General features: G+C 72.8%; 95 protein-coding genes, 3 pseudogenes and 1 riboswitch (1 of these 99 running past the window's edge). Of the genes and pseudogenes, 37 read left to right on the top strand and 61 right to left on the bottom strand.

Annotated features, from left to right (window positions below; all coding sequences use genetic code 11):
* Positions 1-776 precede the first annotated feature (776 nt).
* From ACGFZN_RS04980 to ACGFZN_RS04960, 5 genes are all read right to left on the bottom strand, one after another.
* The gene (locus ACGFZN_RS04980; protein WP_393857061.1) at positions 777-1796 is read right to left on the bottom strand and encodes a hemolysin family protein; all 1020 of its coding nucleotides are present in this window, start codon (positions 1794-1796) and stop codon (positions 777-779) included.
* Positions 1793-3136 (bottom strand): hemolysin family protein, encoded by a 1344-nt coding sequence (locus ACGFZN_RS04975; protein WP_393857060.1) that lies wholly within the window; start codon positions 3134-3136, stop codon positions 1793-1795. Before ACGFZN_RS04975 ends, ACGFZN_RS04980 begins: the two co-directional genes overlap by 4 nt.
* 152 nt (positions 3137-3288) lie before the next feature.
* Positions 3289-3714 carry a GNAT family N-acetyltransferase gene (locus tag ACGFZN_RS04970; RefSeq protein WP_393857059.1) on the bottom strand — a complete coding sequence of 142 codons (426 nt, stop codon included), beginning with the start codon at positions 3712-3714 and terminating at the stop codon, positions 3289-3291.
* A gap of 175 nt (positions 3715-3889) precedes the next feature.
* A complete protein-coding gene (locus ACGFZN_RS04965; RefSeq protein WP_393857058.1) occupies positions 3890-6460 on the bottom strand; it encodes an ABC transporter permease in 2571 nt (856 codons plus the stop codon).
* 4 nt (positions 6461-6464) lie between these two features.
* Positions 6465-7271: an ABC transporter ATP-binding protein gene (locus ACGFZN_RS04960; protein ID WP_393857057.1), complete on the bottom strand. Its 807-nt coding sequence runs from the start codon at positions 7269-7271 to the stop codon at positions 6465-6467.
* Positions 7272-7390: 119 nt separating this feature from the next.
* Between ACGFZN_RS04960 and ACGFZN_RS04955 the strand changes: the two genes are divergently transcribed.
* Positions 7391-7624, top strand: coding sequence for a toxin-antitoxin system HicB family antitoxin (locus tag ACGFZN_RS04955; RefSeq protein ID WP_393857056.1), 234 nt, complete (start codon positions 7391-7393; stop codon positions 7622-7624).
* Positions 7625-7628: 4 nt separating this feature from the next.
* Positions 7629-8003 (top strand): fic family toxin-antitoxin system, toxin component, encoded by a 375-nt coding sequence (locus ACGFZN_RS04950; RefSeq protein WP_393857055.1) that lies wholly within the window; start codon positions 7629-7631, stop codon positions 8001-8003.
* Between the two features lie 24 nt (positions 8004-8027).
* Here the strand turns inward: ACGFZN_RS04950 and ACGFZN_RS04945 are convergent, their stop codons facing one another.
* From ACGFZN_RS04945 to bioB, 4 genes are all read right to left on the bottom strand, one after another.
* Complete coding sequence (locus ACGFZN_RS04945) at positions 8028-8717, bottom strand: class I SAM-dependent methyltransferase (RefSeq protein WP_393857054.1); 690 nt, start codon at positions 8715-8717, stop codon at positions 8028-8030.
* A 708-nt stretch (positions 8718-9425) separates the two neighbouring features.
* Entirely contained in the window at positions 9426-10142 is a 717-nt protein-coding gene (gene bioD, locus ACGFZN_RS04940) for a dethiobiotin synthase (RefSeq protein ID WP_393857053.1), read from the bottom strand.
* A 1-nt stretch (position 10143) separates the two neighbouring features.
* Positions 10144-11442, bottom strand: coding sequence for an adenosylmethionine--8-amino-7-oxononanoate transaminase (locus ACGFZN_RS04935; protein ID WP_393857052.1), 1299 nt, complete (start codon positions 11440-11442; stop codon positions 10144-10146).
* Positions 11435-12646 (bottom strand): biotin synthase BioB, encoded by a 1212-nt coding sequence (gene bioB / locus ACGFZN_RS04930; protein ID WP_393857051.1) that lies wholly within the window; start codon positions 12644-12646, stop codon positions 11435-11437. Before bioB ends, ACGFZN_RS04935 begins: the two co-directional genes overlap by 8 nt.
* 147 nt (positions 12647-12793) lie before the next feature.
* Here bioB and ACGFZN_RS04925 point away from each other — a divergent pair, with 147 nt between their 5' ends.
* On the top strand, positions 12794-13921 hold the full coding sequence (locus ACGFZN_RS04925; RefSeq protein ID WP_393857050.1) for an 8-amino-7-oxononanoate synthase: 1128 nt from the start codon (positions 12794-12796) through the stop codon (positions 13919-13921).
* Between the two features lie 66 nt (positions 13922-13987).
* Here the strand turns inward: ACGFZN_RS04925 and ACGFZN_RS04920 are convergent, their stop codons facing one another.
* Positions 13988-14209 (bottom strand): DUF397 domain-containing protein, encoded by a 222-nt coding sequence (locus tag ACGFZN_RS04920; RefSeq protein ID WP_393857049.1) that lies wholly within the window; start codon positions 14207-14209, stop codon positions 13988-13990.
* Between the two features lie 9 nt (positions 14210-14218).
* Positions 14219-15079: a helix-turn-helix domain-containing protein gene (locus ACGFZN_RS04915; protein WP_393857048.1), complete on the bottom strand. Its 861-nt coding sequence runs from the start codon at positions 15077-15079 to the stop codon at positions 14219-14221.
* Positions 15080-15292: 213 nt separating this feature from the next.
* Between ACGFZN_RS04915 and ACGFZN_RS04910 the strand changes: the two genes are divergently transcribed.
* The gene (locus tag ACGFZN_RS04910) at positions 15293-15730 is read left to right on the top strand and encodes an ATP-binding protein (protein ID WP_393857047.1); all 438 of its coding nucleotides are present in this window, start codon (positions 15293-15295) and stop codon (positions 15728-15730) included.
* A 491-nt stretch (positions 15731-16221) separates the two neighbouring features.
* On the opposite strand, the gene ACGFZN_RS04905 is transcribed toward ACGFZN_RS04910, so the two are convergent.
* The 3 genes and pseudogenes from ACGFZN_RS04905 to ACGFZN_RS04895 form a co-directional block, all read right to left on the bottom strand.
* Complete coding sequence (locus ACGFZN_RS04905) at positions 16222-16695, bottom strand: C40 family peptidase (RefSeq protein WP_393857046.1); 474 nt, start codon at positions 16693-16695, stop codon at positions 16222-16224.
* Between the two features lie 3 nt (positions 16696-16698).
* Positions 16699-16828, bottom strand: a riboswitch (cyclic di-AMP (ydaO/yuaA leader).
* Positions 16829-17290: 462 nt separating this feature from the next.
* Positions 17291-17596: a hypothetical protein gene (locus ACGFZN_RS04900; RefSeq protein ID WP_393857045.1), complete on the bottom strand. Its 306-nt coding sequence runs from the start codon at positions 17594-17596 to the stop codon at positions 17291-17293.
* A gap of 7 nt (positions 17597-17603) precedes the next feature.
* Positions 17604-18238, bottom strand: a pseudogene (locus ACGFZN_RS04895) (ATP-dependent Clp protease proteolytic subunit).
* Positions 18239-18323: 85 nt separating this feature from the next.
* On the opposite strand from ACGFZN_RS04895, the gene ACGFZN_RS04890 reads away from it, so the two are divergent.
* From ACGFZN_RS04890 to ACGFZN_RS04855, 8 genes are all read left to right on the top strand, one after another.
* Positions 18324-18602 (top strand): type II toxin-antitoxin system Phd/YefM family antitoxin, encoded by a 279-nt coding sequence (locus tag ACGFZN_RS04890; RefSeq protein ID WP_393857044.1) that lies wholly within the window; start codon positions 18324-18326, stop codon positions 18600-18602.
* A 226-nt stretch (positions 18603-18828) separates the two neighbouring features.
* Positions 18829-19131, top strand: a complete 303-nt coding sequence (locus ACGFZN_RS04885; protein ID WP_330341389.1) for an urease subunit gamma — start codon at positions 18829-18831, stop codon at positions 19129-19131.
* 10 nt (positions 19132-19141) lie between these two features.
* Complete coding sequence (locus tag ACGFZN_RS04880) at positions 19142-19453, top strand: urease subunit beta (RefSeq protein WP_330341390.1); 312 nt, start codon at positions 19142-19144, stop codon at positions 19451-19453.
* Positions 19446-21167, top strand: coding sequence for an urease subunit alpha (locus ACGFZN_RS04875; RefSeq protein WP_393857043.1), 1722 nt, complete (start codon positions 19446-19448; stop codon positions 21165-21167). The genes ACGFZN_RS04880 and ACGFZN_RS04875 overlap by 8 nt, the downstream gene beginning before the upstream one ends.
* Before the next feature lie 11 nt (positions 21168-21178).
* Positions 21179-21853: an urease accessory protein UreF gene (locus tag ACGFZN_RS04870; protein ID WP_393857042.1), complete on the top strand. Its 675-nt coding sequence runs from the start codon at positions 21179-21181 to the stop codon at positions 21851-21853.
* A gap of 169 nt (positions 21854-22022) precedes the next feature.
* The gene (gene ureG / locus ACGFZN_RS04865) at positions 22023-22700 is read left to right on the top strand and encodes an urease accessory protein UreG (RefSeq protein ID WP_393857041.1); all 678 of its coding nucleotides are present in this window, start codon (positions 22023-22025) and stop codon (positions 22698-22700) included.
* Complete coding sequence (locus ACGFZN_RS04860) at positions 22697-23464, top strand: urease accessory protein UreD (RefSeq protein ID WP_393857191.1); 768 nt, start codon at positions 22697-22699, stop codon at positions 23462-23464. The genes ureG and ACGFZN_RS04860 overlap by 4 nt, the downstream gene beginning before the upstream one ends.
* A 149-nt stretch (positions 23465-23613) precedes the next feature.
* Complete coding sequence (locus ACGFZN_RS04855) at positions 23614-25182, top strand: alpha/beta hydrolase (protein WP_393857190.1); 1569 nt, start codon at positions 23614-23616, stop codon at positions 25180-25182.
* 63 nt (positions 25183-25245) lie between these two features.
* Here the strand turns inward: ACGFZN_RS04855 and ACGFZN_RS04850 are convergent, their stop codons facing one another.
* From ACGFZN_RS04850 to ACGFZN_RS04815, 8 genes are all read right to left on the bottom strand, one after another.
* Positions 25246-25971: a lysophospholipid acyltransferase family protein gene (locus ACGFZN_RS04850; protein ID WP_393857040.1), complete on the bottom strand. Its 726-nt coding sequence runs from the start codon at positions 25969-25971 to the stop codon at positions 25246-25248.
* A gap of 176 nt (positions 25972-26147) precedes the next feature.
* Entirely contained in the window at positions 26148-26900 is a 753-nt protein-coding gene (locus ACGFZN_RS04845; RefSeq protein ID WP_393857039.1) for an SDR family NAD(P)-dependent oxidoreductase, read from the bottom strand.
* Entirely contained in the window at positions 26897-27868 is a 972-nt protein-coding gene (locus ACGFZN_RS04840; RefSeq protein ID WP_393857038.1) for a fumarylacetoacetate hydrolase family protein, read from the bottom strand. The genes ACGFZN_RS04845 and ACGFZN_RS04840 overlap by 4 nt, the downstream gene beginning before the upstream one ends.
* A gap of 12 nt (positions 27869-27880) precedes the next feature.
* A complete protein-coding gene (locus tag ACGFZN_RS04835; protein WP_393857037.1) occupies positions 27881-28819 on the bottom strand; it encodes a VOC family protein in 939 nt (312 codons plus the stop codon).
* Between the two features lie 4 nt (positions 28820-28823).
* Complete coding sequence (locus tag ACGFZN_RS04830; protein WP_393857036.1) at positions 28824-29822, bottom strand: amidohydrolase family protein; 999 nt, start codon at positions 29820-29822, stop codon at positions 28824-28826.
* A complete protein-coding gene (locus ACGFZN_RS04825; protein WP_393857035.1) occupies positions 29819-30949 on the bottom strand; it encodes an FAD-dependent oxidoreductase in 1131 nt (376 codons plus the stop codon). Before ACGFZN_RS04825 ends, ACGFZN_RS04830 begins: the two co-directional genes overlap by 4 nt.
* Before the next feature lie 23 nt (positions 30950-30972).
* Entirely contained in the window at positions 30973-31935 is a 963-nt protein-coding gene (locus tag ACGFZN_RS04820; RefSeq protein WP_393857034.1) for a cyclase family protein, read from the bottom strand.
* A complete protein-coding gene (locus ACGFZN_RS04815) occupies positions 31932-32930 on the bottom strand; it encodes a fumarylacetoacetate hydrolase family protein (RefSeq protein ID WP_393857033.1) in 999 nt (332 codons plus the stop codon). Before ACGFZN_RS04815 ends, ACGFZN_RS04820 begins: the two co-directional genes overlap by 4 nt.
* A gap of 126 nt (positions 32931-33056) precedes the next feature.
* On the opposite strand from ACGFZN_RS04815, the gene ACGFZN_RS04810 reads away from it, so the two are divergent.
* Both ACGFZN_RS04810 and ACGFZN_RS04805 read left to right on the top strand, forming a co-directional pair.
* Complete coding sequence (locus tag ACGFZN_RS04810) at positions 33057-33968, top strand: LysR family transcriptional regulator (RefSeq protein ID WP_393857189.1); 912 nt, start codon at positions 33057-33059, stop codon at positions 33966-33968.
* A gap of 210 nt (positions 33969-34178) precedes the next feature.
* Positions 34179-35390 (top strand): MFS transporter, encoded by a 1212-nt coding sequence (locus ACGFZN_RS04805; RefSeq protein ID WP_393857032.1) that lies wholly within the window; start codon positions 34179-34181, stop codon positions 35388-35390.
* On the opposite strand, the gene ACGFZN_RS04800 is transcribed toward ACGFZN_RS04805, so the two are convergent.
* The 9 genes from ACGFZN_RS04800 to ACGFZN_RS04760 form a co-directional block, all read right to left on the bottom strand.
* Positions 35371-37824 carry a SpoIIE family protein phosphatase gene (locus ACGFZN_RS04800; protein ID WP_393857031.1) on the bottom strand — a complete coding sequence of 818 codons (2454 nt, stop codon included), beginning with the start codon at positions 37822-37824 and terminating at the stop codon, positions 35371-35373. The two genes, ACGFZN_RS04805 and ACGFZN_RS04800, sit on opposite strands and share 20 nt — an antisense overlap.
* Positions 37825-38005: 181 nt before the next feature.
* Positions 38006-39226 (bottom strand): ornithine--oxo-acid transaminase, encoded by a 1221-nt coding sequence (rocD, locus tag ACGFZN_RS04795; protein ID WP_393857030.1) that lies wholly within the window; start codon positions 39224-39226, stop codon positions 38006-38008.
* Positions 39223-40035, bottom strand: coding sequence for a dimethylargininase (gene ddaH / locus ACGFZN_RS04790; protein ID WP_393857029.1), 813 nt, complete (start codon positions 40033-40035; stop codon positions 39223-39225). The genes rocD and ddaH overlap by 4 nt, the downstream gene beginning before the upstream one ends.
* A 151-nt stretch (positions 40036-40186) precedes the next feature.
* Positions 40187-40672: an Lrp/AsnC family transcriptional regulator gene (locus ACGFZN_RS04785; protein ID WP_330341399.1), complete on the bottom strand. Its 486-nt coding sequence runs from the start codon at positions 40670-40672 to the stop codon at positions 40187-40189.
* A 33-nt stretch (positions 40673-40705) separates the two neighbouring features.
* On the bottom strand, positions 40706-40873 hold the full coding sequence (locus ACGFZN_RS04780) for a hypothetical protein (protein ID WP_107093214.1): 168 nt from the start codon (positions 40871-40873) through the stop codon (positions 40706-40708).
* 188 nt (positions 40874-41061) lie between these two features.
* Positions 41062-42012, bottom strand: coding sequence for a cytochrome c oxidase assembly protein (locus tag ACGFZN_RS04775; protein WP_393857028.1), 951 nt, complete (start codon positions 42010-42012; stop codon positions 41062-41064).
* Between the two features lie 102 nt (positions 42013-42114).
* Positions 42115-43140 (bottom strand): 6-phosphofructokinase, encoded by a 1026-nt coding sequence (locus tag ACGFZN_RS04770; RefSeq protein WP_393857027.1) that lies wholly within the window; start codon positions 43138-43140, stop codon positions 42115-42117.
* 213 nt (positions 43141-43353) lie between these two features.
* The gene (locus ACGFZN_RS04765) at positions 43354-44082 is read right to left on the bottom strand and encodes a type 1 glutamine amidotransferase (protein ID WP_103815672.1); all 729 of its coding nucleotides are present in this window, start codon (positions 44080-44082) and stop codon (positions 43354-43356) included.
* A 29-nt stretch (positions 44083-44111) separates the two neighbouring features.
* Complete coding sequence (locus ACGFZN_RS04760; protein ID WP_393857026.1) at positions 44112-45350, bottom strand: MurT ligase domain-containing protein; 1239 nt, start codon at positions 45348-45350, stop codon at positions 44112-44114.
* A 151-nt stretch (positions 45351-45501) separates the two neighbouring features.
* On the opposite strand from ACGFZN_RS04760, the gene def reads away from it, so the two are divergent.
* Positions 45502-46041, top strand: coding sequence for a peptide deformylase (def, locus tag ACGFZN_RS04755; RefSeq protein ID WP_393857025.1), 540 nt, complete (start codon positions 45502-45504; stop codon positions 46039-46041).
* A 2-nt stretch (positions 46042-46043) separates the two neighbouring features.
* Here def and ACGFZN_RS04750 read toward each other — a convergent pair whose 3' ends face one another.
* Positions 46044-46688, bottom strand: coding sequence for a TetR family transcriptional regulator (locus tag ACGFZN_RS04750; protein WP_393857024.1), 645 nt, complete (start codon positions 46686-46688; stop codon positions 46044-46046).
* 166 nt (positions 46689-46854) lie between these two features.
* Here ACGFZN_RS04750 and ACGFZN_RS04745 point away from each other — a divergent pair, with 166 nt between their 5' ends.
* Complete coding sequence (locus ACGFZN_RS04745; protein ID WP_393857023.1) at positions 46855-48081, top strand: acyl-CoA dehydrogenase family protein; 1227 nt, start codon at positions 46855-46857, stop codon at positions 48079-48081.
* Here ACGFZN_RS04745 and ACGFZN_RS04740 read toward each other — a convergent pair.
* From ACGFZN_RS04740 to ACGFZN_RS04705, 8 genes are all read right to left on the bottom strand, one after another.
* Complete coding sequence (locus tag ACGFZN_RS04740; protein WP_393857022.1) at positions 48078-48599, bottom strand: cupin domain-containing protein; 522 nt, start codon at positions 48597-48599, stop codon at positions 48078-48080. The two genes, ACGFZN_RS04745 and ACGFZN_RS04740, sit on opposite strands and share 4 nt — an antisense overlap.
* Positions 48600-48606: 7 nt before the next feature.
* Positions 48607-49821: a cytochrome P450 gene (locus ACGFZN_RS04735; protein ID WP_393857021.1), complete on the bottom strand. Its 1215-nt coding sequence runs from the start codon at positions 49819-49821 to the stop codon at positions 48607-48609.
* 7 nt (positions 49822-49828) lie between these two features.
* Entirely contained in the window at positions 49829-50890 is a 1062-nt protein-coding gene (locus ACGFZN_RS04730; RefSeq protein ID WP_360146673.1) for a type III polyketide synthase, read from the bottom strand.
* A gap of 609 nt (positions 50891-51499) precedes the next feature.
* The gene (locus ACGFZN_RS04725; protein WP_079048970.1) at positions 51500-51733 is read right to left on the bottom strand and encodes a DUF6213 family protein; all 234 of its coding nucleotides are present in this window, start codon (positions 51731-51733) and stop codon (positions 51500-51502) included.
* Positions 51734-51759: 26 nt separating this feature from the next.
* Positions 51760-53145: an NADP-dependent succinic semialdehyde dehydrogenase gene (locus ACGFZN_RS04720; protein WP_393857020.1), complete on the bottom strand. Its 1386-nt coding sequence runs from the start codon at positions 53143-53145 to the stop codon at positions 51760-51762.
* A 73-nt stretch (positions 53146-53218) separates the two neighbouring features.
* A complete protein-coding gene (locus tag ACGFZN_RS04715; protein WP_393857019.1) occupies positions 53219-53692 on the bottom strand; it encodes an NUDIX domain-containing protein in 474 nt (157 codons plus the stop codon).
* On the bottom strand, positions 53689-55227 hold the full coding sequence (locus ACGFZN_RS04710; protein ID WP_393857018.1) for an ATP-dependent DNA ligase: 1539 nt from the start codon (positions 55225-55227) through the stop codon (positions 53689-53691). Before ACGFZN_RS04710 ends, ACGFZN_RS04715 begins: the two co-directional genes overlap by 4 nt.
* A 29-nt stretch (positions 55228-55256) precedes the next feature.
* On the bottom strand, positions 55257-56213 hold the full coding sequence (locus ACGFZN_RS04705) for an NAD(P)/FAD-dependent oxidoreductase (RefSeq protein ID WP_393857017.1): 957 nt from the start codon (positions 56211-56213) through the stop codon (positions 55257-55259).
* A gap of 65 nt (positions 56214-56278) precedes the next feature.
* Between ACGFZN_RS04705 and ACGFZN_RS04700 the strand changes: the two genes are divergently transcribed.
* From ACGFZN_RS04700 to ACGFZN_RS04675, 6 genes are all read left to right on the top strand, one after another.
* Entirely contained in the window at positions 56279-56854 is a 576-nt protein-coding gene (locus tag ACGFZN_RS04700; protein WP_393857016.1) for a helix-turn-helix domain-containing protein, read from the top strand.
* A gap of 100 nt (positions 56855-56954) precedes the next feature.
* Positions 56955-57920: an NADPH:quinone oxidoreductase family protein gene (locus ACGFZN_RS04695; protein WP_393857015.1), complete on the top strand. Its 966-nt coding sequence runs from the start codon at positions 56955-56957 to the stop codon at positions 57918-57920.
* Positions 57917-59098: an acyl-CoA dehydrogenase family protein gene (locus tag ACGFZN_RS04690; RefSeq protein ID WP_393857014.1), complete on the top strand. Its 1182-nt coding sequence runs from the start codon at positions 57917-57919 to the stop codon at positions 59096-59098. Before ACGFZN_RS04695 ends, ACGFZN_RS04690 begins: the two co-directional genes overlap by 4 nt.
* A complete protein-coding gene (locus ACGFZN_RS04685) occupies positions 59095-60168 on the top strand; it encodes an acyl-CoA dehydrogenase family protein (RefSeq protein WP_393857013.1) in 1074 nt (357 codons plus the stop codon). Before ACGFZN_RS04690 ends, ACGFZN_RS04685 begins: the two co-directional genes overlap by 4 nt.
* A gap of 163 nt (positions 60169-60331) precedes the next feature.
* Positions 60332-61195: a phosphatidylinositol-specific phospholipase C/glycerophosphodiester phosphodiesterase family protein gene (locus ACGFZN_RS04680; RefSeq protein ID WP_393857012.1), complete on the top strand. Its 864-nt coding sequence runs from the start codon at positions 60332-60334 to the stop codon at positions 61193-61195.
* A 103-nt stretch (positions 61196-61298) separates the two neighbouring features.
* Complete coding sequence (locus ACGFZN_RS04675) at positions 61299-61493, top strand: hypothetical protein (protein WP_393857011.1); 195 nt, start codon at positions 61299-61301, stop codon at positions 61491-61493.
* Positions 61494-61496: 3 nt separating this feature from the next.
* Here ACGFZN_RS04675 and ACGFZN_RS04670 read toward each other — a convergent pair whose 3' ends face one another.
* From ACGFZN_RS04670 to ACGFZN_RS04660, 3 genes are all read right to left on the bottom strand, one after another.
* On the bottom strand, positions 61497-62669 hold the full coding sequence (locus ACGFZN_RS04670) for a phosphodiester glycosidase family protein (protein WP_393857188.1): 1173 nt from the start codon (positions 62667-62669) through the stop codon (positions 61497-61499).
* A gap of 162 nt (positions 62670-62831) precedes the next feature.
* The gene (locus ACGFZN_RS04665) at positions 62832-63191 is read right to left on the bottom strand and encodes a DUF779 domain-containing protein (protein WP_393857010.1); all 360 of its coding nucleotides are present in this window, start codon (positions 63189-63191) and stop codon (positions 62832-62834) included.
* Between the two features lie 660 nt (positions 63192-63851).
* Complete coding sequence (locus tag ACGFZN_RS04660; protein WP_393857009.1) at positions 63852-64490, bottom strand: DedA family protein; 639 nt, start codon at positions 64488-64490, stop codon at positions 63852-63854.
* 500 nt (positions 64491-64990) lie between these two features.
* On the opposite strand from ACGFZN_RS04660, the gene ACGFZN_RS04655 reads away from it, so the two are divergent.
* Genes ACGFZN_RS04655 through xdhC form a run of 3 tightly spaced genes read left to right on the top strand, consistent with a single transcriptional unit; the run spans position 64991 to position 69724 of the window.
* Entirely contained in the window at positions 64991-66460 is a 1470-nt protein-coding gene (locus ACGFZN_RS04655; protein ID WP_393857008.1) for a xanthine dehydrogenase small subunit, read from the top strand.
* Positions 66457-68913: a xanthine dehydrogenase molybdopterin binding subunit gene (gene xdhB, locus ACGFZN_RS04650; protein ID WP_393857007.1), complete on the top strand. Its 2457-nt coding sequence runs from the start codon at positions 66457-66459 to the stop codon at positions 68911-68913. Before ACGFZN_RS04655 ends, xdhB begins: the two co-directional genes overlap by 4 nt.
* Position 68914: 1 nt before the next feature.
* Positions 68915-69724: a xanthine dehydrogenase accessory protein XdhC gene (gene xdhC, locus ACGFZN_RS04645; RefSeq protein ID WP_393857006.1), complete on the top strand. Its 810-nt coding sequence runs from the start codon at positions 68915-68917 to the stop codon at positions 69722-69724.
* A 259-nt stretch (positions 69725-69983) separates the two neighbouring features.
* On the opposite strand, the gene adh is transcribed toward xdhC, so the two are convergent.
* The 7 genes from adh to xylB form a co-directional block, all read right to left on the bottom strand.
* On the bottom strand, positions 69984-71507 hold the full coding sequence (gene adh / locus ACGFZN_RS04640) for an aldehyde dehydrogenase (RefSeq protein WP_393857005.1): 1524 nt from the start codon (positions 71505-71507) through the stop codon (positions 69984-69986).
* 57 nt (positions 71508-71564) lie between these two features.
* Positions 71565-72872, bottom strand: coding sequence for a GAF domain-containing protein (locus ACGFZN_RS04635; protein WP_393857004.1), 1308 nt, complete (start codon positions 72870-72872; stop codon positions 71565-71567).
* 57 nt (positions 72873-72929) lie between these two features.
* Positions 72930-73598, bottom strand: a complete 669-nt coding sequence (locus ACGFZN_RS04630; protein WP_393857003.1) for an N-acetylmuramoyl-L-alanine amidase — start codon at positions 73596-73598, stop codon at positions 72930-72932.
* Positions 73599-73764: 166 nt separating this feature from the next.
* Entirely contained in the window at positions 73765-74778 is a 1014-nt protein-coding gene (locus tag ACGFZN_RS04625; RefSeq protein ID WP_393857002.1) for an acetamidase/formamidase family protein, read from the bottom strand.
* Positions 74779-74845: 67 nt separating this feature from the next.
* The gene (locus ACGFZN_RS04620; protein WP_393857001.1) at positions 74846-76330 is read right to left on the bottom strand and encodes an APC family permease; all 1485 of its coding nucleotides are present in this window, start codon (positions 76328-76330) and stop codon (positions 74846-74848) included.
* Positions 76331-76627: 297 nt separating this feature from the next.
* Positions 76628-77836, bottom strand: a complete 1209-nt coding sequence (locus ACGFZN_RS04615; protein ID WP_393857000.1) for an ROK family protein — start codon at positions 77834-77836, stop codon at positions 76628-76630.
* Positions 77837-77871: 35 nt separating this feature from the next.
* Complete coding sequence (xylB, locus tag ACGFZN_RS04610) at positions 77872-79326, bottom strand: xylulokinase (protein WP_393856999.1); 1455 nt, start codon at positions 79324-79326, stop codon at positions 77872-77874.
* A gap of 175 nt (positions 79327-79501) precedes the next feature.
* Between xylB and xylA the strand changes: the two genes are divergently transcribed.
* On the top strand, positions 79502-80668 hold the full coding sequence (xylA, locus tag ACGFZN_RS04605; RefSeq protein WP_393856998.1) for a xylose isomerase: 1167 nt from the start codon (positions 79502-79504) through the stop codon (positions 80666-80668).
* Between the two features lie 70 nt (positions 80669-80738).
* Here the strand turns inward: xylA and ACGFZN_RS04600 are convergent.
* Positions 80739-82005 (bottom strand): annotated as a pseudogene (locus ACGFZN_RS04600) (esterase-like activity of phytase family protein); the annotation flags it as partial.
* Positions 82006-82350: 345 nt separating this feature from the next.
* Between ACGFZN_RS04600 and ACGFZN_RS04595 the strand changes: the two are divergent.
* Entirely contained in the window at positions 82351-82533 is a 183-nt protein-coding gene (locus tag ACGFZN_RS04595) for a hypothetical protein (RefSeq protein WP_330341434.1), read from the top strand.
* 300 nt (positions 82534-82833) lie between these two features.
* On the opposite strand, the gene ACGFZN_RS04590 is transcribed toward ACGFZN_RS04595, so the two are convergent.
* Together ACGFZN_RS04590 and ACGFZN_RS04585 are read right to left on the bottom strand one after the other, a co-directional pair.
* Positions 82834-83709 (bottom strand): hypothetical protein, encoded by an 876-nt coding sequence (locus ACGFZN_RS04590; RefSeq protein WP_393856997.1) that lies wholly within the window; start codon positions 83707-83709, stop codon positions 82834-82836.
* A 143-nt stretch (positions 83710-83852) separates the two neighbouring features.
* Positions 83853-84149 (bottom strand): hypothetical protein, encoded by a 297-nt coding sequence (locus ACGFZN_RS04585; RefSeq protein ID WP_393856996.1) that lies wholly within the window; start codon positions 84147-84149, stop codon positions 83853-83855.
* A gap of 98 nt (positions 84150-84247) precedes the next feature.
* On the opposite strand from ACGFZN_RS04585, the gene ACGFZN_RS04580 reads away from it, so the two are divergent.
* Positions 84248-85153 (top strand): oxygenase MpaB family protein, encoded by a 906-nt coding sequence (locus tag ACGFZN_RS04580; protein ID WP_393856995.1) that lies wholly within the window; start codon positions 84248-84250, stop codon positions 85151-85153.
* Here the strand turns inward: ACGFZN_RS04580 and ACGFZN_RS04575 are convergent.
* On the bottom strand, positions 85130-85663 hold the full coding sequence (locus ACGFZN_RS04575; RefSeq protein ID WP_393856994.1) for a PadR family transcriptional regulator: 534 nt from the start codon (positions 85661-85663) through the stop codon (positions 85130-85132). The genes ACGFZN_RS04580 and ACGFZN_RS04575 overlap by 24 nt on opposite strands.
* A 110-nt stretch (positions 85664-85773) precedes the next feature.
* Here ACGFZN_RS04575 and ACGFZN_RS04570 point away from each other — a divergent pair, with 110 nt between their 5' ends.
* Positions 85774-86529, top strand: coding sequence for an alpha/beta fold hydrolase (locus ACGFZN_RS04570; protein WP_393856993.1), 756 nt, complete (start codon positions 85774-85776; stop codon positions 86527-86529).
* 18 nt (positions 86530-86547) lie between these two features.
* Here the strand turns inward: ACGFZN_RS04570 and ACGFZN_RS04565 are convergent, their stop codons facing one another.
* A complete protein-coding gene (locus ACGFZN_RS04565; RefSeq protein ID WP_393856992.1) occupies positions 86548-87156 on the bottom strand; it encodes a class I SAM-dependent methyltransferase in 609 nt (202 codons plus the stop codon).
* 151 nt (positions 87157-87307) lie between these two features.
* Between ACGFZN_RS04565 and ACGFZN_RS04560 the strand changes: the two genes are divergently transcribed.
* The 5 genes from ACGFZN_RS04560 (at position 87308) to ACGFZN_RS04540 (ending at position 92309) form a co-directional block, all read left to right on the top strand.
* The gene (locus ACGFZN_RS04560; protein ID WP_393856991.1) at positions 87308-88081 is read left to right on the top strand and encodes an MHYT domain-containing protein; all 774 of its coding nucleotides are present in this window, start codon (positions 87308-87310) and stop codon (positions 88079-88081) included.
* Positions 88082-88129: 48 nt separating this feature from the next.
* Positions 88130-90646, top strand: a complete 2517-nt coding sequence (locus ACGFZN_RS04555; RefSeq protein ID WP_393856990.1) for a nitrate- and nitrite sensing domain-containing protein — start codon at positions 88130-88132, stop codon at positions 90644-90646.
* On the top strand, positions 90643-91080 hold the full coding sequence (locus ACGFZN_RS04550; protein ID WP_393856989.1) for a roadblock/LC7 domain-containing protein: 438 nt from the start codon (positions 90643-90645) through the stop codon (positions 91078-91080). The genes ACGFZN_RS04555 and ACGFZN_RS04550 overlap by 4 nt, the downstream gene beginning before the upstream one ends.
* Positions 91081-91098: 18 nt before the next feature.
* Positions 91099-91509, top strand: a complete 411-nt coding sequence (locus tag ACGFZN_RS04545) for a DUF742 domain-containing protein (RefSeq protein WP_393856988.1) — start codon at positions 91099-91101, stop codon at positions 91507-91509.
* 197 nt (positions 91510-91706) lie between these two features.
* Positions 91707-92309 (top strand): ATP/GTP-binding protein, encoded by a 603-nt coding sequence (locus tag ACGFZN_RS04540; RefSeq protein WP_393856987.1) that lies wholly within the window; start codon positions 91707-91709, stop codon positions 92307-92309.
* Positions 92310-92319: 10 nt separating this feature from the next.
* Here the strand turns inward: ACGFZN_RS04540 and ACGFZN_RS04535 are convergent, their stop codons facing one another.
* Positions 92320-92748, bottom strand: a complete 429-nt coding sequence (locus ACGFZN_RS04535) for a PPOX class F420-dependent oxidoreductase (protein WP_393856986.1) — start codon at positions 92746-92748, stop codon at positions 92320-92322.
* A gap of 91 nt (positions 92749-92839) precedes the next feature.
* Here ACGFZN_RS04535 and ACGFZN_RS04530 point away from each other — a divergent pair, with 91 nt between their 5' ends.
* Both ACGFZN_RS04530 and ACGFZN_RS04525 read left to right on the top strand, forming a co-directional pair.
* Entirely contained in the window at positions 92840-93253 is a 414-nt protein-coding gene (locus tag ACGFZN_RS04530; RefSeq protein ID WP_393856985.1) for a roadblock/LC7 domain-containing protein, read from the top strand.
* Positions 93254-93378: 125 nt separating this feature from the next.
* Positions 93379-94239 (top strand): annotated as a pseudogene (locus ACGFZN_RS04525) (DUF6397 family protein); the annotation flags it as partial.
* A gap of 363 nt (positions 94240-94602) precedes the next feature.
* Here the strand turns inward: ACGFZN_RS04525 and ACGFZN_RS04520 are convergent.
* Positions 94603-95469 carry an acyl-CoA thioesterase gene (locus ACGFZN_RS04520; RefSeq protein WP_393856984.1) on the bottom strand — a complete coding sequence of 289 codons (867 nt, stop codon included), beginning with the start codon at positions 95467-95469 and terminating at the stop codon, positions 94603-94605.
* 55 nt (positions 95470-95524) lie between these two features.
* On the bottom strand, positions 95525-98038 hold the full coding sequence (locus tag ACGFZN_RS04515; RefSeq protein ID WP_393856983.1) for a DEAD/DEAH box helicase: 2514 nt from the start codon (positions 98036-98038) through the stop codon (positions 95525-95527).
* 145 nt (positions 98039-98183) lie between these two features.
* Here ACGFZN_RS04515 and ACGFZN_RS04510 point away from each other — a divergent pair, with 145 nt between their 5' ends.
* On the top strand, positions 98184-98978 hold the full coding sequence (locus ACGFZN_RS04510; protein WP_393856982.1) for a metal-dependent hydrolase: 795 nt from the start codon (positions 98184-98186) through the stop codon (positions 98976-98978).
* A gap of 35 nt (positions 98979-99013) precedes the next feature.
* On the opposite strand, the gene ACGFZN_RS04505 is transcribed toward ACGFZN_RS04510, so the two are convergent.
* The 3 genes from ACGFZN_RS04505 to ACGFZN_RS04495 form a co-directional block, all read right to left on the bottom strand.
* Positions 99014-99277: a type B 50S ribosomal protein L31 gene (locus ACGFZN_RS04505; protein ID WP_393856981.1), complete on the bottom strand. Its 264-nt coding sequence runs from the start codon at positions 99275-99277 to the stop codon at positions 99014-99016.
* A 42-nt stretch (positions 99278-99319) separates the two neighbouring features.
* A complete protein-coding gene (locus tag ACGFZN_RS04500; protein WP_393856980.1) occupies positions 99320-99793 on the bottom strand; it encodes a DUF5709 domain-containing protein in 474 nt (157 codons plus the stop codon).
* Positions 99794-100345: 552 nt separating this feature from the next.
* Positions 100346-100489, bottom strand: partial view of an ABC transporter ATP-binding protein gene (locus ACGFZN_RS04495; protein ID WP_393856979.1) — the 3' portion only. Its footprint extends 1638 nt past the window's final position; the window shows 144 of its 1782 coding nt (coding positions 1639-1782); the start codon falls outside the window, past its right edge; it ends in the stop codon at positions 100346-100348.

The following is a 100489-nucleotide window of genomic DNA, read 5'->3' as shown; positions in this document are numbered from 1 at the left end:
CGCTCGCCCGGCGGTATGGCTGGCCGGCGTCTTGCCTGCCCAGTGGTATGCCTGGTCGGCGGCTCGGTCCCAGCCGTGTGCCCGGTCGACATCTCGCGCGGCCGACGCCGTGCCTGGTCGGCGGTCCCGAGCCCAGCCGTGTGCTCGGCCGACATCTCGCGCGGCTGGTGCCGTGCCCGGCGGGCGGCCCTGGCCCAGTGGTATGCCTGGCCGGCGTCTCGCTCGCCCGGCGGTATGGCTGGCCGGCGTCTTGCCTGCCCAGTGGTATGCCTGGTCGGCGGCTCGGTCCCAGCCGTGTGCCCGGTCGACATCTCGGGCGGCCGGTGCCATGCCTGGCAGGCGGCCCTGGCCCAGTGGTATGCCTGGCCGGCGTCTCGCCCGCCCAGTGGCATGCCCGGTCGGAGGCTCCCGGCCCAGCCAAGCCGTGTGCCCGGCCGGCGTCTCGCCCGCCCGGCGGTATGGCTGGCCGGCGTCTTGCCTGCCCAGTGGTATGCCCGGTCGGAGGCTCCCGGCCCAGCCAAGCCGTGTGCCCGGCCGACGCCGTGCCCGGCAGGCGGCCCTGGCCCAGTGGTATGCCTGGCCGGCGTCTCGCTCGCCCAGCCGTATGCCTGCCGGCGTCTCGCCCGGCCGACGCCGTGCCCGGCAGGCGGCCCCAGCCCAGCCACATGTCCGGCCACGACGTCCCGCCCGCCCAGCGGCGCGCCTGGCCGCGGCCTCCCGCCCCCGGCGACCGCTCGCCTGCCGGGCCACCCCGCGCCCGCCCGGGCGTCCCGGTGTCAGCTGGGCGCCGGCTGCCCGAACAGTTGGCGTAGCACGTCCTCCATGGTCACCAGGCCGGCCAGTCGGCCGTCGTCGCCGAGTACCGCCGCCAGATGCGTACGGCTGCCGCGCATCGCGGTGAGCACGTCGTCCAGCGGGGTCCGCTCCCGGACGCGCGCGATGGGCCGCATGTCCCGCAGCCGGAACGGTACGTCCCGGGGCGAGGCGTCCAGCGCGTCCTTGACGTGCAGGTAGCCCACGATGCGCCGGCCCACGTCGACCACCGGGAACCGGGAGAAGCCCGACTCGGCCGACAGCCGCTCCAGCTGCTCCGGGGTGACGCCCATGCGCGCGTACACCACACGCCTCAGCGGCACCACGACGTCCCGCACCGGCCGGCTGCCCAGCTCCAGGGCGTCGTGCAGCCGTTCCTGCGCCCGGTCGTCGATCAGACCCGCCTGGCTGGCGTCCTTGACGATCTCGGCGAGTTCGGTGTCCGTGAAGGTCGCCGAGACCTCGTTCCTCGCCTCCACCCTGAGCAGCTTCAGCAGCGCGTTCGCGAAGGCGTTGACGGTGAAGATCACCGGGCGCAGTGTCCGGGACAGCGCGACCAGCGGCGGGCCCAGCAGCAGCGCGCTGCGCACAGGTTCGGCGAGCGCGATGTTCTTCGGGACCATCTCGCCCATCAGCATGTGCAGATAGGTCGCCAGGGTCAGCGCGATCACGAAGGACACCGCGTGCCCCGCGCTCATGGGCACCCCGACCGCACGGAACACCGGCTCCAGCAGATGCGCGATCGCCGGCTCGGCGACCACGCCCAGGACCAGCGTGCACAACGTGATGCCGAGCTGGGCGGCGGCGAGCAGTGCGGAGACGTGCTCCAGGCCCCACAGCACGGCCTTCGCGCGCCGGTCGCCCTCCAGGGCGAGCGGCTCGACCTGGGAGCGGCGAACGGAGATCAGCGCGAACTCGGCGCCCACGAAGAAGGCGTTGACGACGAGCGTCGCCAGGCCGATCAGCAGCTGTACGGCGGTCATCGCGCCCCCTCCGCGGTCTCGTGGGGCCGCTCGTCGTCCAGCGGTGCGTGCAGCAGCACCCGCGCCGCCCGGCGGCCGGTGGCGTCCACCACGTCCAGCCGCCAGCCCGCGACCTCGACCGTGTCACCGGTGACCGGTATCCGGCCCAACTGGGTCGCCACCAGGCCGGCCAGGGTCTCGTACGGCCCCTCGGGCGCCCGCAGCCCCACGCGCGCGAGCTGGTCGGTGCGGGCGGCGCCGTCGGCCGAGTACAGGGCCCGGCCCCGCTCGTCCGCCCCGGCGGGGGCGAGGTCGGGCGTCTCGTGCGGGTCGTGCTCGTCGCGCACCTCGCCGACCACCTCCTCGACGATGTCCTCCAGGGTCGCCACCCCGGCCGTGCCGCCGTACTCGTCGATGACGACGGCCATGGTGCGCCGGCCGCCGAGGCGGTCCAGCAGGCGGTCGACGGTGAGGGACTCGGGGACCAGCAGCGGCTCGCGCATGATCTGGGCGACCGTGCGGTGGCGCCGCTGGTCGGCGGGGACGGCGAGGACGTCCTTGATGTGGGCGGTGCCGACCACCGAGTCGAGGGTGCCCCGGTAGACCGGGAACCGGCTCAGCCCGGTCGCCCGGGTCGCGTTGGCCACGTCCTCGCAGGTCGCCTGCGTCTCGAGGGCCACGACCTGGACGCGCGGGGTCATCACGTTCTCCGCCGTCAGATCGGCCAGGTTCAGTGTGCGCACGAACAGCTCGGCGGTGTCCGGCTCCAGCGCGCCCTCCTTGGCGGAGTGCCGGGCGAGCGCCGCCAGCTCCTGGGGGCTGCGCGCGGAGGCCAGCTCCTCGGCGGGCTCGATGCCGAGCCGGCGTACGACATGGTTGGCCGTGTTGTTCAGGTGCGTGATGAAGGGCCGGAACGCCGCGCTGAACAGGCGCTGCGGGTTGCCGACCCGCCGGGCCATGGCCAGCGGCGACGAGATCGCCCAGTTCTTCGGCACCAGCTCCCCTACGACCATCAGGAACACCGTCGACAGGGCCGTACCGAGCACCAGCGCGACCGAACTCGCCGTGGACCCCGACAGGCCCATCGCCCGGAAGGGTCCGGCCAGCAGCTTGGCGACGGACGGCTCGGCGAGCATGCCGACCACCAGGTTGGTCACGGTGATGCCGAGCTGGGCGCCGGAGAGCTGGAAGGTCAGGTTCCGTACGGCCTTCAGGGCGCCCGCGGCGCCCCGTTCGCCGCGCTCGGCTGCCCGCTCCAGCGCGCCGCGCTCCACCGTGGTCAGCGAGAACTCCGCGGCCACGAAGGCGCCGCAGGCGACCGACAGCAGGACCGCCACCAGAAGCAGGAGCACTTCGGTCATCGGTTCACCCCCGTCCCATGATCGGACAAGGCGGGACGGGACGCGCGGTGGCGCCGACGGGGAGGCTCGCCCATGGGCGGACGCTCACAACCTTTCATAGAGAGCCGAGTGCTCCCTCAAGAGTAAAGGATGGGCAAAGACGTCTCGGCGTCTCAGCCGGCGAGCGGCTTCACCCAGCGCCGCCACTGCTCCTCCGGCGCGTACCCGGCGGCGCCCCAGGCGTGGTGCGCGGTCTCGTTGCGCACCAGCACCATCGCGTCCGCGCGCCGGCCGCCGAGCCGTGCGAACCGCTCCTCGGCGGCGGCCAGCAGCGCCGAGGCGATGCCCTGCCGGCGCCGTCGCGGATGCACCGCGAGCCGGTACAGATGGCAGCGCCAGCCGTCGAACCCCGCGATCACCGTGCCCACCAGCTCGCCGTCCAGCTCGGCGAGAATGAGCGCCTCGGGATCGCGGGCGGCCAGCCGCTCCACCCCGTCCCGGTCGTCGCTGATGCTGGTGCCCTCGGCGGCCGTCTTCCAGAAGGCGAGCACGGCGTCGAGATCATCGGTGTGAGCGTGGCGTATCCGCAGATCGGTCATGTGATCATCGGATCACGAGGGAGTCGCCGCCGGGCGGGAATTCCGTCATGCGGACTCCGCGCGCGGCCGTGCTCGGCGGTCAGCCGCAGCATCCGGTCGCCGTTCGCGCCGATCAGCAGCGGCACCCGGGCCCGGGCGGGCCGGGGAATGAGCGCGCCATGGGGGCCGGGCGTCGTCACTCGTGGGCGATCGCCGTCAGCACGTTCATCCGGGACGCCCGCAGCGCCGGCAGCAGTGCCGCCACCACGCCCACCACCGCGGAGGCGATCACGACCCCGACGATCGTGCTCCACGGGACGGCCAGCGCGGTCAGCCCGCGCAGCGCCAGCACCTGCTGCATGCACACGCCCCACACGAGCCCCAGCGCCAGCCCGAGCACCGCGCCGAACACCGCGATCACCACCGACTCCAGCCGGATCATCCGGCGCAACTGCCGCCGCCCCAGCCCGATCGCGCGCAGCAGCCCGATCTCCCGGGTGCGCTCCACCACCGACAGGGCGAGGGTGTTGACCACACCGAGCACCGCGATGAGGATCGCCAGCCCGAGCAGCGCGTACACCAGGTACAGCAGGACGGCGATCTGGTCGTGGACCAGTTGCTTGTAGTCGGTCTGGTTGCGCACCCGGACCTGCGGGTACGGGGTCAGGGCGCGTTCCAGCCGGGGCCGCAGGTCCTGCGGCCGGGTGCCGGCGGCCGCGTTCACGAACAGGGCGGAGTCCTGGGCGCCCGGCGCGTACCGCGCGAGGGTGCCCAGACCGAAGAACATGCCGCCCTCGGTGCCGAAGCCCTGCGCCGTGTCCTGGTTGGTCAGCGCCGCCACGGTCAGCTCGGCGTGCCGGCCGCCCGGGAACTCGGCCGCGAGGACGCTGCCGACGTGCACGCCGTGGTCCCGGGCGAAGTCGCCGTCCATGGCGAGGTGGCCGTCCGCCAGCGCCGCCGCCGAACCGCCCCGCGTGTAGGTGATGTGCACGACGTCGTCGAGCCCGGGGCCGTACCCGGCGGCGGCGGTCCGCACCCGCGTGCCGTTCGGCAGCCGTACGGCGACCTGGGTGAGCCGCTGCGCCACGACGAGCCCCACCCCGGGCGTGCGGGCCACGGTGCCGCGCACCTGCCCGGTGAACGGCTGGAAGTTGGTGTTCTGGACGATGAAGTCGGCGCCGAGCGTCTTGTCGATCTGCCGGTCGAACGACGCCGACATCGAGGTGCTCGCCACCGACATCCCGCCGACCAGGGCCAGCCCCACCATCAGCGCCGCGGCGGTGGCACCCGTACGGCGCGGATTGCGCAGGGCGTTGCGCTGGCTCATCAGGCCCACCGCGCCGAACAGGGCGGGGAAGGCGCCGCCCAGCACCCGGATCACCGGCCGCACCAGCAGCGGACCGGCGACGACGGCCGCGATCAGCGTCAGCGCCACGCCGGCCCCGAGCAGCCCGGCCGCCTGCGCGGTCCGCGTGGCCGCCGCGCACCCGGCCAGCGCACCCGCGCCGACCGCTCCGATCACCGCGCCGACGGCCGCCCGCACCTTCAGCGGCTTGCCCACACCGGCGACCTCGGCGTCCGCGAGCGCCGCCATCGGCGAGACGGCCGCCGCGCGCCGGGCGGGCAGATAGGCGGCCACGAAGGTGACGCCGAGGCCCACGACGTAGGCCGCGACGGGCGTGCCCCAGCCGATGACCATCTCGGTCGTCTTCAGGTTCATCCCGAACGCGCTGATCAGCCGGATCAGGCCCGCCGCCAGACCGATCCCGGCGCCCAGCCCGAGCGTGGACCCCACCAGGCCGAGCAGCAGCGCCTCCGTGAGCACCGAGCGCCGCACCTGCCGCCGGTCCGCGCCGAGCGCCCGCAGCAGGCCCAGTTCCCGGGTGCGCTGGGCGATCAGCATGGAGAAGGTGTTGACGATGAGGAACACGCCGACGAGCAGCGCGACACCGGCGAAGCCGAGCATCACGTACTTGATCACGTCCAGGAAGGTGCCGAGGCTGGCCGCCGCCGACTTGGCCTGTTCGCTCGCGGTCTTCAGGTCGTAGGAGCCGGTGCCGACCGCCTGGGCGACGCGCCGCTTGAGTTCCGCGTCCGGCACGCCCGGGGCCGCGTCCACCGCGATGGTGGTCGCCTTGGCGGCCGACCCGAGCAGTTCGCGGCCCGCCACCGCCGGGTCCAGGAAGACCAGGGCGGCCCCGGGGTTGGTGGCGGTGAACGTGGCGATGCCGACGACCCGCACCCGGAAGGTGCCGGGCTGCGCCTGCACGGTGAGCGCGTCGCCGATGCCGACGTGCCTCTTGCGGGCCGTGTCGGCGTCGAGCAGCGCCTCGCCCGCGCCGTGCGGCGCACGGCCCGAGGTGAGCCGCACCGGGCTGCGGTGCGTGGCGTACCAGGCCATCGCGATGGTCGGGGCGCCGGTGGTCGGCCCCACCGACCTGTTGTGGCGGTCGACCACGACCGCGTTCTGCACCGACACCTCGGCGCGGGCCGCCGCGACCCCGTCGACCTTCGCCACCCGGTCCCGCAGCGCCGCCGGCAGGGTCTGCACCGAACCGCTCAGCCGCGCCGACGTCAGGTCCTGCTGCTTCGGCAGGACCGTCACATCGGCGGCGGTGGACGCGAAGAGCCGGTCGAAGGTGCGGGTGACGGTGTCGGAGAAGATCAGACTGCCCGCGACGAAGGCCACGGACAGGATCACGGCCAGCGCGGACAGCGCCAGCCGCCCCTTGTGCGCGAGGAAGCTCCTCAGGGTCGCCTTGAGCACCCGGTCAGTCCTCTCGGACGGTGCGGTCGGCGACGTCGTCGAAGCGGCCCCGCACGGTGTCGAAGCGCTTCATGCGTTCCAGTACGGCGTCCGCCGTCGGCCGTTCCATCTCGTCCACGATCCGCCCGTCCGCCAGGAAGAGCACCAGATCGGAATGGGCGGCGGCGCCCGGGTCGTGGGTGACCATGACGACCGTCTGCCCGAGGGCGTCCACCGCGTCCCGCAGGAAGCCCAGCACCTCCAGGCCGGCCCGCGAGTCGAGGTTCCCGGTCGGCTCGTCGGCGAAGATCAGCTCCGGCCGCGAGGCCAGCGCCCGCGCGCACGCCACCCGCTGCTGCTGGCCGCCGGACAGCTGGGCGGGCCGGTGCGAGAGGCGGTCGCGCAGGCCGAGCCGGTCGATCACCCGGTCCAGCCACCGCGGGTCGGGCCTGCGGCCCGCGATGTCCATCGGCAGCGTGATGTTCTCGGCGGCCGTCAGCGTCGGGATCAGATTGAACGACTGGAACATGAACCCGATCCGGTCGCGCCGGAGCCGGGTCAGCTCCCGTTCCCTCAGCCCCGTGATCTCCGTGTCGCCCAGCCACACCTGGCCAGCCGACACCGTGTCCAGGCCCGCCAGACAGTGCATCAGCGTGGACTTCCCGGAGCCCGAGGGCCCCATCACGGCGGTGAAACGGCCGCGGGCGATGTCCACGTCCACCGAGTCGAGGGCGATGACGGCCGTCTCGCCGGAGCCGTACGCCTTCGTCAGCCCGCGGGCGCGGGCCGCGACGGCGCCGTCCGGCGCGTGCCGCGCAGCAGGTGTGGACAAGACCGCCTCCCGGTCGCCGGAACCGCCCGTCCCCGGCGAGCGTAAGGGACAAGCCGGCCCGGCGCAGCGGTCCACACGCCGCCCTTGCCTTGCTAGCACCTGAGCGCTAGCTTCGAAGCATGGCGAAGACCCAGCTGAACGTGCGCGTGGACGAGGGCACCGCCCGCGCGGCCCGCGAACGCGCCCTGGCCCGCGGCATCAGCGTCAACCGGTACATCGAAGAGCTGGTCAGACAGGACACCGGGGAGGCCGGCCGCACGTTCGTCGAGGCCGCCGCCGACTTCATGAAGCAGTACGAGTCCGTCTTCGCCGAGGAGTTCGCCGAAACGCGCGGCACCGGGGACGGCCGCTGATCCCTTGAACGAGCTCAGCATCGACCTTCCCTGGCTCCTCATGCTCGCCGAGCAGAAGACCCCCGGCGACCCGCAGGTCACCGACTGGGGCGCACTCGTCGCCGCCGTCGCCCGGCACCGCGCCGAGATATTCGGCGTACCCGTCTACGACACCCCGCACGCCCGCGCCGCCGCCCTGCTCCAACTGCTGATCCACCTGCCGGCCCTGGAGCGCTCCAACGCGTTGTTCGCCTCCGCGGTCGCCTACGCCTACCTGGTCGCCAGCGGCGAGAAGGTGGCCACCAGCCCCGAGCAGGTGCGCGACCTCGCCCGCCTGGTGAAGGACGGCGCGGCCGGCGTGGACGACATCGCGCGCGAGCTGCGGCGCTGGAGCGTGTGACGGATGCGGTCCGGCGTGGTCCGGTCAGCGGGCGTCCGGCTCCTCCGGGCGCCAGGCGACACCGAGCACGCAGTACGAGGACGGCAGCGCCGGACCGTGCTCCGGCATCATCACCTGCCGCTGGGGCCCGAGCGTGAACCCCGCCTCGCGCAGCGCGGCCACCGGACGCCGGGACAGATGGCAGCCGCCCGCCAGCACGGGCCACAGCGTCCGGTCCAGGGTGCGCTGGGCCAGCCGCATCGCCGTACCGCCGCCCTGCCCGTGCTCGAAGAACCGCACCTGACCGCCCGGTTTGAGCACGCGCCGCACCTCGGCCAGCGCCCGGGGCACGTCCCGCACGCTGCACAGCACCAGGGACAGCACGGCCGCGTCGAACGCCTCGCTCTTGACCGGCAGCGCCTCCGCCGCGCCCGGCACCACGTCGACCGGGACCTCGGTGCGCAGCGCCGACTCCAGCGCCAACTTCCTCAGGCGCGGCTCCGGTTCGATCGCGACGACCTCGGCGACCGCGGCCGGATAGTGGGCGAAGTTCAGCCCGTTGCCCGCGCCGATCTCGATCACCCGCCCGGACAACCCGGCGAGCAGCCGCTCCCGCACACCGGCCATGCCCATCCGGGTCTCGGCGCTCACACTCACCCGGGCGTAGCAGCGGGCGAACAGCGGATGGCGGACGGGGCTCGGAGCCACCTTGGCGGAACCGGACAGCAGCCGCATGGCGAACCTCCCGGGGAACGGCCTGGGAGAAGTCTCCCCCGTCCGGGACCGCCGCACCCCCTGCCGGCACGGCCGGATCGCCCCTTCCCCGACCGGCGCGGCCCGGGGTGGCCCAGTCCCCGACCGGCGCGGCCCGGGGTGGCCCAGTCCCCGACCGGCGCGGCCGGGTCACCCCGCTCTGTGTGGCGCGGCTGGGTTGTTTCGCCGGCTGGTGCGGGCGGGTTTCTCAGTCCCCGACCGGCGCGGCCGGGTCACGCCTCTCCCTCTGGTGCGGCTGGGTTGTGCTTTCTCCGGGTGGTGTGGCCGGGTTTCTCAGTCCCTGACCGGCGCGGTCGGGTCACGCCTCGCGGTCTGATGCGGCCGGTTGCGCCCTCTGTGTCTGGTGAGGCTGGGTGCCCTTTCTCCGGCTGGTGCGGCCGGTTTCCCAGTCCCTGACCGGCGCGGTCGGGTCAGGCCTCCCCGCCTGCTGCGGCTGGGCTGCCCCTTCTGCGTCTGGTGCGGCCGGTGCCGCCTTTGCGTCTGGTGCGGGCGCTTGCCCAGTCCTCGACCTGCGCGGCCGGTCACCTCCTCCGGCCGGCGTGGCTGAGGCGCCCCCCTTCGGCCGCGTGGCCGAGACCCCCTCCGGCCGGCGTGGCCGGAACGCCGTCTCTCCGGTCGGTGTGGCCGGCCGGAGAAGGTGCGGGAGCGGGGTCAGGGCCCGGCTCGTTGCTACGGCGCCGTCCGGGTCCGGAACGTCTCCGCGTTCCAGGTGCCGTCCAGCCGGGGGGCCAGCCATGTCGGTGCGGCCCGGCGGAAGTCGGCCGGCGGCAGTGTGCCCGCCTCGGCGGGGATCGCGCCGAGCAGGGGAGCCGCGGCGACCTCCGGCAGGTCCGTCACGTTGCAGCGCATGGCGAGGTCGGGCGAGTCGGGCCAGCTGCCGATGACCACGCCCGCCGGCTCCAGGCCCCGCCGCCGCAGCTCGCGGGCGGTCAGCTCGGTGGTGTTGAGCGTGCCCAGACCGGCCTGGGCCACCACCAGGACCGGTGCGCCGAGCAGCCCCGCTACGTCGGCCAGGGTGCCGCCCGCCGCGTCGAAGCGGACCAGCAGCCCGCCCGCACCCTCCACCAGCACCAGATCGTGCTCGGCGGCCAGCTTGGCGGCCCGGTCGGCCACCTCACCCGGGTGCACGGGCGCCATCCCGGCCCGCCGTGCGGCCGTACCCGGCGCCAACGGCTCCGGGTAGCGCGCCAGTTCACCGGCCGTGACCGGTCCCGCCAGCCGCGCGACCTCCTCGGCGTCCCCGGGCTCGTCCGGCCGTACGCCCGTCTGCGCGGCCTTCAGCACGGCCACCGAACGCCCGGCCGCGAGCGCGGCGGCGGCGACGGCGGCCGTGGTGACGGTCTTGCCGACCTCCGTGCCCGTCCCCGTGATCACCAGTACCGGCATGTCATCCCTCCCGCGCCGCGGCGCACACCGCGCGCGCGATCCTCGCCACGTCCTCGTCGGACGTGATGTACGGCGGCATCGTGTAGACCAGGTCGCGGAAGGGGCGCAGCCACACGCCCTCCCGCACGGCCGCCGCGGTGGCCGCCGCCATGTCCACCTCGTGGTCGAGCTGGACCACGCCGATCGCGCCGAGCACGCGGACGTCCCGTACGCCGGGCAGCTCCCGGGCCGGCGCCAGGCCCTCCGCGAGGCCCGCCTCGATCCGCTTGACCTCGGCCCGCCAGTCCTGGCCCAGCAGCAGTTCCACGGAGGCGCAGGCCACGGCCGCCGCGAGCGGGTTGCCCATGAACGTCGGGCCGTGCGCGAGCACCGGCACCTCGCCCCGCGAGATGCCGTCGGCGACCCGCGCGGTGCACAGCGTGGCGGCCAGCGTCAGATAACCGCCGGTCAGCGCCTTGCCCACACACATCACATCCGGGGTGACGCCCGCGTGCTCCGCCGCGAACAGCGCACCGGTGCGGCCGAACCCGGTGGCGATCTCGTCGAACACCAGCAGCACGTCGTGCGCGTCGCACGCCTCGCGCAGCACCCGCAGGTACGCGGGGGAGTGGAACCGCATGCCGCCCGCGCCCTGCACGACCGGCTCCACGATCACCGCGGCCACCTCGTGGGCGTGACGGGCGATCAGCTCGCGCAGCCGGTCGGCGTACGACTCCTCGTACGCGGCCGGCGGCGCGTCGGCGAAGATCTGACGCGGCAGCACGCCCGACCACAGCGCGTGCATCCCGCCCTCGGGGTCGCACACGGACATCGGGTTCCAGGTGTCGCCGTGGTAGCCGCCCCGCCAGGTCAGCAGCCGCTGCTTGCCGGGCCGGCCGAGCGAGCGCCAGTACTGCAGGCACATCTTCACCGCGACCTCGACCGACACCGAACCGGAGTCGGCCAGGAACACGTGCTCCAGCCCTTGAGGCGACATGTCGACAAGGTGCTTGGCGAGGCGGACGGCGGGCTCGTGCGTGAGTCCGCCGAACATCACGTGGCTCATCCGCCCGAGCTGGTCGCGCGCGGCCTCGTTGAGGACCGGGTGGTTGTAGCCGTGGATCGCCGACCACCACGACGACATGCCGTCCACCAGGTCGCCGGAGCCGTCGGCGAGCCGCAGCCGGACCCCGCTCGCCGACTCCACGACGAGCGGTTCGGCACGCCCCGGCATCGGGCCGTACGGATGCCACACGTGCCGCCGGTCCAGCTCCAGCAGGTCGGACAGGCTCAGACGGGACGGGCCGGACCGGTCAGGCATTGGGCGCGAGGTCCGTTCCGGCGCCCCGGCGGCGGACGGCCACGAGGTCGGTGCGCGGCTCCTGCGCGGCCGGCACGGCCGCCGTACCGCACACGCCCGCCGTACCGCAGGCGTCCGCGGCCTCGTGCGAGCCGCAGCCCTCCTGCGTCCCGCACCCCTCGTGCGAGCCGCAGGCCGAGCCGTGGCGGGCGGCCGCGTCGGCCCGGTGCTCGGGCAGCGTGACCTCGCCGGCCCCCTCCACCTCGAAGCCGGCGTCCGCGATCATCTCCAGGTCGGCCTTGCCCGCCTGTCCCTCGCTGGTCAGGTAGTCGCCGAGGAAGATGGAGTTGGCGAGGTGCAGCGCGAGGGGCTGCATGGTGCGCAGATGCACCTCGCGGCCGCCCGCGATCCGGACCTCCACGTCCGGGCAGACGAACCGGACCATCGCGAGGATCCGCAGGCAGCGCTGCGGGGTGAGGTTCCACTCCTTGGCCAGCGGGGTGCCCTCGAACGGGATGAGGAAGTTCACCGGCACCGAGTCCGGGTCGAGTTCACGCAGGCTGAAGACCACGTCGACCAGGTCCTCGTCGCTCTCGCCCATGCCCGCGATCAGACCGGAGCAGGCGGACAGCCCGGCCGCGTGCGCCTTGTTCACCGTGTCCACCCGGTCGGCGTAGGTGTGGGTGGTGGTGATGTCCCCGTACGTGGACTCCGAGGTGTTCAGGTTGTGGTTGTAGGCGTCCGCGCCCGCCTCGCGCAGCCGCTCGGCCTGGCCGTCGGAGAGCAGCCCGAGGCAGGCGCACACCTCGACGTGCTCGTTCTGCTCCTTGATGGTCCGGATGGTCTCCGAGACCCGGTCCACGTCCCGGTCGGTCGGGCCGCGCCCGCTCGCCACCAGGCACACCCGCTTGGCGCCGCCCGCGAGCCCCGCGGCGGCCGCCTTGGAGGCCTCGTCGGGCTTGAGCCAGGTGTACTTCAGGATGTCGGCCTTCGAACCGAGCCGCTGGGAACAGTAGGAGCAGTCCTCGGGGCACAGGCCCGACTTGAGGTTCACCAGATAGTTGAGTTTCACCCGGCGCCCGAACCAGTGCCGGCGCACCTTGCCGGCCGCGGCCACCACATCGAGCAGGTCGTCGTCGGAGGTGGCCAGAACGGCGAGCGCTTCCTCGCGGGTCGGCAGCTCGCGCCGAAGCCCCTTGTCCACCAGCGTGTTCAGCAGGTCCATGAGGCCCGATCCTGTCTTACCGGACCGTCCCGGGCCAAGGAGAGTTTGCACAACGGAGACGGTTCACCGTGTGGGTATTGCCACACCTCGGGTGACCGGTCGTGCCGCTAGTGTCTGTTCGCTACCTACAAAAGCCCCGGAGGACCCATGGCGTTCGGCTGGATCGACGAGCAGGCCGAGGCGCGCCGCCGCGCCGGACTCGTACGGACCCTGCGCCCGCGCCCCGCCGACTCGCCGCTGCTGGACCTGGCGAGCAACGACTACCTGGGCCTGGCCCACCACCCCGAGGTCACCGAGGGAGCCGCCCGGGCCGCCCGGACCTGGGGCGGCGGCTCGACCGGCTCCCGGCTGGTCACCGGCACCACCGAGCTGCACACCGAGCTGGAGCGCGAACTGGCCGCCTTCTGCGGCTTCGAGGCGGCGCTGGTCTTCTCCTCCGGTTACGCCGCCAACCTGGCCGCGGTCACCGCGCTCGGCCCGCACGGCTCGCTCATCGTCTCCGACGCCGGCAACCACGCCTCGCTCATCGACGGCTGCCGGCTGGCGCGGGCCGAGCGGCAGGTCGTCGGGCACGCCGACCCGGAGGCGGTGCGCAAGGCGCTGGCCACCCATCAGGGGCCGGCGATCGTCGTCTCGGACACCGTGTTCTCGGTCGACGGGGACAGGGCGCCGCTGGCCGACCTGGCCGCGGCGTGCCGGGAGCACGGCGCCGGGCTCGTCGTGGACGACGCGCACGGGCTCGGGGTGCTGGGCGACGGCGGCCGGGGCACGCCGTATGCGGCCGGGCTGGCCGGCGCCGCGGACGTGGTGGCCACGGCCACCCTGTCCAAGTCGCTGGGCAGCCAGGGCGGGGTGGTGCTCGGGCCGCGGCGGGTGATCGACCACCTGGTCAACGCCGCCCGGACGTTCATCTTCGACACGGGGCTGGCGCCGGCGGCGGCCGGGGCCGCGCTCGCGGCGCTGCGGCTGCTCGTCCGGGAACCGGAGCGCGCGACGCGCGCCCGGGCGGTGGCCGCGGAACTGCACGCACGGCTGACCGCCGCGGGTCTGGAGGCGGTGCGTCCGGACGCCGCGGTGGTCTCCGTGCGAGCTCCGTCCCCGGAACAGGCGGTGCGCTGGGCGGCCGACTGCCGTACCGCCGGGCTGGCCGTGGGCTGCTTCCGTCCTCCTTCCGTGCCCGACGGCGTCTCACGGCTGCGGCTGACCGCCCGCGCGGACCTGTCCGGGGCCGAGATCGAACGCGCTGTACGTGTGATCGTCGAAACGCGACCATGAGTCGGCGTGACACGGCCGTGCTTCAACCATGAACGGTTATGGATGATCGGCTGTGATCGTTTGTGATCAGAGAGCGCTGAGGAAACCGGCCCAGCTCTCGGTGGAGAAGAGCAGTGCGGGTCCGGCCGGGCGCTTGGAGTCGCGCACGGCGAGCAGTCCGGCTCCGGGGCCGGAGCGCGGCCGGGCCGTCTCCACGCAGTTGTTGGCCCCCGTGCTGTAGCTGCTGCGCAGCCAGCGCACGTCGTGCAGGTCGGTACTGGCAGGGACGTTCCGAGGCAGAGCTGACATGGTGCCTCCTTACGCGCCGTCACCTATCCCGGCGATGTAGTCCAACGTGTCCTCGGGTGAAAGGGCGTGCATCTGCAGGGTGTTGAAGGCCTCCGAGTAGGCCATGAGGTCTTCTTTCCGCTCCAGGTAGAGGCTACTCGTCAACTGGTCGAGAACAACCACGTCCAGATCAGAAGTGCTCGGAAATGAGAAGATAACGAAAGGGCCGGTGAGGCCGACATGCGCTCCGGCGCTGAACGGCAGTACCTGGAGCCGGACCTGGGGCAGCCGGGCCGCCTCCATCAGCCGCTCCAGCTGCCGGGCCATCACCTCGGGGCCGCCGACCTCGCGCCGCAGCACCGCCTCGTCCAGCACCGCGCTCAGCACCAGCGGCGGGTCGGCGCGCAGCACGTCCTGGCGGGCCAGCCGCACCTCCACCAGCGCGTCCAGGTCCCTGTCGTCCAGGTCCTTCACGGCGGCCCGGGTCACCGCGCGGGCGTACTGGGGGGTCTGCAGCAGACCGGGTACGACCGTCGTCTCCAGGGTGCGCATCGCGCTCGCCTGCGACTCCAGGCTGATGAAGTCCCGGTAGGTGGGCGGCAGCACCCCGCGGTAGGCGTGCCACCAGCGGTGCCGGTCGCCGGTGTCGCCGGAGCCGGCCAGCATGAGCAGCAGCTCGCGCAGTTGCCGGTCGTGCACCTCGTAGGCGTCGAGGAGTAACCGCACGTCCGCCGGTTTCACGCCGCTGGCGCCGGTCTCGATACGGCTGACCTTCGACTGGTGCCAGCCGACCAGCCGGGCCGCCTCACCGCTCGTGAGCCCCGCACCGGTGCGCAGCGTGCGCAGTTCGGCGCCCAGTTTGCGGCGGCGCACGGCCGGCCCGTTCTGCATGGGCTCCTCCTTACTCCTTCCGGGCCGCCCGAATACGGTCTCGCGTCGCAGAGTTCACCGCTTCGGGCGACAGATATATGCATATCTTGGTGGATCGCTCCCCGTGACCGGCCCGGTGGTGGCAGGCTGACGAACAAGCACCAGTCCGGGACCGTACTCGAACCATCCGCGCCGTGTCGGACTGCGGTCCCGTGGGAAAGGGACGACCGCGCCATGGCAGACCATCTGGAAGCATCCGTCACTCTGCCGAGCGATCCCGCCTCGGTCTCCGCGGCCCGCACGTACGTCGTGGGCACGCTCGCGGAGTGGGGCCTGCCGTCGGACACCGAGACGGCCGACACGGTGCGGCTCATCGTCTCCGAACTCGCCACGAACGCCGTACAGCACACCTTCGGTCAGTCACCCACCTTCACGGTCGACATCGCCCTGGACCGCGACGAACAGCTTCGCATCGGCGTGACGGACAGTCACCCGCGCTTTCCGAAGAGACTGCCCGCCGCCGTCCAGCAGGACAATGGACGCGGCATGGTCATCATCCGCTGGCTCACCGCGGAGTGCGGCGGCAAACTCCGCGTCCGCCCCACTCGTGAGGGCGGCAAGACGGTGCTCATCGAACTCCCCTGGATCCTCCCGGCGGAACAGACCCGCTAGCCGGGGCGGCAGGGGCACGGCGGCCCTCCGGGCGGCGCGGGGCGGTGGGGAGGCGTGGTCCCGGGGTGCGGTGAGGGGGGTGGGGTTACGGCGTTCGTGCGGCTCGCGCGGCCGAACGGGCGCGTGTGCGGGCCCGGCAAGACGTTCGCGACCGGTGCGGAGTCGCGGCGCACTCCGGGGCGCGGAGGCAGTCGGGGCGCACCGGACGGCGGATCAGTCGCGGTGCGACGGCCGGTGGGCCGGGCCGGTAGGTACGCCGACCGGTGGGCCGGCCGCTTCGAGGGGCGCCGGCGGCCGGCAGGTGGGCGCGTCGGGCCCCGGGCCGCCCGTGGGCTCCAGGCGGGCACCGGGGTGGCGCCGACGGTGCGGGGAAGCGGCCCTCCTGCTGGAGCCGCTCCTCCCTTCACGGCGGGCCGGCCGGCCTGGGCCGGGCCGGGGCAGCCGGCGTCGCCCTGCCGGACCGTCGGGCCGGCCCGCCGTGACGGACCAGGTCAGCCGACCCGGCCGTACCAGACGCTCCTGGTCCAGATCTTCTGGAGCCGCACCACGTCCCCGGTCCTCGGCGCGTGCCAGATCTGCCCGTGCCCGGCGTAGATGCCGACGTGGTAGACGTAGGAGCCCGAGTGGAAGAACACCAGGTCACCGGCCCTGCGGTTGCGGGCGGAGATGTGGTGCGTCTTGTTGTACTGCGCGGCGGCGGTACGCGGCAGCGTCTTGCCCGCCTTCTTGAACGAGTAGAGCGTCAGCCCCGAGCAGTCGAACCTGCGCGGCCCGGTGGCCCCGTACTGGTACGGCGCCCCCTTCTTGGAGGCCGCGATGTGCAGTGCTTTCGTCGCCAGGGTCGCGGCCGAGGCGTCGGTGGCGAGCCCGGGGACCGCGATGGAGCCGCCCACGGCGGCGAGGGTGAGGGCCGAGGCCGTACCGGCCCGGGCCATGAGCGACGGGACACGATTGAGCGCAGTCATGCGCAACCCTTCGTCAGCCGCCTGTGAAGGATGACCTGTCGGATTCGGGCTGGCGAAGTTGCCCGGCCGCGTTGCCGCGGCTTCACCCCAAGGGCTGCTCGGAACCTCCGCCCGGCCGCGGCGCACAGAGGGCTCTGTGACGCGCGGACGGACATCCGTCCCGGCGACCCGTCTTGCTCGGGTCCTCCACTCCTGCCGATCCACTCCTGTCGACCGGTCATCCGGGCGGCGGCAGGACTCGGCGTCCGCCCGGACCGCCCCGCCGCGGTCGGCGGGGGCTTGTCGTCGGACGGGATCTTCACCCACGCCGGTCCGAAAATCCCAACGCATCCGGGAATTTGTGGCGTTACTCACCACTCACCCGTTCGGGTGGACCACGTGACGTTCGAGACATCGTCAGATCCCCGGCCCAGCCCCGGACCTGGGACGAAGCACCCGCCCGCGCACCCCGGACCGGCGCGGAGCGCAAGTCGGGAGGCCCGGAAAGCGATCCGGATATACACCGGTCGGCGGTACGTCGTTCGGGCCGTTTCAACTCCCCTTCCTCCGGCCCCGGTCGACAGACGGGTCCCGTGCGGCCGCTCGGGCGTCCGGATCAGCCGACGCCGTCCGGCGGGAGCGCGACGCGCGCGGTCCGGCGTTCACCGTCCAGCACCCGCAGGGCCCGTGCCAGCGTGTCCCCGTGCAGCTCTGTTTCGCCCCGCTGGTGCATCAGTGCGAGGGCGTCACGCAGCTCTGCGGCCTTGCGCACCAGGGCCTGGGCCGCGCGCAGCCCGCGATAGGTGTCACCGCCGCGCGCGGGATTGACGCGGCCCAGCAGGTCGGCGGTCTCCAGATAACGGTCGATCAGGTCGCCCTCGGCGCGCGTGAGCGCGGGCAGCGGCGGCAGGTCCGGCAGCATCGGCGGCTCACCGCCCGTCCGGTGCGCCGGGCGTGCTCCGCCGGGCGGGCACGATGGCGTCCACCAGGCCGTACTCCACCGCCTCGGGGGCGTCCAGCACCAGGTCCCGCTCCAGGTCGCGGTGGACCTGCTCGGCCGTGCGCCCGGTGTGCCGGACAGCATCTCCTCCGCCAGCGCGCGGATGCGGGCCAGCTCCTCGGCCTGGATGAGCAGGTCGCTCGGCTGGCCCTGCACCGGCTCGGAGAGCCGGGGCTGCGAGAGGACCATGCGCGCGCCCGGCAGGGCGAACCGCTTGCCCGGCGTGCCGGCCGCGAGCAGCAGCGCGGCCTGGGCCGCGGCCTGGCCCAGGCAGTAGGTGGCCACATCGCAACTGACGTAGCGCAGCGTGTCGTAGACCGCCGTCAACGCGCTGAACGTACCGCCGGGGGAGTTGACGTACAGCGTGATGTCCCGCTCCGGAGCCGCGTGTTCGAGGTACATCAGCTGGGCCATCACGTCGTTCGCGGCCGCGTCGTCCAGCGGGGTGCCGAGGAAGACGATCCGGTCCTCGAACAGCTTGCCGTAGGGGTCCAGGGCGCGGGCGCCGCTGCCGGTGCGCTCGGTGAACTCGGGCAGGACGTGACGAGCGGACGCTCGGGACATGGGACACCCCTTCTCTCGTCCGGGTCCCCCGCGGACCCGGCTTCTGTAAAAAATGTACAGGACGTACCTGACGTACGATGGGGGTATGGCCTACGAGATTCCGGTGACGCAAGCCAGGGCTGAGCTCGCCGACCTGATCAACCGCGTGGTGTACGGCGGTGAGCGCGTCGTCGTCACCCGGCACGGCAAGCCGCTGGTCGCGCTGGTGTCGGCGGCCGATCTGGAGCGGCTGGACGCCCTCGAGGAGCAGGCCGGGGAGCAGGTCGTCAGCTCGGTCTCGGGCATCCGCGAGGCCGGTTCCGTCGCGCGCGAACGGCAGCGCTTCGGCATCGCCGCCGAGCACCGGGGTCCCGGCGTCTCCTGACCCGCGCGGGTATCGTCGAGCCCATCGCCGGGTCATCGGTGGATCAAGGTCTGGTTAACGTCGCCGAAACTCCGGCGCTCTACCCTGCCGATCCACGCCATCAGGGGTTCTTCTGCCCGGATCGAGGGCGATCCGGGGATTTGTCTGTGTGTTACACCTGTCCCCGTCGCGATGGCTGCGGCAACCGGGCCCCGCACGGTCCGGAGCAAGGACTGTGAGGTGGGACGTGCAACTGACCCCGCATGAGCAAGAGCGGCTGCTGATCCACGTGGCGGCCGACGTGGCCGAGAAGCGCAGGGCCCGCGGGCTCAGGCTCAACCACCCGGAAGCGGTCGCCCTCATCACGTCGCACATCCTCGAAGGCGCGCGTGACGGCCGTACGGTCGCCGAACTCATGTCCTCCGGCCGCAAGCTCCTCACCCGGGACGACGTCATGGACGGCGTCCCCGAGATGATCCACGACGTCCAGGTGGAGGCCACCTTCCCGGACGGCACCAAGCTCGTCACCGTCCACGAGCCGATCGTCTGAGGGGGCCGCGATGATTCCCGGAGAGATCCTGTTCGCGGACGACCCCGTCGTCTGCAACGAGGGCCGCGAGGTCACCCGCCTGACCGTCCTCAACGCCGCCGACCGGCCGGTCCAGGTCGGCTCCCACTACCACTTCGCCGAGGCCAATCCCGGCCTGGAGTTCGACCGCGCGGCCGCCCGCGGCAAGCGGCTGAACGTCGCCGCCGGCACCGCCGTGCGCTTCGAGCCCGGCATCCCCGTCGACGTCGAACTCGTCCCGCTCGCCGGCGCCCGGATCGTGCCCGGGCTGCGCGGGCAGACGGGGGGCGCGCTCGATGCCTGAGATCTCCCGCGGCGCCTACGCCGACCTCTTCGGCCCCACCACTGGTGACCGCATCCGGCTCGCCGACACCGACCTGCTGATCGAGATCGAGGAGGACCGCTCCGGCGGACCCGGCGCCTCCGGGGACGAGGCGGTCTTCGGCGGCGGCAAGGTCATCCGCGAGTCCATGGGCCAGTCCCGCGCCACCCGCGCCGAAGGCACCCCCGACACCGTGATCACCGGCGCCGTCGTCGTGGACCACTGGGGCGTCGTCAAGGCCGACATCGGCATCCGCGACGGCCGGATCACCGCGATCGGCAAGGCCGGCAACCCGGACACCATGGACGGCGTCCACCCCGACCTCGTCATCGGCCCCGAGACCGAGATCATCGCCGGCAACGGACGCATCCTCACCGCCGGCGCCATCGACGCGCACGTGCACTTCATCTGCCCCCAGGTCGCCGACGAGGCCCTCGCCTCCGGCATCACCACCCTGGTCGGCGGCGGCACCGGCCCCGCGGAGGGCTCCAAGGCCACCACGGTCACGCCCGGCCCCTGGCACCTGGCCCGGATGTTCGAGGCGATGGAGGCCTACCCGGTCAACGTCGGCTTCCTCGGCAAGGGCAACACCGTCAGCCACGAGGCGATGCTCTCCCAGATCCGGGGCGGCGCGACCGGCCTGAAGCTGCACGAGGACTGGGGCTCCACCCCGGCCGTCATCGACGCCGCGCTCACGGTCGCCGACCGCACCGGCATCCAGGTCGCCATCCACACCGACACCCTCAACGAGGCCGGGTTCGTCGGCGACACCCTCGCCGCGATCGCGGGCCGGGGCATCCACTCGTACCACACCGAGGGCGCCGGCGGCGGGCACGCTCCGGACATCATGACCGTGGTCTCGCAGCCCAACGTGCTGCCCAGCTCCACCAACCCGACCCGGCCCTTCACCGTCAACACCGCCGAGGAACACCTCGACATGCTGATGGTGTGCCACCACCTCAACCCGGCGGTCCCCGAGGACCTGGCCTTCGCCGAGTCCCGGATCCGGCCGTCCACCATCGGCGCGGAGGACGTCCTGCACGACCTCGGGGCGATCTCGATCATCTCCTCCGACTCCCAGGCGATGGGCCGGGTCGGCGAGGTGATCCTGCGCACCTGGCAGACCGCCCATGTGATGAAGCGCAGGCGCGGCGCGCTGCCCGGCGACGGACGCGCCGACAACCGCCGGGTACGTCGCTATGTCGCCAAATACACGATCAACCCGGCGCTCGCCCAGGGACTCGCCGCCGAGGTCGGTTCCGTCGAGACCGGCAAGCTGGCCGATCTCGTGCTGTGGGAGCCGGCGTTCTTCGGCGTCAAGCCGCTCCTCGTCCTCAAGGGCGGGCAGATCGCCTACGCGCAGATGGGCGACGCCAACGCCTCCATCCCCACCCCGCAGCCGATCCTGCCCCGCCCGATGTACGGCGCCATCGGCCGTGCCCCGGCCGCCAACTCGGTCAACTTCGTCAGCCCGACGGCCATCGAGGACGGGCTGCCGGAACGGCTCGGGCTCGGCAAGCGGTTCCAGGCGATCACCTCCACGCGCGCGGTGACCAAGGCCGACATGCGGGAGAACGACGCCCGGCCCGACGTCCGGATCGACCCCGACAGCTTCGCCGTGCACATCGACGGCGAACTCGTCGAGGCCACCCCGGCCGCCGAACTGCCCATGGCCCAGCGTTACTTCCTCTTCTGACGGGGGTCGTGATGTCACGGACCGCACTGCTCGTCCTGGCCGACGGGCGCTTCCCCGCGGGAGGGCATGCGCACTCCGGCGGGGCGGAGGCCGCCGTCAAGGCGGGCCGGATCACCTGCGCCGCGAGCCTGGAGGACTTCTGCCGGGGGCGGCTGCACACCGCGGGAGCCGTCGCGGGCGCGCTGGCCGCCGCGGCCGTACTCGGCGTCGGGCCGGGGGAGTTGGACGCGGCGGCGGACGCCCGTACGCCGTCACCCGCCCTGCGGGCCGCGGCGCGGCGCCTCGGCCGGCAGCTGCTGCGGGCGGCGCGGTCGAGCTGGCCGTGCGACGAACTCGACGCGCTGGCACGGAGGTTCCCCAAGGGGGCGCACCAGCCGGTGGTGCTCGGATGCGTGGCGCGGGCCGCCGGTCTCGGACCCGAGGACGCGGCGTACTGCGCGGCGTACGAGAGCGTGAGCGGCCCGGCGACGGCCACGGTACGGCTGCTGAGCCTCGACCCGTTCGACGCGACCGGGGTCCTGGCCCGGCTGGCGCCCGAGGTGGACCGCGTCGCGGACACGGCGGTGGAGGCGGCGCGGAGGGCGCTCGACGAGGGCACCGATGCGCTGCCGGCCGCCTCCGGGCCCTTGCTGGAGGTGGGCGCGGAGTGGCATGCGGCCTGGCCGGTGCGGCTGTTCGCATCCTGAGGGGTCTCGCCCCCGCCGCCAGTGTCCGTCCCATCCCCAGGGGCTCCGCCCCTTCGACCCCGCCAGGGGGCTCCGCCCCCTGCACCCCCGATCGGCCTGAACGGCCTCGTCCTCGAACGCCGGACGGGCTGACCGATGCCGAACCTGGCTGACAAATGGAGCCATTGCCATGCACCTCGACCACACCCACCCCGGACCCGCCGCTCTCAGCGCGGACGCGCGCCGGCCCGACGGATCGCGCCGCGCGCTGCGCATCGGGCTCGGCGGCCCCGTCGGGTCCGGGAAGACCGCCACCGTCGCCGCGCTCTGCCGTGCCCTGCGCGACGAGTTGTCGCTCGCGGTCGTCACCAACGACATCTACACCCGTGAGGACGCCGAGTTCCTGCTGCGGGAGGCCGTGCTGCCGCCCGAGCGGATCACGGCCGTGGAGACGGGCGCCTGCCCGCACACCGCGATCCGCGACGACATCTCCGCCAACCTCGAAGCCGTGGAGGACCTGGAGGACGCGGTCGGCCCGCTGGACCTGATCCTCGTCGAGTCCGGCGGCGACAACCTCACCGCGACGTTCTCCAAGGGGCTCGTGGACGCGCAGATCTTCGTGATCGACGTGGCCGGCGGCGACGACATCCCGCGCAAGGGCGGCCCCGGGGTCACCACCGCCGACCTGCTCGTCGTCAACAAGACCGACCTCGCCCCGTACGTCGGCTCCGACCTCGCCCGGATGGCCGCCGACGCCAAGGCCCAGCGGGCCGAACTCCCCGTCGTCCTCCAGTCGTTGCGCGGCGAGCGGGGCGTCGCCGACGTGGCCGCCTGGGTGCGCGGACGGCTCGCCGCGTGGACGGCGTGACCGCCACCGGCGTACGGGCGGACGCCCGGATCGTCGCCCGCGCCGACGGCCGGGGCGGCACCGCGCTGCCCGTCCTGGAGAGCGACGGCCCGCTGGCCCTGCGCCGCGTCCGGTCCGGCGGCGCCGAGGCGCGGGTCATGGTCGTCGGCGCGATGAGCGGCCCGCTCGGCGGCGACCGCTTCGCGCTCACGGCGCGCGCGGAGCAGGGCGCCCGGCTGCACGTCGGCTCGGCCGCCGCCACCCTCGCCCTGCCGGGCCAGACCAAGGGCGAGGCCCGCTACGACGTACGGCTCGACGTCGCCGACGGAGCCGAACTGCACTGGCTTCCGGAGCAGTTGATCTCCGCCCGGGGCAGCGACCTGCGCGTCGCCACCCGGGCCGAACTCGCCGCCGGCGCCCGGCTCGTGCTGCGGGAGGAGCAGGTGCTCGGGCGGGCGGGGGAGGAGCCCGGGCGGCTCGGCAGCCGGCTGACCGTGCGGATCGCGGGCCGGACGGTGCTGGACCAGGAGCTGGCCTGCGGGCCCGGGGCGCCGGGCGGCTGGGACGGTCCCGCCACGCTGGCCGGGCATCGAGCGGTGGGGCAACTCGTCGTCATACGACCGGAGTTCGAACGGAATCCGGCCGGGCCCGCGGTGCTGGACGAGTGTGCCGCCCTGATGCCGCTGGCCGGTCCGGCGGTGCTGGTCAGCGCCCTGGCGCCGGACGCCCTGCGGTTGCGGCGAGTGCTGGACGCCTCCCTGGCAAGGCTCATGGGTCGAACATGACCATCCGTTTATCGGATTGGTAAAGATGGCAGGCGACCCCTGTTCTCAGGCGGCCCACAGCCGAGAGGATCCCCCACCTGACCACTCGCAGCGATCCTGATGCAGGGGGAGGGGCCCACTTGAGGGAGAACAGACCGAAGAGCCGCCTGATGGCGCTCGGTTCGGCCGGAGCACTCGTCACCGCCACCCTGGTCGCCGGCGCCGTCTCGGCGCCCGCGGCCACCGCCGCCGGCCGTCCGGCGGCGGACCGGGAGGCCAAGGGCGCGGAAATAGCCGCCGCCCGCGCCGCCAAGGCCGGGATCGACTGGCAGGACTGCCCGGCCGACTGGGGGCTGGCCAAGCCCATCCAGTGCGGCTGGGTCAGCGTGCCCGTCGACTACGCCCACCCGTACGGCAAGCAGATCAAGCTCGCCGTCGACCGTATCGGCAACACGGGGACCAAGGAGGAGCGCCAGGGCGCGCTCGTCTACAACCCCGGCGGCCCCGGCGGTTCCGGGCTGCGCTTCCCGACGCGCGTCACCAACAAGAACCCCGTCTGGGCGAACGCCGCCAAGGCCTACGACTTCGTGGGCTTCGACCCGCGCGGCGTCGGCCACTCCGCGCCCATCTCCTGCGAGGACCCGCAGGAGTTCGTGAAGGCGCCGAAGATGGACCCGGTGCCGGACAGCGAGGCGGACAAGCTCGCACAGCGCAAGCTGGCCCACGAGTACGCCGACGGCTGCCTGGAGCGCACCGGCCGCGCCATGCTCCAGCAGATGACCACGCCGAACACGGCCCGGGACCTGGATGTCATCCGTGCCGCCCTGGGCGAGAAGAAGCTCAACTACCTGGGCGTCTCCTACGGCACCTACCTCGGCGCCGTCTACGGCACCCTCTTCCCCGGCCACCTGCGCCGCATGGTCGTGGACAGCGTGGTCAACCCGGCCCGCGACAACATCTGGTACCAGGCCAACCTGAACCAGGACATCGCCTTCGAGGGCCGCTGGAAGGACTGGGAGGACTGGGTCGCCAAGAACGACGCCGCCTTCCACCTCGGCACCACCCGCGACGCCGTCCAGGCCAAGTGGCTCCAGCTGCGCGCCACCGCCAAGAAAAACCCCATCGGCGGAGTCGTCGGCCCGGCCGAGCTGATCTCCTTCTTCCAGAGCGCGCCGTACTACGACTCCTCGTGGGTGCCGGTCGCCACGGTGTTCAGCAAGTACGTCGCCGGTGACACCCAGGCGCTGGTCGACGCCGCCGCCCCCGACATGTCCGACACGGCGGGCAACATCTCCGCCGAGAACGGCAACGCCGTCTACACGGCCGTCGAGTGCACCGACGCCAAGTGGCCCACCAGCTGGCAGACCTGGAACCGGGACAACACCCGGCTCAACACGGACTACCCGTTCATGACCTGGGCGAACGCCTGGATGAACCTGCCGTGCGCCACCTGGCCGGTCAAGCAGCAGAACCCGGTCGAGGTCAGGACCGGCAAGGGCCTGCCGCAGGTGCTGATCGTGCAGTCCACCCGGGACGCCGCCACCCCGTACGAGGGTGCCGTCGAACTGCACAAGCGGTTCCAGGGCTCGCGTCTGATCACGGAGAAGGACGCGGGCTCCCACGGAGTGACCGGCCTGGTCAACCCCTGCATCAACCAGCGCGTCGACGCCTACCTGATCGACGGCAAGCTGGACGGCGCGGACGTCACCTGCACCCCGCACGCCACGCCCAAGCCGTAACCACCGTGTTCCCGCGGTGACGAGGGGCGGCCGGACACTCCGGCCGCCCCTCGTGCCGTGTGTTCAGCTGAGCGGCGCCCTGGGGAACCTGCGCTCCTTGGCGCCTTTCTCCGCCGCCTGCCGCTCCTTGACGACGGCCGCGTACTCGTCGACGTACTCCTGCTCGGACAGGGCCAGGATGGCGTACATGATCTCGTCGGTGACGGCCCGCAGGATCGCCTTCTCGCCCTCCATCCCGGCATAGCGCGAGAAGTCGAGCGGCTTGCCGAAGCGGATGGTGACCGGGTGGATGTTCGGCACCACCTTCCCGGGCGGCTGGGCCTCGAAGGTGCCGATCATCGCGCACGGCACGACCGGCACCCCGGCCCGCAGCGCCATCACGGCCACACCGACCTTGCCCTTGTACAGCCTGCCGTCGTGCGACCGGGTGCCCTCCGGATAGATACCGAGCAGCTCGCCGCGGGCCAGCACCTTCAGGCCCTCCCGGATCGCCGCCTGACCGGCCTCCTTGCCCGAGCGGTCCACCGGGATCTGCCCTGCGCTGCGGAAGAAGAACGCGGTGAGCCGGCCCTTGAGCCCCGGACCGGTGAAGTACTCCGCCTTGGCGAGGAAGGTGATCCGGCGCCCCAGCACCGCCGGCATCAGGAAGTGGTCGGAGAAGGAGAGGTGGTTCCCGGCGACGATCGCGGGGCCGGTGGCCGGCACGTGCTCCAGGCCCTGGATCCGGGGCCGGAAGACCAGTCTCAGCACGGGGCCCAGCAGCACGTACTTGAGCAGGTAGTAGAACACGGCTCGCTCCTCACTTCACCGGCTCCCCTCGGACCCGGCGGCTTGGCAGGTCGGCTCGCCGGCGGCGGGCGGTCGGCCGATGTGCACCTGTCGTCATCTGTAGCCATGTTCGCCCACCGTCATGCTGATGCCGCCGGCCGTGCGCGTCCCGCGGCGGGGCAGGCCTCCGAGACGTCTCAGGAGGCCGGCGACCGCAGGGCGTCCGAGATGGACTTGACGCCGCCGTGCGCGGTCAGCCCGCCGTCGACGGGGATCTCCGCGCCGCTGATGAAGGACGACTCGTCCGACAGGAGGAAGACCACCAGCGGGGCCACCTCCTCCACGGTTCCGGTGCGGCCGAGGGGGGTCTCGCGGATGTTCGCCTCGCGGAACGCGGCCGCGGCGGAGGCGGTCATCGCGGTCTCGATGTAGCCCGGGTGGACGGTGTTCACGCGGATGCCGCGCGGCCCGAGTTCGAGCGCGGCCGCCTTCGACAGGCCGCGCAGCGCCCACTTGCTGCTGGTGTAGGCCACCGGGTAGTGGGCGGTCAGGGCCGCGGAGGAGCCGACGTTGACGACGGACGCGCCGGGCGGCATGAGCGGGGCGAGGTGCTGGATGCCGAGGAGCGGGCCGGTCACGTTGACCGCGTGGACCCGCGCCAGGTCCGCGGGCCGCACCTCGGCGAGGCGGGCGCGCCAGGTGACGCCCGCGTTGTTCACCAGACCGTGCACCCGGCCGTACGACTCCCGCAGCTCGTCGGCGAGTCGGGCCCACTCCCACTCGCTGCTCACGTCGAGCCGGCGGCACCCGGGCGCCTCGGTCACGTCGGTGGCGACGACACGGGCACCCTCCCGGGCGAGGGCCTCGGCCTCCGCCGCGCCCTGGCCGCGCGCCGCGCCGGTGACGACCACCACCTTGCCCCGCAGTCTCCCGGAGCGCGCGCCCGTCACGGCCGCTCCCGGGCACGCCGCCGTCCGGCCGGCAGCGGCACCGGATCGGGGCCGGGGACGACCGTGTTGGTGAGCGTGCCGATGCCCTCCACGGTCAGCGACACCGTGTCACCGGGCCCGAGCGGCGGCGGGGTCCGCTCACCGCGCCGGCCCCACAGCTCGGCCAGGCAGCCGCCGTTGCCGCAGGTGCCCGAGCCGAGCACGTCACCGGGGACGACCCGGGTGCCGCGCGAGGCGTAGGCGGTCATCTCCTCGAAGGTCCAGCTCATGTTGGACAGCAGGTCCCGGCCGACGACCTCGCCGTTGACCTCCGCGGTGAGCCCGAGCCGCAGGAAGCCGTCGGCGTCCCGGTACGGCTCCAGCTCGTCGGCGGTGACGAGGTACGGGCCCAGCGTGGTGGCGGTGTCCTTGCCCTTGCACGGGCCGAGGCCGACCTTCATCTCTGCGGACTGGAGATCCCTGGCCGACCAGTCGTTGAAGACCGTGTACCCGATGATGTGGTCGCGGGCCTGCCCGGGGGCGAGGTCGCGGCCCTCGCGGCCGACGACGGCGCCGACCTCCAGCTCGAAGTCGAGCACGGCCGAGCCGGGGGGCACCGGGATGTCGTCGTGCGGGCCGTGGATCGCGTGCGGGTTGGTGAAGTAGAACACCGGCGCCCGGTACCACTGCTCGGGTACGCCCGCGGCGCCGTCGACGGACCGCCGCACGCCCTCGACGTGTTCCTCGAAGGTGACGAAGTCCCGTACCGACGCGGGCTGGAGGGGCGGCAGCAGACGCACCTCGGAGACGTGCGGGCCGGGCGGCCCGGCGAGGGCGGCGGCGCCGGTGCCGAGGAGAGCGGGGAGCCCGTCCCCCGCGGCGACCGCCTCGGTGAGCGAGCGGACGCCCGGCACCGGGTACAGCACCCCCTCGTCGTCGACGACCGCGAGGCGGGGCTGGTCGTGGTGGGTATAGGCGGCGAAGCGCATGAGCGGCTCCTCTCAGACCGGCGGGGCGACGAAGCAGCCGCGGTCGGGGTCGTTGAACGACTCCTTGGCGACCAGTTCGTTCATCGGGTTGGCGGTGCCCCACTGGTCGGTGACCTCGGGCCGGGAGAAGTCGTAGACGTGCGGGTGCCAGGTGTCCTCGTCCAGGCACTCCAGTTCCGTCGTGTACTCGACGGTGTTGCCGTGCGGGTCGAGGAAGTAGGTGAAGGTGTTGTCGCCCGCCATGTGCCGGCCGGGTCCCCAGATCTTCCGGTGGCCGGCGCGGATGACGCGGCCGGAGCCGCGCATGTACTCGTCGAGGCCGCGCATCTCGAAGGAGATGTGGTGCAGGGCCGTGTGCGGGCCCTGGGCGATGGCCATGGAATGGTGCTGGTTGCTGATCCGCATGAAGTGCATGACCTCGCCCATGTGCGGCGAGCTGAGCGTGTCGGAGAGCCGGAAGCCGAGGTGCCGCTCGTACCACTCCCGCGTGCGGTTGAGGTCGGGGGAGTTGAGGACGACGTGGCTCAGCTTGACCGGAATCGACTCCTTCTCCTCGATCTTGCGGTGCTGCCGGACCTCGACGTCGGCGGAGACCTCGATGGTGCGGCCGTCGATGTCGAAGAAGCGGAAGCCGTAGCCGCCGCCGGGGGTGTCCACCGCGCCCGGCTGCGTGATCAACTGCACGCCCCCGGCGAGGAGTTGCCCGGCGAGCGTGTCCACGTCGGCCGGGGTGGCGGCGCCGTAGGAGACCAGGTCGAGGCGCTTCTCCCCGGCCTGGCGCAGCCGGACGACGTACTGCTCGGGGGAGCCCTCGGCGGCGAGGAAGGAGATGCCGGAGTCCTCGGCGACCTTGGTCAGGCCCCAGACGCCGGCGTAGAAGTCGAGTTGCTTGTCGTAGTCGGGCACGGCCAGGTCGACGTGCCGCAGATGGGTGAGCAGGCGTGCGCTCATGGTGTCACTCCAGGGAGAGCAGGGTGGTGGCGTTGCCGCCGCGTACGGCGTCGAAGTCGGCGTCGGGCAGGCCGGCCGCGCGCAGTGCGGCGACGGGGTCGTCGGCGCCCATGTCGAAGGGGAAGTCGGAGCCGAGCAGCACCCGCCCGGCGCCGGCCGCCCGGACCAACTCCCGCAGCACGTGCGGATCGTGGACGAGCGAGTCGAAGTACAGCCGCTTCAGATAGCTGCTGGGCGGGTGCGCGCAGCCCGCGCCCGCGTCGGAGCGGGCCGACCAGGCGTGGTCGGAGCGGCCGATGTGGGTGGGCAGGTAGCCACCGCCGTGGGCGGCGATCACCTTCAGCCCCGGGTGGCGGTCGAGCACCCCGGAGAAGATGAGGTGCGACAGCGCGACGGCGTTCTCCGTGGGCTGGCCCACGGTGTTGGACAGGTACCACCGGTCCAGCCGCTCGTCCAGCGTGCAGCCGAAGGGGTGCAGGAAGACGACGGCGCCCGTCTCCTCGGAGCGCGCCCAGAAGGGTTCGTACGCAGGGTCGGACAGTTCCCGGCCGGGGGCGTGGCTGGAGATCTCCACCCCGGCCAGGTCCTGCCGCAGTGCGTGGTCGAGGGCGCCCACCATGCGGTCCGGGTGCTGCAGCGGCACCAGCCCGAGGCCGCGCAGCCGGTCGGGGGCGGCCGAACAGTGCGCGGCCGTCGCCTCGTTGGCGAGCCGGCACAGCTTCTCGGCCGTCTCCTCGTCCGTCCAGTAGTGGTAGTGCGAGGGGGAGGGGCTGACCAGCTGCACGTCCACGCCCTGGGTGTCCATCGCGGCCAGCCGCGCGGTCACGTCGGTCAGCAGCGGGATCCGCGCGCGCACCATGGGGCCGCTGACCGCGAGGGCGGCGGGGCCGTTGCGCCGGGCGTCCAGCGCCTTCGCCTCCGCCAGCCTGGGCAGGCCCTCCACCAGGGCGTCGACCTCGGGGAGCAGCACATGGGCGTGCACGTCCACGGTGGGGGTGCTCACGGCAGCTCCCTCAGCATCGTCATGACGCGGCCCATCAGGCCGGGCAGGTCCGCATCGCGCACGCCGTCCAGTTGCCACTGCCCGATCTGCACGGACGCCTCGACGACCGGACGGACGCGCGTGATCCGCCGCGCGTAGTACGCCTGGAACAGTGCGTCGTCCCAGACGTCGGTACCGGTCAGCAGCTGCGCGAGCACCCACGCGTCCTCCAGCGACAGCGCCGCGCCCTGGGCGAGGGTGGGCGGGCAGCAGTGCGCGGCGTCGCCGACGAGGACGACCCGGCCGCGGTGCCAGGAACCCTCCACCAGCAGCCGGTCGAACCAGGTGTAGTTGACCTGCTCCGGGTAGGTGATGTGCGCGGTGATCTCGGGCCAGAAGCCGCCGTAGGCGGAGGCGAGGCGCCGCATCTCCTCGGCGTACGTCTCCGGGGGGATGGCCGCCCGGTCGCGGGCGGCCTCGACGACGTAGGCGTAGATCGTCGTGTCGCTGGTCGGGCAGTAACCGGCGATGTAGGCGGGGCCGCCGTAGGCGAGGTCGGTGCGGGTCACGCCGGCCGGGCGCGGCACGGCGGCACGCCAGATGGCCATGCCGGTGGGTTCCGGCTTCTCGGTGACACCGATGGCGGCGCGCGTGGTGGAGCCGAGCCCGTCGGCGGCGATCACCAGGTCGTAGCGTTTCTCGCTGCCGTCGGTGAAGCGCGCGGTCACACCGGTGACGTCCTGCTCCAGGGACTCGGCACGGGTGCCGAGCCGCACCGAGGCGCCGCTCGCGCGGACGGCGTCGATCAGGATGCCCTGCAACCGGGGGCGCCGCATGCCGACGGTGGCGGGCAGGTCGTCGCCGCCGGTGCGGATGTCCCGCGCGACGTGCAGCACGGTGCCGTCGGGCGCGGTGATGCCGACGGATCCGAACGCGAACCCGGACGCCTTGACCCGCTCCCACACGCCCAGTTCGCGCAGCACGCGCAGCGCGTTGCCCTGGAGGGTGATGCCGGAGCCGGCGGTGGCGTTCCAGTCGTCCTTGGCCTCGATCAGGTCCACCGCGATCCCGGCCCGGCGCAGCAGGACCGTGACGGCGTTGCCGGCCGCGCCGCCGCCGACGACGAGGACCGAGCGGGGGCTGCTCATGGGGAACTCCTTCGGTGCGCTGGTCACTTGACGGCGACCGGGTTGACGGGCGAGCCGACGGCGCCGGTGATGGGCAGGGGAGCGGCGGTGAGCCAGAACTCGTACACGCCGTCGGCCGCGCAGTCCTCCGCGAGGGCCTCCAGGTCCCACATCTCGCCGATGAGCAGACCGATGTGGGGGATCGCCACCTGGTGCAGCGGCTGGAAGGCGTGCTCGAACTCGTTGGGCCGGACCTCGAAGCCCCAGGTGTCGGTGGCGATCGCGGCGATCTCGGTACGGTGCAGCCATCCGGCCGTCGTGAACGACAGCCCCGGCGCCGGGCCGCCCGCGTAGTCGCCCCAGCCCTCGCGGCGCACCCGCGCGAGCTGACCGGTGCGCACCAGCACGATGTCCCCGCGTCCCACGGCGACCCCGTGCGCCTCGGCGGCCCGGGCCAGATGCTCCTCGGTGATCGCGAAACCGTCGGGCAGCTCACCGCCCTCGCCGATGACCCGGCCGACGTCCAGCAGCACCCCGCGCCCGGCGACGTGCGGGGCCATGTGCTCGATCCCGGTGACCAGGTCGCCGTCGGAGGTGACGACCTGCTCCGCCGGACGCCCGTTCCACGCCTTGCCGTGGTCGAAGATGTGCCCGAGGCCGTCCCACTGGGTGGAGCACTGCAGCGGCATGGCGATCACGTCGTCGGCGCCGCCGAGGCCGTGCGGGAAGCCCTGGTGGCCGAGGGCGGCGTCGGTGCCGGTGTCCAGCATGGTGTGCACCGGGTTGGTGCGCCGCCGCCAGCCCTTCTGCGGGCCGTTCATGTCGAACGCCTGGGACAGCGAGAAGCTGACGCCGCGCCGGACGAGGCCGGCGCCCTGGCGGCGCTTGCCCTCGTGGAGGAAGTTGAGGGTGCCGAGCCGGTCGTCCTCGCCCCAGCGCCCCCAGTTGGAGCACGCCTCGGCGGCCTCGGCGATGGCGCCCTCGGGATCGTGGCGGTCCAGGGTCATGCCGTCTCCTCCACGCAGCGAGTGCGCTGGACGCCGAGTCCGGTGACCGAGCCCTCCATGACGTCGCCGTCGCGCAGCAGCCGGCCCCGGTGCATGCCGTTTCCGGCCGGGCTGCCGGTGAGGAGGAGATCGCCCGGGAGCAGGCGCGCGGTCTGCGAGGCGTACGACACCATCCGCGCGACGCTGAAGATCATGTCCTTGGTCGACTCGTCCTGCATGGTCTCGCCGTTGAGCTTCAGCGTCACCCGTAGGTCGTCCGGGTCGGCGATCGAGTCGGCGGGCACGATCCACGGTCCGAGCGGGGTGAAACCGGGCGCGTTCTTGCTGCGCAGCCAGTCGGTGCCGATCTGCGGCATGTCCCGGCGGAAGACGGTCGCCCGGTCGGTCAGGTCATTGGCGATCGTGTAGCCCGCGATGTACGCCGGAGCCTCCGCCACGGACACCCGGTGGGCGGGCCGGCCGATCACGGCCGCCAACTCCAGCTCCCAGTCGGGTTTTTCGGCCCACGCGGGCAGCACCACGTCGTCGTACGGGCCGGTGATGGCGCTGGGCAGGCCGATGAAGACGTACGGCAGATCCTCGGCGGCCCGGCGGTCCATGATCCGCTCGGCCTCCGCGCGGCGCTCCGCCTCGGGCCGGTCGTCGCCGGGAGCCCGGTGGGCGACGTGCAGGTCGATCACGTGCCGGCGGTAGTTCGCGCCCGACTGGAACACCTGGCGGGGTTCGACCGGCGCGTGCACGCGGAGGTCCGCCAGCGGTGTCCGGCCGGCGCCGGGGCCGGCGGCCAACTCCCGCAGCTCCGGCAGCGCGGCCTCCCAGCGGTCCAGCACGCTCAGCACGGTGGCACGCGCGTCGCCGAAGGCGGCCCGCAGATCGAGGGCCTGGCCGTCGGGGGTGACGAGGGCGGGGAAGCGAGGCCCGTCCGGGGCCGAGAGGGTCGCCAGGGCGAAGGGGCCGGCGAAGAGGGGGGACTCGGGGTCGGGTTTCACGGACATGTCCTCCTGATTGCGGTGCGACTAATCTGGACCCGCCAGCCGTGATCAGGGAAATTGATTCTGTGGATGGCAAGCATCTATGTCGCCGATGTTTCCTGGTCGGCGCCGGACCGTGGAGGGAGACCGGTGAACCTGGCCCGCCTCGACCTCAACCTGGTCGTCGCCCTGCGCGCGCTGCTCGAGGAGCGCAACGTCACCCGCGCCGGGCAGCGCGTCGGCCTCAGCCAGCCGGCCATGAGCGCCGCCCTGGCCCGGCTGCGCCGGCACTTCGACGACGACCTGCTCGCCCGCGTCGGCGGCCACTACGAGCTGACCGCGCTCGGCCAGGTGCTGCTGGACCGCACGTCCACCGCCTACGACGTGCTGGAACGCCTCTTCGCCAGCCAGGCGGACTTCGACCCGGCCAGCGAGCGGCGGGAGTTCAAGCTGCTCGCGTCCGACTACGCCGTGGCCGTCTTCGGCACCGAGCTGGCCCGCGTGGTCCACGAGGAGGCCCCCGGCATCCGGCTGCGCTTCTCCCAGACCCCGACGACCGTGGTGGACGACACCGCCACGCTGCTGAGCGTCGCCGACGGGCTGCTCATGCCGCACGGCGTCATCAGCGACTTCCCCGCCACCGACCTCTACGACGACCGCTGGGTGTTCCTCGTCGCCGACGACCACCCGAGCGTCGACGACCGGCTCACCCGGCGCGACCTGGAGCGGCTGCCGTGGGTGACGTACCAGCGCACCTACGACGCCCCGGCCGTGCGCCAGCTCGGCATGCTCGGCGTCGAGCCGCAGGTCGAGGTCTCCGTCGACAGCTTCCAGCTGCTGCCCCTCATGGTCGCCGGCACCCGGCGCATCGCCCTGGTGCAGGCCCGGCTGGCCCGGCTGCTCGCCCCCATCGCCGCCGTGCGGGCGGTGGAGCCGCCGTACGAGGCCGTACCCCTGCGGGAGGCCCTGTGGTGGCATCCCGTGCACACGCACGACGCCGCCCACATCTGGCTGCGCGAGACGGCCGCGCGGGTCGGGGCGCGGCTGCGCCCCGAGGGCTGAGCGCCGCCCGCCGACGAGGGCGGGGGCATCCACGCGCCGGATCGACGGCATCGGCAACTTCGATGCCGCGGGGACTGGGCAGCCGCGGACCCGGACCGCATAGTCGTGGGACGCACCGCGCCCGCCGGCCGCCGCCAGGAGCCGTCCCGCCCGCCCGGCCCGTCCGCCGCGCGGCGCCCTTCCCCGCCTCACGTCCCCCGGAGTGCCGCCATGTCCGCTTCCGCCGCCCTGACCGCCCGAGAAGGGACAGGGGATCCGGCCGTCACGGGACGGCTGCCCGCCGTGCTGCTGATGGCCGGCAGCTGCCTGCCGATCCTCGGCGCCGTGCTGATCGCCCCCGTGCTGCCGCGCATGCAGGACCACTTCCGGCACGTGCCCGGCAGCACCGCCCTCGTCCCGCTCGTCCTCACCGTCCCCGCCCTCTCCCTGGCGATCCTCGCCCCGTTCGCCGGCGTTCTCGTCGACCGCCTCGGCCGCAAGCGCCTGCTGGTCGCCGCCACCGCGCTGTACGCCCTGTGCGGCACCGCACCGCTGTGGCTGCCCTCGCTGTACGGCATCCTGCTCAGCCGCGTGCTGGTGGGCGTCGCCGAAGCGGCCGTCATGACCTGCTGCACCACGCTGATCGGCGACTACTACGACGGACGGGTCCGGGACCGGTATCTGGCACTGCAGACCATGTGCGCCTCGGCGTCCGCCACGGTCTTCCTCGCGCTCGGCGGAGTGCTGGGCTCGGCCGGCTGGCGGGCGCCGTTCTGGCTGTACGCGGTCGGACTCCCGCTCGCACCGGTCATGGCCCGCGTGCTGCCCGCACCCGGCCCGAGCCCGGCCACCGGACCCACGGCGCCCGGCCTGCCGCCCTTCCCGCTGCGCCGCATGGCGGGGATCTGCCTGCTCACCGTCTTCGGCGCGGCCGTCTTCTACACCGTGCCCGTGGAGATGTCGTACCTCATGGACGACGCGGGCGTGCACTCCACCGCCGTGGTGGGCGCGGTCACCGCGCTGGCCAGCGCGGCCACCGTGCTCGGGTCGGTGCTGTTCACCCGGCTCGCCGACCGGCCGCGCCGCCGTCTTCCCGCCCTGTTCCTCGTGTGCGCCCTGGGCTTCGTCCTGATGGGCGCGACCGGCCGGCCCGCCCTTCTCGTCGCCGGCGCCGTCGTCAACTGCGTCGGCACCGGGCTGCTGTTGCCCTCCCTGCTGACGGTGGCGCTCTCCCGGCTCGGCTTCGCCGACCGCGGGCGCGGCACCGGAATGTGGACGGCCGCGTTCTTCCTCGGCGAGTTCGCCTGCCCGCTGGCCCTGCTGGCCGCCGAGAGCGCCCTGGGCACCCTCGCCTCGGCCGTCGTACTGCTCGGCGTGGTCACCCTGCTGGTCTCGGCCGCGCTGCTGCCTCTGACCCGCCGGGTCAGGCCGGAGGCTCCGTGAGGGACTGCTCGGCCCAGATGACCTTGCCGCCGGGGACGAAGCGGGTGCCCCAGCGCTCGGAGAACTGCGAGACCAGCAGCAGCCCGCGGCCGCCCTCGTCGGTGGCGCGCGGATGGCGCAGATGGGGCGCGGTGGCGCTGCCGTCCGAGACCTCGCAGGTCAGCGCCCGGTCCCGGATCAGCCGGAGCCGGAGCGGGCACTCCGCATGCCGGATGGCGTTGGTGACCAGCTCGCTCACGACCAGCTCGGTGGTGAACGCCAGTTCCTCCAGCCCCCATTCGGTCAGCTGCCGGGCGGCCAGCTTGCGGGCGTCGGCGACCACGGACGGGTCGGAGGGCAGGTCCCAGTCCGCGACCTGATCGGCGCCGAGCAGCCGGGTGCGGGCCATCAGCAGGGCCGCGTCGTCGTGCGGCCGGTGCGGGACCAGCGCGTCGACCACGGCCCGGCAGCTCAGCTCGAGCGTGGCGGCGGGCTGCTCCAGCGCGGCGCGCAGCCGTTCGCGGTCGGTGGCGTCGGCGCCGTCCCCGTGGACCAGCAGCCCGTCGGTGTACAGCGCCAGCTCGCTGCCCTCGGCCAGCACCAGTTCGACCGCCTCGTAGGGCGGCCCGCCCGCGCCCAGCGGCGGACCCTGCGGCAGGTCGACGAGGCTGACGGAGCCGCCGGGCAGGACGACGGCGGGCGCCGGATGGCCCGCCGTCGCCATGGTGCACCGCCCGTCGACCGGGTCGTAGACGACGTACACGCATCCGGATCCCACCGCCTGGATGCCGGCCGCCGAAGAGCCCTCGGGACCGGCGCCCTCCTCCCGGGCCATCCGCCCCACCAGGTCGTCGAGGTGGGCCAGCACCTCCTCGGGCGACAGATCCAGCGCCGCGAGAGTGTGCACGGCGGTGCGCAGCCGCCCCATGGCCGCCACGGCGTCGATACCGTGCCCCGGCACCTCGCCCACCACCAGCGCCACCCGGGCGCCGGACAGCGGGATCAGGTCGTACCAGTCGCCGCCGAGTCCGGTCAGTTCGTCGGCCGGCCGGTAGCAGGCGGCCACCTGCACCGCGTCCTGCTCGGGCAACCGGCGCGGCAGCAGACTGCGCTGCAGGACGAGGGCGGCGTCCCGCTCCCGGGTGTAGCGCCGGGCGTTGTCCACGCAGACCGCGGCCCGGGACACCAGGTCCTCGGCGAGACTCAGGTCGTCGGCGTCGAAGGGCTCCTGGCGGCCGCGCCGGTAGAAGCTGGTGACGCCCATGGTGACGCCCCGGGCGCGGACGGGCACGATCATCGCGCTGTGCAGACCCAGGTCCCCGAAGGTCGCCCCCTTGCCGCCGGGGATGTCCGTCGCCCAGGCCTTGGCCAGCGGGTCGAGCCGGTCGGCACGCCAGGACCGGCCCGTGGTCAGACTGCGGATCGGAGGCGACCCGGCGCGATAGGTGCACATACCGCCGATCTCCACCACGGCCTCCGGGGCCCCGGGGTTCACCGACTGGTGCCCGGCCCGCCGCAGCGGCACCACCTGGTCCGACACGTCCAGCGACTCGGGCTCCGCGCCCCGCAGCACGGAGTCCAGCAGGTCCACGCTGACGAAGTCGGCGAAGTCCTGCACGGCGACGTCGGCCAGTTCCTGCGCGGTCCGCACGATGTCCAGGCTGCGGCCGATCTGCTCGCCGGCCCGGTCCAGCAGGGCCAGCCGCTGCCGGGCCCGGTGCCGGTCGGTGATGTCGACCACCGTGTAGTACACGCCCATCGGCCGGCCCCGGTCGTCGTCGAGGCGGGTGAACGACATCATGTGCGCCGTCTCCCGGTGCGGTGCGGACCGCACCTGCCCCACGTGCTCGTACCCCACCACCGGCTCGCCGGTGCGCAGGACGCGCCGCATCTGCGCCTCGATGCCCGCGGTGTCGATGCCCGGCTGGATCTCGGCCATCCTGCGCCCCAGCCGCTGGCGCGGGGAGCCCCCGCCGTACCGCTCCAGGGCCGCGTTCGACCACACGCAGCGCAGATCGGTGTCCACGATCGCGATGCCGATGGGGGAGCCGGCCACCATCTGCTCCAGCACCGCACGGCTCATGTCCCAGCCGCGCGCCCCTTCCGCCTCGGAGACGAGAACCAGCCACTGCGCGGCGCCGCCGGGTTCCCTCGCCGGGGTGATCCGCACCATCACCGGGACCGGCTGTCCGTCCCTGCGCCGTGCGGTCAGCAGCCCCGCCCAGCCCCCGTCCCTGCGGCACCGCTCGGCCAGCTCGGGCGCCCGCGCGGCGTCGTCGGCGGACAGCAGCCCGGTCGCCTTGGTGCCCACCACTTCGGCGGCCGGGTAGCCCAGCAGGTGCTGGGCGCCCCGCGTCCAGCTCGTCACCATGCCCTGGGCGTCGAGCAGAAGAGGGGCGGCGTCGGCGACGTCGAACCGCCGCCGGGCGGCGTCCTGGTCCTCGTCAGTGCTCACAACCGGCCTCTCTGTAGCTGAGAGTGGTCTACCCCCTCGTGGCTCAATCTTCACCCTTCGGGCATCGGGCCGGAGACGCAAACGGGCCGGGGGGCGGCCTGCGGCCACCCCCCTGGGTCACGAACCCGTTCCTTCGGGCGTCACACCCTCGCGCCACGCTCGCCGCGTCACGCTCCCCGGGTCACGGGACGAGGACCTTCTCCAGCGCGGCCAGCGCGGAGCGCAGCTCCTCGGCCGTGATGGTCAGCGGGGGCGCCAGCCGGATCGTGGACCCGTGGGTGTCCTTCACCAGGATCCCCTCCCGCATCAGCCGCTCGCTGATCTCGCGGCCGGTGCCGATCGCCGGGTCGACGTCGACGCCCGCCCACAGGCCGCGGGAGCGGAAGCCGACCACGCCCTTGCCGACCAGCTCGGTCAGCCCGTCCCGCAGGATCACACCGAGCTCGGCGGCCTGCCGCTGGAACTCGCCGGTCTCCAGCAGCTCGACCACGGCCGTGCCGACCGCGGCGGCGAGCGGGTTGCCGCCGAAGGTCGAGCCGTGCTCGCCGGGGTGCAGCACCCCCAGCACCTCGCGCCGGGCCACCACCGCCGACACCGGCACGATCCCGCCGCCGAGCGCCTTGCCCAGCAGCAGCACGTCCGGGACGACGTCCTCGTGCTCGACGGCGAAGGTGCGGCCCGTGCGGCCGAGGCCCGACTGGATCTCGTCCGCCATGAAGAGGCAGCCCTTGCGGCGGGTCAGCTCCCGCACCCCGGCGAGATAGCCCTCGCTCGGGATGATCACGCCCGCCTCGCCCTGGATGGGCTCGATCAGCACGGCCGCCGTGGTGTCGTCGACGGCCTCCTCCAGTGCGGCCAGGTCGTCGTACGGCACGATCCTGAACCCGGGCGTGAAGGGACCGAAGCCCGTGCGGGCCGTCTCGTCGGTGGAGAAGCTGACGATGGTCGTCGTACGGCCGTGGAAGTTCTCCGCGGCGACCACGATCGTCGCCCGGTCGGCGGGGACGCCCTTGACGTCGTACGCCCACTTGCGGGCCACCTTGATGCCGCTCTCCACCGCCTCCGCGCCGGTGTTCATCGGCAGCACCATGTCGAGGCCGGTCAGGCCCGCGAGCCGCTCGGCGAACAGGGCCAGCCGGTCGTTGTGGAAGGCCCGGGAGGTCAGCGTCAGCTGGTCGAGCTGGCGGTGGGCGGCCTCGATCAGCGCGGGGTGCCGGTGGCCGAAGTTCAGCGCCGAGTACCCGGCGAGCATGTCGAGGTAGCGGCGGCCCTCGACGTCCTCCACCCAGGTGCCCTCCGCGCGCGCGACCACCACCGGCAGCGGGTGGTAGTTGTGCGCGAGGACCGGCTCCTCGGCACGGATCAGGTCGTCGGAGGTGCGGGTGCGCGCGGGTGCGGTCATGTACGGATCTCCTGGGTGCAGCACTTGATGCCGCCGCCGGCCTTGTGGAACTCGGACAGGTCGACGGGGACGGGAGTGTAACCGTGGTCGGCGAGGCGTTCGGCGAGCGCCTCGGCCTGGGGGGCGATGAAGACGTTGCGGCCGTCGGAGACGGAGTTCAGGCCGAACGCCATCGCGTCCTCGCGGGTGGCGAGCACCGCCTGCGGGTACAGGCGGCGCAGCACCTCGCGGCTGCCGGGCGAGAACGCCTCCGGGTAGTAGCAGATGTTGTCGTCGTCGAGGACGAACAGCGCCGTGTCCAGGTGGTAGAAGTACGGGTCCACCAGGGTCAGGCCGATCACCGGGTGGCCGAGGAACTCCTGCGCCTCCCGGTGCGCCGCGCGGCTGGTGCGGAACCCGGTGCCGGCGAGCACGTACCGGCCCGTCCACACCAGGTCGCCCTCGCCCTCGCTCACCGACTCCGGGCGGTAGACGTCGTAGCCCGCCGTCTTGAACCAGGTGTCGTAGTGCAGGGACTCCGGGCGCCGCTCCGCCGCGTGGAACAGCGAGCCGAAGACCCGGCCGCCGACCATGAACGCCGCGTTGGCCGAGAAGACCATGTCGGGCAGGCCGGGCACCGGCTCGACCGATTCGACCGCGTGCCCATGGGCGCGGTAGGCGCTGATCAGCGTGCGCCACTGCTCCTGGGCGAGATCCACGTCGACGGGCCGGTCGGGGTTCATCCAGGGATTGATCGCGTAACTCACGGCGAAGTGTCTGGGTTCGCAGACGAGGAAGCGCCGAGGACGCTGAACACGGCTTTCGGACACAGAGGGTTTCCTCCGCTTGCGGTGTGTCACTGGGGTGCTCACCACGGTAGGAACACCGGGGCAGGCCCGACAAGCGAGAAGAGCTGCGTAGATGCGCAGCATCGCTGCGTTCTTCAGGGGCAACACGCACGGTTGCTGCGCATGTTCGGGGTCACTCCGGTGCGGCGTGGGTGGCGCCCGCCTCCGGGCTCTCCGGGAGCAGATGGGACAGCACCATCACGCTGATCGTCTTCCGGATGAACGGCTCCACCCGGATCCGCTCCAGCACCTCCTCGAAGTGCTCCACGTCCCGTGCCCGCACGTGCAGCAGCGCGTCCGCGCCGCCGGTCACGGTCATGGCCGCCGTGATCTCCGGATGGTTGCGCACGACCTCCGCGAGCCGGCGGGGCGGGGCCGCGCCCTCGCAGTACACCTCGACGTACGCCTCCGTGCGCCAGCCGAGCGCCGAGGGCTTCACCGTCGCCGTGAACCCGGTGATCACCCCGGTCTCCCGCAGCCGGTCCACGCGCCGCTTGACCGCGGTCGCGGACAGCCCGATCCCCGCGCCGATCTCGGCGAAACTGGTCCGGGCGTTCGCCATCAGCGCCGTGATGATCCTGCGGTCGAGCTCGTCGAACGAGGGCGTCCTGCTGTTCATGCGGGCACTGTAGTCAGCCCGCCGCAGCGCTGCTCAGGACTGGGTGACGACCATCGCGAGCGTCAGCAGCCCCAGGACGACCCATCCGAACCACAGCCAGCCGTTGCTGCCGAGCGCGACCGTGTAGGCGGTCACGACGACGAGCCCGCCGACCGTGAGGGCCCCCATCGCCTTGGTGGAACCGTTCGTGGAACCGGGCATCGCGGCACCCTCCTCATGGTCTGTCCATGACCATGGTGCCCCCGTTTCCCCCGGAGGGGACAGCTCCGCCGCAACCCCTCGCCTTCCGCCCCGGCCCGTCGGCTTGCGTCGTGGCCTCTCGGCCTGCGCCGCCGTCCGTTGGCCTTCGCCGCGGTCCTTCAGCCCCCCACGCCTCCTAGGTCCCGGTTTCAGCCCTTGCGGGCGTTCAGGGAGGCCAGGTACGCGTTGTAGGCCTCCAGCTCCTTGTCGCCGTCCCGGTCCGCGGCACGGTCCTTGCGCCTGGCCTGCCGCTGCTCGGAGCCGTACCACTGGAACAGCAGCGCGATCAGCACCAGCACGGACGGGATCTCGCTGAACGCCCACGCGATGCCGCCGGCCGCGTTCTGGTCGGACAGCGCGTCGATGCCGAGCGAGGCGGGCGGGTGGGTGAAGGTGTCCACCATCGGCGCGCTCGCCATCATCAGCGCGATGCCGAAGAATGCGTGGAACGGCATGCCCGCGAACAGCTCCAGCATCCGCATCACGTAGCCCGGCCGGTGCGGGCCGGGGTCGACGCCCATGATCGGCCAGAAGAACACCATGCCCACGGCGAAGAAGTGCACCATCATCGCGATGTGCCCGGTCTTGGAGCCCATCAGGAAGTCGAACAGCGGGGTGAAGTACAGCACGTACAGGCTCGCGATGAACATCGGAATCGTGAACGCCGGGTGCGTGATGATCCGCATGTACCGGCTGTGCAGCAGCGCCAGCAGCAGCTCCCGGGGGCCCGTGCGGCCGCGGCCGGCGGTGGGCAGCGCGCGCAGCGCCAGCGTGACCGGGGCGCCGAGCAGGACCAGGATCGGCGACAGCATACTGATGATCATGTGCTGGATCATGTGCACGCTGAACATCACCATGCCGTAGTCGTTCAGCCGGGTGCACATCACCAGCCCCACGGTCAGCACGCCCACGGCGAACGCCACCGTGCGCCAGGCGGACCACGCGTCCCCGCGCCGCCGCAGCCGCACCACACCCCAGCCGTACAGGGCGAGCCCGGCCAGGCACGCCACGAGGAAGAAGGGATCCGCCGACCACGCGAGCCCCCGCGCCAGCGTGAACGGCGGCAGATCCGTCATCATGCCGTGCCCGCTGTGGTCCATCCGGCGGCTCCTGATTCGTGGGGGTTGTACGAGTTGTCCGCCCCAAGAGTAGAACCGTCCCCGGTCACGGCCGTGACCGGGGGCGGGTGGTTCCGCAGTGGACTACAGGACGCACTCGGCCTCGTCGTACCGCTGCACGGGCACGGTCTTCAGGGTCTCCACGGCCTCGGCCAGCGACACCATCACGATGTCGGTGCCGCGCAGGGCGGTCATCCGGCCGAACTCGCCGCGGTGCACGGCCTCCACCGCGTGCCAGCCGAACCGGGTGGCGAGCACCCGGTCGTACGCGGTGGGCGTGCCGCCCCGCTGCACATGCCCGAGGATCACCGGCCGGGCCTCCTTGCCGAGCCGCTGCTCCAGCTCGACCGACAGCTGCCGGGCGATCCCGGCGAAGCGCTCGTGGCCGTAGATGTCCTTGCCGCCCTCGTCGAAGTCCATCGTGCCGGGCCTCGGCTTGGCGCCCTCGGCCGCGACGACGATCGCGAACCGCTTGCCCGCCTCGAACCGCTCGCCGACCTTCCGCGTCAACTCGTCGATGTCGAAGGGCCGTTCCGGGACGACGACGGCGTGGGCGCCGGCCGCCATGCCGGAGTGCAGCGCGATCCAGCCGGTGTGCCGGCCCATGACCTCCACGATCAGCACCCGCTGGTGCGACTCGGCGGTGGTCTTCAGCCGGTCCAGGGCCTCCGTCGCCACGGTCACCGCGGTGTCGAAGCCGAAGGTGACGTCCGTGACGGCGATGTCGTTGTCGATGGTCTTGGGCACGCCCACGATCGGCAGCCCGTTGTCCGACAGCAGCCGGGCCGCCTTCAGCGTGCCCTCGCCGCCGATCGGGATGATCGCGTCGAGGCCGAGCTCCGCGACATGGCCCTTGGCCCGCTCCACGCCGTCCCGCAGATGCTCCGGGCGCACCCGGGAGGAGCCGAGGATGGTGCCGCCGCGGGCCAGGATGCCGCCCACGGCGTCGAGGTCGAGCTTGAGATAGTCGCACTCCAGGAGGCCCTTCCAGCCGTCCCGGAAACCGATGACCTCGTCGCCGTGGTCGGCGACGGCACGGTGCACGACGGACCGGATGACGGCGTTCAGGCCGGGGCAGTCGCCGCCGGAGGTGAGGACACCAATGCGCATAGCCCGAATTACCTTCTCAACGTGGGCCGGGGGGACCGGACCACGCTGTCCGGCGGATTCCCGGCCACCCTACCGGCGTGAGGGGGTGGCTCCGTAGCGGGCGTCCGCCTGCTGGACGCGCCCGCACATGTGAGCGGACGGCCTGTCAGGCGGGCCCGCCACGACCCTGCCGAAGTGCGCTGAGACGGCGCTGAAGCGACGCTGAGGCGGCGCTTACGCGGGCTGCTGAGCTGCGGCGATCCGCTCGTTGCGGAGCGCCTCGTACCAGCGGTCGTCGATCGGCGGCAGCGCGTTGACGTCGAGCGCCAGCTTCAGCAGCAGATCGGCGATCTGCGGGTTGCGGGCGAGGACCGGGCCGTGCATGTACGTGCCGAACACGGTTCCGTTGTACGCGCCCTCCGTGCCGTCCCCGGTGCCGTTGCCCTTGCCGATCTGCACCCGGGCGAAGGGGCGGGCGGTCGGGCCGAGGTGGGTGACGCCCTGGTGGTTCTCGAAGCCGGTCAGCTGGGGCAGCCCGAGCTGCGGGTCGATGTCGGCCAGCACGTCGCCGACGCACCGCTCGCCCTCGCCGCGCACCGACACCACGTCGAGCAGGCCGAGGCCCGGCTCGCGCTGGCCGAGGTCGTTGATGAACTCGTGGCCGAGGATCTGGTAGCCGGCGCAGACGGAGAAGACGATCGCGCCGTTCTCCACCGCCCGGTGCAGGTGCCCGTCCCGGCGCAGCCGCTCGGCGGCGAGCCGCTGCGGCCGGTCCTCGCCGCCGCCGATCAGGTAGATGTCGCCGGAGGTCGGGATCGGCTGGTCGCTGCGCACGTCGAGCCGGGCCACGTCCAGGCCGCGCTGCCGGGCCCTGCGCTCCACGACGAGCGCGTTGCCCTGGTCGCCGTAGGTGCTCAGCAGGTCCGGGTAGATCCACACCAGCCGCAGTTGGTTGTCGCTCATGAGGTGATCGCCCTTCGAGGATCAGAAGATCAGTTGCCGACGCGGCGGCGCAGGTCCTGGAACGCGGTGTAGTTCGCGATGACCTCGATCCGGCCCGGCGGGCACATCTGCACGGCCTGGTCGAGGTCGTCGCAGACCTGGAAGTGCTGGTTCGCGACCTCCAGACGCACGGCGAGGTCCAGCTTGCGGTCGCCGATCACGAAGATCGGGTGGCCGGTCAGCCGGGTGTAGTCGACGTCCCACAGCCAGGAGGTGTCGGTGCCGTCGGCTCCGCGCGCGTTCACGGACAGGATCACCGGGGCGGGCGGCGGGTCGATCAGGGAGAAGGTCTCCAGCCAGCCGGCCGGGTTCTTCGCCAGCAGCAGCCGCAGATCACGGTTCTGGAACTGCACGACGTCGTACCGTCCGGCGACCGCCTGCACCTGGTACATCCGCTCCAGGGCGACCTGCGGCGGCACCCCGAAGACGGCGGCCACGGCGGCCGAGCTGGTCGCGTTGGCCTTGTTGGCGCGGCCCGGCAGCTGCAGATGGATGGGCCAGGCCGAGCCGTGCGGGTCGAGGACGTGGTCCCCGGACAGCGCCCAGGTCGGTGTCGGCCGCCGGAACCCGCACTCGCCGCAGAACCAGTCGTCGCCGGGGCGCTGCATCACACCGCCGCAGGACGGGCAGGACCAGGCGTCGTCCTTCCACATCTGCCCGGCCGCGACCCAGACCACGTTCGGCGACGAGGAGGCGGCCCACACCACCAGCGGGTCGTCGCAGTTGGCGACGATGACGGCCTTCGACCCGGCGAGACCCTCGCGCCAGTTCTCGGCGAGCATCCGGGTCTCGGCGGCGCGGTCGAGCTGGTCGCGGGAGAGGTTGAGCAGGGCGATGCACTTCGGGTCGGTGTCCCGGGCCACTCCGGCCAGGTACTTCTCGTCGACCTCGATGACACCGAACTTCGCGTCCGAGCCGCCCGCGAGCGCGGAGGTGATGCCGGCCGGCATGTTGGCGCCCAGCGCGTTCGACACCACCGGGCCCGCGGCGCGCAGCGCCTCGGCGATCAGCCGGGTGGTGGTGGTCTTGCCGTTGGTGGCGGACACCAGGACGACGTCCAGGTTCTGGGCGAGCCGTCCGAGGAGGTCGGGGTCGAGTTTCAGCGCGACCCGGCCACCGATCACCGACCCGCTGCCGCGCCCCGCGGCGCGCGATGCCGCAGCGACCGCCTTGCCCGCGGTCACGGCCAGCTTGGCCCGCGGCGTGAGCGGGTCCGAGTTGCCTGCCATCAGTTCTCGATCCTCCTTGCGTACGCGCCGCGCCTGGGGCCATCCGGCAGCGTGGTGTGGCCTCAGCCTATCGAGATCCGAATCCACACCCGAATCCCGGCCCACGCCTTGAGCGGCGGACATGGGCGATACGAACCGTACCCTTGCCGCCATGCGACACCGTTCCATTCCGGGCGCCCACGGGCGCGTCCGGCCCCTCACCCTGCTCGGCGACGCGGCTTTGCGCGAACAATGCCGGGAAGTCACCGGATTCGGGCCCGAGCTGGCGGCCCTCGTGGAGGACCTGTTCGCCACCATGTACGCGGCGCAGGGGGTGGGCCTGGCGGCGAATCAGGTGGGGGTGCCGCTGCGGGTGTTCGTGTACGACTGCCCGGACGACGAGGACGTCCGGCATCTCGGACACGTGGTGAACCCCCGGCTCGTGGAGGCCGGGGGCGTGGTCGTCCGGGGGCCCGAGGGCTGCCTGTCCCTGCCGGGCCTGGAGGCGGGGACCGAGCGCTACGACCGTGCGGTGGTCGAGGGTTTCACGGTGACGGGGGAGCCGGTCGTGATCGAGGGCACGGGGTTCTTCGCGCGGTGCCTGCAGCACGAGTGGGACCACGTGGAGGGCCGGGTGTACGCGGACCACCTGACGGGGTGGCGCAGGCGCAGACTGGCCCGGCAGGCCGAGCGGGCTTCATGGCGCCGGTGACGTCAGAACCCCGGGCCGCCCATCCGGTCCCCGGCGGCCGCGAGCCGCCCCCACAGCAGATCGGCGAGGGAGCGCACCAACTCGGCCCGCGAGCACGGCCGTTCGCCGAGCCACCAGTCACCCGCGGCGTGCATCATCCCGACGATCCCGTGCCCCCACACCCGGGCCAGCTGCTGGCTCTCCGGGCCGAGGTCCACCCGCTCCTCGATGACCTGGGCCAGCTCCTCGCCCATCCGCCGCAGCAGCGGCGCCGAGTGCTTGCCGACGTCGAAGCCATGGTCGCCGCTCCCGCTTCCCTCCGCCGGATGCATCAGGAACCGGTACACCTGAGGACGTGCCTCGATCGCGGCGAGATAGGTGTCCAGCGTGGACTCCACCCGCTCCCGCCGGTCCGCCGGGGCGTCCAGCGCCGCCCGCAGCGAGTCGAGGAGCGCGTCGGTGTGCCGCTTGGCCAGCGCGGCGTACAGGCCGCCCTTGTCACCGAAGTGGCGGTAGAGGATCGGCTTGGTGATGCCGGCCTCCGCGGCGATGGCGTTCATCGAGGCCTGCGGACCGTCGCGGAGCACCACCCGGTCGGCGGCCTCCAGCAGCTCGCGCCGTCGGCGGTCGGCGGACCGCTGCTGGTCGGTCCGCTGTGTGGTGTCCATGTGCTCTCCCCACCCATGCTGTTTCGGTGACGCCTGCGCAAACTAACACTGACCGCGCCCCTGACATCGAACGGGATGCCGAGGCCGTCCCCGGTTGACTTTTCCTACCGGTCAGTAACAGACTCGCGTTACCGCTAGTAACATCGGATCCGCCGCTGGAGGGGACATGGCCGAGTTCACCATGGAGCTGAACGACGAGCAGAAGGAAGTCCGGGACTGGCTCCATGGCTTCGCCGCCGACGTGATCCGCCCCGCGGCCGCCGAGTGGGACGAGCGCGAGGAGACGCCCTGGCCGGTCATCCAGGAGGCCGCCAAGGTCGGCATCTACTCCCTCGACTTCTACGCGCAGCAGTACTTCGACCCCACCGGCCTCGGCATCCCGATGGCCATGGAGGAGCTGTTCTGGGGTGACGCGGGCATCGCCCTGTCCATCGTGGGCACGGGGCTCGCCGCCGTCGGCGTGCTCGCCAACGGCACCGAGGAGCAGATCGGCACCTGGATCCCGCAGATGTACGGCGACACCAACGACGTCAAGGTCGCCGCCTTCTGCTCCTCCGAGCCCGACGCCGGCTCCGACGTCGCCTCCATGCGCACGCGTGCCGTGTACGACGAGGCCAAGGACGAGTGGGTGATCAACGGCACGAAGACCTGGGCCACCAACGGCGGCATCGCCAACGTCCACGTCGTCGTCGCCAGCGTCGACCCGGAGCTCGGCTCCAAGGGCCACGCCTCCTTCATCGTCCCGCCGGGCACCCCGGGCCTCGCGCAGGGCCAGAAGTTCAAGAAGCACGGCATCCGCGCCTCGCACACCGCCGAGGTCATCCTCGACAACGTGCGCGTCCCCGGCTCCTGCCTGCTCGGCGGCAAGGAGAAGCTGGACGAGCGGCTCGCCCGGGCCCGCGAGAAGGCCGCGAAGGGCGGCGAGCGCGTCAAGAACGCGGCGATGGCCACGTTCGAGGCGTCCCGCCCGGCCGTCGGCGCGATGGCGGTCGGCACCGCCCGGGCCGCGTACGAGGTCGCCCTCGACTACGCGAAGACCCGCGAGCAGTTCGGGCGCCCGATCATCGACAACCAGGGCGTCGCCTTCCAGCTCGCCGACATGCGGACCCAGATCGACGCCGCCCGGCTGCTGGTGTGGCGGGCGTCCTGGATGGCGGTCAACGGCAAGCCGTTCACCGCGGCCGAGGGCTCCATGTCGAAGCTGTTCGCCAGTGAGACGGCCAAGAAGGTCACGGCCCAGGCGATCCAGATCCTCGGCGGCAACGGCTACACCCGGGAGTACCCCGTGGAGCGCATGCACCGGGACAGCGCGATCTACACGATCTTCGAGGGCACGAGCGAGATCCAGCGCCTGGTCATCGCCCGCACCCTCTCGGGGATGCCGATCCGCTAGCGGTGCCTGAGCGGCGTCAGCTGCTCGATGTCGTACTTGGCCCGCAGCGCCTCGATCGCCTCCTGGTCGGGCGGGCCGCCGTTGCCGAGGATCTCCAGCAGCTCCTCGAAGTAGCGTTCGTGATCCGGCGGCGGACTCGCCTGGAAGAACATCTTCGCGGGCGTGTCCGTCGGGTTCGCGAACGCGTGCGGGCACCCCGGGGGGACGACGACGACCGTGCCCGGCGTCGCCCGCACCACCCGGCTGCCCGAGGACGACTCCCACTTCCGCCAGTTGTCGGGGGTGCGGATGCGCGGCTCGAAGGCGAGGACGTCCAGTTCGCCCTCCAGGACGTAGAACAGCTCCTCGCTGCGGGTGTGCACATGGGCGCCCACGTCGAAGCCCGGCGGGACCTCCACCTCGAAGGTGGAGGCCATCCGCGAGTGCGTGCCGGTGACCTTGAACGTCACCCGCTGGGCCGGCGTCTCCACGACACGGCCGTGGCCCGGCGGTACGTACAGTCCCTCGGTCCAGGTCATGGGCTGCTCACCAGGTCACCGGAAGCGCCTCGGGACCCCGGATCAGCGCGCCCTTCCTGAAGGGCACCCGCTCCGGCGGCACGGACAGCCGCAGTCCCGGGACCCGGTCCAGCAGGGTGTCCACGAGCAGCTCCTGCTCCAGCCGCGCCAGCTGCCCGCCGGGGCAGTAGTGGGGGCCGAAACCGAAGGACACGTGCGGGTTCGGGCTGCGGGAGAAGTCGATCCTCTCCGGGTCGGGGAAGACGTCCGGGTCGCGGTTGGCGGCCAGGTACGAGACGTACACCGGGTCGCCGGCGCGGATCCGGTGGCCCCGGATCTCCACGTCCTCCAGCGCGATCCGGGACAGGCCGACCGCGTTGCGGTGCGGGATGTAGCGCAGCAGCTCGTCGATCGCCCGCGGGCGGATCTCCGGCTCCGCGCGCAGCCGCTCCACCAGGTCGGGGCGGGTGAGCAGCAGATAGAACATCTGCCCGCTGTTGTTGGTGACCGCCTCGCCGCCGATCTGCAGCAGGCCGGCCAGCCCGACGGCCTCCCCGAGCGTCACCTCGCCCCGGCCCACCGCGGCGCCGAGCAGCGAGGTGACGTCCTCGCCCGTGCTGTTCTCACGCAGGCCGATCAGGTCCGAGAAGTACGCGGCCATCTCCCGCTTGGCCTTCTCGCTGACCTCCTTGCCGTGGGAGGAGGACAGGATGAGCTGGGTCCAGGTGTGCATGGCGTGCCGGTCGCCGGCCGGGACGCCCATGATCTCGCAGATCACCGCGATCGGGAACGGGCTGAGCACCGCACTGGTGAGATCGGCGGGCGGGCCGTCCTGCAGCAGCTCGTCGACCAGTTCGTCGAGCATGACGCGGGCCTTCTCGCGCACCCGCTCCACACCCTTCGCGGTGAACGCGGCCGCCACCGAGCGGCGCAGCCGGGTGTGGTCGGGCGGGTCGAGGAAGCCGACCGCCCCGGGATCCGGGATGAAGTGCGGGGCCAGCCGGGTCACCGGCTTCGCCATCACCGCCTCCCGGCTGAACCGCGGGTCGTTGGTCACCATCCGCACGTCGTCGTACCGGGTCACCAGCCACGCCCAGCCCTCGCCGTTGGGCAGCTGGATGCGGGTGACCGGGCCCTCCTCCATCAGCTCCCGGAGCACCGGGTCGAAGTCCGTCCCGGTCAGGTCGAGCGCCGGCCAGTGCCGGATCGGGGGCAGGGTCTCGGTGAGCGTCTCTTCGGTCATGCCGTACTCACGCCGTCTCTCGGTCGGTGCGCCAGCGGCCCAGCGCCATTTCCGCGGTGATGCCGGGTCCGAACCCGGCGAGGAGCCCACGCGCCCGGTGCTCGGCGCCACCCTCGTCGAACATCCGGCGCAGCGCGTCCAGCACGACGCCGGAGGCGATGTTGCCGTACTCGGTGAGGGTCGCCCGGCTGAACCGGAACGCGTGCGGGTCGACGTGCAGGAACTTGCTCAGGTCGTCGAGGATCCGGGGCCCGCCGGCGTGGACGATGTAGAAGTCCAGGTCGGAGGCGTCCCAGCCGTGTGTCCCGGCGAGGTCCTGCAGGGCCGGGGCCAGCGGCTCCATGGTGGCCGGCACCCGCTTGTCGAGCAGGAAGTGGAAGCCGGTCGCCCGGACGTCGTAACTGATCCAGTCCTCGGTCTTGGGGATCAGGTACGAGCCGTTGCGCTCCAGCTCGATGCCGGTGCCGCCCCTGCCGCGGACCACGGCGGAGGCTATGCCGTCGCCGAACAGGCCGTTGGAGAGCAGCGAGCCGACGCCGAGGTCGGTGGGCTGGTAGCACAGCGAGCAGAACTCGCAGGCCACGATCAGCGCGTTGGCCTCGGGGTAGGCCGTGCAGAAGTCGTGCGCGCGGTTGATCGCCGCGCCGCCCGCCGCACAGCCCAGCTGCGCTATGGGAAGTTGCCTGGTGGTGGGGTCGAAGTCCATCTCGTTGATCAGCCACGCCGTGAGCGAGGGCATCATGAAGCCCGTGCACGAGACGTAGATGATGACGTCGATGTCGGTGGTGAGGAGTTCCGCGTCGTCGAGGGCACGCTGGATCACCGCGGGGACCCGCGCCTTGGCCTCGGCCTCGTAGAGCTTGTTGCGTTCCTCGAAGCCGGGGTGCTTCAGGGTCTCCTCGATGGGCTGCACGATGTGCCGGGTCTTGACGCCCGTGTTCTCTATCAGCCGCAGTGCGAGGGGCAGTTGGGGGTGGTCCGCGTGGCGGGAGCGCGCCAGCTCCAGCGTCTCCTCCATCGTGATCACGTGTTCGGGAACCGATACCGAGGGTCTGCACAAAGTCGCCATGAACCGTGCCTGCTTTCAGCCTTCCGGAAGGCCTGCGCCCGCCGGTCAGAGGGTCGTTCACCTCAGGGGGTGTCCACCCACGATCACTCGGTACGGCGGCGATCTCGCGCCGAACTACTCCAGATCGGGGACGCGGCGTCAGGACCGGGTGCGAACCGGCGTGTGCGCGGCAGGGCGAACACCGTGCCGGCACCGGCCAGGGCCCTGCTGGCGGCGGCCACCAGGGCCGTCACCCGTCCGGCCCCGGGACAGCGGTGGATGATCACCGCGTCCGCCGCGTTCTTCACTGGGTTAGGGACGGGCGAGGACCTGGCGGCACGGCACCTGACCGCCTTCGCCCGGGGCCTGCGGCGTGAGCGAGGACGACGGCCGGACGTACGTCCCCCGGGCGGCCTGCCGGGCCCATCCCGCCTCAGCGTGAACTCCCCGGTGCCGGGCGGAAATTGCGCCCGCGTTGCGACCGGCTCCGCGCACGCCCTACGGCTTCGGGGACGCCGCCTGCGCGGCCCTGGAGCGGGCCCGCTGGACATGGACGGCGCACAGGCCTACGGGAGGCTGCCGCAGGCGGACGAGGCGGTGTTGCGGGCGTGTGTTCCGGACGTCGTCGGGCTAGGGCGCCCCGCTGCTGTGCGCGATGCAGGCCACGTCGATACGGTCGGCCAGCTTGGCCAGCTCGATGGTCAACGCGGCGACCGTGTCCTCGTCCAGACCCTGCTCCCCGGCCTCGACGAGCCGCAGCCACCGACCGCCCACGGTCCGCAGCAGCTTACTCACGTCCGCCGCCGCCACCTGCAGGGTCCCGCGGTCGTCGACGATCAGAGGCAGGGTCACTTCGCGGTTCACAAAAGGGGATGGTAGCCGCGCAGCGCTCACGCACCCTGCCAAACCGTGGTGATGTTGCAGAACTCGCGGATTCCGTGCCCGGACAGCTCACGCCCGTACCCGGACCGCTTGACCCCGCCGAACGGGAACGCCGGATGGGAGGCGGTCATCCCGTTGACGTACACGGAACCGGCCTCCAGATCCCGGGTGAAGCGCTCCACCTCGCCGTCGTCGCGCGTCCACACGTTGGAACTCAGCCCGAACGGCGAGTCGTTGGCGATGAGCAGCGCCTCCTCCAGGTCGCCGGCCCGGTACAGCGTGGCGACCGGCCCGAACGCCTCCTCCCGGTGGATGCGCATCTCCCGGGTGATGCCGGCGAGCACGGTCGGCGGGTAGTACCAGCCGGGCCCGTCCGGCCGCCGGCCCCCGCACAGCACCTCGGCCCCGCCGCGCCGCGCGTCGTCGACCAGCTCCTCCAGATCGTCACGCCCCCGCTCGCTGGACAGCGGGCCGACGTCGGTGTCCTCCTCCAGCGGGTCGCCGACCCTGAGCGCCGTCATCCCGGCGGCGAACTTCTCGGCGAAGGCGTCGTAGACGTCGGCGTGCACGATGAACCGCTTGGCGGCGATGCACGACTGCCCGTTGTTCTGCACGCGCGCGGTGACCGCGACCTCGGCCGCCCGGTCCAGGTCCGCGGAGGGCATGACCACGTACGGGTCGCTGCCGCCCAGCTCCAGCACCGTCTTCTTGATCATCTCCCCGCTGGTGGAGGCCACCGCCCGGCCCGCCGGCTCGCTGCCGGTGAGCGTCGCCGCCTTGACCCGCTCGTCGCGCAGGATGTCGTCCACCGCGCCCGAGCCGATCAGCAGCGTCTGGAAGCAGCCCTCCGTGAAGCCCGCCCGGTGGAACAGGTCCTCCAGGTACAGGGCCGTCTGCGGCACGTTGGAGGCGTGCTTGAGCAGGCCCACGTTGCCCGCCATCAGCGCCGGCGCGGCGAACCGGACCACCTGCCACAGCGGGAAGTTCCAGGGCATCACGGCGAGCACGGGACCGAGCGGCCGGTACCGCACCCTCACCCGGGACGCACCGGAGTCGCGTACGTCGGCCTCGGCGGGCTCCTCGTCGGCGAGCAGCCCCTCGGCGCGCTCGGCGTACCAGCGCATCGCCTTGGCGCACTTCGCGGCCTCCGCCCGCGCCTGCTTGATCGGCTTGCCCATCTCCGTGGTCATGACACGCGCGATCTCCTGCTGGTCCTCGTCCAGCAGATCGGCGGCCCTGTTCATCAGCCGGGCGCGCTCCGCGAACGTGGTCGTCCGGTAGGTGCGGAACGTGGCCTCGGCGAGCTGGAGCCGGCGTTCCAGCTCCTCCTCGCCCATGGGCTCGTACGTCTTGAGCGTCTCGCCGTTCGCCGGGTTCACCGTCGCGATGGGCATGGCTGACCTCCCTGGGAGCGGGCTTGCTTCACCTTCGCGCGCGGTACGGCCGTCCGCAACGCGTGGCATCCCTTCAGGCCGAGTGCTCCGCCAGCCGGTCGAGAAACGCGGCCTGCGCCGTGATGATCAGCTCACGGGCCCGGTCCAGCCCGAGCCACTGAACGCGGTCCAGCTCCGGGAACTCGCGCATCCGGCCGGAGCGCGGCGGCCACTCCAGGGTGAAGGTGCCGGGGCGAAAGCCGCTCAGGTCCGGGTCCGCGTCGACGGCCCAGGCCGTGACGATCTTGCCGTTCTTCTGCGCGACCTCGCCCAGCGGCACGGCCTCCCCGTCGGGCGGCGCCAGCCCCAGCTCCTCCCGGAACTCGCGCCGGGCGGCCTCCCAGGCGCTCTCGCCGGGGTCGTACTCGCCCTTGGGGACCGTCCACGCCCCGGCGTCCTTCTTGGCCCAGAGGGGACCACCCATGTGGCCGAGCAGGACCTGAAGTCCGTCCCCGGTGTGCCGGAACAGCAGCAGTCCGGCGCTGCGCCTGGTCGCACGCACCGTCACGGTGTGACCTCCGGGTGGGCCGCCAGCAGGGCTTCCACGGTATCGGCCTCCTCGGGCCGCTTGTCCTCGCGGTATCGGACCACCCGGGCGAAGCGCAGGGTGACACCGGCCGGGTAGCGCGAGGAGCGCTGCAGGCCGTCGTAGGCGATCTCCACGACGAGTTCCGGGCGCACCCGGACCACCCAGCCGTCGTCCTCGACGGCCAGCTCCCGCAGCCGCTCGGTCTGCCAGGCGAGCATCGCGTCGGTCATGCCCTTGAAGGTCTTGCCGAGCATGGCGAAGCCGCCGTCCGCGGTGCGGGCGCCCAGGTGGAGGTTGGACAGCTTGCCCGTGCGGCGGCCGTGGCCCCGCTCGGCGGCCAGCACCACCAGGTCGAGCGTGTGCACCGGCTTGACCTTCAGCCAGGCGGCGCCGCGCCGGCCCGCGCTGTAGGGCGCGTCGAGCGCCTTGACCACCACGCCCTCGTGGCCGCGGGCCAGGGTCTCGGCGAGGAACCGTTCCGCCTCCGGGATGTCCGCCGGACCGGAGGCGACCGTGCGCCGCACCCGCATCGGCGCGGGCACCAGCCGGGCCAGCTCGGCGTGCCGCTCGGCGAACGGCAGGTCCAGCAGATCGGTGCCGTCGACCGACAGGACGTCGAAGAACACGGGGGAGACCGGAGTCTCCTCGGCGGCCCTCGCCACGTCCGTCCGCGAGCCGACCCGGCCCGCCGTCTCCTGGAAGGACCTCGGCCGCCCGGCCGCGTCGAAGGAGATCACCTCGCCGTCGAGGATGAACCGCTCGCCCCGCAACTCCCGTGCGGCGGCGGTCACTTCGGGCAGCCGGCCGGTGATGTCGTCCAGGGTGCGGGTGTGCACCCGGACCGTGTCGCCGTCCCGGTGGACCTGCACCCGGATCCCGTCGAGCTTCTCCTCCACCGCGCAGGCGCCCAGCTTCTCCACCGCCTCGGCGACCGAGGAGGCGCTGTGCGCCAACATCGGCAGCACGGGCCGGCCGACGGTGAGCCGGAACCGCTCCAGCGCCGCGGGCCCCTCGGCCAGCAGGGCCTGGGCGACCGTCTGCAGCGACCCGGCGAGCATCACCGCCCGGCGCACGGCCGCAGGGTCGGCCCCGGTCGCCTGGGCGAGGCCCTCCACCGCGACCGCGTCCAGGGCGCCCTGCCGTACCTCGCCGGTGAGCAGCCCCCGCAGAAAGCGCTGCTCCTCCTCGGTGGCGGCGCCCATCAGCTCGCCGACGAGCCGGACCCGCTCGGCCTGCGAACCCGGCCCGGACACCTTGCCCAGGTCGCTGAGCAGTGCGTCGACCTCGCGGACCGTGAGGGCGGGCTCGGCGGCCGCCGGCACCGGACGGCTCAGCACCTTCCAGCCGACGCCGAGCCGGCCCTGCGGCAGCCGCCCGGCCAGGTACGGGATCACGATCGGCACGTCGTCCGCCTCCGCCTCCCGGAACAGCTCCGCGAGCAGCGCGGTCTTGCGGGACCGGGCCGCCGTCGCGGCGACGTCCCGTGACACCTGGGCCAGCCGGGTCAGCAGCATGCCCCCAGAGTGCACCGGGGGAGCACGCTCTACACCCGGACCTGCGCGTCCAGGTCGGCCATCAGCAGTTCCCCGTTGATCGCCGCCCCCGCCCGGTAGCCCCGGCTCGCCGCGTTGATCACCTGCTCGGCGAAGCCGCTCGCGTTGCCCGCCGCCCAGAGGCCCGGCACGGTCGTCAGGCCGCGCTCGTCGATCACCGGGTACGCGCCGAACGGGGTCTCGCGCAGCTCGGCGCCCAGCCGCACGAGCAGGTCGTTGGCCGGCAGCGCGCGCGGGGCGGCGTAGAGCACCTCGCGGTCGTGGACCGTGCCGTCCGCGAGCCGGACCCCGGTGAGCCGGTCGCCGGTGACGACGAGTTCCGCGACCTCGCCGGGGACGACCGTGACCCCGGCCGCGGCCAGCCGGCGCAGGTCGTCGTCGGTCAGCTCCGACTCGCCGACCTCGTGCAGGAAGAGCCGCACGTCCTTCGACCACTGGGTGACCATGAGCGCCTGGTGGACGCTGAGCGGCGAGGTCGCGAGCACTCCGGTCGGCAGATCGCGGGCCTCCCAGCCGTGGCAGTACGGGCAGTGGATCACGTCCCGGCCGAACCGCTCGGCCAGCCCCGGGACCCGGGGCAGCTCGTCCTTCAGACCCGTGGCGATCACCAGCTGCCGGGCCCGCACCGACCGTCCGCCGGCCAGGTGGGCCGTGAAGCCGCCGGTGTCCCGGCCGGCGTCCACGACCCGGTCCCGGACCAGCTCCACGCCGTACCGGGCGATCTCCTCGCGGCCGACGGCCAGGAACTCGGCCGGCGACATGCCGTCGCGGGAGAGATAGCCCTGCATGTGCGCGGACGGCGCGTTGCGCGGCTCGCCCGCGTCGACGACGAGGGTGCGGCGCCGGGACCGGCCGAGGACCAGCGCGGCGGACAGCCCGGCGGCCCCACCGCCGACGACGACCACGTCGTACCCGTTGCTCTCGGTGTTCTCGGTGTTCTCGCTCATGGCACGACGGTCGCTCCGGGGCTGCCGCATTGACAAACAGATTTGCCGATTCTGCAATGGAAGGCATGAGCACAGACGACGTACTGGCGGAGGTGGGCCCGCGGCTGCGGCGCATCCGCAAGGAACGGGAGGTGACGCTGGCCGCGCTGTCCGAGGCCACCGGCATCTCCGTGAGCACCCTGTCCCGGCTGGAGTCCGGCTTGCGCAGGCCCAGCCTCGAACTGCTGCTGCCGATCGCGCAGGCCCACCAGGTGCCGTTGGACGAACTGGTCGGCGCGCCGCCGGTGGGGGACCCGCGGGTGCGCTCCAAGCCGATCGTGCACGGCGGGCGCACCCACTGGCCGCTGACCCGCCAGCCCGGCGGCCTGCAGGCCTTCAAGGTGCTGGAGCCGCAGCGCAGACTGGAACCGGAGCCGCGCACGCACGAGGGCTACGAGTGGCTGTACGTGCTCTCCGGCCGGCTGCGGCTGGTCCTCGGCGAGCACGACGTGGTGCTCACGGCGGGCGAGGCGGCCGAGTTCGACACGCGGGTGCCGCACTGGTTCGGGTCGACGGGGGAGGGGCCGGTGGAGTTCCTCAGCCTGTTCGGGCCGCAGGGCGAGCGGATGCACGTACGGGCCCGGCCGGCGTCCCGGACGTGATGCCGTGCACGTGACCGGGCCGGCTGTTCCCTGATGGGCAAGCGACCGCTTAGTATGCGAGCGGACCCGGTCAGACGAAGCAGTCCCGTGGAGGCCCCGCATGCAGGCATGGCAAGTGCACGAGAACGGCGAGCCGAGCGAGGTGATGCGCCTGGCGGACGTGGAGCCGCCCACGCCCGCGGACGGCCAGGTGCGCCTGCGCGTGCGGGCCGCCAACGTCAACTTCCCGGACGCGCTGCTGTGCCGCGGCCAGTACCAGGTGCGTCCGCCGCTGCCGTTCACACCCGGCGTGGAGATCTGCGGCGAGACCGAGGACGGCCGCCGGGTGATCGCCAACCCCGCGCTGCCGTACGGCGGCTTCGCCGAGTACGCCCTCGCCGACGCCCGCGCCCTGCTGCCCGCGCCCGAGTCGCTGGACGACGCCGAGGCCGCCGCGCTGCACATCGGCTACCAGACCGGCTGGTTCGGCCTGCACCGCCGGGCCGCTCTCCAGGCCGGGGAGACCCTGCTCGTGCACGCCGCCGCCGGAGGCGTCGGCAGCGCCGCCGTCCAGCTCGGCAAGGCGGCCGGCGCCACCGTGATCGGTGTCGTCGGCGGCGCCGAGAAGGCCGCCGTGGCCCGTGAGCTGGGCTGTGACGTGGTGGTCGACCGCCGCTCCGAGGACGTGATCGCGGCCGTCAAGGAGGCCACCGGCGGCCGGGGCGCGGACGTGATCTACGACCCGGTGGGCGGCGACGCCTACGCCCAGTCCGCCAAGCTCGTCGCCTTCGAGGGCCGGATCGTCGTCGTCGGCTTCGCGAGCGGCGCCATCCCCAGCCCGGCCCTCAACCACGCGCTGGTGAAGAACTACTCGATCCTGGGCCTGCACTGGGGCCTGTACAACACCAAGAACCCCAAGCTGGTCCTGCGCTGCCACGAGGAGCTGACCGAACTGGCCGCCCGGGGCGCGATCAAACCGCTGGTGAGCGAGCGGGTGCCGCTCGCGCAGGCCCCCGCGGCCGTGCAGAAGGTGGCGGACGGCCGCTCCACCGGCCGGATCGCCGTGGTGATGGAGGGAGCAGCATGACCGACGCCGAGGAACTGCGACGCCGCACACGGGAGTTGCTGGCCGCCCACCCGCCCGCCGGCACCGCCCGGCTGGACTTCCTGCGCGCCCGCTTCGACGCCGGCCTCGCCTGGGTGCACTACCCCGAGGGCCTCGGCGGACTGGGCGCCCCGCGCTCGCTGCAGGCCGTCGTGGACGCCGAACTGGAAGCCGCCGGCGCCCCCGACAACGACTCGCGCCGCAACGGCATCGGGCTCGGCATGGCCGCGCCGACCATCCTCAAGTACGGCACCGAGGAGCAGAAGCAGCGCTATCTGCGCCCCCTGTGGACGGGGGAGGAGGTCTGGTGCCAGCTGTTCAGCGAGCCCGGCGCCGGCTCCGACCTGGCCGCGCTCGGCACCCGCGCGGTGCGGGAGGGCGACGGCTGGATCGTCAACGGGCAGAAGGTGTGGACGTCCGGCGCGCACAACGCCCGCTGGGCCATCCTCATCGCCCGCACCGATCCGAACGTGCCCAAGCACGCGGGCATCACCTACTTCATCTGCGACATGACCGACCCGGGCGTCGAGGTCCGGCCGCTGCGCCAGATCACCGGCGAGGCCGAGTTCAACGAGGTCTTCCTCACCGACGTCCGCATCCCCGACGACCGCCGCCTCGGCGAGACCGGAGACGGCTGGCGGGTCGCGCAGACCACGCTGAACAACGAGCGCGTCGCCATCGGCGGCATGCGGCTTCCCCGCGAGGGCGGCATGATCGGCCCGGTCGCCGCGACCTGGCGCGAGCGCCCGGAGCTGCGCACCCACGACCTGCACCAGCGGCTGCTGAAGCTGTGGGTGGAGGCCGAGGTCGCCCGGCTCACCGGCGAACGCCTGCGCCAGCAGCTCGCCGTCGGCCAGCCAGGCCCCGAGGGCGCCGGCATGAAGCTCGCCTTCGCCCGCCTCAACCAGGAGATCAGCGGCCTGGAGGTCGAACTCCGCGGCGCGGAGGGCCTGCTGTACGACGACTGGACCATGCGCCGCCCCGAGCTGGTCGACTTCACCGGCCGTGACGCCGGCTACCGCTACCTGCGCTCCAAGGGCAACAGCATCGAGGGCGGGACCAGCGAGGTCCTGCTGAACATCGTCGCCGAGCGCGTACTCGGCCTGCCCGCCGAACCGCGCACCGACAAGGACGTCGCCTGGAAGGACCTCGCCCGATGACCGACCTGCTGTACTCGGAGGAGGAAGAGGCGCTGCGGGCCGCCGTGCGCGACCTGCTCGGCGACCACTGCACCCCGGCGGACGTCCTCGCCCGCGTCGAGTCCGACACCCCGCACGACCTCGCCCTGTGGAAGTCCCTCACCGAGGGCATGGGGCTGGCCGGACTCCTGGTGCCCGAGGCGCAGGGCGGCCAGGGCGCCTCCGCCCGCGAAGTCGCCGTCGTCCTGGAGGAGCTGGGCCGGGCCGTGGCGCCCGTGCCGTACCTCACCAGCGCCGTCGTGGCCACCGAGGCCCTGCTGGCCTGCGGGGACGAGGAGCTGCTCGGCCGGCTGGCCGCCGGACGCACCATCGGCGCCCTCGCCGTCGGCCTGCACACGGCCCCGGGCGCCGCCGTCAAGGCCGTACGGCTGGAGGACGGCGCGCTGCACGGGGAGCTGACCGGCATCGCCGACGCGGCCGTGGCCGACGTGCTGCTCATCCCGGCCGACGACGGCGGCCTGTACGCCGTGGCCGCGAGCGCCGTGACGGTCGTCCCGCAGACCTCCCTCGACCTGACCCGGCCGCTGGCGACCCTGCGCCTGGAGGGCGCGCCCGGCCGCCGTGTCGGCGACGCCGAACCCGCCGTACGACGCGCCCTGCGGGCCGCCGCCGGACTGCTCGCCTCCGAGCAACTCGGCGTTGCCGAATGGGCGTTGACCGAGACCGTGCGCTATCTGAAGGAGCGCAAGCAGTTCAACCGGCCGGTCGGCGGCTTCCAGGCGCTCAAGCACCGGCTCGCCCAGCTGTGGCTGGAGGTCGTCAACCTCCGCGCCGCCGCCCGCGCCGCGGCGGACGCGCTGGCCACCGGTGAGGACACGGACGTCTCGGTCGCCGTCGCCCAGGCCTACGCCGCTCCCGTCGCCGTGCACGCCGCCGAGGAGGCGCTGCAACTGCACGGCGGGATCGGAATGACCTGGGAACATCCGATCCACCTGTATCTGAAGCGCGCCAAGGCCGACTCGATCGCCCACGGCACGGCGGGCGCGCACCGGGAGGCGCTGGCCGCACTGGTCGACCTCCAGGCGCCCTGACGCCGGACGCGTCAAGCCCGCCCCCGGACCCGGGGGCGGGCTTTTCCGCGCCCTTCGCCGGGAAGTGAACAACGCGCCAACTCCCCGCGAGACGCTGCCCGTTGAGCGGTGAGGCACCGCATACTCCCTTCGGTCCCGTCCGGTACCCCAAGGGAGGCAGCGCATGGCCCTCACCACCCGTCGCAGAGCCCTCACCACCCTCGGCGCCGCCCTCGCCGGCGCAGTCGCCGCGCCCGCCTCACAGGCCTGGGCGAGCGGCGCGCCGCGCGGCCCGCGCCCGCTGTGGAACGCCCACGCCCACAACGACTACGAGCACCCACGGCCGCTGTCCGACGCGCTCGACCACCGTTTCGGCAGCGTCGAGGCCGACATCTTCCTCGTCGGCGACCAGCTCCTCATCGGCCACGACAGCTCCGGACTGGACCCGTCCCGCACCCTGGAATCCCTCTACCTCGACCCGCTCGCCGCCCGCGTCCGCGCCGAGCACGGCACCGTCTACCGGGGATGGCGCCGGCCGCTGCAGCTCCTGATCGACATCAAGACCGAGGGCTCGTCGACCTACCTCGAACTCGACCGCCATCTGCGCCGCTACCCGCACCTGTTCACCCGGTACGCGCACGGCCGGGTGCACCCCGGACCGGTCACCGCCGTCGTCTCCGGCGACCGCGCCGCCCGCATCCCGATGGAGCCGCAGCACGAGCGGCGCGCCTTCTACGACGGCCGGCTCACCGACCTGGGCAGCGCCGCCCCCGCCGCCTTCATCCCGCTGATCAGCGACAACTGGACGCAGAACTTCACCTGGACGGGAGAGGGCGCCTTCCCCGACGCCGAACGGCAGAAGCTGCGCGGCATCACCGCCGCCGCCCACGCGCGCGGGCAGCGGGTGCGGTTCTGGGCCACCCCGGACGCCGCGGGCCCGGCCCGCGACGCCCTGTGGACGGAACTGCTCGCCGCCGGCGTCGATTATCTGAACACCGACGACCTGGCCGGCCTGGAAGCCTTCCTCGACGCCCACCCCACCGTGTGACACCACACGTTCGGGGGACACGTCAGCCGCCCGGACGAACCCCCCGCTGCGCCACACTTGCGGCCGAAACGCCACTCAAGGGGCGTGGCGGAGGAGGTTCCCGGTGGTCATTCCCATCTCTGCGGTGCTGTTGCTCCTGATCATGGCGGTGATCTTCATCCGCAACGGCGCGCTGAAGCTGTCCCACGCCGTGGTGTGCGTGCTGCTCGGCTTCTTCCTGGCCGGCACCAGCATGGCGCCCACCATCCACAGCGGGCTGCTGACCACCGCGGACCTGGTGAGCAGCCTGCGTCCGTGAGGCTCAGCCGGCCGAGAACACCCCGATGCCGTTCGCGACCGGACGCTCGGCGCCACCGCTCGGATGGTTGCGGACCGTGACACCGCTCGCGCCCTCGTCGCGGGCGACCAGTTCCGACGAGCCGCCCCCGTCGAGGTTGAAGGCGTCCGACGCGCCGAGCGAGCGCATGGTGTCCGCCTCCTCCGCGACCGTCATCCCGGTCCGGTAGGCGGCGGCCCCGTCCAGCGCCAGGATCAGCAGCCGCCGGCCGCCGCCGGCCACGCCCACGACCGTGCGCACCGTCGAGACGGCGCCGTCCAGGCCGGGCAGCGCCCGGCCGTCCCTGAGTACCGGGAAACCGCGGATCGCGAACCTGTACGGCACCCCGGACGAGGCCGCCACCAGGGCGGGGGTCACCCTCACCCGGTCACCGACCGAGAGCTTGCGCAGCCGCTGCGCCCCCTTCTCCCGGCCCACCAGGACCGTGGTGCCCGCCGGGATCGGGCCGCTGCCCGGTGCGCCGGCGGTGGAGACCACCCGCCCGCCGCGCACGGTCACCTCGTAGACGTCGGAACTGCACGGCGCCGAACGCCGGGTGTCGGTGCCGCAGACGGCCCGCGCCCGGGAGACGCCGCCCCACCGCGAGGTGAAGGCGCCGACGGAGTCCTCCGCGAGCGCGTACTGGTTCAGGCCCCGCAGCGGGAACGAGCCCTCCGGTGTGATCACGCTGCCGGTGAGGGCGAGGCGGTCCAGCCGGGCGCGCCGGTCGGCGCCCACGCCGAGCACGTCCCGGGTACCGGTGCCCGGCGGCAGCGCGGGCCCGAACCGCTGGCCGTCCGGCACCGCCGCCTTGAGCACCCGCCCGTCCGCGACGGCCGGTCCTACGCTCGCGCCGGTGGCCTCCACGCCCGGGTGCTGGGCCTCGCTGATGTCGAAGAAGTCGCCGTTGACGCCCGCCACCGCCCCGGCCGCGTCCGCCATCCGGGAGACGGTGGCCCGGGCCGCCACCGCGCCCGGGTACAGCAGGTCCACGCGCACGCGCGGATCACTCAGGTCGACCGTGAGGAGATGGGCGTGTGCCGTGCCCGCGCCCGCGGCGACGTCGAACTGCCGGTAGGTGACGCCCGGCGCGATCCGCCTGCCGTCCGGTACGGCGCCGGCCGGTGCCGCCCCCACGAGGGCCGCACCGGCCAGCACACCGAACGCCGTGACCGCCGTGAGAACCGCTCTGCCCGCTGCCCAACGCCTGCGAGGTCTGGTCACCGTGCTCCCTGATGTCTCGTCAACTGTCCCCGCGGTGGGGGCCGTCGTACGGGTTGTACGGGGCAGTGGACCAGAGTGCGGCGACCGCCGGGCCTACTAGGCGTCGACTACGCGAGAACGGGTGAGAAAACGCACCCCCTCGGGTGCCTCCAGTGAGAATCCGCTGCCCCGCCCGGGCACGACGTCCACGATCAGCCGGGTGTGGCGCCACGCCTCGTACTGGCTCCGGGACATCCAGAACGTGACGGGCTCGGCCACGCCGTCCACCGTCAGCTCCGCCAGCAGCACGTCGGAACCGCCGGTGCGGAACTCGCCGTCCGGGTAGCACATGGGCGCGCTGCCGTCGCAGCAGCCGCCGGACTGGTGGAACATCAGCGGACCGTGCTCGGCGTGCAGCCGCCGCACCAGATCCGCGGCCTGAGGAGTGAGTTCGACGCGGGGGACTTCCTCGTCCATGGGTCACCGTCCTGGAGAGCCGGGGCGCGGGGCCATCGGATGCGATCCAGTCTCACGGTTCGTCACAGTCCCGTCCAGAACGCCTGGTTGCACCACCCCGAGAGGCAGAGACGGCCGTGCTCCGGCCGAGCAGCACCACGGTCAGCTCCGGCACATCGCCGACGGTGTCGAGGAAGCTCCGGGCCCCTTGTCGATGGCGGGCGTGGCGAGCGCGCCGGTGCCGTGGACCAGGACACCGGCCAGGGGACCGTCGAGCACGGTGCGCGGCAGCGGTGGGTGAGCGGCACGTGGAACCGGGTGATCGCGGCGTGGCGGGCGGCCGGTGCGAAGGTGGCAGACGGAGATCATCCACCCGGTCACCGCGTTGTCGACCCGGTTGCCGAGCACCCTGTACGTAGCCCACGCGATGACCTTGCTCGGTGCGTGGCGATCTCAGGGAAGCGCCTGATGCCGCTCGAGGCGGTGCCCGGTCGCAGGCCCGGGCCAGGGAGGGCAGGCGGGGGCTGGGCGGCTCGACGCGGTGCTCTCGGCGGGGTGCCTCTCGGTGTTCGCGGCGGGTCCGGGCAAGGACCGCGTGGGTGGGTTCGCCGCTCTCAGTGAAACCTGACGACGCTCCCGGCGGACCCCGGTCATGGGCGGGCGAGGCTGGTGCGCCGGCTCTCAGCGGGATGCCTCGCGGCGCTCGCGGCGGGATCGGCGGGCCTCCAGGAGCAACGGCAGCAGGGACAGGACGACGACCACGGCGACCAGCGGCAGCAGATAGTCCTCGACGTGCGGGACGGACGTGCCGAGGGTGTAACCGGCCAGGACGAGCGTCTGCGACCACAGCAGCCCGCCGACGGCCTGCCAGAGCGTGAAGGTCCGCACGGGCACGTCCAGGGCGCCGGCCACGGGGTGCAGCACCGTCCGCAGCAACGGCACGAAGCGGCCGATGACCAGCGCCTTCCCGCGGCCGTACCGGGACAGCAGTTCCTCGGCCCGGGCGGCCGCCGCCTTCACCCGCCGGCTGGACGTGCGGGCCAGCAGCGCCCGCCCGCCGTGCCGCCCGATCAGATACCCGACCTGCCCGCCGGCCACCGCCCCGACCGCGGCGCACAGCAGCACCTGCCACAACGCCAGCCGGGGCGGCTGGTCCGCGCTGCCTGCGCACAGCACACCCGCCGGGAACAGCAGGGTGTCCCCGGGCAGGAAGAAACCGAAGACCAGCAGACCGGACTCCGCGAAGATCACCACCAGGACGCCGAGCGCGCCGAAGGCGGCCAGCACCGAGGCGCTGTTCATCGGGTTGACGGCCATCACCGCGCCGCGCCTCCTGGCCTCCTCGCAGGGCCCCCGCCACCAGCATCGCCCGCCCGGCCGGAAACCGCCCCGGCGGAGAGGGACGGGACCGTGCCAGGAGCGGGTACCCGGAGAAGACGGCCGTACCGGCCTCCCCGGTCCATGCCGGGCCGGCCGCCCGACCTCTTGACCTCGGTGACGCAAGCCACTAGCTTGCGATAGCCGATCCCTGACCACCGAAAGGAGGCGACCAACAGATGAACACCAGCTCTGACCTCGGTCGCCTCGCCCAGCTCGCCGCCTGGGTTCCGGGCCGGATCGCGCACGGCTGCTGATCGCGCCGTTACTGATGTGCCCCAGCGCGGCACATTCCGGGTTTCCCGTCACCACCTTCCGGCACGTCTCTGACGCGTGCCGTCCCGCGCCTGCTGTCCTCACGCGGCGCGTCTGAACACAGAAAGTGCCTGAAAATTGGCAATGAAGATGAATTTGGCCCTCGTGTCCGGAAATGTAGGCCTGTCATGGTAGAAGCGCGGATCACGGTTAATGGGAAAGAAGCACCGATCGCCCCGGCTGCGCCCCACACCACAGTGCTGGACTTCCTGCGCGAGCGCGGCCTCACCGGCACCAAGGAGGGCTGCGCCGAGGGCGAGTGCGGCGCCTGTTCGGTCCTGGTGGCCCGGCCCGGAGTGAACAAGCCCACCGACTGGGTGGCGGTCAACGCCTGCCTCGTGCCGGTCGCGGCGCTCGACGGCCAGGAGATCGTCACCTCCGAGGGCCTCGCCACCCCGGGCGAGCCCGGCACGGCTCCCACCCTGCACCCGGTGCAGGAGGAGATGGCGGTCCGCGGCGGCTCCCAGTGCGGATACTGCACGCCCGGCTTCGTGTGCAGCATGGCCGCCGAGTACTACCGGCCCGACCGCTGCGCGCACGCGGACCCGGCCACCGGAGCCGACGGCGACGCCGAGCACGGGCCGAACGGTTTCGACCTGCACTCCCTGAGCGGAAACCTGTGCCGCTGCACCGGATACCGCCCGATCCGCGACGCCGCGTTCGCCGTAGGCGCGCCCCCCGAGGACGACCCGCTGGCGCAGCGCCGCGAGCAGGCCCCGCCCGCGCCGGTCGCCACCGCGTACACCCAGGGCGGCGGGACGTTCCTGCGCACGAGCACCCTGGCGGAGACGCTGCGGCTGCTGCGCGAGCGGCCCGACGCGGTGGTGGTCGCCGGCTCCACCGACTGGGGCGTCGAGGTCAACATCCGCTCCCGCAGGGCGGACTGCGTCATCGCCGTCGACCGGCTGCCCGAACTGCGGGAACTGCGCGTCGAGTCCGACCACATCGAGATCGGCGCGGCGCTGACCCTCACCGAGATCGAACGCCGCCTCGACGGCAGCGTCCCGCTGCTGGCGGAGCTGTTCCCCCAGTTCGCGTCCCGGCTCATCCGCAACGGCGCGACCTTCGGCGGCAACCTGGGCACCGGCTCGCCCATCGGTGACAGCCCGCCCGCACTGCTCGCGCTGGAGGCGTCGGTGGTGCTCGCCGACGCCGACGGCGAGCGGGTGGTCCCGCTGGCGGACTACTTCACCGGCTACCGGCAGAGTGTCCGCCGTCCCGGCGAGCTGATCCGCGCGGTGCGCATCCCCAAGCCGCTGTCCCCGGTCGTCGCCTTCCACAAGATCGCCAAGCGGCGTTTCGACGACATCTCCAGCGTGGCCGTCGCCTTCGCGCTGGACATCGAGGACGGGATCGTCCGCAAGGCGCGCATCGGCCTGGGCGGCGTGGCCGCCACCCCGATCCGCGCCCTCGACACCGAGGCGGCCCTGGAGGGCAGGCCCTGGGCGGCCGAGACCGTCGAGGCCGCGGCCCGGGTGCTGCGGGCCGAGGGCACGCCGATGAACGACCACCGCGCCAGTGCCGAGTACCGCTCCGCGATGCTCGGCCAGAGCCTGCTGAAGCTGTACGCGCACACCAACGAGGCGGTCTCGTCATGAGCCATCTGTCCGAACGCCCCGAGAAGCCCGTCGTCGGCGTCCCGATGCCCCACGAGAGCGCCGCCCTGCACGTCACCGGCACCGCGCTCTACACCGACGACCTGGTCCACCGCACCAAGGACGTCCTGCACGCCTATCCCGTCCAGGTGATGAAGGCCCACGGCAGGATCACCGCGCTGCGCACCGAGCCCGCGCTCGCCGTGCCCGGCGTGGTCCGGGTGCTGACCGGCGCCGACGTGCCCGGCGTCAACGACGCCGGCATGAAGCACGACGAGCCGCTGTTCCCCGACGAGGTCATGTTCTACGGCCACGCGGTCGCCTGGGTGCTCGGCGAGACCCTCGAGGCGGCCCGTCTCGGAGCCGCCGCCGTCGAGGTGGAGATCGACGAACTGCCCTCCCTGGTCACGCTGCAGGACGCCATGGCCGCGGGCAGCTACCACGGCGCCCAGCCCGTGATGGAGCAGGGCGACACCGACGCGGGCCTCGCCGACTCCGCGCACGTGTTCACCGGCGAGTTCCAGTTCTCCGGCCAGGAGCACTTCTACCTCGAGACGCACGCGGCACTGGCCCAGGTCGACGAGAACGGGCAGGTGTTCATCCAGAGCAGCACCCAGCACCCCTCGGAGACGCAGGAGATCGTCGCGCACGTGCTCGGCGTCCCCGCCCACGAGGTGACCGTGCAGTGTCTGCGCATGGGCGGCGGCTTCGGCGGCAAGGAGATGCAGCCGCACGGGTTCGCGGCCATCGCCGCGCTCGGCGCCAAGCTGACCGGCCGGCCCGTCCGGTTCCGGCTGAACCGGACACAAGACCTGACCATGTCCGGCAAGCGGCACGGCTTCCACGCCCGATGGAAGATCGGCTTCGACGCGGACGGCCGTATCCAGGCCCTGGACGCCACCCTGACCGCGGACGGCGGCTGGAGCCTGGACCTCTCCGAGCCGGTGCTGGCCCGCGCGCTGTGCCACATCGACAACACCTACTGGATTCCCAACGCCCGCGTCGCCGGCCGCATCGCCAAGACCAACACGGTCTCCAACACCGCCTTCCGCGGCTTCGGCGGCCCCCAGGGCATGCTCGTCATCGAGGACATCCTGGGCCGGTGCGCGCCGCTGCTCGGCCTGGACCCCATGGAGCTGCGGGAACGCAACTTCTACCGGCCCGGTCAGGGCCAGACCACGCCGTACGGCCAGCCGGTCACACAGCCCGAACGGATCTCCACCGTCTGGCGGCAGGTGCAGGAGAACGCCGGCGTCGCCGACCGCAAGCGCGAGATCGCCGCGTTCAACGCCGCACACCCGCACACCAAGCGGGCCCTCGCGGTCACCGGCATCAAGTTCGGCATCTCCTTCAACCTCACCGCCTTCAACCAGGGCGGCGCACTGGTGCTGATCTACAAGGACGGCTCCGTCCTGATCAACCACGGCGGCACCGAGATGGGCCAGGGCCTGCACACCAAGATGCTCCAGGTGGCCGCGACCACGCTGGGCATCCCGCTGCACAAGGTCCGCCTGGCCCCGACACGGACCGACAAGGTGCCCAACACCTCCGCCACCGCCGCCAGCTCCGGCGCGGACCTCAACGGCGGCGCGATCAAGAACGCCTGCGAGCAGCTGCGCGAGCGACTGCTGCAGGTCGCCGCCACCCAGCTGGGCGCCAACGCCTCGGACGTGCGCATCGTCGAGGGCGTCGCGCGCGCCCTCGGCAGCGACAAGGAACTGGCCTGGGACGACCTGGTGCACACCGCGTACTTCCAGCGCGTCCAGCTGTCGGCGGCCGGTTTCTACCGGACCGAGGGCCTGCACTGGGACGCGAAGACGTTCCGGGGCTCGCCGTTCAAGTACTTCGCCCACGGCGCCGCCGCGACCGAGGTCGAGGTGGACGGCTTCACCGGCGCGTACCGCATCCGCCGCGTCGACATCGTGCACGACGTCGGCGACAGCCTCTCCCCGCTGATCGACATCGGCCAGGTCGAGGGCGGCTTCGTGCAGGGCGCCGGCTGGCTGACGCTGGAGGACCTGCGCTGGGACACCGGTGACGGCCCGCACCGCGGCCGGCTGCTGACCCAGGCGGCCAGCACCTACAAGCTGCCGAGCTTCTCGGAGATGCCCGAGGAGTTCAACGTCACCCTGCTGGAGAACGCCACCGAGGAGGGCGCCGTCTACGGCTCCAAGGCGGTCGGCGAGCCTCCGCTGATGCTGGCGTTCTCGGTGCGCGAGGCGCTGCGGCAGGCCGCCGCCGCGTTCGCTCCGAGCGGTGTCAGCGTCGAGCTGGCCTCGCCTGCGACACCGGAGGCGGTGTACTGGGCGATCCAGGCGGCTCGCCAGGGCGGTGCCTCCCGAGACGGCCACGCCGTGGACGGCTTCGCCGTGACCGGCCATCCTGGAAACGTGCAGGTGACGGGCGGCAGGAACGGCACGGTCCGCACCGAAGCAGAAGCACTGAACGGTGCCTGACATGACGTGGATCGCAGCGGTGGCACGGTTGCGGGCACGCCGGGAGTCCGGCGTGCTGGTGACCGTCGCCACCGTGCGCGGCCATGCCCCGCGCGACGCCGGAGCGAAACTCGTCGTCGGGCGGACCGGGACCTGGGGCTCGATCGGCGGCGGCAACGTCGAGGCCGTCGCCATCGACCGGGCCCGGGAGATGATCGCCGCGGCCAAGCCGGAGCCTGAGCTGATGGATTTCGCCCTGAACGAGAAGGTCACCAACCAGCACGGTGTCCAGTGCTGCGGCGGCACGGTCTCGGTGCTGCTCGAACCGCTGCCGGTAGTACCCGCCGTGGCGATCTTCGGCATCGGTCACGTCGGGCTGGAACTGGCGCGCATCCTGGCACGTCACGACCTCGACCTCCATCTGATCGACACCCGCTCCGACGTCCTCACCGAGGAGCGGCTCGACGTGCTCGCGGACGCGGTGGCCCAGGTGCACGTGCATCACACGCCGCTGCTGCCGGAGGAGGTACTGGAGGAGCTGCCGCGCGGCACCCACGTCCTGGTCATGACCCACGATCACGCCGAGGACGCCGCTCTGTGCGACGCCGCCCTGCGCACGGACCACCTCGGCTCCATCGGGCTGATCGGGTCCGCCGCCAAGTGGGCACGGTTCCGCAAGCGCCTCGCCACCGAGGGAGGCCACGACGAGACCGCCATCGACCGGATCAAGACCCCGATCGGCCTCCCCGACATCACCGGCAAGGAACCGGCGACCATCGCGGTGAGCGTCGCGGCCGATCTGCTGCGCGCCTTCGAGGCCGAGAAGAACTGACGCCGGGTCGCAGGCCGGCCGAGGGCAGGCCCGCCGTACGATCACGAGCGGATGCCTGCCACGAAGCCGGCGGTAATCGGGGGACCTCGCTCACCGGTGCATGCGAAACCGGCGGCATGCGTGCTGCCCTGGCGGAGGACCGCCGCCGGCCCTCCGGCCCGCCCACCTCGGGGCGCCACCCTCACCTGGCCGGTGAGGGTGGCGTTGCAGCGGACGACGTGTCGGACCTCCCGGATGGGGGACCGCGCGTTTCGGGCGACTAGAAGAAGCCCAGCTTCTTCGGCGAGTACGACACCAGGAGATTCTTCGTCTGCTGGTAGTGCTCCAGCATCATCTTGTGCGTCTCGCGGCCGATGCCGGACTGCTTGTAGCCGCCGAACGCCGCGTGCGCCGGGTAGGCGTGGTAGCAGTTGGTCCATACCCGGCCCGCCTGGATCGCGCGGCCCGTGCGGTACGCGGTGGTGGCGTCCCGGGTCCACACGCCCGCGCCGAGGCCGTACAGCGTGTCGTTGGCGATCTTGATGGCGTCGTCGAAGTCGTCGAAGGAGGTCACCGAGACGACCGGGCCGAAGATCTCCTCCTGGAAGATCCGCATGCGGTTGTCGCCCTCGAAGATGGTCGGCTGGACGTAGTAGCCGCCCTTCAGCTCGCCGTCGTACTCGATGCGCTCACCGCCGGTGAGGACCTTCGCGCCCTCCTGCCGGCCGATGTCGAGGTAGGACAGGATCTTCTCCAGCTGGTCGTTGGAGGCCTGGGCGCCGATCATCGTGTCCGTGTCCAGCGGGTGGCCCGGTTTGATCTGCCGGGTGCGTTCCACGGCCGCCTGCAGGAACTCCGCGTAGTGGCCGCGCTGGATCAGCGCCCGGGACGGACAGGTGCACACCTCGCCCTGGTTGAGCGCGAACATGGTGAAGCCCTCGAGCGCCTTGTCGCGGAAGTCGTCGTCGTGCGCCCACACGTCGTCGAAGAAGATGTTGGGCGACTTGCCGCCGAGTTCCAGGGTGACCGGCTTGATGTTCTCCGAGGCGTACTGCATGATCAGCCGCCCGGTCGTGGTCTCCCCGGTGAACGCCACCTTCGCCACCCGCGGGCTGGACGCCAGCGGCTTGCCCGCCTCCACGCCGAAGCCGTTGACGATGTTCAGCACACCGGGCGGCAGCAGGTCCGCGATCAGGCCGACCCAGTAGTGGATGGAGGCCGGGGTCTGCTCGGCCGGCTTGAGGACCACCGCGTTGCCCGCGGCCAGCGCCGGCGCCAGCTTCCACGCCGCCATCAGGATCGGGAAGTTCCACGGGATGATCTGCGCGACGACCCCGAGCGGCTCGTGGAAGTGGTAGGCCACCGTGTCGTCGTCGATCTCGCCGAGCGACCCCTCCTGCGCCCGGATCGCCCCGGCGAAGTACCGGAAGTGGTCGATCGCCAGCGGGATGTCGGCCGCCAGCGTCTCCCGCACCGGCTTGCCGTTCTCCCAGCTCTCCGCCACCGCGAGGGCTTCGAGGTTGGCCGCCATGCGGTCGGCGATCTTCAGCAGGATGTCGCTGCGCTCCGCCACCGGCGTACGGCCCCACCCGGGCGCGGCCTCGTGCGCCGCGTCCAGTGCCCGCTCGACGTCCTCCGCGGTGCCGCGCGCGATCTCGGTGAACGGCTGTCCGTTGACCGGCGACGGATTCTCGAAGTACTGCCCGCGCAGCGGCGGCACGTACTCGCCGCCGATGAAGTGGTCGTAGCGCGCCTGGTAGGAGACGATCGCGCCTTCGGTGCCCGGCGCCGCGTAACGAGTCATGCTGCTCTGCCTCCTGGTGCAGTGCTGCCCGCCGTTGGGCAGCTCCCGTCGGCGAGGCTAGGCGGGCGGACGTTGCAACCACGTTGCGCCGCCGGTCCGCCCCCGGGGCCGGGCGGGCGGCGCCGCCAGCTCGGCCTCCAGCGCGGCGAGCCGCGCCCGCACCGGAGCCGTGGGCCGCACCGCGGCGAGCGCCCGCCACGCCTCCACGTCGTCCTCGCCCCACGGCGCGTGCGCCCAGTCCGCCAGCAGGTCGGGGTCGCGGTGCGCGATGAGCGCCGAGCGCAGCTCCCCGGCGAGACGGTCCCGCAGTCGTACGATCGCCGGCGCCTGCGAACCGGGCAGCAGCGGACCGGTGTACGCCTCCGCCGCGGACGTCACCGCCCCCGCCCGCAGCCGCCGCTCCACCACGGTGGCGTCCGACTCGACCGCGGCGGTCAGCCGGTACGGCCGCGACGCGAGCAGTCCCGGACCCAGCAGCCTGCGCAGCCGGGCCAGTTCGGCCCGCAGCGTCACCGGCGTCACCGACTCGTCCGCGTACAGGGCGCACAGCAGCTCGTCACCGCCGAGCCCCTCGGGATGCCGGGCGAGCAGGACGAGGATCTCGCTGTGCCGGCGGCTGAGCCGGATCCGGCCGCCGTCCAGGACCAGCTCGGCCTCGTCCCGGCCGAGCGCGCAGAGCAGCGGTGTGCCGTGCGCTGTGCCGGGCGGTTCGAGCAGCGCGAGCTGGGTCTCCGCCGCCCGCGCCACCGCCTGCACGAACCCGAGGCTGTGCGGATGCGCCAGCCCGTCGCCGCCGGTGATGTCCACGGCGCCCAGGACCCGGCCGGTGCGCGGGTCGTGCACCGGCGCCGCCGCGCACGTCCACGGCTGCACCCGCCGTATGAAGTGCTCGGCGGCGAACACCTGCACCGGCCGGTCCACGGCGACCGCGGTGCCCGGCGCGTTGGTGCCGACCGCGCTCTCCGACCAGCGCGCTCCCGGCACGAAGTTCATCCCGTCCGCCCGGCGCCGGGTCGCCGGGTGCCCCTCGACCCACAGCAGCCTGCCGTGCGCGTCGCACACCGCCAGCAGATGCTCGCCGTCGGCGGCGAACGTGCCCATCAGCTCCCGGAACAGCGGCATCACCCTGGCCAGCGGGTGCTCCGCCCGGTACGCGCCGAGGTCGCCGTCGGTCAGCTCCACGCCGGCGGTGCCGTCCGGACGGACACCGGCCCGCGCGCTGCGCCGCCACGACTCCGCCACCACCGAGCGGACCGGGCGCGGCACCGTGCCCGCCGTGGTGAACGTCTCGTGCGCGCGGCGCAGCGCACGGACCCGTTCGACGGGGTCGGCCCCCGGCTCCAGGGCCACCCACGGATCGGTCACATCGGCCTCCCCGGACGGTGAATCAGTGCTGTCGGTCCCGCGCCCATCGTCGTCCGGCTAGGCGAAGTTGACCAGTCTCAGGTAGCGGACCCAGTCCCAGTCCGGACCGGGGTCGGTGTGGTCGGTGCCGGGCACCTGGTAGTGGCCGATGATGTGCTCCCTGTCCTTGGGGATGCCGTAGGTGTCGCAGATCGCGGCCGTGAGCCTCGCCGACTCCTGGTAGAGGGCGTCGGTGAAATAGGCGGGCTGGTCCACCCATCCCTCGTGCTCGATGCCGATGCTGCGCGTGTTGTAGTCCCAGTTGCCCGCGTGCCAGGCGATGTCGGCCTCGTGCACGCACTGCGCGACGTGCCCGTCCGCCGAGCGGACCAGATAGTGCGCGGACACCTTCTTCTCCGGATTGCCGAAGATCGCCAGTGTGTTGGCGTACGTCTCCTGCGTGACATGGATGATCACACGGTCGATCGCGTAAGTGCCGGGGCGGTCGGAGGCGGTGTAGTTGGAACTGCTCGCCGGCTGCCACTCGGCGGGCGGGTAGTCCACGGACGCGGTCTGCGCACCGGCCCTCGCGTCGGGCAACAGCGCGTACGGGACGGCGGCGAGCGCCGCGCCCTTCAGCAGCCGGCGCCTGCTCAGGCGCGGCGGTGCCGGGCTCGCCGGCAGTGGCGCGGCCGCCGGCTGGGCCGGCTCTCTTCGCCGTCCGGGTCCGGCCGGGTCCAGGTCCATCGGCGGATGCCTTTCGTTGTGGGGGGAGGCAGAGGGAAAGGAGAGGGATGTGGACGTCGGGAGTCGTGGTCTCGCGCGAGTGGCGGCGTGCTCGCGCGGGCCGGCGGGGTGAGCGATGCCGGGCGCCACGGTCCGGCCCGGCGGCACCGGGGGAACGCCGCCGGGGTCAGCTCCGCAGGGACTGCGCTGTCTCCCGCAGCCGTGCGTGCACGCCCCGGTACGTCTCCCGGGCAGGCAGCCACTCCTTGCGGATCTTGGCCACACACGTGTAGTTGGTGTCGCACACGTTGGCCAACGGCGACTCGACGGCCTGGGTTGCGAACTGGTACGCGTCCAGCTCACTGAACCCGTAGTCGCGCACCAGCCACTGCACCAGGTCGAGCTGCGATATCCGGAACGCGTCCTCCAGCGGGCGGGCCGAGCCGGTGGAGATGATGTGGGTGTCCGACTCCAGCCGGGGCCACGGCGTGGCGACGTCCTTGAGGAGTTCCACGACCACCACGGTGTTCATCGCGCACTCCACCGCCACCCCGCAGGTCTCGCCCTCGCCCTGCCGGGCGTGCCCGTCGCCGAGGCTGAGCAGGGCGCCCTCGACGTTGACCCCCAGGTAGCAGGTGACGCCGGCCCGCATCTCGGGGGTGTCCATGTTCCCGCCGTGCGCGTCCGGGACCAGGGCCGAGCGCACCTCCAGATTGGCGGGCGCCACGCCCACGGTGCCGTGCATGGGATCCATGGGCAGTTCGACCTCGATGTCGCTGTCCCGTGCCTGGAACAGGGCGGTGCGCCGCGCGCGGTCCAGTTGCCAGATCCAGACGTGCTCCGGCAGCGGCGGCTGCAGCGAGGCAGTGGTGTGAGTGGAGGTGAGCGCACCGAACAGCGGGACCGTCGTGGATGCGGCCCAGTCGCGGGCCGGTTCGATCGACACGAAGTGCACGGCCACCGTGTCACCCGGTTCGGCGCCCTCGATGTGGAAGGGCCCGGTCTGCGGATTGAGGAAGGGGAACTCGCACACCTCCGAGACGAGGTCCTTCTCGGAGCGCACCCGGCCGGCGAAGCAGTCCTCCGTGTACAGGTCGAGGACCGTGCCGGGCGCGATCCGCGCCACTGGCAGCGCACCGCCGAACGTCCAGGCGTAGGCGTCCGGTTCCGGGCGCACGGTCAGGATGCGGGGGTCGGTCATCGTGGAGGTGGTCCCTTCTGCGGGAAGGCCGGAGAGAGGGGGGACTCGCGGACGGTGCGCCCGCGGGTCACCGGGGTACGGTGCCGTCCCGCCGTGGCCCGGCGGGATCGTACGCGTCGAGGTGCACCCGGGCGGTCTCGGCTATCCGCTCGGGATGACGCCGTATCAGGAGGAGCAGCACCACCACGCCCACCGCCATCCAGACTGCGACGATCGGACCGGCGTAGGAGACCGGCGCCGTGAGCGCGGTGACGAAGTCGAAGACCGGGAGGCCGGCGGCCGTCAGCAGGGCGGGGACGAAGGCCGCGATGCCGAGCACGGGGAACAGCAGGTGCCGTACCGGCGCGAAGGCGGCCCGGCCGGCCCGCAGGAAGTAGCCGGCGCAGGCGAGGTTCACGACGATGTAGACGCCGACGACGACCGTGACGATCACTGTGGCGAGCAGCAGGAAGGCGGTCACCGGGTCGTAGCCGAACCCGAGCCCCAGCACGGCCGCGACCGCCACGATGGTCTGCAGGGCGATACCGGCGACGGGGGAGCGGTGCCGGGGGTGGAGAGTGGCGAGCAGCCTAGGCAACACGCGGATGCGGGCCAGAGCGAAGGCCGTACGGGTGGAGACGTTGGTGCACGCGTTGGCGTTGGCGATCGTGGAGTTGACCACCGCCAGGAAGACCAGCACCCAGAACAGGCCGAAGGAGGCCCGGGCCACTCCGTCCCAGGAGGCGGCGCCCGACGCACCGAACTTCGCGAAGCGGTCGGGGCCGAAGTAGACGGTCATCGCATAGGTGGTGATCACATAGAACAGGCCGATGCCCAGAGCTGCCCCGAGGACCGCGCGGTGCATCGTCCGCCGTGGGTTCCGGGTCTCCTCGGCGAGCGGCGCCGCCGCCTCGAACCCGGCGAACGCCAGCACCGTGTAGACGGACCCGGCGAACACGCCGCTGATCCCGGCGTAACCGTCGGCGGTGTGCGAAGTGCCGAACACCGACAGGGAGTTGGCGTCACCGGCCTTGCCGATGAGCAGGGCCGCGAACACCAGGAAGACGAGGATCTCGAAGACGCCGAGGACGGTGCCGAAACGGGCCGAGGCCCGGATGCCGAGATAGCCGGCGACGGCGATCACACCGGCGCCGGCCAGGGACCACGGCCACCACAGGTCCGCCGGATACGACGACCACTCCTCGTGCAGCGTGCCCGCCGCCGTGAAGCCCAGCTGCAGAAGCAGCAGGGGCGGGACCAGCATCTCCACGAAGACGTAACCCCAGCCGACGAGGAATCCGACGGCGGGGTGCAGTCCGCGCGCGGCATATGTGGCCACCGAGCCCGCGGCCGGCAGCTCCCGGGCCAGCTCGGCCACGCACGACGCGGTGAACAGGCAGGCCACCAGGGCGATCAGCACCGCCAGCGGCAGACTGCCGCCCGCGAAGGCGGCGCCGGCCGGAATCGACGCGGCCACCGCTGCGGCCGGCGCCATCGCCGTCACGCTCTGGAACAGCACCTCGCGCAACCCGACGGCATCGCGTCGCAGCGCCCCGGTCGTCTCCTCGTGCATGTGCGTCCCCCGATGCCTGTCAGCCCACTGCCACCCAATGCGTGTGAAGTACCGTCAACCGCTTGAGGCACGGCGACACTGACGGAGCGTCGGTCCGGCCTCGCGTGAATCACGGTACGGCGCGGGCGGGTTGGGCAGAAGAGCACGCACCGGTTCCGTGGAGAAGCCTCCGTCTGTGGACAACTCGGCCACCCGATCGGGTGAACACCGGGGTGCAAGGGCCGGAGCCCGGTGGCAGGAGAGCCGGGGCCGCGCGCCGGGGCCAGGCGGCGGGAGGCCCGCCGGGTGCCCGAGGTGTCAGGCGCGTTCCGCCACGAGCGCCGGATCGTCCAGCACGCCCCGGACGACCGAGTGCGCGGCGCCCAGCAGGGGACCCTGCGAGCCCAGTCGGGACACGGTCACCGGGCACGGGGGGCCCGCCGTGCGGCTCGTCAGTTCCGCCTCCAGGGACGGCAGCAGCCAGGGAGACAAGCCGGCCAGGGCGCCGCCGAGGACGACCGTCTCGGGGTCGAGGAGATTCACGGCGCCGGTGAGGGCTATGCCGAGCGCCGTACCGGCTTCGCGCAGGGCTGCCCGTACGCTCTCGTCACCCTGCTCGGCGCGCCCGGCGAGCAGGCCCACCAGGTCCTCGCGAGGTTCCAGCCCGGCCGCGCGCAGCACCGCCTCCTCGCCGGCGTACTGCTCCAGGCAGCCGCGGCCACCGCACGCGCAGGGCGGCCCGTCCGGCCGTACCGGCACATGGCCCAGCTCGCCCGCGAAGCCGCGGGTGCCGTGCAGCAGGCCGCCGTCCACCACGACCGCCGCGCCGATGCCGATCTCGGCCGACACGTGCAGGAAGTCCCGCGGTGTGCCCTCGCCGAGCCACAGCTCCGCCAGCGCACCGAAGTTGGCCTCGTTGCCCACGGTCAGCGGCCACTCGCCGGGCAGCAGGGCGCCGAGGTCGGCGTGGTGCCAGTCGAGGTTCGGGGCGCGGACGACGGTGCGCCCGTCCCGCGCCACGAGGCCGGGCACGGCGACGGCGAGCCCGGCGGGCCAGAGCGACTCCCGCTCCGCCTCCGCGACGACCTGGCGGACCAGCTCGGTGAGTTCCCCGGTGACCGGCTCCGGGGTCCGGCCCCGGTTCGCCGTGTGCCGCACCGCCCGGGCGCGCACCGTGCCGCGCAGGTCGACCGCGCAGACCGCGAGATGATCGACGCCGATCTCCGCGCCGATCCCCGCCGGACCGCGCCCGGAGACCGCGAGCGCGGAACCGGGCCGGCCCACCCGGCCCGGCCGCTCCGGACCCAGCTCCTCCAGCAGGCCCCACCGGATCAGCTCGTCCACCAGCGTCGACACGGCGGCCCTGGTCAGCCCGATGCGCGTGGCGACCGCGGCCCGCGACAGCGAGCCCTCGGCGCTCACGGCGTGCATCACGCGTGCCAGGTTGCGCCGGCGCATGCCCTGCTGGGTGTCCGGCAGGGTGCGGCCGGTGGCCGGCGGGTGTGCCTCGTGCGGCGGTGCGGTCATGCCTGGCGTCGATCCTCCGTGTCTGCCGCCCCGTCTCAGGCGCTCGGTGTGGTCGGCGTCCCGCGGTCCAGCAGCGGGGCCGCGTCGGAGAGTACCCCGCTGATCCGGTCCAGCGTCTCCTGGTCCCGCTCCACGGCCTCCAGCACCGGGCCCGCGGCGGTGTTCCAGCGGCGGGCCACAGCGGCCGGGTCCTCGCCGGTGAGCAGGCCGGCGGCCTGTGCCGCCGCCCCGAGGGCGACGAGTTCCCTGGCCTCGGGCACCTGTACCGGCCGGCCGGACAGCCGCCGTACCGTCTGCTGCCAGGCCGTCCCGCGGGCTCCGCCGCCGATCAGTATCAGGGGGGTGCTGCGGTCCGCGTCCTCGTCCAGGACCAGGTCGAGCGCGCCGAGCAGCGCGTGCACGGCGCCGTCGTACGCGGCCTGCAGCAGTTGTCCGGGAGTCGTGTCGTGGCGCAGGCCGTGCAGCAGGCCGGCGGCGTTCGGCAGGTTCGGGGTGCGCTCGCCGTCCAGGTACGGCAGCAGGGTCACCGAGCCGCCGGGTGCCACGGCCTCACGGTCCAGGCCCAGCAGCGCCGCGACGCGGTCCACGGCGAGCGTGCAGTTCAGGGTGCAGGCCAGGGGCAGCCAGTCGCCGTGGGCGTCGGCGAAGCCCGCCACCGTGCCGGTCGGGTCGGCCGGGCGGTGCCGGGACACGGCGTAGACCGTGCCGGACGTGCCCAGGCTGAGCACCGGCGTGCCGGGCCGCAGGCCGAGACCGAGCGCCGCCGCCGCGTTGTCGCCGGTGCCCGGAGCGACCAGCGTGCCCTTGGAGAACGGCAGGTCGTGGCTGTCGCGCACGGTGCCGGCCACCTCTCCCGGCCGTACCACCCGGGGCAGCAGCGCCGGGTCGAGCCCCACGTGCGCGAGGGTCTCGGGGTCGTACTCCTCCGTTCCCGACGACCACCAGCCGGTGCCGGAGGCGTCACCGCGGTCGGTCGTGCCCTGCCCGGTGAGGCGCTCGGTGAGGTAGTCGTGCGGGAGCCGGACCGCCTTCGTCGCGCGGACCGACTCCGGCTCGTGATCGGCGAGCCACGCCCACTTCGTGACCGTGAACGAGGCGCCGGGCACGCTGCCCGTGCGCTCCGCCCAGGCCTTCGGCCCGCCCAGCTCCTCCACCAGTCGGCGGGCCTGCGGCGCCGAACGGACGTCGTTCCACAGCAGTGCCGGACGCACCGGCTCGCCCCGCTCGTCCAGCGTGACCAGACCGTGCTGCTGACCGCCGATCGACACCGCGGCGGCCTCGTGCGCCGCGTCACCGCACTGGCTGAGCGCCTCGCACAGCGCCTCCCACCACTGGCGCGGATCGCTCTCGCGGCCCGCCCCGGAGGACACGGTGTGCGGCGCCTGGCCGCTGGCCACCACCCGGCCGGTGGCCGCGTCGACGACCAGTGCCTTCGTGGACTGGGTGGACGTGTCCACGCCGACGACGAGCGGACCCTCCGCTGCTGACATGGGCTCTCCCTTTTCCGCGACGTTCCGCTTCGCGGCGTTCCGCGCGCTCCGCGACTTCGTGACTTTCTACGACTCTGCGGGACAAAGACATCTTGTCTCTTCCCAGGGACGCGAGCGCATACTAATTTGTAAACGGCCATGACGAAATAGCCGCAACGCAGCAAGGAGCCGTCGCATGAGCTACCAGCCCACCCCCGAGGACAGGTTCACCTTCGGTCTGTGGACCGTCGGCTGGCAGGGGAGGGACCCCTTCGGCGACGCCACCCGCCGCGCCCTCGACCCGGTCGAGACGGTGCAGCGCCTGGCCGAGCTGGGTGCCCACGGAGTGACCTTCCACGACGACGACCTGATCCCCTTCGGGTCCTCGGACAGCGAGCGCGAGTCGCACATCAAGCGGTTCCGGCAGGCCCTGGACGCCACCGGCATGACCGTGCCGATGGCCACCACCAACCTGTTCACCCACCCCGTCTTCAAGGACGGCGCGTTCACCGCCAACGACCGCGACGTGCGCCGCTACGCGCTGCGCAAGACCATCCGCAACATCGACCTGGCGGTCGAGCTGGGCGCCAGGACCTACGTCGCCTGGGGCGGGCGCGAGGGCGCGGAGTCCGGCGCCGCCAAGGACGTGCGCGCGGCCCTGGACCGCATGAAGGAGGCCTTCGACCTGCTGGGCGAGTACGTCACCGCCCAGGGCTACGACATCCGCTTCGCCATCGAGCCGAAGCCGAACGAGCCGCGCGGCGACATCCTGCTGCCCACCGTCGGCCACGCGCTGGCCTTCATCGAGCGCCTGGAGCGCCCGGAGCTGTACGGCGTCAACCCAGAGGTCGGGCACGAGCAGATGGCGGGCCTGAACTTCCCGCACGGCATCGCGCAGGCCCTGTGGGCGGGCAAGCTGTTCCACATCGACCTCAACGGCCAGTCCGGCATCAAGTACGACCAGGACCTCCGCTTCGGCGCCGGCGACCTGCGCGCGGCGTTCTGGCTGGTCGACCTGCTGGAGAGCGCCGGTTACGAAGGTCCGCGCCACTTCGACTTCAAGCCGCCGCGCACCGAGGACCTGGACGGCGTGTGGGCCTCGGCCGCGGGCTGCATGCGCAACTACCTCATCCTCAAGGAGCGCGCCGCGGCCTTCCGCGCCGACCCCGAGGTCCAGGAGGCCCTGCGCGCCTCCCGCCTGGACCAGCTCGCCCAGCCGACGGCCGCGGACGGCCTGGAGGCGCTGCTCGCCGACCGCGCCGCCTTCGAGGACTTCGACGTCGATGCGGCCGCCGCGCGCGGGATGGCCTTCGAGCGTCTCGACCAGCTCGCCATGGACCATCTGCTCGGCGCCCGGGGCTGAGCGCGCCGAGGGCCGGGGTGCGGCACCGCCGCCGCCCCGGCCCTCGGTCGTTTCTCGTCCGGACTGCACACAGCCCCTTCGGCAGCCGGACGTACACGACGGTCGTCCCGATCCCGCTGCCGACGAGCCGGCCCTGCCCGGCGAACGCGCCCGCGCCGTCGGTCATACCGAAGTCGTTGTCGTTGACGAGGGCGAGCGTGTCGTGGTCCACGCACGCGATGCCTTCGATTTTCTGCGGCACGCCGTCGACCGTGTTCAGGTCCACCACGAGCCGCTTGGCCGGCACCGGGACGCCGGCGGACGCCGGGTCGTCCAGCTGCTCCAGGGACGGCGAGGTCGAGTCGTCGTCCCAGGGCCCGCCGAGCATGCTCGACCTGCGGTCCAGCCGGACCAGTTGCAGCCGGGCCGCCTTGTCCGTGCGCTCCTCGACGAGCAGCCGGTCACCGCCCACGGCCACCACGGAGGAGATCTTCAGCTCGGAGGTGTCGTCCTCGCCCGGGTCGACCACGTTCACCGGGTCGAACCGATAGGCGTACTCGGCGGTGACGGCCTTCGCGCGCGGCGAGAAGCGCAGCAGCCGCGTGGTGCGCGAGGCGTCCCCGGTGTCCGCGTCCGGCAGCGACAGGGGGCTCTGCAGGGCCATCACCAGATCGCCCTCGGGAAGCTGCGCCAGCCCCTCGGACCCCCGGTTGGCCTTGCGGTGCAGGAACACCGCCGGCAGCGCCTCCACCACGGGGTAGTCCGTGCCGGTCAGGCCGAGGCCCCTGGGCACGTACCGGGTGAGCACCCTCCCGCGCGAGGAGACGTGGACCAGCGAGGGACCGTACTCGTCGACGAGCCAGAACGTCCCGTCCGCGGCGCGCACGATGCCCTCCGCGTCGAGCCCGTCCGGGGTCTACGGCAGCGGCGCCTTCGCGTCGTAGGTGTACGGCGCCTCGTCCCGGCCCCGCTGGTCGGGCAGCCCGGTGGCGGCCTTGCCGGAGGACGTAGTCAGCGGGATCGCGTCGACGACCTGGACCGTGTCGTGCGAGACCCGGATCCTCACGATCGCCGGATCGAATCCCGGCACCGGGAACGTGCGGCGCTTGGCGCCGTCGAGCTTGATCTGCCCGTTGGGGCCTCGGTCGGTCACCGTCCAGTACTCGTCCTTGCGGCCCGCCGGGTAGATGTCGCTGGCGATGCCGTCGAGCTTCACCCCGTGGTCGTCGTCGATGCTGCCCGGCAGCAGGGCGTTGCTGCACGCGCCGAGCGGGATCTCGCCGAGCGTCGCCGTGCGGACGACGCGGGCGTCCCGTGGACATCGGGCCTCCTGCGGGACAAGTTGCTTTTGCGGCCAGAGTTGGCTCGAGGTGGAACTCCGTAGGACATCGGCATGAACGGCCGGCATCGGCCGCTCGTCGGATCACTGGGTGCGGCGCGTCGAGAAGGGCAGCGGAATGCCGGCGCCGTGATCCGGGCCACTTCACAATCTGTTCGAGTGGTGGCCATGCTTCAGGGCGTACGCGAGGACGCCGTGCGACGGTCCGTGAGGAAGCGGCCGCGTCCGGACGTCCCCAAGGGGCGGCCTCATCCACTAGGGGGCAGGCCTCAGGGAGGTCTCAGGGGCGGAATGTGGAACCGCGGGGAGCGGGGGGCCGTTTCCAGTGCAGAGAGCGGCAGAGGCCGCGAAGGAGGCGACGCTCATGTCCAACACAGCGAAGATCGCCGTCGGGGGAGTGGCGGTCGGGCTGCTCCTGCTGATCTGGCTGCCCTGGTGGGTGGCGTTCCTGATCGTGGTGGGCGTTCCCGTGGCCGGGTATCTGGCGCTGGACCCCGCGCAGCGGCGCAGGCTCCGCAGGGTCACCCGCAAGGAGCTGGGCCGCTGAAGGGACGGCGGACGCCGTGGAGGGCCCTCACGGGCCCCTCACGCCTCCTGGCGCGCCGAGCGGCCGTCCGGCGGGGGCGGCGGCCCGGTCCGGTCTGCGGGTGGCCGCGCTCGTCGCCGGGTGCGGCAGGCAGGTTCCTCGCGGGCGGCGTGCGGCCGCCGGAGGTGCCGGCGGTGCAGCCGGGCGACGCCCACGCCGAAGCCGACCCCGCCCCCCGGGCGCCGTCCGCCGTGGACGGGCCGAGGGGCCCGGCGTGTCGCCTCCGGCCGGGCGGTGCGGCGAGCCGGCCCGGGCGCGGCTTCAGAGGGGCCGTACGGCCATCTTGTCGAGTGCTTCCAGCAGGCCCGGCAGTTCGGGTCCCCGGCCCACCGGCAGCACCTCGCCGGGCTCTTCGTCGAGCAGGACGAAGGCGATGTCGTCGGTGCGGGCCACGATCGACCAGCCGGGGCCGTCGGCGCGCAGCGTACGGGCGTCCCCCGGGGCGAACGACGAGCGCACCCTGCCGAGCGGCGGCGGCGAGTCGACGTAGGCGCGGGCCTCCGCGAGCACCCGCCTGACTCCCCGGTGGCCGCTCTGCGGCACGGACCGCTCGCCCTCCGGCGAGGACTCCTCGGCCTTCTCCCGCGCCTCCTGCGCCTCCCGCTGGTCCCCGTCGGCCGCGTCGGGCGTGGCGAACCGCGCGTCGTCGATCTGCTCCCGCCACTTGGCCCACTGCAGGGCTATCTCGTCGGCGCCCAGCCGCCGCTGGGCCGGTCCCCAGGTACTCGTGTCCGGCGGCCTCAGGGCGGGCCGGTCCGCCACCTCGGGACCGGGGTCGTGCGGGGCGGGGACACCGGGAGCCGCGACGGCGACGGCCAGCGGCCAGCCCGGCAGGGCGGCCACGACCGCGCGTTCGTCCGGGGACAGCTCGTACTCCATGCCGCAGTCCCAGGACGCGATCGCCACGGCGACCAGCGAGACGTCGTCGATCACGACCGTCCAGCGCGCGCCCGTGCCGTCCTGGCCCAGCACCAGGCCGTACCCGTCGGCGAGGGGCGCGAGACCCAGCGCCGCGCACGCCTCCGGATAGTCGTCGCCCAGAACGCTCGGAAACTGCGCCGGCGTCAGCAGCACCGCCGTCAGCACGTACAGCGCATCATCCGCGGCGGCGCCGGCTTCGTCGTCGGCTCCGGCCATCCCTGCCTCCCAGTGGTTCGTCCAACGGCGCGCACCCTAGTGCGAGCGGAAGCCGCTTGTCACGACTCCTCACACCACGCGGACCTGCAGGTTTCCGCCTGGACGGGGGCGAAACGACCACGGTGGGCCCGGGGCCCGTCCGCTCAGCCCGTGGGCAGTCCGAGCAGATCGCGGGCCACCGACGCGGGCGACTGGTCGCGCTCCCGGGCCAGCGCGACGACGGCCCGGCAGGCGAGCTCGCTCACCCCGAACGACAGCGCTTCCGGCGGCACCCAGCCCGCGGCTTCCTCGATCCGGTCCTGATCGTCCTCCGCGCGGGCCACGACATAGGCGGCCGCGGCCTCGAACAAGTTGTGCGCGCGCCGTTCCCGAGTGCCCGCCGGCTGCGTGTGCGCGGCGGTGCGGACTCTGGCGGCGTACTTGCGTATCAGGCCGAACACGCGGACCACCCTCCCCCCGAACGGGGTCGTCGTCGATCGCTCATCTGCTCCCTTTCAACGTAGAGTTGGAGTTTCTGCGGCAGAAGGGGGACGACGCAGTGAAGCGTTTCGAGCGGCTCCGGCAGATCCGGCGGCTGGACCCGGTGGCGGACGCGCTGGAGATCTACCGGCTCAGCGTGGCCTTCGAGTTTCCCTGGGACTACACCCGCGCACTCGAACTGGCCCTGTACCGCACCTACGCCGTCCCGAGCATCGGCCGGCTGCTCGCCGAGACGGCGGAGCTGACCGAGCGCACCCAGAAGCGGTACGACGACACCGTGCTGCTCCTCGACACCGTCGTCGAGCACGGCTTCGCCAGCGACGAGGGGCGTACCGCGATCCGCCGCATCAACCGGATGCACCGCAGCTACGACATCAGCGACGACGACATGCGGTACGTGCTGAGCACCTTCGTGGTGATGCCCAGGCGCTGGATCGACGCCTACGGCTGGCGGCGCCTGTCCCGGCACGAGATCGTCGCCACCACCGAGTACTACCGCACCCTCGGCCGGCACATGGGCATCCCCGGAATCCCGCAGAACTACGAGGAGTTCGAGGAGCTGCTCGAGGCGTACGAGAAGGAGCACTTCGCCTGGGACGAGCGGTCCCGGGAGGTCTCCGACGCCACGCTCGCCCTGATGGCGTCCTGGTATCCGCGCCCGCTGGCTCCGTTGCTGCGCACCGCGACGCTCGCCCTGCTCGACGAGCCGCTGCTGCGTGCGTTCCGCTACACGCCGCCCGGCGCGGCGACGACGGCCTTGGTCCGGCGGGCCGTACGCGCGCGTGGCCGGCTGGTCCGGTTGCTGCCACCGCGCCGCTCGCCGCATTTCGCACGCCAGAACTGGGAGGTCAAGGGCTATCCGGACGGCTACCGGGTGGCCGACCTGGGCACCCGGCCGGTTCCCGGGCTGCGCGGCTGCCCGGTGCGGCACCGGGGCGCCTCAGCGGGCGACGTCGTCGAGTGAGGCCAGGGTGTCGCGCAGCCAGGCCAGTTCGGCCCGGCTCGTGGCGCGCGCGATGGTGAGCACACCGCGCCGGAACGGGTCGTCCAGCTCCTCGGCGCTCAGGGGCCGGTCGCCGTCGTAGAAGAAGCTCGCCGGCTCCTCCAGAAAGGCCAGCCGGCGGCGCATTACCGCCGCCTGGGCGGCGGGGTCCTCGAGGTGCCGCAGGAACGCCAGCAGCGTGAACCAGTGGTTCTCGTCGGTGATCTCGCGCTGCGCGGGCTCGGCGAGCCGGCGCTTCAGCTCACGCCTGCCCTCCTCGGTCAGCCGCAGCACATGGCGCGGTGCCGCCACGGCACCCGGCTCGGTGGCCCGGACCAGCAGGCCCCCCTTCTCCAGCCGCTTGATCGCCGGGTACAGCGTGCTCTCGGCGACCGGTCGCACATGCCCGGTGAGGGCCGCGATGTGCCGGCGCAGGACGTATCCGTGCAGCGGGGCGTCGTAGAGGAAACCGAGGATGGCGAGTTCGAGCACGAGCGCAGTCTCGCGCAGGACGAGGTACTCCGGCAATGCGATACGCCGCAGCAGTAATACATCGCCCCCGATGTATAGTCATCGTGTCGCAGGGTGGCAGGGAGGGCGATGTGAAGCAGGCCGTGTTCGACCGTGAGGGCAGCAGGATCCGCTGGACCGAGGCGCCGGGGGAGGAGCCGGCGCGGGTGTATCTGCACGGACTCGGCTCGATGTCCGCCGTGTACCACGCCCACATCGCGGCCCGGCCGGAACTGGCGGGCCGACGCAGCCTGTTCCTGGATCTGCCGGGACACGGCCTGAGCGACCGGCCCGGTGCGTTCGGCTACACGCTGCAGGAGCACGCCGACGCCGTGGCGGCCGCGCTGGACGAAGCCGGGGTCCGCGGCGCGGAGTTGATCGCGCACAGCATGGGCGGCGCCGTGGCCATCGTGCTCGCCCACCGGCGCCCCGACCTCGCCTCCCGGCTCGTGCTCACCGAGGCGAACCTGGACGCCCACCCGCCGCTCACGGCCGCCAGCAGCGGAATCGCCTCCTATGAAGAGGACGATTTCGTCAATGTGCAGTACGCGCGCGTGCTGGAGCGCGTCGGTCCGCTGTGGGCGGCCACCATGCGGCTGGCCGACCCGCGCGCCCTGCACCGCAGCGCCGTCGGGCTGTGCCGGGGTTCCGACCCGGTGATGCGCACCATCCTGGAGAAGCTGCCCGTCGACCGGGTCTACCTCCAGGGCGAGCACAGCGGCGAACTGCCGGGCCGGGAAGGCCTGGAGGCAGCCGGAGTGCGCGTGGTGACGGTGCTCGGCGCCGGGCACAACGTCATGTTCGACAACCCCGGCGCCTTCGCGGCGGCCGTCGCCGGCACGGACTGACCCGGCCGAACCTCGCTGCTATGACGAGCGGTCCCCGCGTACCGCGACAGCGAGGAAACGTGCGTCCTCGTCGACGTACGACGTCATGCGCCACCCGGAACGCGCCAGCAGCGGCCGGAGGTTGTGCTCGGCGCGCAGGTCGTCCGAAGTGATCCGGCGGCCCTGGCGCGCCGCCAGCGCCGCCCGTCCTATCGGGTGGAACAGGGCGAGCACGCCGTCGGGCCGCACGACACGGGCCAGTTCCCGCAGGTTCTGTTCCGGCCGCGGCAGATGGGAGATGAGACCGGCCGCGAACACGGCGTCCAGCGCCGCCGACCGCAGCGGCAGGGCGGTGACGTCCGCGAGCAGCAGCCGCCCCTCCCGATGCCGGCGGGCCCGTACGGCGGCGTCGAGCATCGCCGGCGTCAGGTCGGCGCCGAGCACCATCCCGGAGGGGCCCACGGCGGCGCGCAGCGGCGGCAGGGCGCGTCCCGTGCCGCAGCCGGCGTCCAGCACCCGGTCGCCCGGCCGCAGCCCGATGTCGGCGACCGCGGCCGTGTACGCGGGCCCGTCGTCGGGGAACCGGCTGTCCCAGTCGGCCGCGCGTGCGGTGAAGAACTTCTGCACATGTGTGTGGTCGTCGCTCATGGTGCGCATGATTCCTCACCGTCGCGGGGGATCCATAGGCGCACATGTTCGGGCCGGACCCGGTCGTTCCGTCGCATCCGTGCGTCATATTCCAACAGCTTTCGAAATGCGCCCCCTGTGTGCGTCCGTGCCCCCCTAGCGTCCCTTGGCCATGGGACACCTGGACCACGCCGCCTTCGGCTGGCTGACCCCCGTGCTGTCGTACGTCATGGCCTGCACGGGTGCCGCTCTCGGTCTGCGCTGCACCGTCCGCGCGCTCGCCACCACCGGCCGCTCACGCCGGAACTGGCTCATCACCGCCGCTTCCGCCATCGGGACCGGCATCTGGACCATGCACTTCGTGGCCATGCTCGGCTTCCGCGTGAGCGGCACCGACATCCGCTACGACGTGCCGCTGACCATCCTCAGCCTGCTCGTCGCCATGGCCGTCGTCTGCGCCGGCGTCTTCACCGTCGGCTACAGCCGCGACCGCAACCGGGCGCTCGTCTTCGGCGGCCTCACCACCGGGCTGGGCGTCGCCAGCATGCACTACCTGGGCATGGCGGCCGTCCGGCTGCACGGCGACATCAGGTACGACCCGGTTCTCGTCGGCGTGTCGGTGCTGATCGCCGTCGTGGCGGCGACCGCGGCCCTGTGGGCCGGCCTCAACATCAAGTCGCCCCTGGCGGTCACCGTCGCCTCCCTCCTCATGGGAGCGGCCGTCAGCAGCATGCACTACACCGGGATGTTCGCGGTGAGCGTGCGTGTCGACCCCTCCGGCGACCCCCTGCCCGGGGCCACGGCGATGCAGTTCATCTTCCCCCTCGCCGTCGGCCTCGGGTCCTACCTGTTCATCACCTCCGCCTTCGTCGCGCTCTCACCCACGGCCGACGAACGGGAGGCCTCCGCCTCCGCCCAGCGGCCCGTCGAGAGCATCGCCCGCTAGCGGGAGCCCGGAGAGCGCGCCCCGACCCACGTCCCGAGCGAGGAGGCCATGCGCCCACCCCGTACCAGCCCGAAAGCCGGCGCTCCCGCGCACCCTCCGCGCGGCCGCCGCGCACACGCCGGACCGCCCGCCGCCGAGGGAGCCGGCCACCCGCTCGGCACACCCTCCGCCACGGCTCGCGCGCGTGGCGACCGCATGCGCCTGCGCCCCCGCACCGTGCGCGCCAAGGTGGTCAGTCTGCTGATGGTGCCCGTCGTCTCCCTGCTCGCGCTGTGGGGGTACGCCACCGTCACCACCGCCCAGGACGTCGCCAGGCTGCGGCAGTCCCAGCGCGTCGACGCCGAACTGCGCACCCCGCTGGCCGCGGCCGTCACCGCCCTCGAGGCCGAGCGCACCGCGGCCGTGCGTCACGCCACCTCACCCGGCGGCGACGGCAGCGACCTGCAGGGTCCGGCCGCCCGCACCGACCGGGCGGTGGCCAAGCTGCGCCTCGGCGGCGACAACACCGTGGCCGACAGCGAGGACCTGCCCGCGGGCGTCTCCAGGCGCCTCAGCGCCTTCGTCACCGGTGCCGAGCACCTGCGTGCCCTGCGCACCGCCGTGCTCGACCGCAGAGCCGGCTGGGACACGGTGTACGCGCAGTACACGAGGACCATCGAGGCGGCCTTCGCCGTGGACGGAGCCCTCGGCGGCATCCAGCGGGCCGACATCGGCTCCGACGCGCGCGTGCTGCTCGAGTTCAACCGGGCCGCCGAGGCCTTGGCCCAGGAGGACACCCTGATCGGCAGCGGCCGGCTGCAGGGCCAACGGCTCCGGCTGTTCGGCGCCGCGGTCGCCGCGCGCCGTACCCTCACCGAGGCCGCCGTCGCCGACCTGCCCGACGCCCAGCGCACCGCCTGGCACAACCTCGCTGCCGGCGACTCCTACGCCGCGCTCGGCGCAGCAGAAGACAAGATCATCGCCTCCGGGCAGGGCGCCGCAGCGGCCGATGCGGCCGCCTGGAACGCCGCGCACCAGCGCGTGCAGGACGGGATGCACAGCATCGCGGCGGACACCGGCCGCGCCGTCGCAGGCCGCGCCGACCCGGTCACGCGCGGCCTGCTCAGCACCGCGGGCGCCGCCGTGCTCCTCGGCCTTGTCGCCGTCGCCGCCTCCCTCGTCATCTCCGTCCGCATCGGCCGAGGCCTCGTGATCGAACTCGTCAGCCTGCGCAACGACGCCCTGGAGATCGCCCGCCGCAAACTCCCCGAAGCGATGCGCAGACTGCGCGCCGGCGAGGAGATCGACATCCAGGCCGAGGCGCCCGCCGGGCCACCCGCCGACGACGAGACCGGCCAGGTCTCGGAAGCCCTGACCACCGTCCACCGCGCCGCCCTGCACGCCGCAGTGGAACGCGCCGAACTCGCCAGCGGCATCTCCGGCGTCTTCGTCAACCTGGCGCGCCGCAGCCAGGTGCTGGTACACCGCCAGCTCAGCCTCCTGGACAGCATGGAGCGCCGCTCGGATGACCCCAACGAGCTGGGCGACCTGTTCCGGCTCGACCACCTCACCACGCGCATGCGGCGGCACGCCGAGAGCCTGATCATCCTGTCGGGCGCCGCGCCGGGGCGGGCCTGGCGCATGCCGGTGTCCCTGACCAACGTGGTCCGGGCCGCCGTGTCCGAGGTCGAGGACTACGCGCGCGTGGAGGTGCGTCAGCTCCCCGAGGCCCGCGTCATCGGGGCCGCCGTCGCGGACCTCACCCACCTGCTCGCCGAACTCGTCGAGAACGCCGCGCAGTTCTCGCCTCCCCACACACGCGTGCGCGTCACCGGCGAACCCGTCGGCAACGGCTACGCCCTGGAGATCGAGGACCGGGGGCTCGGCATGGGCCCCGACACCCTCGCGGAGGCCAATCGCCGTATCGAACAGTCCGAGGCCCTCGACCTGTTCGACAGCGACCGGCTCGGACTCTTCGTGGTCAGCCGTCTCGCCTCCCGGCACGGCGTCAAGGTCCACCTGCGGACCTCTCCCTACGGAGGCACCACCGCGGTCGTCCTGCTGCCCACCGCCCTGCTGCACGGCGGTGCGGCCGAACACGCCTCTTCGCACGGCGAACAGGCCCGCCACGAGCGGGAACCCGAGTACGCGCGCGTGCCCCGCACGAGCGAGCGCCAGGAGCCCGTCGCCGCCCTGTCGGACCGGCCCGCCCTCGCGGCCACCGCTCCCGGCCCGTACGGCGCGGCCGACCAGCCGGGCCCGCGCGCGACCGCCGACGAAACCCCGCCCCCCGGAGTCACCACCTTGCGGCTGCACCGACCATCCGGCGACTCCGAGAACACCGACGACCTCCCCCGCCGGGTGCGCCAGGCCAACCTCGCCCCCCAGCTCCGCAAACAGCGCCCCGAGACACCCGCACCGCACACCCCACGGCACGACGACGAACGGCGCACCCCCGAACTGGTACGGGACCGCATGGCGGCCTACCGCGACGGATGGGTCCGCGGCGGCGGCAGACAGCCCGGCCGCGGCGCCGACCCCGCTCCCGGAGCGGGCACGCACAGCAGCGAAGGAGACCCGGCATGATCCAGGACCCGAACCCGAGGGCCGGGCAGCGCTCCGGCGAACTGGACTGGTTGCTCGACGACCTGGTGATGCGCGTCAGCGAGGTGCGGCACGCTGTCGTCCTCTCCAACGACGGGCTGGCCGTCGGCGCCTCCACCGGCCTCGCCCGGGAGGACGCCGAGCATCTCGCGGCCGTCGCCTCCGGCTTCAACAGTCTGGCCAAGGGCGCGGGACGGCACTTCGGAGCGGGCGGCGTGCGCCAGACGATGGTCGAGATGGACGACGCGTTCCTCTTCGTCGCCGCCGCAGGCGACGGCTCCTGCCTGGCCCTGCTCACCGCCGTCACCGCCGACATCGGACTGGTCGCCTACGAGATGGCCCGCCTGGTCAAGCGGGTCGGCGAACACCTCTACACGCCGCCGCGCGTCGTCGCGCAGCCGCCCGCGGCCGGATGACCCCGTAAGGCGGCGCCGATGAACGAGAACCAGAGTGGCCCGTGGGAGCCGCCGGGCAGCCAGTGGTACGACGGTGAGGCCGGACCACTGGTGCGCCCCTACGCGATGACGGGCGGGCGCACCCAGCCGGGTCCCACCGGGGTGCGTTTCGACCTGATCGCCCTCGTCAGCCTCGACCCGGCGGCACCGGCACTCGACGATGTCGCGCTCGGCCCCGAACACCGGACCCTGATCGAACTGTGCCGCACCGAGACGCAGTCCGTCGCCGAACTCGCCGCGGACGCCGACCTTCCGGTCGGCGTGGTCAGGGTGCTCCTTGGCGACCTCCTGGAACTCGGCTGCGTGGTCGTCAGCCGTCCCGTGCCGCCGGCGCACCTGCCCGACGAGCGGATTCTCCGCGAGGTCATCGAGGGGCTGCGAGCGCTGTAGATGACCTTTCCGAAGCCGCCGTGCGCCGCGCCGCGTCCCGGTCCGTGCCGATTTCGCCTCGGACCGGACGCAGGCGGTCAGAACAGGTGCGTTTTCCGTCCCACCGCCCCGAGTCCCCGCTTCGTTGCCATGATGCTGCCTTCGCGCCCGCAGCACACGGACGCCGACCGCAGCCGGTCCTCCCGAGAGAAGTGATCATGCTCACCGAGACTTCCGACGCCGTCGGCGACACCTCCGCCCTGGCACTGAAGATACTGGTCGCCGGCGGGTTCGGGGTCGGCAAGACGACCCTGGTCGGGGCCGTCAGCGAGATCCGGCCGCTGCGCACCGAGGAACTCCTCAGCGAGGCCGGGCAACTGGTGGACGACACCGACGGCGTGGACCAGAAGGTCACCACCACCGTCGCCATGGACTTCGGGCGCATCACCATCCGCTCCGGGCTGTCGCTCTACCTCTTCGGCACGCCGGGACAGGACCGCTTCTGGTTCCTCTGGGACGAGCTGTCCCAGGGCGCCCTCGGCGCCGTCGTCCTCGCGGACACCCGGCGCCTGGAGGACTGCTTCCCCGCGGTCGACTACTTCGAGCACCGGAGCATTCCGTTCGTGGTCGCCGTCAACTGCTTCGCGGGGGCCCGCAACTACGGCGCCCACGACGTCTCCCGCGCCCTCGACCTGGACCGCGGCACCCCCGTGGTGCTGTGCGACGCACGCGACCGGGACTCCGGCAAGGAGGTCCTGATCCGGCTCGTGGAGTACGCCGGGCGGATGCACACCGCCCGGCTGCTGGACTCGGTCGGCTGAGCCCTTCCTCTCAGGCCGCCAGGTCCTTGACGGCCACCACCTGGTCGACCGTCACCCGGACCAGCAGCTCACCCGGAACGCCGTTGCGGGCGCCGTACTCCTCGGCGCGGTCCTCGCCCATGTACCGGGCGGCGATCCGGGTGGCCCAGTGCCGCAGCTCGGCCAAGTCCTCCGACAGCCGTGCCCGGCCGTTCAGCACCACGAAGTGGAAAGGCGGCCGGTCGTCGTCCACGCACAGGGCCACGCGTCCGTCGCGGGCGAGATTGCGCCCTTTCACCGTTTCCTTCCCGGTGTTGAAGACCAGTTCGTCACCGTCCAGCAGAAACCAGATCGGGGCCACGTGAGGGCTCCCATCGGCGCGAACGGTGGACAGTTTGCCCGTCCTGGTGCCGTGCGAGACGAACGCCCGCCATTCCTCGTCGGTCATCTTCTGTGCCATGCGCCCATCCTGCTTGCCCGTACGCCGGACCTGGGGAAGGCTGGCGGAGAGTTCCTCCAGCCAGGGGGAGACATCACACGGGGAGACGGAGATGGCGCAGAACCAGGGACTCGGCTGGCTCCTGGACGATCTGACCGAGCGAGTGGACGACGTGCGGCACGCGCTGGTCCTGTCGAACGACGGCCTGGTCACGAGCGCGAGCACGGGACTACGCCGGGAGGACGCCGAGCATCTGGCCGCCGTCGCGTCCGGGCTGCACAGCCTGGCGAAGGGATCGGGACGCCACTTCGGCGCCGGCAGGGTACGCCAGACCATGGTCGAGTACGACGACGCGGTGCTGTTCGTGACCGCGGCCGGCACCGGCAGCTGTCTGTGCGTCCTCAGCGCGGCCGAGGCCGACATCGGCCAGATCGCGTACGAGATGACGCTGCTCGTCCATCGCGTAGGCGAACACCTCGGCATCGACGCGAGGCAACCGGAGCGAGCCCCCATCACAGACGCCTGACCAGCGGGTTCCGTCCTTCCGCCGAGTTATCCACAGGGCTGACGCGTTGTGCGGCGTTACGGCTACGGTGGGTGCACGGCGCACACGCAGGGTGTGCGCCGATGACTCCACGGGGGAGTACGACCATGCCGTCCAGCACCTGCGCTCAGCCCCGCTCCGCCACCTGCACACCGAGCCACGCCGCACGGGAACTCGGCCTCAAGCGAGGGGAGTTCGACCTCGCCGTGCACCTCGGCCTCGTCCGGACCGTGCCCGACGAGGGCGGGGGAGGGACCCGGAGGGTGGAGCGGTCCGAGATCGACCGTCTTCGCGCACACGAGGACCACCCGGAGACACTGCGCGGACGGGTGCGGGTGGTGGGCACCGCCGAGGGCGCCGCGCTCATGGAGATCCCGGTCGGGCGGTTCAGCCGCCTCGCCCGTCTGGGACTGCTCGTGCCGGTGAAGTGGTATCTGAACCGCTACAGGGCCGTGGTCTGGCTCTATCTGGCGGAGGACCTGCGGGAGTTCGTCTCCGACACCGGCAACGCCCACCTGCTGAGGGGACGCACCCCCGAGAACCTGCGCGGCCAGCTGGAGACCGGGCTGGACCTGCGCGCCCGCAACTGGCGAGGACGGCACCTGGGGTTCCTGCTGCGCCAGGCCGAGGACCCGTGGGTGCGGGCGGGAGCCGTCGCCGCCTTCCTCTCGCCCATCGAGATCGCCGACGTCGTCAAGGATCCCTACGAGCGCGCCTGCCTGCACCGGTTCCGGCCCGCACCACCCGGCCAGGGCGCTCCGGGCTCGCCCGCCGCGCATCTTGTCGAGAAGATCACGACCGCGCAGGACGCGGACGAGATCGAGTGGCTGCGCAGCGACCTGGCCCATCTGCTGCAGGAGGCCCGCGCTCTCACACCGGCCCCGCGTCCCGGGCCCCGCCGGGCGGCCGCGCCGGTCCGCCGAGCGGTCGCACGGCCCATTCCGCCCATGGCTCCCACGGTCGCACGGCCTGTGGCGCCGGCGGCACCTGCCTCGGCGGCGCCCGGCGACAACCCGCTGGCGGCGCGGGCGCCCGAGCCGCTGCCGGACCGGCGCCGGCCGGCGGGCGAGCCCGTCAGCCGGGCGCTCGCATGGCATGGCGCACCGGTGATGCGGGCGGCTGCTCCACCTGCCGGGCCCCATCCGGACAACCGCCGGGCCGGACGCGCCTCAAGCCGCCCCACCCGTGGTCTGCGGGCCTGGCTGCGGCGGAGAAGCCCCCGCCCCGCGCGCCTGTGAGCCACTCGGCCGCGGACGATCGCCCGCAAGACCCGCGTCCCGCTGCCCTGCACGCGCGGCGGCGAACACCGCCCGCGGATCGCCGCACGGTCGTCACAGGGCCCTGAACAGGCCTTCCTGCACGACCGAGACGAGCAGCCGGCCCTGCCGGTCGTAGATACGCCCGCGAGCCAGGCCCCGGCCACCGGTGGCGATCGGCGACTCCTGGTCGTACAGGAACCACTCGTCCGCGCGGAACGGCCGGTGGAACCACATGGCGTGGTCCAGCGAGGCCATGTCGAAGCTCCGCGGACCCCACAGGGGTTCGACCGGGATGCGGACCGCGTCCAGCAGGGTCATGTCGCTGGCGTAGGTGAGCGCGCACGTGTGGACCAGCGGATCGTCACCGAGCGGTCCGACCGCGCGCATCCACACGGCGCTGCGCGGCTCGGCCCCCTCGATCTCCTCGGCGTTCCAGCGCAGCCGGTCGACGTAGCGGATGTCGAAGGGCTGGCGGCGCGCCATCCGCTCCAACTGCTCCGGCAGCGCGCCCAGATGCTTGCGGACCTCTTCGGACACCGTCGGCAGCGACTCGGGGTCCGGCAGCTCGCGGACCGGCGGCAGCTGGTGCTCGAACGGTCCTTCCTCAGGCTTGTGAAAGGAGGCGGTCAGATTGAAGATCGTGCGGCCCTGCTGCACGGCCGTGACCCGGCGTGTGGTGAACGACCGGCCGTCGCGTACCCGCTCCACCTGGTACACGATCGGCACCCCCGGCCGGCCCGGGCGCAGGAAGTACGCGTGCAGCGAGTGCACCGGGCGGTCGCCGTCCGTGGTGCGGCCGGCGGCGACCAGCGCCTGGCCCGCCACCTGGCCGCCGAAGACCCGCTGCAGCGACTCCTGCGGGCTCCGGCCACGGAATATGTTGACCTCGATCTGCTCCAGGTCGAGCAGGTCGACCAGCTTCTCGGCCGGGTTCGTCATCGATGGAATTCTCCTTGGCTCACAACCGGTTGGCTCACGGCCGGCCGGGAAACGCTCACAGCTGGCCCACGTCGGTGACCCGGACCACGGCTCGGCCCTCGGCGTCCGAGGCCGCGAGGTCGATCTCCGCGCTGATGCCCCAGTCGTGGTCGTCGTTAGGGTCGTCGAAGATCTGACGGACCCGCCAGATGCCGTTCGCCGGCTCTTCGTTGATGACCAGCAGCTTGGGACCGCGGGCGTCGGGGCCGGTGCCGAGGTCGTCGTACTCGTCCCAGTACTTGTCCATGGCCTCGGCCCAGGCGTCCGCGTCCCAGCCGGACTCGGCGTCCATCTCGCCCAGTTCCTCGACCTGGTCGAGGGCGGCCAGCTCCACACGCCGGAACATGGCGTTGCGGACGAGCACCCGGAAGGCCCGCGCGTTGGTGGTGACCGGCTTGACCTCGTCGGCCTTCTCCTGGGCCTCCTCGGCGGTCATCTCCTCCGGGTTCGCGAGCTGCTCCCACTCGTCCAGCAGGCTGGAGTCCACCTGGCGCACGGTCTCGCCGAGCCACTCGATCAGGTCCTGCAGGTCCTCGGACTTCAGGTCGTCCGGGATGGTGTGGTCGAGGGTCTTGTAGGCGCCGGCGAGGTAGCGCAGCACGATGCCCTCGGTGCGAGCCAGTTCGTAGAAGGACACCAGCTCCGTGAAGGAAAGCGCCCGTTCGTACATGTCCCGGACGACCGACTTCGGCGACAGCGGGTGGTCGCCGACCCACGGGTGGCTCTTGCGGTAGGTGTTGTACGCGTGGAAGAGCAGCTCCTCCAGCGGCTTCGGGTAGGTGATGTCCTGGAGGCGCTCCATGCGCTCCTCGTACTCGACGCCGTCCGCCTTCATCGCGGCCACGGCCTCGCCGCGCGCCTTGTTCTGCTGGGCGGCGAGGATCTGCCGGGGGTCGTCCAGAGTGGACTCGACGACGGACACCATGTCGAGGGCGTAGGACGGCGACTCGGGGTCGAGGAGCTCGAACGCGGCGAGCGCGAACGTGGACAGCGGCTGGTTGAGGGCGAAGTCCTGCTGGAGATCGACTGTGAGCCGGACGATGCGGCCCTCGGCGTCGGGCTGGTCGAGCTTCTCCACGATGCCGCCGTCGAGCAGCGAGCGGTAGATCGCGATCGCCCGGCGGATGTGGCGCAGCTGCTGCTTGCGCGGCTCGTGGTTGTCCTCCAGCAGGTGACGCATCGCCTCGAACGCGTTGCCCGGACGGGCGATCACCGACAGCAGCATCGTGTGCGTCACCCGGAAACGCGAGGTCAGCGGCTCCGGTTCCGACTCGATCAGCTTCTGGAAGGTGTTCTCCGTCCAGCCGACAAAGCCCTCCGGTGCCTTCTTGCGCACCACCTTGCGCCGCTTCTTCGGATCGTCGCCCGCCTTCGCCAGCGCCTTCTCGTTCTCGATGACGTGCTCCGGCGCCTGCGCCACGACGAGCCCCGCCGTGTCGAATCCGGCGCGCCCGGCCCGGCCCGCGATCTGGTGGAACTCCCGGGCCCGCAGCGTACGCACCCGGCTGCCGTCGTACTTGGTGAGAGCGGTGAACAGCACCGTGCGGATGGGCACGTTGACGCCCACGCCGAGCGTGTCCGTGCCGCAGATGACCTTCAGCAGGCCGGCCTGCGCGAGCTTCTCCACCAGGCGCCGGTACTTGGGCAGCATGCCGGCGTGGTGCACGCCGATGCCGTGCCGCACGTAACGGGAGAGGTTGCGGCCGAACTTGGTGGTGAAGCGGAAGTTCCCGATCAGCTCGGCGATCTGGTCCTTCTCCTCGCGCGAGCACATGTTGATGCTCATCAGCGCCTGCGCCCGCTCCACGGCCTGCGCCTGCGTGAAGTGCACGATGTAGACCGGGGCCTGCCTGGACTCCAGCAGATCGGTGAGTGTCTCGGTGAGCGGGGTGAGCCGGTACTCGTAGGACAGCGGCACCGGGCGGGTCGCCGAGCGGACCACCGAGGTGGGGCGGCCGGTGCGGCGCGTGAGGTCCTTCTCGAAGAAGGACACATCACCCAAAGTGGCCGACATCAGGATGAACTGCGCCTGGGGCAGCTCCAGGATCGGGATCTGCCAGGCCCAGCCGCGATCGCCCTCGGCGTAGAAGTGGAACTCGTCCATGACGACCTGGCCGACGTCGGCGTCCTTGCCGTCGCGCAGCGCGATGGAGGCCAGCACCTCGGCGGTGCAGCAGATCACGGGGGCGTCGGCGTTCACGGAGGCGTCGCCGGTGAGCATGCCGACGTTCTCGGTGCCGAACAGCTTGCACAGCTCGAAGAACTTCTCCGACACCAGCGCCTTGATCGGAGCCGTGTAGAAGGTGACCTCGTCCCGGGCCAGTGCGGCGAAGTGCGCACCCGCGGCGATCATGCTCTTGCCGGAGCCGGTGGGCGTCGAGACGATCACGTTCGCCCCGGAGACCACCTCGATCAGCGCCTCCTCCTGGTGCGGGTAGAGGGTCAGGCCGCGCTCCTGCGCCCACGACTCGAAGGCTTCGTACAGGGCGTCGGGGTCGGCGGTCGGCGGCAGCTGATCGATGAGGGTCACGCCCCCATCTTGCCTGGCCTCCTCCCCGAGAGGGGAATCGGCTGCGGGCACGAAGATCACGGCGGCTACGCTGTGGCGCCGGCGCAAGGTCAGCGCACCGGGTCAACTGGACAGCGGTACACGAGGAATGGGGCGGGAAGCGGCCATGATGGGACCAGCACACTCACTGTCGGGGGCCGCGGCCTGGCTCGGGGTCGGAGCGGCCGCCGCCGCGGCGGGGCATCCGATGCCCTGGCCGGTCCTTCTGTGCGGCGCCCTGATCTGTGCCGGTGCCGCGCTCGCCCCGGACCTCGACCACAAGGCGGCCACGATCTCCCGTGCCTTCGGGCCGCTCTCCCGCTGGATCTGCGAGATCGTGGACAAGCTGTCGTACGGCGTCTACAAGGCGACCCGGATGAAGGGCGACCCGCGTCGCTCCGGAGGGCACCGCACGCTGACGCACACCTGGGTGTGGGCGGTGCTGATCGGCGCCGGCTGCTCGGCGCTGGCGATCGCGGGGGGCCGCTGGGCGGTGCTGGCGATCCTGTTCGTGCACATGGTGCTGGCGATCGAAGGCCTGCTGTGGCGGGCGGCGCGCGGCTCCAGCAGCGACGTCCTGGTCTGGCTGCTGGCGGCGACCACCGCGTGGATCCTCGCGGGCGTCCTGGACAAGCCGGGCAACGGCTCGGACTGGCTGTTCACCGCCCCGGGCCAGGAGTACCTGTGGCTGGGGCTGCCGATCGTGCTCGGCGCCCTGGTGCACGACATCGGGGACGCCCTGACGGTCTCGGGCTGCCCGATCCTGTGGCCCATCCCTGTGGGCCGCAAGCGCTGGTACCCCGTGGGCCCGCCCAAGGTGATGCGCTTCCGCGCCGGGAGCTGGGTGGAGCTGAAGGTGCTGATGCCCGTGTTCATGCTGCTCGGCGGGGTGGGCTGCGCGGCGGCGCTCAACGTGATCTGAGGCGGCCCTGCCGGAGCTGCCGGCCGGGCGGCGGTTCAGGTGGTCTCTTCGGCCCCGGCCCCGCCGTACCGGCGCTCGAAGCGGGCGACACGGCCTTCGGAGTCGACCGTGCGGGCCTTACCGGTGTAGAAGGGGTGGCTCTCCGAGGAGATCTCCACGTCGATCACCGGGTAGCTCCGGCCGTCGTCCCACTCGATGGTCTGCTCGCTGTGCGCGGTGGACCGGGTCAGGAACGCGTAGCCGGCGGCGCGGTCACGGAAGACCACGGGGTGGTAGTCGGGGTGCTTGTCCTGCTGCATGGCGGCTCCTCGTGCGGGGCGTGCGGGCAGGGGCGGCGCGGATCAGCCGGGCAGGGAGTCCTCGTCGACGACGTGCATCGCGGCCTCCTCGGCGGAGGCGGCGGCGCCGTCGATGCCGACGTCGGTGGCGACGAGGGCGGGCTCCTCGTCCTCGTGCGCTCCCTCGTCCGGGGCCACCAGCCGGCCGGAGCGGCGGTTGCCGACCTCGTTGTCGAGCAGTTCCCCGTCGGTGTCGTGGTCGCCGATGTCGTCACCGTCGGGGGCGGCCGCATCGGGCAGTTCCTCGGCAAGCCGCTGGTCGAGAGTCTCGCCCGCCTGTCGCTCGGCCGCCGTCACCCCGACGTGGTTCACCGCCCAAGGGCGCTCGGGAGGGGACCAGCCGCGGTCGAGCGGATCGTCGACGCCGTCGAATTCCAGTGTGTCCTCGGCGTCGAGCACACCCGTGTCCTCCCGGACCTCCATGGGATCGGGATCGGGCTGGTAGACGTCGTCCCCCCAGCCGTCGACGCTGTCCACGAGTACCTCCAGGTGGTGAGGACGGCCGTGCGCCGCCGTGAGCGGCGGTGGGTCGCCGGCACGTGCGGCCCGGGTGTCACACGCCGCGAACCGGGCGGCCGCGGGGCGTTTCCCAAGCCTGTGCCGTTCTCCAGACTTCCACCCCAGGTCCGGACCGCGCAACGGCACGGGCGCGGGTCACCGCTGCGGCCTGGCCACTGGCACGAGCGCCGACTGCTCCCCGGGCCGGGACACCGGCACCACTGCGGGTCTCATGGGCGCTCGCACGCCATGACCTGGCGGCCGGGCGAGCCGGCGGACGCGCCTCCGTGCTCGCCGCGGGCGGCCCGTCCTCCACGTCTGCCCGCGGTGCCGCCGGATCCGGCCTCCCGGCCGGGGCGCGCGGCCGCTCGGCCCGCGGGGCCGGCGGGGGCGGCCGCAGCCCCGCCGCAGGGAGCGTTGGCAGGCCCCGCCGAGAGCGCGAGCGTCCAGCCCCTGACCGGGCCGGATGCCGGTGGCCGTGGCCGGACGGTGCAGCGTCTCGGTGCCGGGCATCCGGACCTCGCCGGAGCCTCAGCCGTGCCAGGACCGCCACAGCGCCGCGTACGCGCCGTCCGCCGCGACCAGCTCGTCATGGCTGCCCAGCTCGCTGATGCGGCCGCTTTCCACGACGGCGATCACGTCGGCGTCGTGCGCGGTGTGCAGGCGGTGGGCGAT

This window comes from Streptomyces sp. NPDC048192 (genome assembly GCF_043202415.1).
Taxonomy (GTDB): Bacteria; Actinomycetota; Actinomycetes; order Streptomycetales; family Streptomycetaceae; genus Streptomyces.
This window is presented reverse-complemented; position numbering and strand designations above follow the sequence as displayed.

Bases quoted from the DNA above. Each gene is read 5' to 3' on its own strand.
- ACGFZN_RS04980 (WP_393857061.1), bottom strand. From the start codon at position 1,796: ATGACCGCCGTACAGCTGCTGATCGGCCTGGCGACGCTCGTCGTCAAC.
- ACGFZN_RS04975 (WP_393857060.1), bottom strand. From the start codon at position 3,136: ATGACCGAAGTGCTCCTGCTTCTGGTGGCGGTCCTGCTGTCGGTCGCC.
- ACGFZN_RS04970 (WP_393857059.1), bottom strand. From the start codon at position 3,714: ATGACCGATCTGCGGATACGCCACGCTCACACCGATGATCTCGACGCC.
- ACGFZN_RS04955 (WP_393857056.1), top strand. From the start codon at position 7,391: ATGGCGAAGACCCAGCTGAACGTGCGCGTGGACGAGGGCACCGCCCGC.
- ACGFZN_RS04945 (WP_393857054.1), bottom strand. From the start codon at position 8,717: ATGCGGCTGCTGTCCGGTTCCGCCAAGGTGGCTCCGAGCCCCGTCCGC.
- bioD (WP_393857053.1), bottom strand. From the start codon at position 10,142: ATGCCGGTACTGGTGATCACGGGGACGGGCACGGAGGTCGGCAAGACC.
- ACGFZN_RS04935 (WP_393857052.1), bottom strand. From the start codon at position 11,442: ATGCCTGACCGGTCCGGCCCGTCCCGTCTGAGCCTGTCCGACCTGCTG.
- bioB (WP_393857051.1), bottom strand. From the start codon at position 12,646: ATGGACCTGCTGAACACGCTGGTGGACAAGGGGCTTCGGCGCGAGCTG.
- ACGFZN_RS04925 (WP_393857050.1), top strand. From the start codon at position 12,794: ATGGCGTTCGGCTGGATCGACGAGCAGGCCGAGGCGCGCCGCCGCGCC.
- ACGFZN_RS04920 (WP_393857049.1), bottom strand. From the start codon at position 14,209: ATGTCAGCTCTGCCTCGGAACGTCCCTGCCAGTACCGACCTGCACGAC.
- ACGFZN_RS04915 (WP_393857048.1), bottom strand. From the start codon at position 15,079: ATGCAGAACGGGCCGGCCGTGCGCCGCCGCAAACTGGGCGCCGAACTG.
- ACGFZN_RS04910 (WP_393857047.1), top strand. From the start codon at position 15,293: ATGGCAGACCATCTGGAAGCATCCGTCACTCTGCCGAGCGATCCCGCC.
- ACGFZN_RS04905 (WP_393857046.1), bottom strand. From the start codon at position 16,695: ATGACTGCGCTCAATCGTGTCCCGTCGCTCATGGCCCGGGCCGGTACG.
- ACGFZN_RS04900 (WP_393857045.1), bottom strand. From the start codon at position 17,596: ATGCTGCCGGACCTGCCGCCGCTGCCCGCGCTCACGCGCGCCGAGGGC.
- ACGFZN_RS04890 (WP_393857044.1), top strand. From the start codon at position 18,324: ATGGCCTACGAGATTCCGGTGACGCAAGCCAGGGCTGAGCTCGCCGAC.
- ACGFZN_RS04880 (WP_330341390.1), top strand. From the start codon at position 19,142: ATGATTCCCGGAGAGATCCTGTTCGCGGACGACCCCGTCGTCTGCAAC.
- ACGFZN_RS04875 (WP_393857043.1), top strand. From the start codon at position 19,446: ATGCCTGAGATCTCCCGCGGCGCCTACGCCGACCTCTTCGGCCCCACC.
- ACGFZN_RS04870 (WP_393857042.1), top strand. From the start codon at position 21,179: ATGTCACGGACCGCACTGCTCGTCCTGGCCGACGGGCGCTTCCCCGCG.
- ureG (WP_393857041.1), top strand. From the start codon at position 22,023: ATGCACCTCGACCACACCCACCCCGGACCCGCCGCTCTCAGCGCGGAC.
- ACGFZN_RS04855 (WP_393857190.1), top strand. From the start codon at position 23,614: ATGGCGCTCGGTTCGGCCGGAGCACTCGTCACCGCCACCCTGGTCGCC.
- ACGFZN_RS04840 (WP_393857038.1), bottom strand. From the start codon at position 27,868: ATGCGCTTCGCCGCCTATACCCACCACGACCAGCCCCGCCTCGCGGTC.
- ACGFZN_RS04835 (WP_393857037.1), bottom strand. From the start codon at position 28,819: ATGAGCGCACGCCTGCTCACCCATCTGCGGCACGTCGACCTGGCCGTG.
- ACGFZN_RS04825 (WP_393857035.1), bottom strand. From the start codon at position 30,949: ATGAGCAGCCCCCGCTCGGTCCTCGTCGTCGGCGGCGGCGCGGCCGGC.
- ACGFZN_RS04820 (WP_393857034.1), bottom strand. From the start codon at position 31,935: ATGACCCTGGACCGCCACGATCCCGAGGGCGCCATCGCCGAGGCCGCC.
- ACGFZN_RS04815 (WP_393857033.1), bottom strand. From the start codon at position 32,930: ATGTCCGTGAAACCCGACCCCGAGTCCCCCCTCTTCGCCGGCCCCTTC.
- ACGFZN_RS04805 (WP_393857032.1), top strand. From the start codon at position 34,179: ATGTCCGCTTCCGCCGCCCTGACCGCCCGAGAAGGGACAGGGGATCCG.
- rocD (WP_393857030.1), bottom strand. From the start codon at position 39,226: ATGACCGCACCCGCGCGCACCCGCACCTCCGACGACCTGATCCGTGCC.
- ACGFZN_RS04785 (WP_330341399.1), bottom strand. From the start codon at position 40,672: ATGAACAGCAGGACGCCCTCGTTCGACGAGCTCGACCGCAGGATCATC.
- ACGFZN_RS04780 (WP_107093214.1), bottom strand. From the start codon at position 40,873: ATGCCCGGTTCCACGAACGGTTCCACCAAGGCGATGGGGGCCCTCACG.
- ACGFZN_RS04775 (WP_393857028.1), bottom strand. From the start codon at position 42,012: ATGGACCACAGCGGGCACGGCATGATGACGGATCTGCCGCCGTTCACG.
- ACGFZN_RS04770 (WP_393857027.1), bottom strand. From the start codon at position 43,140: ATGCGCATTGGTGTCCTCACCTCCGGCGGCGACTGCCCCGGCCTGAAC.
- ACGFZN_RS04765 (WP_103815672.1), bottom strand. From the start codon at position 44,082: ATGAGCGACAACCAACTGCGGCTGGTGTGGATCTACCCGGACCTGCTG.
- ACGFZN_RS04760 (WP_393857026.1), bottom strand. From the start codon at position 45,350: ATGGCAGGCAACTCGGACCCGCTCACGCCGCGGGCCAAGCTGGCCGTG.
- def (WP_393857025.1), top strand. From the start codon at position 45,502: ATGCGACACCGTTCCATTCCGGGCGCCCACGGGCGCGTCCGGCCCCTC.
- ACGFZN_RS04750 (WP_393857024.1), bottom strand. From the start codon at position 46,688: ATGGACACCACACAGCGGACCGACCAGCAGCGGTCCGCCGACCGCCGA.
- ACGFZN_RS04745 (WP_393857023.1), top strand. From the start codon at position 46,855: ATGGCCGAGTTCACCATGGAGCTGAACGACGAGCAGAAGGAAGTCCGG.
- ACGFZN_RS04740 (WP_393857022.1), bottom strand. From the start codon at position 48,599: ATGACCTGGACCGAGGGACTGTACGTACCGCCGGGCCACGGCCGTGTC.
- ACGFZN_RS04735 (WP_393857021.1), bottom strand. From the start codon at position 49,821: ATGACCGAAGAGACGCTCACCGAGACCCTGCCCCCGATCCGGCACTGG.
- ACGFZN_RS04730 (WP_360146673.1), bottom strand. From the start codon at position 50,890: ATGGCGACTTTGTGCAGACCCTCGGTATCGGTTCCCGAACACGTGATC.
- ACGFZN_RS04720 (WP_393857020.1), bottom strand. From the start codon at position 53,145: ATGCCCATCGCGACGGTGAACCCGGCGAACGGCGAGACGCTCAAGACG.
- ACGFZN_RS04710 (WP_393857018.1), bottom strand. From the start codon at position 55,227: ATGCTGCTGACCCGGCTGGCCCAGGTGTCACGGGACGTCGCCGCGACG.
- ACGFZN_RS04705 (WP_393857017.1), bottom strand. From the start codon at position 56,213: ATGAGCGAGAACACCGAGAACACCGAGAGCAACGGGTACGACGTGGTC.
- ACGFZN_RS04700 (WP_393857016.1), top strand. From the start codon at position 56,279: ATGAGCACAGACGACGTACTGGCGGAGGTGGGCCCGCGGCTGCGGCGC.
- ACGFZN_RS04695 (WP_393857015.1), top strand. From the start codon at position 56,955: ATGCAGGCATGGCAAGTGCACGAGAACGGCGAGCCGAGCGAGGTGATG.
- ACGFZN_RS04690 (WP_393857014.1), top strand. From the start codon at position 57,917: ATGACCGACGCCGAGGAACTGCGACGCCGCACACGGGAGTTGCTGGCC.
- ACGFZN_RS04685 (WP_393857013.1), top strand. From the start codon at position 59,095: ATGACCGACCTGCTGTACTCGGAGGAGGAAGAGGCGCTGCGGGCCGCC.
- ACGFZN_RS04680 (WP_393857012.1), top strand. From the start codon at position 60,332: ATGGCCCTCACCACCCGTCGCAGAGCCCTCACCACCCTCGGCGCCGCC.
- ACGFZN_RS04665 (WP_393857010.1), bottom strand. From the start codon at position 63,191: ATGGACGAGGAAGTCCCCCGCGTCGAACTCACTCCTCAGGCCGCGGAT.
- ACGFZN_RS04655 (WP_393857008.1), top strand. From the start codon at position 64,991: ATGGTAGAAGCGCGGATCACGGTTAATGGGAAAGAAGCACCGATCGCC.
- xdhB (WP_393857007.1), top strand. From the start codon at position 66,457: ATGAGCCATCTGTCCGAACGCCCCGAGAAGCCCGTCGTCGGCGTCCCG.
- xdhC (WP_393857006.1), top strand. From the start codon at position 68,915: ATGACGTGGATCGCAGCGGTGGCACGGTTGCGGGCACGCCGGGAGTCC.
- adh (WP_393857005.1), bottom strand. From the start codon at position 71,507: ATGACTCGTTACGCGGCGCCGGGCACCGAAGGCGCGATCGTCTCCTAC.
- ACGFZN_RS04630 (WP_393857003.1), bottom strand. From the start codon at position 73,598: ATGGACCTGGACCCGGCCGGACCCGGACGGCGAAGAGAGCCGGCCCAG.
- ACGFZN_RS04625 (WP_393857002.1), bottom strand. From the start codon at position 74,778: ATGACCGACCCCCGCATCCTGACCGTGCGCCCGGAACCGGACGCCTAC.
- ACGFZN_RS04620 (WP_393857001.1), bottom strand. From the start codon at position 76,330: ATGCACGAGGAGACGACCGGGGCGCTGCGACGCGATGCCGTCGGGTTG.
- ACGFZN_RS04615 (WP_393857000.1), bottom strand. From the start codon at position 77,836: ATGACCGCACCGCCGCACGAGGCACACCCGCCGGCCACCGGCCGCACC.
- xylB (WP_393856999.1), bottom strand. From the start codon at position 79,326: ATGTCAGCAGCGGAGGGTCCGCTCGTCGTCGGCGTGGACACGTCCACC.
- xylA (WP_393856998.1), top strand. From the start codon at position 79,502: ATGAGCTACCAGCCCACCCCCGAGGACAGGTTCACCTTCGGTCTGTGG.
- ACGFZN_RS04595 (WP_330341434.1), top strand. From the start codon at position 82,351: ATGTCCAACACAGCGAAGATCGCCGTCGGGGGAGTGGCGGTCGGGCTG.
- ACGFZN_RS04590 (WP_393856997.1), bottom strand. From the start codon at position 83,709: ATGGCCGGAGCCGACGACGAAGCCGGCGCCGCCGCGGATGATGCGCTG.
- ACGFZN_RS04565 (WP_393856992.1), bottom strand. From the start codon at position 87,156: ATGAGCGACGACCACACACATGTGCAGAAGTTCTTCACCGCACGCGCG.
- ACGFZN_RS04560 (WP_393856991.1), top strand. From the start codon at position 87,308: ATGGGACACCTGGACCACGCCGCCTTCGGCTGGCTGACCCCCGTGCTG.
- ACGFZN_RS04555 (WP_393856990.1), top strand. From the start codon at position 88,130: ATGCGCCCACCCCGTACCAGCCCGAAAGCCGGCGCTCCCGCGCACCCT.
- ACGFZN_RS04550 (WP_393856989.1), top strand. From the start codon at position 90,643: ATGATCCAGGACCCGAACCCGAGGGCCGGGCAGCGCTCCGGCGAACTG.
- ACGFZN_RS04545 (WP_393856988.1), top strand. From the start codon at position 91,099: ATGAACGAGAACCAGAGTGGCCCGTGGGAGCCGCCGGGCAGCCAGTGG.
- ACGFZN_RS04540 (WP_393856987.1), top strand. From the start codon at position 91,707: ATGCTCACCGAGACTTCCGACGCCGTCGGCGACACCTCCGCCCTGGCA.
- ACGFZN_RS04535 (WP_393856986.1), bottom strand. From the start codon at position 92,748: ATGGCACAGAAGATGACCGACGAGGAATGGCGGGCGTTCGTCTCGCAC.
- ACGFZN_RS04530 (WP_393856985.1), top strand. From the start codon at position 92,840: ATGGCGCAGAACCAGGGACTCGGCTGGCTCCTGGACGATCTGACCGAG.
- ACGFZN_RS04520 (WP_393856984.1), bottom strand. From the start codon at position 95,469: ATGACGAACCCGGCCGAGAAGCTGGTCGACCTGCTCGACCTGGAGCAG.
- ACGFZN_RS04510 (WP_393856982.1), top strand. From the start codon at position 98,184: ATGATGGGACCAGCACACTCACTGTCGGGGGCCGCGGCCTGGCTCGGG.
- ACGFZN_RS04505 (WP_393856981.1), bottom strand. From the start codon at position 99,277: ATGCAGCAGGACAAGCACCCCGACTACCACCCCGTGGTCTTCCGTGAC.